Source organism: Vibrio syngnathi, from assembly GCF_002119525.1.
GTDB lineage: Bacteria > Pseudomonadota > Gammaproteobacteria > Enterobacterales > Vibrionaceae > Vibrio > Vibrio syngnathi.
Map to the genome: position 1 here is coordinate 807,402 of NZ_CP017917.1, position 115,343 is coordinate 922,744.

The 115,343-nt window shown below is 43.1% G+C and carries 91 protein-coding genes and 2 pseudogenes (1 of these 93 only partly in view); 40 read left to right on the top strand and 53 right to left on the bottom strand.

Annotated elements, in window-relative coordinates:
* Window positions 1–467 carry the end of a tyrosine-type recombinase/integrase gene (locus tag K08M4_RS18560; RefSeq protein WP_086050944.1) on the top strand. The gene continues 502 nt to the left of window position 1, outside the view, so 467 of the gene's 969 nt are visible here — the last part of the coding sequence; its start codon lies beyond the left edge, outside the window; it ends in the stop codon at window positions 465–467.
* A gap of 205 nt (window positions 468–672) precedes the next feature.
* On the opposite strand, the gene K08M4_RS18565 is transcribed toward K08M4_RS18560, so the two are convergent.
* Window positions 673–1,668, bottom strand: coding sequence for a D-alanine--D-alanine ligase (locus tag K08M4_RS18565; RefSeq protein WP_086050945.1), 996 nt, complete (start codon window positions 1,666–1,668; stop codon window positions 673–675).
* Window positions 1,669–1,847: 179 nt separating this feature from the next.
* Window positions 1,848–2,411: an SPOR domain-containing protein gene (locus K08M4_RS18570; RefSeq protein WP_086050946.1), complete on the bottom strand. Its 564-nt coding sequence runs from the start codon at window positions 2,409–2,411 to the stop codon at window positions 1,848–1,850.
* A gap of 219 nt (window positions 2,412–2,630) precedes the next feature.
* On the opposite strand from K08M4_RS18570, the gene K08M4_RS18575 reads away from it, so the two are divergent.
* Window positions 2,631–5,312: a bifunctional acetate--CoA ligase family protein/GNAT family N-acetyltransferase gene (locus tag K08M4_RS18575; RefSeq protein ID WP_086050947.1), complete on the top strand. Its 2,682-nt coding sequence runs from the start codon at window positions 2,631–2,633 to the stop codon at window positions 5,310–5,312.
* On the opposite strand, the gene K08M4_RS18580 is transcribed toward K08M4_RS18575, so the two are convergent.
* Window positions 5,304–6,191, bottom strand: a complete 888-nt coding sequence (locus K08M4_RS18580) for a LysR family transcriptional regulator (protein WP_086050948.1) — start codon at window positions 6,189–6,191, stop codon at window positions 5,304–5,306. The genes K08M4_RS18575 and K08M4_RS18580 overlap by 9 nt on opposite strands.
* Window positions 6,192–6,416: 225 nt before the next feature.
* Between K08M4_RS18580 and K08M4_RS18585 the strand changes: the two genes are divergently transcribed.
* Window positions 6,417–8,555, top strand: coding sequence for a TonB-dependent hemoglobin/transferrin/lactoferrin family receptor (locus K08M4_RS18585; protein WP_086050949.1), 2,139 nt, complete (start codon window positions 6,417–6,419; stop codon window positions 8,553–8,555).
* 422 nt (window positions 8,556–8,977) lie between these two features.
* Here the strand turns inward: K08M4_RS18585 and galE are convergent, their stop codons facing one another.
* Window positions 8,978–9,991, bottom strand: a complete 1,014-nt coding sequence (gene galE / locus K08M4_RS18590; RefSeq protein ID WP_086050950.1) for a UDP-glucose 4-epimerase GalE — start codon at window positions 9,989–9,991, stop codon at window positions 8,978–8,980.
* A 468-nt stretch (window positions 9,992–10,459) separates the two neighbouring features.
* On the opposite strand from galE, the gene K08M4_RS18595 reads away from it, so the two are divergent.
* The 3 genes from K08M4_RS18595 to K08M4_RS18605 all read left to right on the top strand — a co-directional run bounded on the left by K08M4_RS18595 (window position 10,460) and on the right by K08M4_RS18605 (window position 13,095).
* Complete coding sequence (locus K08M4_RS18595; RefSeq protein ID WP_086050951.1) at window positions 10,460–11,203, top strand: 5-oxoprolinase subunit PxpA; 744 nt, start codon at window positions 10,460–10,462, stop codon at window positions 11,201–11,203.
* 181 nt (window positions 11,204–11,384) lie between these two features.
* The gene (locus K08M4_RS18600; protein ID WP_086050952.1) at window positions 11,385–12,152 is read left to right on the top strand and encodes a 5-oxoprolinase subunit B family protein; all 768 of its coding nucleotides are present in this window, start codon (window positions 11,385–11,387) and stop codon (window positions 12,150–12,152) included.
* A complete protein-coding gene (locus tag K08M4_RS18605) occupies window positions 12,145–13,095 on the top strand; it encodes a 5-oxoprolinase subunit C family protein (RefSeq protein WP_086050953.1) in 951 nt (316 codons plus the stop codon). The genes K08M4_RS18600 and K08M4_RS18605 overlap by 8 nt, the downstream gene beginning before the upstream one ends.
* A gap of 150 nt (window positions 13,096–13,245) precedes the next feature.
* On the opposite strand, the gene K08M4_RS18610 is transcribed toward K08M4_RS18605, so the two are convergent.
* The 3 genes from K08M4_RS18610 to K08M4_RS18620 all read right to left on the bottom strand — a co-directional run bounded on the left by K08M4_RS18610 (window position 13,246) and on the right by K08M4_RS18620 (window position 18,347).
* Entirely contained in the window at window positions 13,246–14,700 is a 1,455-nt protein-coding gene (locus tag K08M4_RS18610) for an FAD-dependent oxidoreductase (RefSeq protein ID WP_086050954.1), read from the bottom strand.
* Between the two features lie 532 nt (window positions 14,701–15,232).
* On the bottom strand, window positions 15,233–17,671 hold the full coding sequence (locus K08M4_RS18615; protein WP_086050955.1) for an ABC transporter permease: 2,439 nt from the start codon (window positions 17,669–17,671) through the stop codon (window positions 15,233–15,235).
* A 1-nt stretch (window position 17,672) separates the two neighbouring features.
* The gene (locus K08M4_RS18620) at window positions 17,673–18,347 is read right to left on the bottom strand and encodes an ABC transporter ATP-binding protein (RefSeq protein ID WP_086050956.1); all 675 of its coding nucleotides are present in this window, start codon (window positions 18,345–18,347) and stop codon (window positions 17,673–17,675) included.
* Here K08M4_RS18620 and K08M4_RS18625 point away from each other — a divergent pair.
* The 5 genes from K08M4_RS18625 (at window position 18,346) to mrdA (ending at window position 26,251) form a co-directional block, all read left to right on the top strand.
* The gene (locus K08M4_RS18625) at window positions 18,346–18,963 is read left to right on the top strand and encodes an arylesterase (protein ID WP_086050957.1); all 618 of its coding nucleotides are present in this window, start codon (window positions 18,346–18,348) and stop codon (window positions 18,961–18,963) included. The two genes, K08M4_RS18620 and K08M4_RS18625, sit on opposite strands and share 2 nt — an antisense overlap.
* Window positions 18,964–19,044: 81 nt before the next feature.
* Window positions 19,045–20,244, top strand: coding sequence for an enoyl-ACP reductase FabV (fabV, locus tag K08M4_RS18630; protein WP_086050958.1), 1,200 nt, complete (start codon window positions 19,045–19,047; stop codon window positions 20,242–20,244).
* Between the two features lie 178 nt (window positions 20,245–20,422).
* Window positions 20,423–22,330 carry a sensor domain-containing phosphodiesterase gene (locus K08M4_RS18635; protein WP_086050959.1) on the top strand — a complete coding sequence of 636 codons (1,908 nt, stop codon included), beginning with the start codon at window positions 20,423–20,425 and terminating at the stop codon, window positions 22,328–22,330.
* Window positions 22,331–22,448: 118 nt separating this feature from the next.
* A complete protein-coding gene (locus K08M4_RS18640; RefSeq protein ID WP_086050960.1) occupies window positions 22,449–24,104 on the top strand; it encodes an ABC-ATPase domain-containing protein in 1,656 nt (551 codons plus the stop codon).
* A gap of 248 nt (window positions 24,105–24,352) precedes the next feature.
* Window positions 24,353–26,251 carry a penicillin-binding protein 2 gene (gene mrdA, locus K08M4_RS18645; RefSeq protein WP_086050961.1) on the top strand — a complete coding sequence of 633 codons (1,899 nt, stop codon included), beginning with the start codon at window positions 24,353–24,355 and terminating at the stop codon, window positions 26,249–26,251.
* A 182-nt stretch (window positions 26,252–26,433) separates the two neighbouring features.
* On the opposite strand, the gene K08M4_RS18650 is transcribed toward mrdA, so the two are convergent.
* Entirely contained in the window at window positions 26,434–27,054 is a 621-nt protein-coding gene (locus tag K08M4_RS18650; RefSeq protein ID WP_086051513.1) for a DNA-J related domain-containing protein, read from the bottom strand.
* 280 nt (window positions 27,055–27,334) lie between these two features.
* A complete protein-coding gene (locus K08M4_RS18655; RefSeq protein ID WP_086050962.1) occupies window positions 27,335–28,174 on the bottom strand; it encodes an isopenicillin N synthase family dioxygenase in 840 nt (279 codons plus the stop codon).
* Between the two features lie 199 nt (window positions 28,175–28,373).
* Between K08M4_RS18655 and K08M4_RS18660 the strand changes: the two genes are divergently transcribed.
* Window positions 28,374–28,982: a DUF2238 domain-containing protein gene (locus tag K08M4_RS18660; RefSeq protein ID WP_086050963.1), complete on the top strand. Its 609-nt coding sequence runs from the start codon at window positions 28,374–28,376 to the stop codon at window positions 28,980–28,982.
* A gap of 131 nt (window positions 28,983–29,113) precedes the next feature.
* On the opposite strand, the gene K08M4_RS22555 is transcribed toward K08M4_RS18660, so the two are convergent.
* The 5 genes and pseudogenes from K08M4_RS22555 to K08M4_RS18680 form a co-directional block, all read right to left on the bottom strand.
* Entirely contained in the window at window positions 29,114–29,365 is a 252-nt protein-coding gene (locus tag K08M4_RS22555) for a hypothetical protein (protein WP_017082269.1), read from the bottom strand.
* 24 nt (window positions 29,366–29,389) lie between these two features.
* Window positions 29,390–30,301: pseudogene (locus K08M4_RS18665) on the bottom strand (DMT family transporter); the annotation flags it as partial.
* 49 nt (window positions 30,302–30,350) lie between these two features.
* Window positions 30,351–32,042: an SgrR family transcriptional regulator gene (locus K08M4_RS18670; protein WP_086050964.1), complete on the bottom strand. Its 1,692-nt coding sequence runs from the start codon at window positions 32,040–32,042 to the stop codon at window positions 30,351–30,353.
* A gap of 154 nt (window positions 32,043–32,196) precedes the next feature.
* On the bottom strand, window positions 32,197–32,430 hold the full coding sequence (locus K08M4_RS18675) for a DUF3389 domain-containing protein (RefSeq protein WP_004730938.1): 234 nt from the start codon (window positions 32,428–32,430) through the stop codon (window positions 32,197–32,199).
* Between the two features lie 71 nt (window positions 32,431–32,501).
* On the bottom strand, window positions 32,502–32,927 hold the full coding sequence (locus tag K08M4_RS18680) for a hotdog fold thioesterase (RefSeq protein ID WP_086050965.1): 426 nt from the start codon (window positions 32,925–32,927) through the stop codon (window positions 32,502–32,504).
* A 242-nt stretch (window positions 32,928–33,169) separates the two neighbouring features.
* Here K08M4_RS18680 and K08M4_RS18685 point away from each other — a divergent pair, with 242 nt between their 5' ends.
* A complete protein-coding gene (locus K08M4_RS18685; protein ID WP_086050966.1) occupies window positions 33,170–33,958 on the top strand; it encodes a M48 family metallopeptidase in 789 nt (262 codons plus the stop codon).
* An 83-nt stretch (window positions 33,959–34,041) separates the two neighbouring features.
* Here the strand turns inward: K08M4_RS18685 and K08M4_RS18690 are convergent, their stop codons facing one another.
* Window positions 34,042–35,124, bottom strand: a complete 1,083-nt coding sequence (locus tag K08M4_RS18690) for a site-2 protease family protein (RefSeq protein ID WP_086050967.1) — start codon at window positions 35,122–35,124, stop codon at window positions 34,042–34,044.
* A 357-nt stretch (window positions 35,125–35,481) separates the two neighbouring features.
* Here K08M4_RS18690 and K08M4_RS18695 point away from each other — a divergent pair, with 357 nt between their 5' ends.
* From K08M4_RS18695 to K08M4_RS18705, 3 genes are all read left to right on the top strand, one after another.
* On the top strand, window positions 35,482–36,741 hold the full coding sequence (locus tag K08M4_RS18695) for an outer membrane protein transport protein (RefSeq protein ID WP_086050968.1): 1,260 nt from the start codon (window positions 35,482–35,484) through the stop codon (window positions 36,739–36,741).
* Between the two features lie 13 nt (window positions 36,742–36,754).
* Complete coding sequence (locus K08M4_RS18700; RefSeq protein WP_086050969.1) at window positions 36,755–39,190, top strand: VolA/Pla-1 family phospholipase; 2,436 nt, start codon at window positions 36,755–36,757, stop codon at window positions 39,188–39,190.
* A 219-nt stretch (window positions 39,191–39,409) separates the two neighbouring features.
* Window positions 39,410–39,967, top strand: a complete 558-nt coding sequence (locus K08M4_RS18705) for a PhnA domain-containing protein (RefSeq protein WP_009845316.1) — start codon at window positions 39,410–39,412, stop codon at window positions 39,965–39,967.
* An 85-nt stretch (window positions 39,968–40,052) separates the two neighbouring features.
* On the opposite strand, the gene K08M4_RS18710 is transcribed toward K08M4_RS18705, so the two are convergent.
* The 9 genes from K08M4_RS18710 to K08M4_RS18750 all read right to left on the bottom strand — a co-directional run bounded on the left by K08M4_RS18710 (window position 40,053) and on the right by K08M4_RS18750 (window position 51,102).
* A complete protein-coding gene (locus tag K08M4_RS18710) occupies window positions 40,053–41,213 on the bottom strand; it encodes a BamA/TamA family outer membrane protein (RefSeq protein ID WP_086050970.1) in 1,161 nt (386 codons plus the stop codon).
* Between the two features lie 254 nt (window positions 41,214–41,467).
* The gene (locus tag K08M4_RS18715) at window positions 41,468–42,376 is read right to left on the bottom strand and encodes a LysR family transcriptional regulator (RefSeq protein ID WP_086050971.1); all 909 of its coding nucleotides are present in this window, start codon (window positions 42,374–42,376) and stop codon (window positions 41,468–41,470) included.
* Window positions 42,377–42,534: 158 nt separating this feature from the next.
* Complete coding sequence (locus K08M4_RS18720) at window positions 42,535–42,960, bottom strand: hypothetical protein (RefSeq protein ID WP_086050972.1); 426 nt, start codon at window positions 42,958–42,960, stop codon at window positions 42,535–42,537.
* 16 nt (window positions 42,961–42,976) lie between these two features.
* Complete coding sequence (locus K08M4_RS18725) at window positions 42,977–44,149, bottom strand: patatin-like phospholipase family protein (protein ID WP_086050973.1); 1,173 nt, start codon at window positions 44,147–44,149, stop codon at window positions 42,977–42,979.
* 224 nt (window positions 44,150–44,373) lie between these two features.
* Window positions 44,374–45,231: a pyridoxal kinase PdxY gene (gene pdxY, locus K08M4_RS18730; protein WP_086050974.1), complete on the bottom strand. Its 858-nt coding sequence runs from the start codon at window positions 45,229–45,231 to the stop codon at window positions 44,374–44,376.
* A gap of 200 nt (window positions 45,232–45,431) precedes the next feature.
* Window positions 45,432–47,030 (bottom strand): bifunctional aspartate transaminase/aspartate 4-decarboxylase, encoded by a 1,599-nt coding sequence (locus tag K08M4_RS18735; protein WP_086050975.1) that lies wholly within the window; start codon window positions 47,028–47,030, stop codon window positions 45,432–45,434.
* A gap of 87 nt (window positions 47,031–47,117) precedes the next feature.
* On the bottom strand, window positions 47,118–48,833 hold the full coding sequence (gene aspT, locus K08M4_RS18740) for an aspartate-alanine antiporter (RefSeq protein WP_086050976.1): 1,716 nt from the start codon (window positions 48,831–48,833) through the stop codon (window positions 47,118–47,120).
* A gap of 379 nt (window positions 48,834–49,212) precedes the next feature.
* Window positions 49,213–50,121: an IS5 family transposase gene (locus K08M4_RS18745; protein ID WP_086050977.1), complete on the bottom strand. Its 909-nt coding sequence runs from the start codon at window positions 50,119–50,121 to the stop codon at window positions 49,213–49,215.
* 63 nt (window positions 50,122–50,184) lie between these two features.
* Window positions 50,185–51,102, bottom strand: a complete 918-nt coding sequence (locus tag K08M4_RS18750) for an IS5 family transposase (protein ID WP_086050978.1) — start codon at window positions 51,100–51,102, stop codon at window positions 50,185–50,187.
* A 233-nt stretch (window positions 51,103–51,335) separates the two neighbouring features.
* On the opposite strand from K08M4_RS18750, the gene K08M4_RS18755 reads away from it, so the two are divergent.
* The 6 genes from K08M4_RS18755 (at window position 51,336) to K08M4_RS18780 (ending at window position 59,589) form a co-directional block, all read left to right on the top strand.
* Complete coding sequence (locus K08M4_RS18755) at window positions 51,336–51,548, top strand: DUF1656 domain-containing protein (protein WP_060466791.1); 213 nt, start codon at window positions 51,336–51,338, stop codon at window positions 51,546–51,548.
* Window positions 51,549–51,558: 10 nt separating this feature from the next.
* Window positions 51,559–52,419: an HlyD family secretion protein gene (locus tag K08M4_RS18760; RefSeq protein ID WP_086050979.1), complete on the top strand. Its 861-nt coding sequence runs from the start codon at window positions 51,559–51,561 to the stop codon at window positions 52,417–52,419.
* A gap of 12 nt (window positions 52,420–52,431) precedes the next feature.
* Window positions 52,432–53,793, top strand: coding sequence for an FUSC family protein (locus K08M4_RS18765; protein WP_086050980.1), 1,362 nt, complete (start codon window positions 52,432–52,434; stop codon window positions 53,791–53,793).
* A gap of 341 nt (window positions 53,794–54,134) precedes the next feature.
* Window positions 54,135–55,796: a hypothetical protein gene (locus K08M4_RS18770; RefSeq protein WP_086050981.1), complete on the top strand. Its 1,662-nt coding sequence runs from the start codon at window positions 54,135–54,137 to the stop codon at window positions 55,794–55,796.
* Between the two features lie 190 nt (window positions 55,797–55,986).
* Entirely contained in the window at window positions 55,987–58,044 is a 2,058-nt protein-coding gene (locus tag K08M4_RS18775; RefSeq protein WP_086050982.1) for a carboxylesterase family protein, read from the top strand.
* An 87-nt stretch (window positions 58,045–58,131) separates the two neighbouring features.
* The gene (locus K08M4_RS18780; RefSeq protein ID WP_086050983.1) at window positions 58,132–59,589 is read left to right on the top strand and encodes a phospholipase D family protein; all 1,458 of its coding nucleotides are present in this window, start codon (window positions 58,132–58,134) and stop codon (window positions 59,587–59,589) included.
* Window positions 59,590–59,776: 187 nt separating this feature from the next.
* Here K08M4_RS18780 and K08M4_RS18785 read toward each other — a convergent pair whose 3' ends face one another.
* The 6 genes from K08M4_RS18785 to K08M4_RS18810 all read right to left on the bottom strand — a co-directional run bounded on the left by K08M4_RS18785 (window position 59,777) and on the right by K08M4_RS18810 (window position 67,868).
* Window positions 59,777–61,495: an autotransporter assembly complex protein TamA gene (locus tag K08M4_RS18785; protein ID WP_086051514.1), complete on the bottom strand. Its 1,719-nt coding sequence runs from the start codon at window positions 61,493–61,495 to the stop codon at window positions 59,777–59,779.
* A gap of 200 nt (window positions 61,496–61,695) precedes the next feature.
* Window positions 61,696–62,982: a DEAD/DEAH box helicase gene (locus K08M4_RS18790; RefSeq protein WP_086050984.1), complete on the bottom strand. Its 1,287-nt coding sequence runs from the start codon at window positions 62,980–62,982 to the stop codon at window positions 61,696–61,698.
* A 143-nt stretch (window positions 62,983–63,125) separates the two neighbouring features.
* A complete protein-coding gene (locus K08M4_RS18795; RefSeq protein ID WP_086050985.1) occupies window positions 63,126–63,866 on the bottom strand; it encodes a DUF1223 domain-containing protein in 741 nt (246 codons plus the stop codon).
* A gap of 150 nt (window positions 63,867–64,016) precedes the next feature.
* On the bottom strand, window positions 64,017–64,205 hold the full coding sequence (locus K08M4_RS18800) for a hypothetical protein (RefSeq protein WP_009845310.1): 189 nt from the start codon (window positions 64,203–64,205) through the stop codon (window positions 64,017–64,019).
* 313 nt (window positions 64,206–64,518) lie between these two features.
* Window positions 64,519–65,520, bottom strand: a complete 1,002-nt coding sequence (locus K08M4_RS18805) for a TerC/Alx family metal homeostasis membrane protein (protein WP_157665759.1) — start codon at window positions 65,518–65,520, stop codon at window positions 64,519–64,521.
* A 608-nt stretch (window positions 65,521–66,128) separates the two neighbouring features.
* On the bottom strand, window positions 66,129–67,868 hold the full coding sequence (locus K08M4_RS18810) for a bifunctional metallophosphatase/5'-nucleotidase (RefSeq protein WP_086050986.1): 1,740 nt from the start codon (window positions 67,866–67,868) through the stop codon (window positions 66,129–66,131).
* Between the two features lie 238 nt (window positions 67,869–68,106).
* Between K08M4_RS18810 and K08M4_RS18815 the strand changes: the two genes are divergently transcribed.
* A complete protein-coding gene (locus tag K08M4_RS18815; RefSeq protein WP_086050987.1) occupies window positions 68,107–69,909 on the top strand; it encodes an ATP-dependent endonuclease in 1,803 nt (600 codons plus the stop codon).
* A 197-nt stretch (window positions 69,910–70,106) separates the two neighbouring features.
* On the opposite strand, the gene K08M4_RS18820 is transcribed toward K08M4_RS18815, so the two are convergent.
* Together K08M4_RS18820 and K08M4_RS18825 are read right to left on the bottom strand one after the other, a co-directional pair.
* Window positions 70,107–70,601 (bottom strand): DUF1097 domain-containing protein, encoded by a 495-nt coding sequence (locus K08M4_RS18820; RefSeq protein WP_086050988.1) that lies wholly within the window; start codon window positions 70,599–70,601, stop codon window positions 70,107–70,109.
* A gap of 204 nt (window positions 70,602–70,805) precedes the next feature.
* Window positions 70,806–71,711 carry a LysR substrate-binding domain-containing protein gene (locus tag K08M4_RS18825; RefSeq protein WP_009845304.1) on the bottom strand — a complete coding sequence of 302 codons (906 nt, stop codon included), beginning with the start codon at window positions 71,709–71,711 and terminating at the stop codon, window positions 70,806–70,808.
* Window positions 71,712–71,984: 273 nt separating this feature from the next.
* On the opposite strand from K08M4_RS18825, the gene focA reads away from it, so the two are divergent.
* Entirely contained in the window at window positions 71,985–73,436 is a 1,452-nt protein-coding gene (gene focA, locus K08M4_RS18830; protein ID WP_086050989.1) for a formate transporter FocA, read from the top strand.
* 316 nt (window positions 73,437–73,752) lie between these two features.
* On the opposite strand, the gene K08M4_RS18835 is transcribed toward focA, so the two are convergent.
* The 3 genes from K08M4_RS18835 to K08M4_RS18845 form a co-directional block, all read right to left on the bottom strand.
* Window positions 73,753–74,322, bottom strand: a complete 570-nt coding sequence (locus K08M4_RS18835; RefSeq protein WP_086050990.1) for a YceI family protein — start codon at window positions 74,320–74,322, stop codon at window positions 73,753–73,755.
* A complete protein-coding gene (locus tag K08M4_RS18840) occupies window positions 74,319–74,858 on the bottom strand; it encodes a cytochrome b (protein WP_086050991.1) in 540 nt (179 codons plus the stop codon). The genes K08M4_RS18835 and K08M4_RS18840 overlap by 4 nt, the downstream gene beginning before the upstream one ends.
* A gap of 184 nt (window positions 74,859–75,042) precedes the next feature.
* Window positions 75,043–75,288, bottom strand: a complete 246-nt coding sequence (locus K08M4_RS18845; RefSeq protein ID WP_086050992.1) for a DUF2164 domain-containing protein — start codon at window positions 75,286–75,288, stop codon at window positions 75,043–75,045.
* 285 nt (window positions 75,289–75,573) lie between these two features.
* Between K08M4_RS18845 and K08M4_RS18850 the strand changes: the two genes are divergently transcribed.
* Together K08M4_RS18850 and K08M4_RS18855 are read left to right on the top strand one after the other, a co-directional pair.
* Window positions 75,574–76,209 (top strand): hypothetical protein, encoded by a 636-nt coding sequence (locus K08M4_RS18850; RefSeq protein ID WP_086050993.1) that lies wholly within the window; start codon window positions 75,574–75,576, stop codon window positions 76,207–76,209.
* Between the two features lie 572 nt (window positions 76,210–76,781).
* Complete coding sequence (locus K08M4_RS18855; RefSeq protein ID WP_086050994.1) at window positions 76,782–77,519, top strand: EAL domain-containing protein; 738 nt, start codon at window positions 76,782–76,784, stop codon at window positions 77,517–77,519.
* 168 nt (window positions 77,520–77,687) lie between these two features.
* On the opposite strand, the gene K08M4_RS18860 is transcribed toward K08M4_RS18855, so the two are convergent.
* The 3 genes and pseudogenes from K08M4_RS18860 to K08M4_RS18870 form a co-directional block, all read right to left on the bottom strand.
* Window positions 77,688–80,747 (bottom strand): efflux RND transporter permease subunit, encoded by a 3,060-nt coding sequence (locus K08M4_RS18860; RefSeq protein ID WP_086050995.1) that lies wholly within the window; start codon window positions 80,745–80,747, stop codon window positions 77,688–77,690.
* Window positions 80,744–81,798 (bottom strand): annotated as a pseudogene (locus tag K08M4_RS18865) (efflux RND transporter periplasmic adaptor subunit). The gene K08M4_RS18860 and the pseudogene K08M4_RS18865 overlap by 4 nt, the downstream one beginning before the upstream one ends.
* On the bottom strand, window positions 81,798–82,886 hold the full coding sequence (locus tag K08M4_RS18870) for an efflux RND transporter periplasmic adaptor subunit (protein WP_086050996.1): 1,089 nt from the start codon (window positions 82,884–82,886) through the stop codon (window positions 81,798–81,800). The pseudogene K08M4_RS18865 and the gene K08M4_RS18870 overlap by 1 nt, the downstream one beginning before the upstream one ends.
* A gap of 150 nt (window positions 82,887–83,036) precedes the next feature.
* Here K08M4_RS18870 and K08M4_RS18875 point away from each other — a divergent pair, with 150 nt between their 5' ends.
* The gene (locus K08M4_RS18875) at window positions 83,037–83,783 is read left to right on the top strand and encodes a TetR/AcrR family transcriptional regulator (RefSeq protein ID WP_086051516.1); all 747 of its coding nucleotides are present in this window, start codon (window positions 83,037–83,039) and stop codon (window positions 83,781–83,783) included.
* A 137-nt stretch (window positions 83,784–83,920) separates the two neighbouring features.
* Here the strand turns inward: K08M4_RS18875 and K08M4_RS18880 are convergent, their stop codons facing one another.
* The 3 genes from K08M4_RS18880 to K08M4_RS22435 all read right to left on the bottom strand — a co-directional run bounded on the left by K08M4_RS18880 (window position 83,921) and on the right by K08M4_RS22435 (window position 86,197).
* A complete protein-coding gene (locus tag K08M4_RS18880; RefSeq protein WP_086050997.1) occupies window positions 83,921–85,192 on the bottom strand; it encodes a DEAD/DEAH box helicase in 1,272 nt (423 codons plus the stop codon).
* A 57-nt stretch (window positions 85,193–85,249) separates the two neighbouring features.
* Window positions 85,250–85,861 carry an acyl carrier protein phosphodiesterase gene (locus K08M4_RS18885; protein WP_086050998.1) on the bottom strand — a complete coding sequence of 204 codons (612 nt, stop codon included), beginning with the start codon at window positions 85,859–85,861 and terminating at the stop codon, window positions 85,250–85,252.
* 207 nt (window positions 85,862–86,068) lie between these two features.
* Window positions 86,069–86,197 carry a hypothetical protein gene (locus K08M4_RS22435; protein WP_017059831.1) on the bottom strand — a complete coding sequence of 43 codons (129 nt, stop codon included), beginning with the start codon at window positions 86,195–86,197 and terminating at the stop codon, window positions 86,069–86,071.
* A 435-nt stretch (window positions 86,198–86,632) separates the two neighbouring features.
* Here K08M4_RS22435 and K08M4_RS18890 point away from each other — a divergent pair, with 435 nt between their 5' ends.
* On the top strand, window positions 86,633–87,856 hold the full coding sequence (locus tag K08M4_RS18890) for an aromatic amino acid transport family protein (RefSeq protein WP_086050999.1): 1,224 nt from the start codon (window positions 86,633–86,635) through the stop codon (window positions 87,854–87,856).
* 148 nt (window positions 87,857–88,004) lie between these two features.
* Window positions 88,005–89,429: a methyl-accepting chemotaxis protein gene (locus tag K08M4_RS18895; RefSeq protein ID WP_086051000.1), complete on the top strand. Its 1,425-nt coding sequence runs from the start codon at window positions 88,005–88,007 to the stop codon at window positions 89,427–89,429.
* A gap of 490 nt (window positions 89,430–89,919) precedes the next feature.
* Here K08M4_RS18895 and K08M4_RS18905 read toward each other — a convergent pair whose 3' ends face one another.
* The 3 genes from K08M4_RS18905 to K08M4_RS18915 all read right to left on the bottom strand — a co-directional run bounded on the left by K08M4_RS18905 (window position 89,920) and on the right by K08M4_RS18915 (window position 93,220).
* Window positions 89,920–90,648 (bottom strand): HAD-IA family hydrolase, encoded by a 729-nt coding sequence (locus K08M4_RS18905; protein WP_086051002.1) that lies wholly within the window; start codon window positions 90,646–90,648, stop codon window positions 89,920–89,922.
* 208 nt (window positions 90,649–90,856) lie between these two features.
* Window positions 90,857–92,665, bottom strand: coding sequence for an HD domain-containing phosphohydrolase (locus K08M4_RS18910; protein ID WP_086051003.1), 1,809 nt, complete (start codon window positions 92,663–92,665; stop codon window positions 90,857–90,859).
* A 60-nt stretch (window positions 92,666–92,725) separates the two neighbouring features.
* Window positions 92,726–93,220, bottom strand: a complete 495-nt coding sequence (locus K08M4_RS18915; RefSeq protein ID WP_086051004.1) for a hypothetical protein — start codon at window positions 93,218–93,220, stop codon at window positions 92,726–92,728.
* Between the two features lie 248 nt (window positions 93,221–93,468).
* On the opposite strand from K08M4_RS18915, the gene K08M4_RS18920 reads away from it, so the two are divergent.
* The 4 genes from K08M4_RS18920 (at window position 93,469) to K08M4_RS18935 (ending at window position 99,579) form a co-directional block, all read left to right on the top strand.
* Complete coding sequence (locus K08M4_RS18920) at window positions 93,469–93,945, top strand: CreA family protein (RefSeq protein ID WP_009845193.1); 477 nt, start codon at window positions 93,469–93,471, stop codon at window positions 93,943–93,945.
* Window positions 93,946–94,106: 161 nt separating this feature from the next.
* Complete coding sequence (locus K08M4_RS18925) at window positions 94,107–95,411, top strand: inosine/guanosine kinase (RefSeq protein WP_086051005.1); 1,305 nt, start codon at window positions 94,107–94,109, stop codon at window positions 95,409–95,411.
* A 274-nt stretch (window positions 95,412–95,685) separates the two neighbouring features.
* On the top strand, window positions 95,686–97,434 hold the full coding sequence (locus K08M4_RS18930; RefSeq protein ID WP_086051006.1) for a formate--tetrahydrofolate ligase: 1,749 nt from the start codon (window positions 95,686–95,688) through the stop codon (window positions 97,432–97,434).
* Window positions 97,435–97,674: 240 nt separating this feature from the next.
* Window positions 97,675–99,579: a sensor domain-containing diguanylate cyclase gene (locus K08M4_RS18935; protein ID WP_086051007.1), complete on the top strand. Its 1,905-nt coding sequence runs from the start codon at window positions 97,675–97,677 to the stop codon at window positions 99,577–99,579.
* Window positions 99,580–99,632: 53 nt separating this feature from the next.
* Here K08M4_RS18935 and K08M4_RS18940 read toward each other — a convergent pair whose 3' ends face one another.
* The gene (locus tag K08M4_RS18940; protein ID WP_086051008.1) at window positions 99,633–100,244 is read right to left on the bottom strand and encodes a beta-phosphoglucomutase family hydrolase; all 612 of its coding nucleotides are present in this window, start codon (window positions 100,242–100,244) and stop codon (window positions 99,633–99,635) included.
* An 87-nt stretch (window positions 100,245–100,331) separates the two neighbouring features.
* Here K08M4_RS18940 and arfB point away from each other — a divergent pair, with 87 nt between their 5' ends.
* Window positions 100,332–100,742 (top strand): alternative ribosome rescue aminoacyl-tRNA hydrolase ArfB, encoded by a 411-nt coding sequence (arfB, locus tag K08M4_RS18945; protein ID WP_012600691.1) that lies wholly within the window; start codon window positions 100,332–100,334, stop codon window positions 100,740–100,742.
* Between the two features lie 161 nt (window positions 100,743–100,903).
* Here the strand turns inward: arfB and K08M4_RS18950 are convergent, their stop codons facing one another.
* Window positions 100,904–101,221: a helix-turn-helix transcriptional regulator gene (locus K08M4_RS18950; RefSeq protein ID WP_086051009.1), complete on the bottom strand. Its 318-nt coding sequence runs from the start codon at window positions 101,219–101,221 to the stop codon at window positions 100,904–100,906.
* Between the two features lie 199 nt (window positions 101,222–101,420).
* On the opposite strand from K08M4_RS18950, the gene K08M4_RS18955 reads away from it, so the two are divergent.
* On the top strand, window positions 101,421–101,759 hold the full coding sequence (locus tag K08M4_RS18955; RefSeq protein ID WP_086051010.1) for a hypothetical protein: 339 nt from the start codon (window positions 101,421–101,423) through the stop codon (window positions 101,757–101,759).
* Window positions 101,760–101,838: 79 nt separating this feature from the next.
* Here the strand turns inward: K08M4_RS18955 and K08M4_RS18960 are convergent, their stop codons facing one another.
* The 3 genes from K08M4_RS18960 to K08M4_RS18970 form a co-directional block, all read right to left on the bottom strand.
* The gene (locus K08M4_RS18960; RefSeq protein WP_086051011.1) at window positions 101,839–102,924 is read right to left on the bottom strand and encodes a S1 family peptidase; all 1,086 of its coding nucleotides are present in this window, start codon (window positions 102,922–102,924) and stop codon (window positions 101,839–101,841) included.
* A gap of 262 nt (window positions 102,925–103,186) precedes the next feature.
* A complete protein-coding gene (gcvT, locus tag K08M4_RS18965; RefSeq protein ID WP_060981379.1) occupies window positions 103,187–104,320 on the bottom strand; it encodes a glycine cleavage system aminomethyltransferase GcvT in 1,134 nt (377 codons plus the stop codon).
* A 469-nt stretch (window positions 104,321–104,789) separates the two neighbouring features.
* Entirely contained in the window at window positions 104,790–105,413 is a 624-nt protein-coding gene (locus tag K08M4_RS18970) for a helix-turn-helix domain-containing protein (RefSeq protein ID WP_086051012.1), read from the bottom strand.
* A 440-nt stretch (window positions 105,414–105,853) separates the two neighbouring features.
* Between K08M4_RS18970 and K08M4_RS18975 the strand changes: the two genes are divergently transcribed.
* The 4 genes from K08M4_RS18975 (at window position 105,854) to K08M4_RS22020 (ending at window position 110,814) form a co-directional block, all read left to right on the top strand.
* The gene (locus K08M4_RS18975; protein WP_086051013.1) at window positions 105,854–107,146 is read left to right on the top strand and encodes a serine hydroxymethyltransferase; all 1,293 of its coding nucleotides are present in this window, start codon (window positions 105,854–105,856) and stop codon (window positions 107,144–107,146) included.
* A gap of 51 nt (window positions 107,147–107,197) precedes the next feature.
* The gene (gcvH, locus tag K08M4_RS18980; protein WP_017074376.1) at window positions 107,198–107,578 is read left to right on the top strand and encodes a glycine cleavage system protein GcvH; all 381 of its coding nucleotides are present in this window, start codon (window positions 107,198–107,200) and stop codon (window positions 107,576–107,578) included.
* 89 nt (window positions 107,579–107,667) lie between these two features.
* Window positions 107,668–110,562 (top strand): aminomethyl-transferring glycine dehydrogenase, encoded by a 2,895-nt coding sequence (gene gcvP, locus K08M4_RS18985; RefSeq protein ID WP_086051014.1) that lies wholly within the window; start codon window positions 107,668–107,670, stop codon window positions 110,560–110,562.
* 114 nt (window positions 110,563–110,676) lie between these two features.
* Complete coding sequence (locus tag K08M4_RS22020) at window positions 110,677–110,814, top strand: hypothetical protein (RefSeq protein WP_157665760.1); 138 nt, start codon at window positions 110,677–110,679, stop codon at window positions 110,812–110,814.
* Between the two features lie 732 nt (window positions 110,815–111,546).
* Here the strand turns inward: K08M4_RS22020 and K08M4_RS18990 are convergent.
* The 4 genes from K08M4_RS18990 to K08M4_RS19005 all read right to left on the bottom strand — a co-directional run bounded on the left by K08M4_RS18990 (window position 111,547) and on the right by K08M4_RS19005 (window position 114,096).
* Entirely contained in the window at window positions 111,547–112,095 is a 549-nt protein-coding gene (locus tag K08M4_RS18990; protein ID WP_086051015.1) for a hypothetical protein, read from the bottom strand.
* A 124-nt stretch (window positions 112,096–112,219) separates the two neighbouring features.
* Window positions 112,220–112,717 carry a DUF2867 domain-containing protein gene (locus K08M4_RS18995; protein WP_086051016.1) on the bottom strand — a complete coding sequence of 166 codons (498 nt, stop codon included), beginning with the start codon at window positions 112,715–112,717 and terminating at the stop codon, window positions 112,220–112,222.
* Between the two features lie 328 nt (window positions 112,718–113,045).
* Complete coding sequence (locus tag K08M4_RS19000; protein ID WP_086051017.1) at window positions 113,046–113,648, bottom strand: putative adenosine monophosphate-protein transferase Fic; 603 nt, start codon at window positions 113,646–113,648, stop codon at window positions 113,046–113,048.
* Entirely contained in the window at window positions 113,641–114,096 is a 456-nt protein-coding gene (locus K08M4_RS19005) for a YhfG family protein (protein WP_232460248.1), read from the bottom strand. The genes K08M4_RS19000 and K08M4_RS19005 overlap by 8 nt, the downstream gene beginning before the upstream one ends.
* A 166-nt stretch (window positions 114,097–114,262) precedes the next feature.
* Between K08M4_RS19005 and K08M4_RS19010 the strand changes: the two genes are divergently transcribed.
* Window positions 114,263–115,288 carry an IS110 family RNA-guided transposase gene (locus K08M4_RS19010; RefSeq protein WP_086051019.1) on the top strand — a complete coding sequence of 342 codons (1,026 nt, stop codon included), beginning with the start codon at window positions 114,263–114,265 and terminating at the stop codon, window positions 115,286–115,288.
* The last annotated feature ends 55 nt before the right edge of the window (window positions 115,289–115,343 follow it).

Consider the following 115,343-nt stretch of genomic DNA (forward strand, 5'->3'; position numbering starts at 1 on the left):
GTGCTTTAAAGCGATCAGAACTAAAGACGTTGTTGATGGATAATGTGGATAGCGTTGAGAATGATTACCAGATCACAATAAAAGATTCAGTGTATAGGCTGTCGCGAGTAGCAAGCGCCGCACTTGAACGTTGGTTTTCGTTTACTGGAACACAAGACGAGTTGCCTGTGTTTCGTGCGATAGATAAACATGAAAATATCAGTCTACAACCTTTAGATGATTCGTCGATCTACAGAATATTGAGAAGAGCAAGTGACTTACTTCAATTGGCTGACAACCACCACTTCTCCGGGAACTCTATTCGTGTAGGTGCTGCTCAAGAACTGTCGAAACAAGGCCTTAAAGTGAGAGAAATCCAAGATTTTGGTCGTTGGCTCAGCCCTGCAATGCCTGCGCAATATGTGGGTTATTCGGGTACATCTGAGAGTGAGAAGATGAAGTTTAAAGCACTAATCCCTTGGCAATAAGCTGATGGCCTTGTTCAGAGGCGGCTTGTTTATCTGCAGTTTTTTATAGGCAGGTTTTTTATAGGTAGATTGTAATAAACGACTTGGTCAATCAAACAACTGACTTGAAAAACGAAAAGCTTCCGACTTACATACAAATAGCGCCTTGGCAGGTAAGCTCAAGGCGCTATTATGCTATCTAATGAGTTATTTAAAACTGGATAAACTAAGCAAGGCTCGTTCTCACGCAGTTCTCTAAGAACTGGCTGAATTTGTGGCCATCATGTTCAACCATTTTTGGGAACATGGAAATTGGCGTCATACCTGGGAAGGTATTCACTTCGTTCAGGTAGATCTCATTGTCTTGTGTTAGGAAGAAATCGATACGAGACAAGTGACGAAGCTTCATCTGTGTGAATACCTTGCGGGCGCTGTCTGTAATCAATTCACGTTGTTCATCGGTTAAGTTAGTTGCTTCAACTTCAGTAATTGAGTGGCTGTCTGCACTGTACTTCTCTTCGTAAGAGTAAAATGCGCCATTAGGTGCAATCACCTCGCCTGGCTTACTTATCTGTAGCTCGCCATCGATTTCATAAGCGGCAACTTCTAGCTCTCTTGGCACCACTGATTTCTCAATAAGTACTTGATCAGAAAAGGTAAATGCCTTGTTGATTGCTTCACTTAAATCTTCTACTTGATTGACTTGGTAGCAGCCAACGGAAGATCCCTGACGAGCCGCTTTGACGAACACTTTCCCCCAACTTTCAAAGGCTTGTGTTGCTTGCTCATGAGCTTGTTCAGTGTTATCTGACAAGAACAGATACGGCGTATTTGGGATACCCAGAGCGTCGTACCAAAGTTTTGATGTGATTTTATTGAAGCTGTTGTTGCTTGCTTCAGAACCACAACCTAGGTACGGAATCTTAGCCATTTCAAACAGTGATTGAATGTCACCTGTTTCGCCAGGGAAACCATGAATACAAGGGACAATGAAATCGACTTTAGATTCTAAGTTGTCGCCACGTAAGGTTTGATCGTTAATATCAAGATAAACCAACTCACCAGAATCAAGACACCAGCCTTCGTTTTTAATTTCAACTCTCACAACGTTAAAATCTGCAACGCTATTAAGTTGTTCAAAAAGGTAATTGGCTGAAACGATAGACACTTCATGCTCTGAAGATCCACCGCCGCAAAGTAGAAGGATGTTTGTGGTGTTCATGGGTAAATTCGGTCCTTGAAACTAGGAATACTGACTTCAATGATAAACAAAAGTCGAAATAGGTACAGTGTTTTGAATGCTAAAGTCGTCATCTAAGGAGTGAGCGATTAACTATTAAACAAAACCAACCGTCATAAAACAAAAGAAGGAGCATTTGCTCCTTCTTTATGACTTAAAACTTAGTTTAACTTGTTAAGCGTTGGGTATTCAGAGTTCTTGATGTCATCAATGCTTTTTACGAATGGCTTCAAGTTTTGAAAGCTGGCAGGCAGAGAGGAAATCGCCTTTTTAGCATCTAAGCGTGTCGCGTAGTCACCGTAAAGTACAGTGAACCACTTGGTACCGTTAACCATTTTGTAGTTTTCCCAAATTGGCTGGGAAGTCGTTGGTAGCATTTTCACAAAAGAATCGACTTTGGCTTGGCTGCCAACAGCCACAACTTGAACTGTGTAACCAAAGCGCTGGTTCATGTCTTGTTGCTTCTTGGTTGGAGCTGTGATTGTCGCAACCGGCTTAGCTCTAGTCGTGTGAGTGATTTTTTGTTCTACAGGTGCGGTTCTGACAACGTTAACCACGTTCTCTTCAACAACGGCAGTTTGCTCAGATTGAGATACAACAGGAGCTTCAACTTTAGCCGTTTTGAACTCTTCTTGATAACTATCTGACGTTACGTTGGTAACGTAGTTGTCAGATACACATGCAGCCAAGAGCAGTGGCAAAGTCACAATTGCAAGTTTTTTCATGGAAAGCTCTATATCCTTAATAATAATTACTACTATAAATCATGCCGATACGTCGGTTTAGAATCAAGTTAACTTTAAGATTATACACCATTAGTGGGTGACCTATTTCACAAACTTAATGCAGTGTCTGCTTATTCATCTTAATTCGGTGAATTTGCAATCAACCCGTGAGTGAAAAGTAAGTTACGATGAACTTACGTGCATTGCTAGGATATGTCTATGAATCATCTTGATCCCCTACTTAAACCCCGTTCAATCGCTGTTGTTGGTGCTTCTCAACGAGAAACGCGTGCAGGATATATCGTCATGAACAATTTGTTACACGGGGATTTTAAAGGTGCGGTGATGCCGGTAACACCAAAATACGATTCTGTGGCGGGCGTGCTCTCTTACAAAAACATTCTGTCGCTACCTATTGTTCCTGACCTTGCTATTCTGTGTACCAACGCGACACGCAATGTGACCATTTTTGAAGAGTTAGCCAAGAAAGGCATCGCTTCTGTCATTGTACTCTCCTCCGACATGCAACAGCAAAGTGATAATGGTGAGACGTTTGATGAGAGATGTATTGCAATAGCCAAAGCAAACAATATCCGGGTGCTTGGTTCCAATAGCTTGGGAGTTATTCTTCCGTGGTTAAACTTGAATGCCTCTTTCTCTCCGGTGACGGCGCTGCCAGGTAAAATTGCCTTTGTTTCTCAATCCGCAGCAGTGTGTACCACGATTCTAGATTGGGCGAACGATAAAGAGATCGGCTTCTCTGCGTTTATCTCGATAGGTAATGGCAGTGACATCGAATTCTCGGAGCTGTTGGATTATCTGAGTACCGACTCTCACACCGAAGCAATATTGCTTTATGTCGATAGTATTAAAGATGCGAGGCGCTTTATCTCTGCGGCGCGTGCTGCATCACGGAACCGACGAATTCTGGTACTAAAAGGCGGGCGAACCGCTAAAGGTCGGGCGGCAGCAATGCTACATACTGGCGGTGCCGATACGTTAGATATTATCTATGACTCAGCGATCCGACGCAGCGGCATGTTACGAGTTAAGAACTTACATGAACTGTTTGCAGCGGTAGAGACTCTGACTCATTCAGTGCCATTACGTGGAGAGCGCTTGGCTATTGTGACCAACGGTGGCGGCCCTGCGATCATGGCGGTGGATACCCTTTTTGACCGTGGTGGTAAGCTTGCCGAGTTTTCTGAAGATACGCTAGATAAACTCAATAAGGTTTTGCCATTGAGTTGGTCTCAGAGTAATCCAATCGATATTGTGGGCGATGCCGGTGAGCAACGCTATATCGATACGATAAACATCTTGCTTGATGGTGATGAAGCGGATGCGATTCTTATCATGCACAGCCCTTCTGCGATCGCACATTCAGCTAAAACAGCTGAGCGAATTATTGAAGCCATTAAAAAGCATCCTCGCCATAAGCGATTTAACATCCTAACGAATTGGTCAGGCGAGCTAACAGCAAAGCCAGCACGAAAGTTGTTTACCGAAGCGGGCTTTCCTACCTATCGAACTCCTGAAAGTTCAGTGGTCGCATTCATGCACTTAGTCGAGTACAGACGTAACCAGCGTCAGTTAATGGAAACGCCAACCACGGCAGAAAAAGTCCATATTGAAGATCTAGCAGATGCAAAAAATTGGATAGATCGACAACTACTGGATAAAAACACAGTTAGCCTTGATACCCATCAAAACAGCCAATTTTTTAAGCACTTTAACCTAGATGTATTACCAACTTGGATAGCTTCTGACCCAAGTGAAGCGGTACATATTGCTGAAACGATTGGTTACCCAGTCGCAGTTAAACTACGCTCGCCAGACATTTCACATAAGTCGGACGTGCAAGGAGTCATGCTCAATTTAAGAAACAGCAGTGAAGTTGCGAATGCCGCTCAGGCGATTCTCGATCGATCTCAATTGTCGTTTCCAACCGCTCATATCCATGGATTGTTGATTCAAGGTATGGCCAAGCTCGCGGGCGGCCAAGAGTTGCGTGTTAAGGTCACAACGGACGAAACCTTTGGCCCTATCATTTTACTTGGTCAAGGCGGTTCGGAATGGGACGAATCCATTGACGCTGCTGCAGCCTTTCCACCACTCAATATGACACTGGCACGTTACTTGATCATTCGGGCGATAAAAAGTGGCAAGATTCGTCTGCAAAAACTGCCTAACCCGATTGATATTGAAGGGCTCTCTGAGTTGCTGGTTCGTATATCGCAAATGGTAGTAGATTGCCCTGAAATACATGATTTGGATATCCATCCAGTACTGGCCAACGGTGACAAGTTCACGATACTAGATGCCGATATCATCTTGAAAGCGTACCAAGGCGATCCACAAGAACGTCTTGCGATTCGCCCTTATCCCGTCGAGCTTGAAGAGAATATCGTACTCAAGGACGGCACCGAAGTGTTGCTACGCCCCATTCTTCCTGAAGATGAACCGCTTCATGCTGACTTTATTCATCGTGTATCTAAAGAAGACCTTTACAAACGTTTCTTTAGTGATGTTGGTGAATTCAATCATGAGGCGTTAGCTAACTTTACTCAGATTGACTTTGATAGAGAAATTGCGTTTGTGGTGGTTAGAAAGGAACAAGGTGTGCCCGCAATTATTGGCGTATCGAGAGCGCTGATTAACCCAGAGAACACCGATGCAGAGTTCGCGATTCTGATACGTTCCGATCTGAAAGGTGTCGGATTAGGTCGCATTCTGATGACTAAAGTTATTGACTACTGTCGTTCAAAGCAGACCAAGCAGATGTCGGGCATGACGATGCCAACGAATAGAGGGATGCTGACACTAGCTCAAAAGTTGGGCTTTGAGCTAGATATCAGTTTTGAAGACGGCACTGCAGATATGGTGTTACCGTTACTTTAACGCCCATGTTTTTTTTAGATGTTGAATACACCAAGACTTGGCGTCGCCCATTTTGTTGCGGCGCCAAGCCATGACGATGTCGATAGGCTGTGGTTCGGTACCAGAAATCTGTTGTAGAACGTCAGATTCAATCAGAGGTTTAGCAATACTACTCGGCAAGGTCCCAATCCCTAATCCTGCAGTTAGAGCCTCTACCTTGGCTGGGAAGCTTGTTACGGTCAAACGTGGCTGCTTTTCTAGAATATTGATGCTTAATGCAGGTTGATCTCGAGCGGTATCTGCAATGGCAATAACCCTGTAACTTTCTCTCGCCTTTTGGTTGAACTCACCAGAACGCTTATGAACATAATGTTCTTTTGCCGCAACCCAGACCATTTCCATCTTGCCGATAATGTCACTTTTCATATCATTTGGTATGGTGTCCACCTTTGGGCACACCAATAAATCTGCGCGGCCATCTGAAAGTGATTCCCAACATCCAGCTAGAATTTCTTCTTGTAATCGAACTCGAGTTTTACTTATTTTTCCAAGTTCATCGACTAATGAGAAGAAATTAGCAATCGGAATAATGCCATCAAAGGCAATCGTTAAATCCAACTCCCAGCCATTAGCAAGAATACTCGCGTCATTAACGAGCTGCTCAGTGGCACCAAGAATGATCCTTCCTTGCTCTAATATTAACTGCCCCGCTTCCGTGAAATTTGCACGGTGGCCTGAGCGATCAAAAATCATGATATCTAAGTCTTGTTCAAGCTTCTGGATTTGATAACTCAATGAAGAAGGTGCTCGGTCCATTTCATTAGCCGCTGCCGCGAAACTTCCACGACGATCAATAGCATCTAATATGTGTAAGGCTTCAAGTGTTATTGGACTATGCATAACTTTCCTACTTTGTAAGTGAGATCTAAATCACAAAAAAGAGAAGCATTCACTTGGTGAATGGAACTGAAAAACTCTTTTTAATACATGTGTTTAATGACGATGATTTTTAATTAGTTGATAAAATTGAAAATTATTTAAATGCAAATAATAGTAATTATCATTTAGATCCAATATCATCTTTCGCAAATCAAGATGATATTATGGAACTAAGGTAACTATCAGATGTATAAGCAATCCCTACTCTCTGCTTCAATCGTTTTAGCGCTTTCATCAACATCAGCCTTTGCTGAAGATTATGCCCTATTTGACGAGGTTGTTGTATCAGCAACGCGTACCGAACAAAACAAAGAAGACGTTTCAAGCTCAATTGAATCTGTATCTGCAAAAGATATAGATAATCAAATGTCTAGCGACATAAAGCAAGCTCTTCAATACACGCCAGGAGTAGAAGCTCAAGGCGGTGGGCGTTTTGGTATTTCAGGCTTTAACATCCGCGGTGTTGAAGGTGATCGCGTTAAACTTATGGTTGATGGAGTTCAACAACCTACGCCATATAACCCTGGCGCATCAGAGCAGCGTAAATATTCCAATGCAATCGAAGTCGATACATTAAGCGTTATAGAGGTGAATAAAGGCCCCGCTTCTACGCTTTATGGTTCAGATGCCATTGGTGGTGCAGTACTGCTAAGAACTAAAAATCCAGAGGATATGCTTAGAACTGACGGGGATGAAAACCGTTTTGGCATCAAATCTACTTATACATCAGCAGATGAACAGTTCAAGAACACACTTTCTTGGGCGATGCGTAAAGATAAGTTAGAAACGATCGTTATGGCGACTTACGCTCAAGGCCACGAGACACAGACTCACTCATCAGGAAGCGAAGTTGAAGGTCCAGATCGTGGTGCAGAGAACCCGGCAGATACGGAATTAAGTAATATATTAGCGAAAGCAATCTACAATGTATCAGATTCAAATAAGGTTGGTATTACGGTTGAGCATTACCAACGTCAATATGATGAAGATGAGCTAAACTACAATGGCTATCAGCTTATGCCAGGCTTTGTATATACTGATAATTACAACAAAGACACCAACAAACGTTTTCGTGCAACATTGGAACAACAGCTTAAGCTAAGCTCTTCAATTGCCGACTCTTTAGACTGGTCTCTAAGTTACCAAGACTCAAGCACTCTGAACAAAAACTACGATACAACTCGCTTCAACGGGCGTCGACTTCGTGAACGTGATTCTTCTGATGTAAACATGCAAGTTGATACACAGCTTTCTAAGCTAGTGAATATTGATGGTGCTGATCATGAGTTTACGTATGGTTTCACATATCTCCAAAATGACTTCGAGCTAGAAAACTACGACCATAAGTTTGACCGAGGCACTGTGGCACCGGGTAGCACTGGTATCCCTGATGCAAAAATCACGCAATGGGGTGTATTTGTTCAAGACCAAGCATTTTTCATGGAAGATAAGTTGATTGTAACTGGTGGCCTTCGTTATGACTCATTTGTTGCTGACCCATCAACAGATGAAGGTTACAAGACTCAGTATGAGAAGAATAAAGATGACGCCATCACAGCTAAGTTAGGTTCAGTTTACCACATCAATGACAACCTATCGGTATTTGGTCAAGTTGGACAAGGGTTTAAAGCACCTTCAGTTTACGACCTCTACTACTTCTATACTCGAGGTGCGATCATTGAAGCCAACCCTAACTTGAAAGCCGAAAGAAGTATCTCTTACGAACTTGGCCTTCGTGGCAATAATGAACATGCTCGCTTTGAACTAAGCACTTTCTACACAGATTACTCAGATTTCATTAACCAGACGAAAACGGGCAAACAAGGCGGTAAAGATGTATACACCAAAGAGAACTTAGATAAGGTAACTATCTATGGTGCAGAGCTCTCGTCAACGATTAATCTTGACACCCTGTTAGACGCACCATTTGGTACCTACACTCGTTTAGCGGTCGCTTATGCTGATGGTGAAGATAAATCTACGGGTAAATCCATTGATTCTGTAGCACCACTAACGGGTACGCTAGGTCTTGGCATCGAACGAGATACATTCGGTTCTGCTTTAAATGTTAAGATGGTTGCCGCGAAAGATGAGTGGAACTCTGATGACAACGTAAACGTGGCTGGATACACCGTTGTTGATTTGACAGCTTATTACCGCCCTGTCACGGATTTAACCTTGCGAGCGGGTCTATTCAACGCATTAGACAAAAAATATTGGTTGTACAATGACATGTCAGGCCGCGGGCACGATTCTAAGTTCAACACCGATATCAAGTCTCAACCGGGTCGTAACTGGGGTATATCTGCAAACTACGAATTCTAACTGGTTAGAGATCTAGTTCGTTGTAGAGCTAAGTTTATTGAAGACCTAGATTATTAAGGATCTAGGTCTATCCAGAATAAAGCCATATAAAAATACGGTAGAAACTAAAAAGCCAGCTTATTATAAGCTGACTTTTGTTATTTCACTAAAAGTTGTATCAAAAAGGGGTAAAGTGAAATTATTTCTCTGCCATTTCTTTCTTAACCATTACTGCAGCAGCAATGATGAAAGTGATGATTAGGCCTAGTTCCATGATTAACTCCAAAGAAAATTAACATTAAACATATAATTCGCGAGCATGATAACAACAACCGATACAGAATGATACTTTTTAACCACCAAATCACTTTTTATTCGATTTAGATCAAAAAAGATGCCCGAAAGCATCTTTTTGTACGTTAACCATTCAGGGAAGCAATCAATCAGCCAGGGAAACCATCAGGGTTTGTTGACTGCCAGCGCCATGTGTCTTCAGTCATTTCAGCCAGTGTGCGTGTCGCATTCCACCCCAGTTCTTTCTGAGCTTTCGCTGGATCGGCCCAACACTCAGCGATATCACCCGGACGACGTTCAACAAGTTTGTAAGGAATCGCTTGACCGCTTGCTTGTTCGAAGGCTTTAACCATATCTAATACACTTGAACCGTTGCCAGTACCTAGGTTATAGACATGAAGACCGTCTTTACGCCCTACTTTCTCGAGTGCTGCGATGTGGCCATCAGACAGATCCATCACGTGGATGTAATCACGAACACCAGTGCCATCTTTTGTTGGGTAATCGCTACCAAATACAGATAGGAATTCACGTCGACCTACTGCAACTTGAGATACAAATGGCATTAAGTTGTTTGGAATACCTTGTGGATCTTCACCGAGTTCACCACTTGGATGTGAACCTACTGGGTTGAAGTAACGCAACAGTGTAATGCTCCAATCTGGGTTAGCCTTTTGGAAGTCAGTTAAGCACTCTTCAACCATGAGCTTACTGCGACCGTAAGGGTTAGTCGCACTTGTTGGAAAATCTTCTGTGATAGGAACACTAGCAGGATCGCCATAAACCGTTGCTGAAGAGCTGAATACTAAGGTTGTTACACCAGCATCACGCATTGCATCGACAAGCACTAACGTACCGTTTACGTTGTTGTCATAGTATTCAAGAGGTTTAGCAACAGATTCGCCAACCGCTTTCAGGCCCGCAAAATGAATAACGGCTTCAATATTGTGTTGCTTCATGGTTTCAGTTAAAAGCGCTTTATCACGAATATCACCTTCAATGAAATCAGGACGAACGCCAGATACTTTTTCGATACGTTCTAAAACGCTTAGTTTACTGTTGTATAAGTTATCGAAAAGCACAGGTGTCATACCTGCGTTTATCATCTGGATACTTGTGTGGCTACCGATGTAACCCATGCCACCTGTAACTAAAACATTCATGTTTAGCCGACCTTTTAATCAAAACACTTAAGCTAATGCTTATTATACAACAGCTTAAGGTAAGTCGACAAACTCTGAGGTGATAAACTTTCATTAGAGAATGAAAACTGACCTTTTCCTATGTGTTTTACTTGGTGTTTTCCCTATCGCCAACCTTCAGAGCGACATCAATGTCGCCATATGATTCATCGCCCTATGATTGCTCCTTAAACTGGACCAAAAATAGATGGAAAGCTGTTTGTCGCTCGCTTCTTTTTCAATTATCTTTAACCATAGTTTCTATACGTTATTGATGAAAGGAAGCATTTTTCACAATCCATACTTTAGCGGGTTTGATACATGTAGTGACCTTATAGTGAATGCAGTTTTTGGTGTCGGAAATTTGAGTTAGGTCACTGTTTATTTATGGTATTTATAAGACCGTCATTACTCAACTCAACTCAACTCAACGTAAAGGATTAGCACCACGTGACAACGAAGATTTTGCTTAATTGCGACATGGGAGAAAGTTTCGGCAATTGGAAGATGGGCGATGATGAATCGGTCATGGAATGGGTCGATATGGCAAACATCGCTTGTGGCTTTCACGCGTCTGATCCGCACGTTATGTCCCAAACCATAAAACTGGCGCAGCACTATCACACCCAAATCGGTGCTCACCCCGGTTATCAAGATTTAGTTGGGTTTGGTCGCCGTTCTATTCCTCATACTATGGACGAGATCAGTGAACTGGTGTGCTATCAAGTTGGTGCATTACAAGCGCTTTGCCGCTATCACCACACCTCTGTTGGCTATGTGAAACCTCATGGCGCCCTTTACAACGATATGATGGCGAACATTGATGTGTTTAATGCCGTTGCCCAAGCCGTCGCTGAATTTAACATCCCCTTAATGATCCTTTCTTCATCAGACAATCAGCAGTATTTAGATATTGCTGATGATCATGACCTGCCACTCTTGTTTGAAGCGTTTGCCGACCGAGCATACTTGAATAATGGGCAGTTATCGCCACGAACTCAAAAAGGCTCGGTTTACGTTAATCAGGACGACATCTACAACCAAGTCATGCAAATTATTAACTACGGTTCGGTCACGACCATTGAAGGTGAAAGACTGCCTATTGAAGCCGATACCATCTGTGTTCATGGTGATAATCCCCAATCCATCGCATTAATTAGAAAAATCAGACAAGACCTCAACGCTTTTAATTAGTCTGAAGCCTGCGATTTGTATCACGCATGGCCTAACCACTTGCCTTACGCGCACCTAACCAATTGCTCGTAAGGTCTAATTGCTTTGTATTGGCTTGGACACGGAAGTGAGACACGCCAAATAAGTAAACAAAAGGCAAGTAAGCTAGTAAAAGGCAAGCAAACAAAAGTATGGAAACGAAATGACGACGAATCAAATTGAATTCAATATAGCGCCAGTCGCGGAATGCAGCGTTTTGGTCACCTTGACGCTATCGCCTTCAAATAGTCAATCTAACAGCGAATATGCGCAGTACATGGCTCATCTTTCCAATGCCATTCGCCAAAACTTGGCATCTATATTGATGAATGTGACACCGGCTTACCACACCATTCTGGTTGACTACTTACCTTATCGAATTTCCGAAAAGCAACTCATCGAACAACTCAACACCTTATTGAGTCATGCTATTTCGTCCTTATCTAGTGTTAGTTACACTCGTGACACTATCGACCTTCCCGCTTATTACTCACCAGAAACGGCTCTCGACTTAGGCCGATATCAAGCAAAAGGCATCTCGCTAGATGAGATCATTCAACATCACACCTCACAAACATACAGCGTCAGTGCGATTGGATTTACGCCTGGCTTTGCGTTTATGTCTGACGTGGTCAATGAGCTTGCTTTGCCTCGTCATTCAACCCCACGCTTAAGTGTACCGAAAGGCAGTATCGCCATCGCTGATACGAAAACAGCGGTGTACCCTTCGGACTCACCGGGCGGTTGGAATATTATTGGCAATTGTCCGCTTCCATTGTTCGATCACAGCCAATTGAAGAACGCTGATACCACGCAAACGCCGCTGTCTCTGCTTAATGTCGGTGACAGTGTGCGTTTCAAAGCGATATCAAAACAAGAATTTGAGGAACTTAGGTTTATGGAGATGAGTGGAGGTGTCACTAATGGCTAAGACAAAAGCTAAACCAACGCTGACAGTCATTAAGCCCGGCCCGTTGAGCTTGATTCAAGACTTCGGACGATTTGGTGTCGCTCACCTCGGGTTGACACAAGGCGGTCCTGTTGATGATTACTCATATAGCTGGGCCAATCACCTGCTCGGAAACCCAGTCAACCAAGCGGCGTTGGAAATCACGCTTGGGCAATGTGCGTTACGAATCGATTTTGATTGTGAGATGGCATTATGTGGTGGCGATTTACAAGCGAAGCTCGATGGCAAACCACAGTCTAACTGGGGTACTTTTCAAGCTTTCGCAGGGCAAGTTCTCTCATTTGGTTTACCTAAAAATGGTCTAAGGGCGTATTTAGCCGTTAAGGGTGGCTTCGATGTACCATCAACTCTTGATAGCTGTTCTACGGTGACTCGTGAAAAGATTGGTGGATTAACGCAAGATGGAGAGCCATGCCAGCAAGGGCAACAAATTGCGTTTACCCAACATAAACTCTCTCACCCGTTTAAAGCGTTGAGTGTCACCTTCCGATACACGCCTGATTACAATCTACCAGTGAACTTACGAGTGATTGAAGGCTATCAAAGCGAGCTGTTCTCAGAGTCAGCAAAAGCGACTTTGTATAACGCAAAGTATCACGTTGACCAAAATTCAAATCGCATGGGTTATCGACTGAGTGGTGAATCGGTTGATTCACCTGATATTTCGCTATTGTCAGAAGGTATTGCCTTAGGTGCGATTCAAATCCCCCAAGATGGGCGACCTATCGTGTTGCTTAATGACAGACAAACTATTGGTGGCTATCCAAAGGTTGGATGTGTCGCCAGAATCGATTTACCGCGCTTAGCACAAGCCAAACCTGGGCATGCAGTCTCGTTTAGTAAAGGCGATCGCTTAGGATTACAAGAAGTGTGGTGCCAATGGGCTCAGTTTTTCGGCTATTGATACGCCCCTGTAGATAGAATCCACTTTAATACCAATCGTAGTAAATAACTGGTCACCCTAGCTTGTTAAAAATCCAACTTACTGTTTGCAGTAAGTTGGATTTTTTTGTTACGCCATCATGATTTAGACGCTAGGTGAATCAGCGCAACTTTAAGCGTGATCTTGGCCTGATACCTTTGCAAGTGCTTCTGGGTATCCACGTTCTTGTGTCAAATCTATCGCTCTATTTTCAATATCACTTGGATTAAGTGACATTGTCACTGAGTGCGTATCTTCAACCGATACCGGCTCTGCCACATCAAACCAATGCTCAGCGACCTTTTGTGCAGCCTCTAGGGTTGAAGAAGCTTTCACTACTTCAAGTCGAGCATAGCGATCACCACAGAACGAAACGTCTGAAGCTCTTAAGCTCGGATCGGTTCCCGGAATCTGTTGTGCACCAAACAAAGGCTTGCCACCTACCAATGCAGAGCTGAAACTTGGGATGAACTGAGACATATGCGTTATCGCTGCGCGAGTTCTTAGTTCAAGCTGCTCTTCACTCCAACCTGATACGATTTTCTTAAGAAGCTTAGAAGGCAGTTGAGGCTGTGATGAATCTGTTGATGAAGAAACAAGCCCACCCTCAAACAGAGTAATCCCTTCTGTCATGCCGTGAAGTTGGAACACACCATCAGCGTACGGCGTTAATTGGGCCATACCTTGTGGTGTGCCTCTTGGGCCATGGAAGATAACCTCAGGCCACTCTTCCTTACATTCTTGTGAATACGGCCACTGCGTAACGTATGCGGCTTTGAACTCAACCAGTCTTTGTTGTTTAGAGCCGACAAAGTCATCCACGATGCCCGTTTCAAAGCCACTTGCATTAATCAAGTAGTCGGTCGTTAGGTGACAGCTTTGGTTTTCGGCATCGGTATAAGTCAAAGACCAGCCTTGCTCTAACGATTCAACAGATTGCAATCGGCTGTTGGTTAACACGGTACAATTAGACTGTTGCCCCAAAGAGAGTTGAGCGGTTGCAGAAAGTCGAAATACACTCCAGCCATACTCTTGAACCATAGCAACAGGATACTTAAGGGTTTCTAGATCCGTATGTTTAGCGAAAGGAATACACCAATCATCAAGCGATGTTGGTTTTAGAGGCTGTGTTTGGGTGGCAAGTGTTAATAACTCTTCTTTGCTGTACAGCTTGTAATACTCTTCCGGCTTACCAAGCACTTGGTTACTTTTATCTTGATTAACAAGTTCAGCATAAGCGTCCTTGATTATCTTTAGACGCGGAAGTAGATCCAACGGCTCTCCACCATCACTGTGTGGAACAGCGATAACTGTCGGACGAATATTGATCGTGTGGGGAAACAAGCGGACGGTATCAATTGACTGCGTGAGCAACTGAAGACACTGCTCTACAGAAATATCTCGATACAAATTGCCGCCAGCGTGCAGGTGGCAAATTGGTGGACCATTAACCAAACTCGGCCCTTTTTCCAAGATAGTAACCTTAAAACCCAACTCACTAAAGTGAATCGCGCTTGTTGTTCCGGCAATACCACCACCAACAATGGCAATAGAAGGCTGATTTGTATCCGTTTTGTTGTGGTTCATCGTGTTCTGTAGAATAAGATTAACTGCCGCTATTCTACTTTTGTTCTGCGATGAATTAAAACACATTTTTATCAAGGTCTTAGTTAAGTGGGATTTAATATCTATGTAAAAAACATAAATAATCTCTTGACTCAATAACTCCAGATAGAGTTTTAAAGGTTATTATAACCGTCACATTTGTCCTAAGTGACGCCACATAAAGGCTGCCTCAGTACTCTTAAAACATAGAGGTTAACTTATCCCTAAAGTTATCCACCGTTTTTGTGGATAACTGTTGATAACGTTCTTGCTAAGTTGCGCAAACCCTTTGTTTACAGGGACTAACCGCTGTTCATTAAATCGGCATTGTTGCGGGGTTAGTTTTAAAAAATGCTGAAAAGAGTGGAGAATAAGGCGCGATATTCGTTACTTGTGCTACGCATTGGTCAAATAAAAAACGGTCTAAAGCGACGCCTTATAAATAGTGCATAACTCAATATAAATAATGTCACTTTTAGACCGTTTTAAGCATTTGGTTAGATCTCGCTAGCGACTAACCAAAATCCTTGTTTACTGGTGCCAACAAACGTTTGATTAAGCTATTTACTACCGCGGCCAATGTGATGAACGTTAGCACGGGTAGCGCTATCCACAGCATTGGGTGGAGTGAAGGTTCTAACTCGAAGCCAAAGTTCATTACCCCTGCAACACTGAGTTCTGAGCCCAGCGCAGCAATAGAACCCGCCACTAAGGCCATTAGCCCGTATTCACACCAAATGGTGTTAAGAATTCGCTTCTTACTCGCACCTAAGGTTCGGTACAAACGTATCTCTTGTTGTCTTTGAGACAAGCTCAATCGCAACAGAGTGAAGATAAGCAATAGCCCCGCTACCACACCCAAAGCCGCAAGTACGGTTATCGACCAAACAATCTGTTTGAGTAACTCCTGGATCTTGCTACCCATCTTACGAATATCCATCAAACTCACGGTTGGGTGATTTCGAGAGAGTTCGTTGAGCATCTGATTATGTTGTTCTTCTAGTCGGAAACTCACGAGCCAAGTAGAAGGAATAGAGCTCAAAACATCTGGCGTAAATATGAAGTAGAAGTTCGGCTTCATTTCTCGCCACTCTACTTTTCGGATGCTGTTCACCTTGGCAGAGACGTTCTGGCTGTTGATTGTGAATGAAAGATCATCGCCAATTTTCAAACCAAGTTGCTCTGCGACATCGGATTCCACAGATACGCCCTGCTCTTGTGTCCAGCTGCCTTCTAACACTTCATTGTACTCAGGCAGGCTATCTCCCCAAGTGAAGTTGATCTCGCGACTTAGTGCATCTGTTTCTTCTGAGGTCTCGCTGTATTTTGCCGCCTCAACGCCGTTAATGGTCGTGAGTCTTCCTCGTATAATTGGAAACGCTTGAGTACGCTCTACTTCGTTTGCATCAATCGTCTCGAGATAACTGTCTTTCTCATAGCTCGCAATATTCAGCGCAAACGCATTAGGTGCGTTCTCGGGCAAGGTTTGTTGCCAATCTGACAACAAGTCACTTCTCACTAGCCATATGATCGATAGCAGCATTAAAGACAGCGCTAAAGAACCGAATTGAATCCCTGTTGCTAATGGTGTGCGATTAATTCGGCTTAATGCCAAACGCATAGATGTCGATGTCGGCAGTTTCCCGACCAAACGCAGAACGAACGTACTGACAATCGCGAGTACTAAGAACAGGCAAGTGATACCCGCTAGAACTATCCATACCAACAGATTGTCACCGTACATCAGCATCATTGGAATAATAGGCACCAGCAACAATAGGTATTTCTTGTAGCTTTCATTGGACTTGTGACTTGATTGAATCACGCTGATTGCCGAGGTGTTGACCAAGCCAATTAACGGAATGCCAAGCGCAGGCACACCAATGAGGATACTTGATAAAATCGCCAGAATGACAGGTTCAATACCATAACTAGGAAGTGGTGTTGGTAACAAATCACCCAATGGTATACGAAGCAAAAATTCTAAACCGATACCGATGGTAATTCCCAGTACGGCGCCGATGACCACTAACAGAGACACCTGTACAAACAACCATTTAATAATCCATTGCTTGCTCGCGCCTAAACTCTTAAGCATCGCGATGGTTTTACGACGACTCGCTACATAGTGTTGGCATGTGAGTACCAAAGTGGTCGCAGCCATAATCACAACGATAGCCACAGTTAATGAAAGATATTGAGTTGTGCTTTCGAACATGTCGTTAGTACGGCTCGCAGAGTCTTGAGTACGCCAGCGATCGCTTGGTGTTAATTCTACGCTGTCTTGCACGGCTTTCAGTTTTGTATCATCACCATTTAGAAACAGTCTGAAGCTCACACGGCTGCCCGGTTGAATAGCGCCAGTGGCATCGATGTCACTTGTATGAATCAGCACCGCAGGCATTTGTTGGAATGGGTTAAAACTCAAGCCCGGTTCTTGTGTGATACGTCCAGTGATTGTTAAATTAGCATCGCCTATCGTGACGTTGTCATCTATCTCGACTTCTAATTGCGAAAATATACGCTCATCAAGCCACAGTTCACCCGGTTCAACATGATTGCTTGCCGTGCTATCTGTACCTTCCAGTATCATTTCGCCGCGTAAAGGATAATTACTCTCTACGGCTTTCACCGTCACGAGTTGCATCGAGTTATCACTGAATGCCATCGTTGAAAAACGGGTCAGCTGAGAACTTTCTAACTGTTCCACCTGAGTAAGGTCGAGCAAGGGTTGCGGGATTGGGTTTGCTGAGATAAACACGCTATCGGCGGTTAACGCATCTTTGCCCTGCTTTACGATCACTTGTTCCATGCGCTCAGCCAAAGCTGAAAGCGCGAACACACAAGCAATAATGAGCGTTAGAGCGATAGATACCGGCCATAGCTGACCATGTCGAATCTCTTCGATGCTCCATGAGAACAGGCGCTTATTCAGTCCATTTGATGAATTCAATTTAGACTTCCTCTATCTGACCGAGATGCATCTTAAGTGTTCGTTGGCAACGCTGTGCGAGTTTAGGATCATGCGTCACTAGAACAAGCGTTGTGCCATGTGATGAGTTCAACTCAAACAACAACTCGACAATTTTGGCTGCGGTTTGTTGGTCTAGGTTGCCTGTAGGTTCATCAGCAAAAAGGATTTTTGGCTTGATCATAAACGCGCGAGCTAAAGCGACTCTTTGTTGTTCACCGCCTGATAGCTGAGATGGCAGGTGATCAAGCCTGTCTTTCAAGCCCACTGATTCAAGCAAAGCCGTCGCGCGTTCGATGTCTTCGTCTTCACCTTTCAACAAACAAGGAAGCGTGACGTTTTGCAGGGCAGAAAGGCTTGGGATCAATAAGAAGCTTTGGAAAACAAACCCAACGGATTCACTGCGGATTTTGGCTCTCGCTTCGTCATCAAGCTGTGATAGAGGTTGGCCTAACAAACTGATTTCGCCAGAAGTTGGCACATCGAGCCCTGCAAGCAGTGTCATTAACGTGGATTTACCAGCACCTGAAGTACCGACGATCGCAACCGTTTCACCCTCACGAATATCGATATCAACATGCTCTAAGATTGTTAAATGTTCTTGATTAGTAGACACTGTCTTGGAAACAGCTTCTGCTTTAATGATGGATGTATGCATGACTCGACTAATTTCCTTTTTATTCTTAATTATATTTTCAACCGCTTCTTTGGCTCAAGATACCGAGTTAGATTCTAAGTTACTGGTGCTTGGTGATAGCTTGAGTGCTGGTTATAACATGGACATCAAACAGAGTTGGCCAAGTCTATTGCCAAACGCATTAGCGAAGCATGATAAAACGGTAACCGTGGTCAACGGCAGTATTTCAGGTGACACAACCGGCAATGGTTTAGCGCGTCTACCACAACTGCTTGAAGAACACGCTCCAGACACCGTTCTTATTGAACTTGGTGCGAATGATGGTCTTCGTGGCTTCCCACCTAAGCTGATGTCTGCAAACCTTGATCAAATCATCGATCAGATAAAAGCTGCGGGCGCCAAGCCAATTATGATGAAGATTAAAATCCCACCGAATTACGGTAAGCGTTACAACCAACAATTTGAATACGTTTTTGCAGCGCTTGCTGATCAAAAAAATGTGCCGCTTTTGCCGTTTTTCCTAGAGCATATCATCCTCAAACCGGAGTGGATGATGAATGATGGACTACACCCAAAACCAGAAGCTCAACCTTGGATTGCTGAATTCGTCGCCAAAGAATTATATCAGTATCTTTAAGTTTTAATGGTCTAGCTCAATAAATTTTACACAGCTTTACGTTAGCCTGAGTGCATATCACCGTTAACTGTAAGGTTATTTATGCTGATCGAACCTATTATCAAGGGTGTGGTAGCTAAAAGCGCTCACCCTCTAGGCTGTCAAGAAGCCGTAAAGCAACAAATCAAGTTTGTTAAGAGTGCGCCGCAGATCAAAGATGGCCCTAAGCGAGTACTGATTATCGGTGCTTCCTCTGGCTTTGGCCTTGCCGCTCGCATTGCCCTTACCTTTGGCGGTGCAAAAGCTGACACCATCAGCGTCTCATTCGAGCGCGGTCCTAACGAAAAATCCCTAGGCAGCGCGGGTTGGTACAACAACATCTATTTCAAGAAAGAAGCCGAACGAGAGCAACGCACTGCTATCAACATTGTTGGCGACGCATTTTCACAAGAAACACGTTCACAAGTTGTCGAAGCCATTGAAACCTACTTCGAAGGTGAAGTGGATCTGATTATCTACAGCTTAGCCGCTGGCGTAAGACCCAAACCAAATACCGAAGAATTCTGGCGCTCTGCCATTAAGCCAATCGGTGAAAGCGTGACTGGTGCGACTATCTCACTAGAGCACGACAACTGGGTGACCAACACACTTGATGCTGCAACGGATGAAGAAGCCGAAAGCACACTCAAAGTCATGGGCGGCGGAGATTGGGAACAGTGGATAGATGAGCTGATCAACGCTGAATCCATTGCCCCTGGTTGTAAAACCATCGCATTTTCCTATGTTGGTCCAGAAGTCACGCACCCTATTTACTTAGACGGCACTTTGGGCCGCGCTAAAATAGACCTTCATCAAACAAGCCACGCACTTAACCTTGAACTAGCAAACTTCGGCGGTAATGCCTACGCGATTGTGTGTAAAGCACTCGTCACCAAGGCTAGCGTGTTCATTCCGGGGCTAAGTCCTTACTTGCTTGCTTTATATAAAGTGATGAAAGAGAAAGAGACCCACGAAGGCTGTATCCAGCAAATGCAACGCTTATTCAGTAGTAAGCTGTATGGACAAACCAAAGTACCACTTGATGGCGAGCGCCTAATTCGGATGGATGAATGGGAACTCGACCCAGAAACCCAAGCTCATGTGACTGAACTACTTGAAGCTATGGATGAAAACAACTTCCAATCAATCGGTGACTATCAAGGTTTTAAAGAAGAGTTTTTACAGTTGAACGGTTTTGCTCAACCATCGGTAGACTATAAAGAGAAACTTAACACTGATGATTTTATAAAGTTAAAGCCTTAATCGAAACTTATCTCATTACTGAGACCCAGATTCACATTTGAAAACCTCCGCAAAATTGCGGAGGTTTTTTTGTGCAATATTTCTTATACTTAGTTAATGTAATATTCACAGTTTATTTGGTTCATCTTAATTAACACAGGATGTGTTGATGCATTTAGCATAATTGACTCGGAGTCATATGAAGAAGATAAAAACGATAGACTTAGATATCCCTGACGATATGGCCTCCAGCTGGCAGAATATTGTCAACCTCTTGGCTCAAATCACTCAAGTGCCTGCTGCACTTATCATGCGTGTTCATACCAACTACATTGAAGTTTTCTCTACCAGCCACAGTCGGGATAACCCTTATAACAAAGGCGATTCTGAAACATTAGGCAATGGGCTTTACTGCGAAACGGTGATGGAGTCTCAGCAGCAGCTTTTAGTACCCAATGCGCTTGCCGATGTTGATTGGAAAAACAACCCCGACACAAAGCTTGGCTTAATCTCTTATTGTGGCATTCCGCTATTTTGGCCTAACGGCGAATTGTTCGGCACCATTTGTATCTTGGACTCGAAAGAAAATCACTACACACCTACCTATATTAAGCTATTAGAAAGCTTTCGCACCTCGATAGAATCTCAATTAAAAACCTTGTTTCAACACGCTAAGCTCACTCAAATGAATCGTGACTTAAAAAGCCGCGTTGCGACTCGAACTAAAGATCTCGCGAGTCTTAATTATTCATTAAACCAAGAGATTGATAAGCGAAGAGCGGCAGAACAAGAGATCAATTTCCAAAAAAATCACGACCTCGGCACGGGCTTTTTGAACCGAAGTGCTTTTGAGTCGCGCTTAGATCAGAAATTGACGTCACAACAAAGGTTTACTGGTGGCTCACTCGCGGTAATCCATATTGGATTTACTAATGGCAGGCGCATTCAAGCTCGATATGGCTACAACGCGTTAGACCAAGTACTGGTTGAATACCGACAACGCATCGACAGTATCTCTGATGTCGAGGTACTAACTGCGCGCCCTACTTCGGTTGACCTTGTGTTGGCGTTCAGCGTTAAAGATTTGCACCAGCGTATCGAAGAACTATGCCAGACATTAGTAAAAGTGGGTCATTCAGAATTTGACATCGGTAGTGACAAAGTGCATCTGCATGCCTTTATAGGGATTGCGATTACTGATCACGACGATGATGCTGACAGCATAATCCAAAAATCTTCAGAAGCGATGCTGGCATGTAAAGATTCCGGACAGAAGTTCGCTTACTATTCTCAGTCTCATGCTGAAGAACAAAGCCATATTAATAAGATTGAAGGTTATTTACTCCAAGCGGTTCGCAATGATGACCTTATGCTCTATTTTCAGCCTAAAGTATGCCCGTTGACTCATCGCTGGGTTGGTGCAGAAGCTCTACTGCGTTGGCGACACCCCGTTCTGGGAGACATCTCTAACGAAACCTTAATACACATGGCTGAGCAAAATGGGTTGATTTTCGAAGTGGGAAATTTTGTTCTGCGCAACGCGATTGAGCAAGCTAAAGAGTGGTCCGAGTATGTTGAAGATTTCAAAATTGCCGTAAATGTGTCAGCGATTCAATTAAAGAATGTTGATTTCGCAGAGCAAATTATTCACCTGCTGGAAACCTATCACCTAGAACCTCATTTCTTAGAACTTGAAGTCACGGAAAGTTGCCTCATAGCAGATGAAGTCGTCGCAAAGAATACATTGGAATCGTTACACGACACTGGTGTTACATTGTCACTGGATGACTTTGGTACGGGCTATGCCTCATTCAGTTACCTTAAGAAATTCCCATTCGATACGATTAAAATTGATAAGAGCTTCATCGACCAAATGCTCAACTCGCAGGAAGACTCGGAGATCGTTCGGTCGATAGTCCAAATTGCGAAAAAGCTCGACTTAAAAGTCACGATTGAAGGCATAGAATCGGAAGTTCAGGAGCAATTTATCATCAATGAAGGCTGTGATGTGGGTCAAGGTTACCTTTACGGCAAGCCTATGCCGAGCCAAGAATTCGAACACAGCTTAATCAATCAAAACTATTTGGGGACAACTCGTTACGCTTAAAGCGAAAAAGAGCAGTTTGTTTTGGATTTAGGCCTAGTTTCTCTTTACTCTATAGGTGGTGATTTTTATAATCGCCGCCTTTCTGTTTTATCTTCCCTTTATATAGGCATTCCTCGTTATGGATCAGTTGACTGCAAAGCTTAAAAAGCTCGAAAAACAAAACTTCCGCGCATATCAACAAATTAAAGGTCAATACGACTTTGCTGATTTCGAATTACACATCGACCACGTTCAAGGTGACCCGTACGCATCTTCTTCACGTTTTCGCGCAACACGCGCTTGGTCGTTAACAGGGTTAGGTTGGCTGAAAGAAAAATCTTACGAATACCAAGTAGCAGCTCGTGATTTCATTGCACGTAGCTTCTCTGAATTTGCCAAGCAAGAAGCGACTGTGTCTATCGCGCTAACAGGTCAAACCGTTTTAGACAACACTGCTGTTGTTTTCACTGACCACGGTATCGAAATTCGTTTTCGTATCAACCTACCTGCTGATGGTCGCAGTATTCTTGCAAAGAAAGCAATCAACATCATTACATTCTATTTGCCTAAGTTCATTCGTCGCGCAACGCTTGAACGCGAACTCAACATTGAAGCGATGATTAAGCATTGTGAAGCTGTTGAAGACCAAGACGCATTGCGTGCTCAATTGGAAGAAAACAACCTAGCGGCATTCGTTGCAAACGGCAGTGTATTACCTCGTATTGCAGGTAACTGCGACCTGCCAATGAAAGGCGCAGTTCCTTTCCTAGCACCAGAGTCTTTAAGTGTGACGCTAAACACGCCAAACCAAGGTGATGTGACTGGCCTAGGTATTCCTAAAGGCATCACGCTGATCGTTGGTGGTGGTTTCCATGGTAAATCTACACTATTGAACGCCGTTGAACGTTCTATCTACAACCATATTCCAGGTGATGGTCGCGAAGGTATCGTGACTGCGACGGATACGATGAAGATCCGTGCTGAAGATGGCCGATGTGTACACAACTTGAACCTGTCTAACTACATCAACCATTTACCGATGCAAAAAGACACGTCTGATTTCAGTACACAAGATGCTTCAGGCTCTACGTCTCAAGCGGCTTGGTTACAAGAATCAATTGAAGCAGGCGTTCAAACGCTACTTATTGATGAAGATACGTCAGCGACTAACTTCATGATTCGTGACGAACGTATGCAAGCGCTAGTATCAAAAGGTGCAGAGCCTATCACTCCACTTGTTGACCGTATTGGTCAACTACGTGAAGAGATGGATATCTCTACCATTGTTGTAATGGGTGGTTCTGGCGATTACCTAGATGTGGCTGACACTGTAATTCAAATGCACGACTACCAAGCGGTAGACGTCACTGAAAAAGCACAAGAAGTGATCGCTCAACACCCTACTCAACGAACTAACGAATGTGAGACCGCATTAGAAACGTTTGTTCCTCGCTCGTTAAATCGCGCTGCATTGATGAACATTCTTACTGACGGTAAGTTCCGTGTTAACGCGAAAGGCAAAGAGTCGTTGCGTTTTGGTAAGGAATTCGCGGATCTGTCTGCATTGGAGCAGTTAGAATCAACGTCAGAAGTGAACGCGATTGGTTGGGCATGGTTCCAGTTTGCTCAAACTCCAGGCTGGTCAAACAACCCTGCTAAAGAGTTTAGCGCTATCTTAAGCGATGAGTGGCACGTGAACATGCCAAGCTACGGTGACTTAGCGAAACCAAGAGTATTGGATGTAATGGCCGCACTAAACCGTATGCGTAAATCTCAGTTCAAACCTTCGAACTAAGTTAGATTTAGGCATCATAAATTGTATTGACGGCTCTCATTGCGAGGGCCGTTTTTTTTATTCGCTAACTCTTTGCCTAAAGCGTTAAGGCTGACTCCTGCATCACTTTCTCTTGTTTAACGATAAAACCCACTAATACTGTGCTTATCCTAAAAATCATGACACAGCTTTTACAAAACTATGGCGTTATTCAGATAAAGTTCCGACTCGATAGGTGTAACTAAATGTAACAGACCCTTGAGGCTTCAATGAATCATAAACGCGTTAAGATGCGTGACCATAAAATCGAAGTAAACCTATTCAAAAACCGTGTAATCGTCGCGTTTTGTGGGATATTGCTGTTCACTCTCGTCTTAGTTGGCAACTTGTACCGACTTCAAGTCGACAATTTTGAAAGCTATCAAACTCGTGCCGATGGCAACAGAATCAAAGTATTACCTATCGCCCCTACTCGCGGGCTAATTTACGATCGTAATGGTGTGTTGCTTGCCGAGAACAAGCTTGTATTTAACCTGACGATGATTCCCGAACAAACAAATGATGTCGATGCAATGCTAACCAAGCTAGACAAATATATCCCGCGAGATGCTGAGCAAATTGCTCGTTTCAAAAAGCGTTATCACAACACTCGACGCTTCAAGTCTGTCACGATATTAGAGAACCTAAGCGAAGAAGAAATTGCTAAGTTCTCAGTGCACCAGTACCAGTTCCCCGGCTTAACGATTGATACCAGCTTGAAACGATTTTATCCAAATGGAGAGGTACTTACCCATGTCTTAGGGTATGTGGCACATATCAATGATAGCGATCTTAAGAAGCTAGAAGAAAAAGGCATCGAAGCAAATTATCAAGCAACAACCATTATCGGTAAGCTCGGTGTCGAACGCTATTACGAAGACATTTTGCACGGCACCAAAGGCTATCAAGAAGTCGAAGTAAACAGCCGTGGGCGAGTCGTCCGCACCATTGAGTATGTAGCTCCGGTAGCAGGAAAAGACATCGTATTAAATATTGATCTCGAACTACAGAAATACGTATTCGACCAGCTTGATCACCGAACAGGCAGCGCGGTCGTTCTAGACCCGAAAGATAACAGTGTGCTTGCAATGGCATCAAGCCCCAGTTATGACCCGAACCTCTTTGTCGACGGTATTTCTAGCAAGAACTATCAACGTTTATTGAATGATCCTGCTCACCCATTGGTAAACCGCACTACTCTCGGCGTTTATCCTCCTGCATCAACCGTGAAACCATTTATGGCAGTCGCTGGCTTGCAAGAGCATGTCATCTCTGAGGATACGATTCGTAATGACCACGGTTCATGGCAAATTCCCGGTTCCAAACGCAACTCTAAATCATGGCGAGACTGGAAACGCTGGGGTCACGGCCCTGTCGACGTAACTCAAGCCATTGAAGAGTCGGTGGATTCATTCTTCTATCAAACCGCTTTTGATTTGGGTATTGACCGTATTTCAAGTTGGATGAATCGATTTGGTTTTGGTGAACCTACAGGCATCGATATCTATGAAGAGAGCACCGCCAACATGCCAACTCGAGAATGGAAAATGATGCGTTATCGTACCCCTTGGTATCAGGGGGACACCGTCCCTATTGGTATTGGCCAAGGTTATTGGACATCCACGCCAATGCAACTTGCCAAAGCAACCTCGGTACTAGTTAATCATGGGAAGGTAATGCCACCTCATATCTTGAGAGCTACCTTAGATCACGGTGAAGATTTTGATACGCAAAAACTTGTTGAACCTGAGCCGATGCTGTCGATCACTGAAGTACCAGACGAGATATGGGATGTACCTATTAATGCGATGCGACTCGTAAACCACGGCAGTCGAGGTAGCGGCAGACGTGCATTTAAAGGAACTGACTACACTAGCGGTGGTAAATCGGGGACTGCCCAAGTATTTGATCTCGCTAAAGATCAGGTCTACAACTCCAAGAAACTGGCTCGGCATTTATTAGACCATGCGCTTTATACGGCCTTCGCACCTTACGAACACCCTGAATATGTCGCGACTGTGGTCATCGAGCACGGTAATGGAGGTTCAAAAGTCGGAGCACCATATATCCGTAAAGTACTCGACTATGCATTCGAACATAAGAGTGGCGAAAGCAAAGATCACTCATAGCATAATAAATGAAGTAAGAACGACGCTTAACCTAGTTACAACGCATAGCCTAGAACAATACAAGCGTTAAGACGACAAAGCCCCACTTGTGTCACTCACAACATGGGGCTTTTCAATTTTATATATAGGGCTTAAATTTCACTCTAAAGAGTCGATAAACAGCGCAGTAAGAGTTACGTCGATCATGAACTTCGTAATACATGCCACGCTTCACAAAGCGTCTGGAATTTTGACGTATTGCCCTCGTCTCTATCGGGATGCCACCGCAACGCCAGCTGTCGCCAACGCTTTCTTATTTCCTTATGCGTTGCGTCTAAAGGGAGATCAAATAACTTCAATGCACGGTTTTTATCTAAATTGAGCGTATCGGCGCCAACAAACTTTCTGTACCGAGTCCAAAACTCATTCAGCAGCCTTTTGACTTCACCTTCATCCGCTTCATAGTTAGTCCAATTAGTGTAGTAGTCTCGAAGTGGATCTTGGTGATCAATACTGTGGCTATTTCCATGATAGCTTCCATTCATCAATTCAATATCCATTGCTTGAACTTGAAGCCAACCATCAGGGTGTAACGTCTCTTGGAGCTGATATAGCGCATTCATAATGAGAAAGTTCTTTTTAAATAACTCCTTCTCGGGTACTGCATCTAATACTGGCATAAACCCAAGGTCGTTTAGATGAGCCGCCAGAGTGTGTACTTTCCATCCGCTTGGTTTTCGCTTAAGCACTTCCATAATGGGCCAAAGCAAAGGGTTCTCCATATGGCTATGAAAGCTTTCTCTCACACCTTGATTATTCGACATGGCTGACTCGTTTGAGGTAATTAGACTATTAGGCATGATGAATTGCCCTAGGTCAGTAGGCTGACTTTCCTTAATTGAAAGCGATTTTCTATGATTTGTCGAGCTTAATGAAACGGCACATTCAATAGCTTGGCTCAAAAGCCCGTTACCCATCAAAATTACGCAGCGAAGGTGACCAGTGATTGACAATCATTGGTGTTGCTCTTTGGAAAATCAAAAAGGCCAGCAATTTTGCTGACCTTTGATATCTTTACCAATTTTAGAGCAAGACACTAGTTAATTAGATAACACCAAGCTCTCTTAAACGTTCCATTAGGTATTCATTTGCTGTGTACTTCTCAGACAGTACAACTTCCGGTTTTGGGTGTAGGAATAGCGGTAAAGAGATGCGAGATTTATCTTGGCGTTCACCTGATGGGTTGATTACACGGTGGGTTGTCGATGGAAAGTAACCACCTGATGCTTCTTGAAGCATATCACCAATGTTTATGATCATGTTACCGAAGTCACATGGAACATCTAGCCACTCGTCATTCTGAGCTTTAACTTGAAGGCCCGGCTCGTTTGCTGCAGGAAGAACAGTCAGTAAGTTGATGTCTTCGTGTGCTGCTGCACGGATAGCGCCAGGTTCTTCGTCGCCTTGCATTGGTGGGTAGTGAAGAACGCGAAGCAGTGTTTGTTCGCTGCCGTTGATCATTTCAGATAACGCGATGGAGAACTTCTCTTGTACTTCTTTAGGAGCATGAGCTTCAACCCAACCTAGAAGCTCTTGAGCAAAAGCATTCGCACGTTGGTAGTAATCTAGAATCTGTTCTTTCAACTGCTCAGGAATTTGGCCCCAAGGGTATACGTGGAAGTACTCTTTGATGTCTTTTACAGTGTGGCCCTTGGCAACTTCAGACACTGAAGGTGGAAAATATCCATCTTGTGTTTCAACATTAAAGTGGAAGTTCTCTTTCTCTTCAGAAATAAAGAATTGGTACCAGTTTTCGTAAATTGACTCAACAAGCTCTTTCGGAATTGGGTGGTTCTTAAGAACACCAAACCCTGTTTCACGTAAAGAGCGAACAAATTGTTCTGCTGCGTCGTCAGCAAGGTAATCGACAGTTTCCAGTTTCATGACTTTCTTTCTTGTTATGTAGTTATAGAGCGATTTTAAGGATCGCTTTGTTGTAAATCAAACTTTTGTGAAACTCTAGCAACCGTTTGTCTAGATACTGGGCGATAGCACCAGTTTTCAACAATTCTGGTGATTAAACCACAATTGAACACTGTTCATTATTATGTAACTATACATAAAACTTATACAGGATATGATGATGACAATTACGCCACTTGCTCAAAATAGACCTCTACTCTCATTAACTGCTGTCTATCTTGTTATCTTTCTCTTTTCAGCGTTTGCGCCATCTTCAAGAGCCGTTTGGATCGCTGAGATCGTCCCTGCTCTCGGTATTCTTATCGGGATATGGTGGTTATCCACCAAGCTCACCTTTTCTAAGACCGCTTATGTTCTGATGTTTATCTGGTTAATTCTGCATACGATCGGCGCAAAATACACCTTTGCAGAGGTACCTTTTGATTGGTTCAATAACCTGATTGGCTCTGAGCGCAATAACTTTGACCGAGTAGCCCATTTCTCTATTGGTCTTTATGCCTATCCACTCGCAGAGTATTTGATTCGTAAGAAATTGGCTCAGCCGATACTAGCCTGTTTCTTTGCGCTATTTGCAATCATGAGTGTAGCCGCTGGCTACGAGATTATAGAGTGGTGGTACGCGGAGATTGCAGGTGGTGATGAAGGTATCGCGTTCCTTGGCTCACAAGGTGATATTTGGGATGCACAGAAAGACATGCTGTGTGATACAACGGGTGCAATCGTCTCACTATTCCTTCTTAAACTTCAAGGGCGAGTTAGAGCTCAGTAGTTCGTAGATAGCCCGCTCACTTCTTGCTTATAAGTTACGATTTAAATGCCACACGCAAACTGTGCTGTGGCATATTTAGTTCCAATATTGCTTGCTCGTTTTGTAATGACTACTTGTTTCATCGTGACGGGTTATTTCATCGTCACCTTGCCACCCACAAACTTGTAGGCTGGCGTACCTCTGACTAAGGTATCTCGCGCAAATTCAATCCCGCATTCCGGGCACACACATGGCTCTTTCGTGAAATCTTCAACAATACGTTCCTTAAAACACTTTACGAGTGCACCTTTGCCACCTTTCCGATACTTAAAAAGTTGCGTTTTGCATTTGGCACAGAAAATCTGAACCGTTTTGGTCGGTTGTTTCTTGTTTGGTTTAGCCATAGAAGTTAATGATTGAACTCTTTCTTTCTTAAGTTTAGGTGCGACAAGAACCAAGCTTATCCCGAGTAAAATAACGGTCGATGAGATAACAAATTGCATGGTGACCGGCTCGGAGAGTAACAAGACGCCACCGAGTGTCGCGATAACCGGCACAGAAAGCTGTGCAATGGATGCGACCACTGTATTCAGCTTTTTCACCACGTAATACCACAAACTATAACCCACACCAGAAGCCACCGAGCCCGATATAACCGCGTAAATCAAACCTTGCTCAGTGATAGAGACTTGAGGCATTGCATTTGGTATTACAGTTAGAACGCTTATACCCGCAAGGATAACTAGTGAGCTGAATCCAAAGTTAGCAGTGGTCGACTGGAGGGCGTTTGACGATTTTTTTCCTGCCAATGTGTAAATGCCCCACCCAACTCCGGCCAAAGACATCAAGATGATAGAAACTAAGTCTGGTGCCCGTGTCGAATTAGTTGGCATTAATAAATAAACAAGCCCTGCTACAGAGAGCAAACATCCGCTCCACTCAATTAGTGACATTCTGTTTCCAGAGAACAAGTGGGCGGCAATCATCGTAAATTGAACGGCGACAAACAACACCAGAGCACCAAGACCTGCGCCAAGCTTTAAGTAAGCGAATGAGAAGCCGAACATATACACGATCAGTGACAACATCGAAGTTAACTCAAACTGAGACTTAAGCTTTTCCGTTACCGATGTGTCGTTGTCAGCTGAATCGCGTTTAGGGCAAGATTTAGCCTGGGAAAATAAAGCTAATAAAATCAACAGTGTAAGCGTACCAGACAATATCCGAATGATCGAAAAACTCAAAGGATCAATGGTTTGATCCATCAAAGCCCAACGACACAAGACTGAATTAGCAGCAAACGCCACCAGCGTTATAAATGTGATCATCACAGTTTGCATCGCGTTGTCCTAATTGAGTTGTTTGATCGTAATTGAGTGTTCTTGGATTTCAATCAACGTCCGGTTTTACCCAAACTTGGCTAAAATCGAACCAACCCAGTGCATTACACTTGGCGTTCTGCAGAGTACCGCATTGATCTTTGTTTACGCCTAGCCAACAGTGGAACATCGGAATTAATTGATTGCTTTGTACCAGTTGTTTACCTAACTGTCGTGCGGGGAATTGCTCAAACTCGCCCGATCGCCAACGATCAATCATGTGACACCATTGATCGAAGTCTTCTGCCGGGCTAGATTCATCGAGAAAGCTGTAATCCATCAACCAGCCCGCTAACGCGTCATCTCTATTGTTGGCGATACCCATCGGGTTGATCCAAATATCGACATTATCGGCATGTGGAGGATCGGTTTCGTAACCATAAAGTTCAACATCGACTTCATATTGCTTCAACACAGTGACAATAGCCTTCGCAAGTGTTGGAAACATTGGGTGTTGGCATTGGTAAGCCAGTCTAATGGTTGGTTTCGCATTGGCTGGTGGACAAACTGGCGTGTTCAACTTTATGTCATACCAACCGGGCTTTATCCCATAAGCGTGTAACACTCCCAAATCGATAACAGTTTCTTTCGGAATGTGTACAAACAGATCGGCCGCATTCAAAGTATTAGATAAGAATTGCGCCCATGCAGGATCTTGTGCGATGCCCTTTTTTCGATTCAACAGTAAATAGGTACAGCCAGGGTCAAGTTCGACTTCGTCGCTATCACCACGGTCAGCCATTACAGGCTTAGAAAGACTTGGGTAAACCATTGAAGAGTACGCCTCATCAACGACCCAAACCTCAACACGATCAATCAATGGCCTAAAACCAAAATATCCGTTGAAAGCCGTCAATACGAGTTGCTTATCATCGTTCTTTTCAATGCGATACGGGCCTGTACCAATCGGTCGAATATCGTAGTCTTCACCACGTAAAATCATCGGTAAGGTAACTTTAGCAACCGATTCAGTTAGCGCGAGCGGGAAGTGTTTATCTGGGCGTGTTAAAAAGACATCAACCACGCAGTTTGCTGGAGAAGAGACGTCTTTTATGTGTGAGAACATATTGAGAGGTTCGAGCGCTAGCAGCGTATCCACAACATGATTGGTTAATAGAGGCTCGCCGTTATGAAAACGGACTCCAGGTCTCAAAAAGAATCGCCATTGATAATCGCTAATTTTTTGCCATGAATGAGCAAGATCGGGCTGTAATTGATCGTTCTCATCCAAATGCGTTAACCCACTGAATACCTGACAGGTAATATGCTGTTCAGAGCGACGCATCGATTTAGTCGGGTTAAGCATAGATAGCGGTCGATAATAAGGTAAACGAATAACCTGCTCACCTTCTTGATACTGCACACCCAAGTAATTTTGAATAACCTGAGTCAACTTGGCTGCATTGTGATCAAGCACTGACAGCGCTTGTCCAATTTTACCTTCTTGTAAGTAGCGTCTTGCTAAGTTTTCACTGACATCGCAACGATTCTGCTTAAAAATAAGTTGAGATAACTTGCCTCGCCCAGCCGCAGGTAACCACTCAACCCATCCCTCTTCTTCAAGCTTATTGAGTACCATCCGGGCATTACGACGGGTACAACAAAGCACATCCGTGATGTCGTCGAGCTGAACATCAGAATCTTTACCATCGAAGTATTCAAACAGGGTTTCAAATTGAACGCGAAGTCTTGGGCTGCTCATAAAGAGGAAAACTTATTCAAAGGACATTGAATTCAGTTTCCCTATTTTAAGACTTAAAATCAATCTTACTGATGTGATTTTCTTGCGAATTATTGGGTATGGCGTCCTAGGATGTGATTCAAACAGAAGGCCTAAGTACTTTTGCAGTATACGATTACATCACATCGCAGCCGATTTCATTGGCAATATCTCGAAGCTGCTGTTCGTTGTCTAATTTTATCGACCACTTGCATTCAGAACCATTCGCTGAAATAACATTTGCCCCTTTTCCTATTAGTTGGATTGCATCAACTTGAGCTTGTAGCGTTACTCTGTGCTCACCATCCAAACGAACAACCAGCTCATGTGCGGTTGCGATGACTTTTCCACTTTTAAACGTTATGACCATGGATTTCTCGGACTATTTTTAAATACAGATTACTTCTTATAAATACACACAGCTAACTAATGCTTAACCTATTATCGCTTATGTTTCTTCACGGCAATAGTTAAACGGCTGGTACAGACTAAGCGTTGACGCTCATCAGTAATGTTTATCTGCCATACTTGGGTAGAGACACCCAAGTGAATAGGCTCAGCAGTACCAATAACATAACCTTCGCGCATGGATCTAACGTGGTTTGCGTTGATATCTAGCCCAACGCAATAGTAGCCTTCTGGAACGCAGAAGTTAGCGGCCAGTGAACCCAGAGTTTCGGCTAACACGACCGATGCGCCGCCATGGAGCATACCCAAAGGCTGGTGGGTAAAATGACAAACCGGCATGGTTGCCACCAAGGAGTTGTCGTTTACCTCGGTGTAAACAATGTTGAGATGTTCAATTAAGGTATTTTTTGAGGTCGCGTTGAAGATGTCTAGGTCAACGGGCTTTTTCCAAATACTCATGTAGGTTCCTTAATTATTGTCTTTGTTATCGCGTGTGCAGTTTTATTATCGCTAATAGCTTTTATCCGCTCTAAGGCAGTCTTTAGTAGAGCTGATAGCTTTATCATCGTTAACAGGTTGATAAAACCAATAACGTTAGCATTACTGCTGGGATTATTACCGAAATAGTTATCTTACTGCGACTAGCTATTAAACAAGTTGATGTTAACATGCATAAAAACCGAATACACAGAGGATATTGTATGACGTCATGGATGAAGTTTGCCTCGCTTCTTACACTCGCGGGGCTAAGTGCATGCAGCGCTTCCCCAACAGGCAGAAACCAATTACTGCTTTTTTCAGATAAAGATATGTCTCAGCTTGGAGCACAGTCTTTTGAACAAATGAAGAAAAAACAACCCATCAGCAAAGATGCAAAAACGAACGCTTATGTACAGTGCGTTGCAAACAGAATCACGCAATACATTCCTAAACAAGGTTTTAGTGAATGGGAAGTTGTTGTCTTTGACAGTGACCAAGTAAACGCATTCGCCCTACCAGGCGGAAAAATTGGCGTATATACCGGGTTGCTTAAGGTAGCGGTTAATCAAGACCAACTCGCAACAGTTATCGGACACGAAGTGGCGCACGTTTTAGCAGACCACAGTAACGAGCGCCTATCTCAGTCTCAAATCGCTAACACTGGTTTATCGGTTACTAGCATCGCATTAGGCGCATCAGAATACAGCCAATATCAAGGTATGACGATGGCTGCTTTAGGTTTAGGCGTTCAGTACGGCGTTATTCTACCGTATGGGCGAACTCAAGAGTCTGAGGCCGATGTTGTTGGCCTAGAGTATATGGCTAGAGCTGGATTCGATCCTAACCAAAGTGTCGATCTATGGCAAAACATGGCGAAGGCATCGGGTGGTAATCAGCCCCCAGAACTGCTTTCTACACACCCTTCGCACAGTACGCGTATCAAAGATCTGCAAGCGACGATCAAAACGCTTCCCCAATCGGGTTCTCCAAGACCAAATTGCAAAGCGTAATTTACATTTGTCTAGACGCTAAACTTCGAATACAAAAATGCCCTATCCATATTGGCTAGGGCATTTTTTTGTTTTGATTCTTGTTAAGTACCAAGAATTTGCAGTGGTAGGCTTAATAGCTGATCACCAGTAGATGCAAAATACCAGATAACACCAATCAAACTACTCACTAAACCCACATACCAAACAAACGACACGACTTGACCGTATTTGTCTAATGGTAGCAAGTGACTATGATGTCGCCCTTTCCATTCGAACAGTATTTCCACACTACCCATAATCAATAAGAAGCCGAACAGGGTCAGATTTAACTGGTAACTCAGTACTACGCCAGCGACCGCTGCTGCCACGCAAAGTACAATACCAAGCACACTGTTCATTGAGAAACTGATACTTTTCAGTACATGTCCGCCATCGAGAGGCAAAATTGGCAATAGATTAAACAAGTTCAATAGCGCGTTGAATACCGCAAGCCCAGCAAAGAACATCTCGCCAGTGATCCAGTACAACACCATAAACACCAAAGACAATATCAATCCGAACAATGGCCCCATGATTGAGATAACTACATCTTGCCAGCGCGTATTGATCTTCTCATCGGATAACGCTAAACCACCAAGGAATGGTATCAAATAGATGCCTTTGGTCTTCATGCCAAAGTATTTCATCGCTCTAATATGGCCGTATTCATGGAACATAAGGCAAGCGATTAGAGCTAAAGCAAATTGAATTGAAAACAGCCATGAATACGCAGCCAAGCTCGCAGAGGCAAGTACGACTTTGATTAGCTTGGCACTTTTTAATGCTTTCATACCAAGCGACACTAATCCAATTAAGCTAAAACGCTTCTCAGGTTTAGGTGCTACAACGGGAGTTTGTTGCTCGATGTCTTTAGTGTCACGGTTACCTTCGGCAATCGTTTGACCATTTACGGAGGCTTTGTAGTACATCTCAAATGGCTGCCATTGAACTGACGCTTCGACGTGACACTGCAACGTATCTTCGCCAGATTGCAGCATAAATGTGTGAGTGCGAGCATTCTCTTGCTCTGAGGTCGCATCCAGCTGAGACACAAGTGTATTGTCCCAGAACAGCTGTTGCCAACCTGCCATTGAACCTTCTAAACGAAGCGGTTTTCCAAGAAACTCTATCGCGAGTAATTCCAAACTTAAATTCCAATTTAATGCCATCGTAAATGAAACCGTATTATGCCGATTTAGCGATTAACGGTAAACACAAACAAAGTTGTTACATATTTAAGCAATTGAACACTATTTATGCCGATAATGCGCATAAACATTCTGGTCACACCTCCAACCACTAATAAACCATTGATTGCATGAATATTATTAGTGTTAAAGTCCCGCCCCTTAAAATTATAACTTCACAAAATGATAACTCATTCTTTGACTTTACATGAAACATGAATTTAACATGTCATTTACATTGACGCATCACTAATAAGAATGCTCAGTGTGTTTTCAACAATAAGAATGAGATTTGATGCCCTAGGAGGGTCAAGGATGAAAACAATACAACGCTCTCTCGTTTCGCTTTCTGTGCTATTTGCATGTAATTCACTTGCGGCTGGTTTCCAAGTTGCTGAGCACTCTGCCTCAGGCCTTGGACGCGCATTCTCAGGTGAAGGTGCAGTTGCCGACAACGCGAGTGTACTTGCGAGAAACCCCGCTGCAATGACCCTATTTGATACAGCCCAATTTTCAGGCGCGGTTTCTGTCGTTGATCCAGAAGTAGACATTACTCAAAACAATGTTCCAGGTTCTGGCGGGCAAAGTCAGACATCTAAAGACGTCGCTCCCCTTCAGATTGTACCTGGTGCTTACTACATTAGCCCAATCAATGAGCAATGGGCTTGGGGTATTGGTATGTTTTCCAACTACGGTGTTGCTACCGATTACCCAGATGATATCTACGCGGGTGATCTAGCCGGTGATACCTCACTCATGTCTGTCAATTTGAATCCCAACGTAGCGTATAGAATTAACGACCAATTCAGCGTTGGCGCTGGTGTAAATCTTGTTTATGCAGAGGCAGAACTCAACCGACACCAAGGTGCTATTTCAAACGTTACTGGCGATCCTGCATCGACGAAGCTAATCAGTATGACTGGTGAAACATTCGCTTTTGGCTGGAATGTGGGTGGCTTATATGAATTGAATGAAAACAATCGATTTTCTATCGCTTATCGTTCCGAAGTTGATCTTGATTTTGACGATGGTGATTTCAAAGATTACACCGGTGGAATTGTACAAGGTAGCGCGACTGCAACGACTGGCCGCTTAAAAATCACCTTACCTTCAATTATTGAAATATCGGCTTTCCACCAATTGACCGATCAGTGGGCTGTCCACTACGGTTGGCAACAAACGGGTTGGAGCAGTTTTAAAGAACTTAAGGCAACCAGTCCAGATTGTACAAATGGTGAGTGTTTCAAAAAGACGGAACACTACGAGGATAACAACCGCTACTCGTTGGGTGCGACTTATCAGTTGAATAAAGAGTGGACTCTAAGAGCGGGTCTTGCTTATGACGAACAAGCTGGCCAAACGACTTTAAGTATCCCAGACAGCGATCGTTACTGGTACAGCACAGGTTTGACTTACCAGTACAGTCCTGACCTTTCTATTGATGCTGGTTTTGCCCTTGTGCAAAGCAAAGGTGGTGACTTCACTGAGACCAATAAATTGGGTCAAAAGCTTGAATTTTCAGGTGATGCCGTAGCTTACCTATCTGCTATTCAATTGAACTACACCTTTAACTAAACGGAATTAAGACATGAAAAAGTTATTTAGTGTTTCGCTGCTTGCTTCAGCGATGTTTCTTGCTGGTTGTGGTGATGACTCTTCGAGTTCAGGTGCTGCAACAGCGATTCAATATGAGCAATACATTCAAGATTCACTTGCTCGAACAACAAGTATTAAGTTTCATCTAAGTGGTGCTAATAAAGCGGTTCCATTGCCAAGCTTCGCTCTGATGGACGCGACGGATGGCACTCTTGGGTTACCAACGGGTGGTAAAGATTCATTAACTAACCCAATTGCGGCAATGAACACAATGGATGGTTGGTCTACTTCGATGCCAATCGTAATGAATTTCGAAGGCACAGGTCTTGCCGACGGTGTCGCGACTGGTGGTGTTTATATTCTAAAGCTTAGCAGTTCACTTACATCCACAACACCACCAACGGTTGAAGGTGTGTTGACTCTAGGTACGCACTTTAATGTGTTATCTAGCGCTGCAACGGATGCCTTTACTATTGTATTTAAAGATTCACTCGATGCTTCAAGCGAATACGTGTTGGCATTGTCGAATGAGCTGACAGATGTCAATGGCGATCCGGTAGGAATGTCGTCAAGCTACGCGGCTCTTAAATCAAGTTCAGTCACGTATACTGACGGCAGCTTAGCTCAGGCACAAAAAGTAACTCAGGGTGTTGAGAAAATCTTTGCAGGGGCGAATGCAGCCGGCAAGGTTAGCCTTGATACCAAAGACATTATCTACTCGACGTGGTTTACTACCGAATCTGTTGGCAGTTCCCTTTTCGCAACAAAAGCAGCAACAGCGACCGGGTTGGCTTCTGCGAACCTAAATGGCGTATGGAAAGACAGTGCAAACCCTAATTCGGTTGACCTTAAAGACGCTTACACTATGTCGTTTAATCCTGCGGTAACATTCAAAACAGCATTAGCAAATGACACTGATTTTGATAAATACATTGGTGGCGGCGACTCGACTAAGATTGCTAAAGCTAAATTTGCTATTGGGGCGATGTACGATGCATCAAGTGCAGATGTCAATGTAAGCCAAGGGTCAGTTAAGTTACCGCATTACCTTGAGACAAGCAGCAAATGGAATACTCAGCCGTTTGAATCCGCTATGCCTAGCCTAGCTAAGGTTTCAAATGCTCTAAGTAATAGTGCAGAAAAGGCGAACATGGCCGCTCAACTTATTGCTGCTGGTATTGATGCAAGTATATTAGCGACGAGTCAAACAGAGCAGCTTAAACTCATTGGTTTAAACCTGACTCTTAAAGATGGTTCAGCACTTGATAGCGAGCGAGTCATCACCAAATACTCACCTGTTCCTCAAGTTAAATCATTAGAAGACGTCGAGTTCTTACTGTTTACGCCAAATGGTTCTGATCCTACTAATGTTGTGATCTACCAACACGGCATCACCTCAGCGAAAGAAAACGCTTATGCTTTCGCTTACAACCTTGCAAAAGCAGGTGTAGCTGTATTGGCGATTGACTTACCGCTCCACGGTACACGTAGTTTAGATGATACTCGTTCGGCAAACGCTGACGTGTTAGCTTATCTGAACTTAGCGAACTTACCCGTCGCTCGCGATAACGTACGTCAAAGTGCACTTGATGTAATGGGCTTACGTGCATCTTTAGCTGTTTCATTAAAAGATCTCAGACTTAATACTTCTCCATTGAAGGCCTTTAACCTAGCTACTGGCTCACAAGTGAAGTTCTTAGGCCACTCACTCGGCGGTATTGTTGGAACGACGGCAGTTGCAGCGTCTAACCGTACTCTCGGGAGTGTCGCGGCTAATTCGCTTTACTCATTCAGTGCAGCAGCCATAGAAAACTCAGGCGGTCAGATATCGAACCTTCTACTGGGTTCTACAGAGTTTGGCCCTCAAGTTAAGCACAGCGTTGCATTGAGCGCTTCAACTGAATACGCAGGTTTCGCTACCGCGAACTGTGGAAGCCTCTCTAGCAAACAGTGCTACACAACGTTTGAAGCAAACGCGACCGTTGCACAGAAAGCAACCATGACAGCCGCTTTTCAACAGTTCGCTTACGCTGCACAAACGGTGTTAGATACTGTTGATCCATTTACCAATGCTGCTTATCTGGTTGCTTCTGGCTCACCTGTTCTGCCTATTTATATGGGGCAAGTACAGGGCGATGACACGGTTCCAAACACGGTTCCAAACGCTCCGTTCGCGGGAACGACTCCGTTAGCAGCTAAACTTGGCTTAAAGGTCGTTGAATCAAAAGATATGACTATTGATGGAGCAAAGGACTTTGTTAAGTTCGGAGATGTTGCTGCGCACAGTACGTTTGTGATACCGCAAGATAAAACGACCCCGACACCTTTGGACGCGGGTCATCATGTAAGCATGCAGACACAAGCTGTAGACTTCTTAATAGACAACGCGTTAACTTCAGCATCTATTACTGCTTCTTTCTTGGAATAAGAATAGTTGCAACTAAACAAATGCCAGCCTAACCGCTGGCATTTTTGTTTCTATCACCAAACAAACATCCCTAGTTAACCGTTTGCATAAAACGTTAAAACACAAATGGTTGATCTCGGCTAAAATTAATCAAGACAGAATACCGTACGACCTCTTTCTTTATTGTAAATAAAGTGGATAATAGCCCCGTAATTAATACCTAATAAATGTGAGTCCATTATGTCTTCTGAAGCTACTATGCTAGAACGCTGCCAATCTAAATGTGAACTATGTGGTTCTGATTCTTCTCTTACTGCGTACGCAGTGCCGCCACACAGCCACGTAACAGTGGATCACGGCATCATGGTATGTGACAAATGCCTTGGTGAAATTGACGAGCCTAAAGATATCAACCACTGGCGCTGCCTAAGCGACAGCATGTGGAGTCAAGAGGCACCAGTTCAAGTAACGGCATGGCGTCAACTTACTCGTCTGAACACTGAAAGCTGGGCTCAAGACGCACTAGACATGATGTACCTTGAAGAAGAAACATCAGTTTGGGCACAAATCGGCATGTCTGCTGATGACAAGCCTCTTGATGTGAACGGCGTTGAGCTTAAAAAAGGTGACGACGTAACAGTAATCAAAGACCTGCCAATCAAAGGCACTAACCAAGTGATTAAGCAAGGCACTGTTATTCGCGGCATCAGCGTCGGTGACGATCCTAAGCTTGTTTCTGGTAAAACAAACGGCGGTCAATCAATGTACGTAATCGCTGAGTTCTGCCGTAAGAAGTAATTCTTCTCTTAGCTGAACAAAATCTCAAAGGCGCTAATGAATAATTAGCGCCTTTTTAAATTGGAAAATTCAAACCAATTTTTTATCAGAATCCACTGCCTATATTAAAGTAGACGGCACTTTCTTCGTGGCTTTGTGCGTAATCCATCCCGATATGTAAACCATACCTGCGAGCAATTTGATAACGAAAGCCTACTCCACCTGCATTCACCTTGTTACTTTGATCAGCTCGCTCCGTTGCTTTTCCTGAACCATAGAAGCCTGATACTTTCCAACGATGACTAATACTGTAGGTCAGCTGCCCTTGGAGGGTTTCAATTTCATCCCCTTGATAGCGAAATGAGGAGACACCTCTTAACTCAACATATGGCTTAGCTGTTGGAGAAACGAACCCATCACCTTGCTCATAATTTTGATAGTTACCCGCTAAACCAAGTGTCCACTTTTCTGACACTGGAATGTAACCTTCCGCCTCAACATTGAGATTTCTGTAATTTGAATCACTGCCAATCGCATCATCAAAGACCATGTAGTCTGCAGAAAATCGGTATCCTTTTGTTGGGTAAAACAAGTTGTTTCTTGTATCAAATTCAGCTTCAATACCTAAGCCCGATGTCACTGATTCAGTGCCTAGCGTAAGCTCCATTAACTTATCGACCAAACGATTATCAGCTTCGATCTTAGATTTAGCCAAAAGCTGTTTTACACCAATCATCCATGGCGTATCCCCAATTCTAAATTGTACCTTTTGTGAAAGTACGGCCACTGAAGTTGATGTGCCAAACTTAAGGTCCAGCTCTTTCCCACCCAAAGAAAGTTGCTTATACAAATCAATATTCGCAACACCAAAACCGCCGCCACCAATATAACGAATTGAATCATTCATCCATGAACGTCTGTGGCCACCAAAAACAAACCAGGTTTCATTTTCAGTTCCCAAAGCACCAACCACACTCATCGCAGATGGAACAAGTTGCGCACCACCATCAATAGCCTTTAACGCTGCTTCTTTACGAATTCGTTTTTCTTCTTCGCTCTCGTGTAAAAACAATCCAGCAACACCACCACCGTAACCCACCGCAGGCTCGGTAATTAGTATAGGTATAGGTAAAAACCCCGTTGCGTTTTCTGCAATGTGATGGCCCATATCAAACTGACCATCCACAGGGTCGTAAAAGGATGCCATAGAAGTTAAAGGGATTAATAAGGAGCTTGAGAATAGTGCAAGCACACCACAACGGTTCATATAAATTGCCTCAAAAAAACCGAGGCGCGAGCCTCGGTCGAAAGTTTGCTTCCGTGCAATAAACATTGAAATTAAGAACTTTTACTGCCAAGAGAGTTCCTCGCCAGCACAAGTAGAATAGTTCTATTCATACGTTTTCCCTACTCTCATATAGAGGGTGTCATCCTACAACTGAAATTAATATGCAGATAATAGATATAAAAAAGGCTCATACAAAATGAGCCTTTATCGAAAAGCTAACTATGTACTCTTTTTCACTCATCTCTCTTTAACGCTTGGGTGACGTGTTCTTTGATAATAGACAAGATCGATAACTTCACTTCACTTATTTGTTTAGAATGATTGCACCAAAGAGCAAAGCCAAACTTAAAACCATGTTCCATTTCAGATGATTGTATAGCTTCAACGTCGTAATGCGAAAATTCAGAATAAGCAAATGTTTTTGGTAGCAATGCCCACCCTAAACCAGCTTCAACCATTTTGATAACTAACGCTAATTGGTCGACTTCTTCATTGTCAGAACTCACGGTTATTTTTTCGGACATTTCTTCTTCAATGAAGGATTTTAAGACAAACTGCTTCGCATTTCTTAGCGCTAAAAGTACATCTTCTTTTGCCAAAGACGAAAACTCGCCATTTTTTTTAACGAAAGGGAAAAATTCTATATGGCCTAAAAAAGTGGCATCAAAACTGTGTATTCCACGACTGTCATGCACGTTGACCAGTCCAAAATGATACTCGCCACTTTCAAGGCCTTGCTTAATGTCTTTTTTATTTCGGACTAGAAAATTTACTCGCATCATAGGAAAATCACGACGTAACTTCTTTCGAATATCCACAAGTATTTGGTGAGGTATTACACTTGAATAAGCAAAAGTAATACTTTCCAATCCGCCATAAGACAAGCTCAAAGCGACCTTGTCGAAAGTTCGTGCTTGTTCAATCGTTTGCTTAGCATAATGATAAAGGTGATGACCATCCTCTGTCGGCTTAACCGATCGTCCTACTCTTTCAAAAAGGTTTACTGCGAGTTGGTCTTCAAGGTTCGTAATCACCTGTCCGATTGTCGTTCTGTGCTTATTAAGCTTAACGGCAGCCTTGCTAAAAGACAGTTGTTCATAAACGGTAACGAATGCGAGAAGTTGTTCAATGCTAAAATTCATTTTGCTGTGCTTACTTTTAGTTGTTATATATTTAAATTATCACAGGTTGACGAAATATCTACTTTTTCAGAGTAATAATATTGAAATGAATTCGTCTGGTTGGAACAAAAAAACCTACTTAAGTCAATAGGTTCTTTCATTGATGTGTAACGAATAACTTAAATGTATTCGATAATTCGAGCTAGGTAGTTAAAGTCGCCTGAGTCACCATGGTAATTGCGATAAACATCGACACTGAAATATTTAGGTTGATCTGCTTGAATGTGTTCAGCAATACGCTGCTCAATAGACTCTAGAGTTTCACCCGTTTGCGAATAAATGTATTTCTTGATGCTCTTTTGAAGCTGGCGTTGCTTGGCTTCTTTGTGTGTCACGTAATTGTTCACCTCAACCCATTGACCAATGTAATCAATCGCCACGTAGTCTGAACCCTCTTCGACCATGATTAGCGCCGCTTCTTGCTGAACGTCGGCCAGTTGTAACATGTCGTTATCGACTTTTTGCTGATCCATTGAGGTCGCGTTTTGTGCCATTGCAACGCTAGACGTTGCCAAGATAAGTAGCGTTAATGCTGTTTTTTTCATTTTACAATATCCCTGATTAAGGTAATTCGGTTACCCAAGGTTTACCCTGAGTTGCTTTGTGATAACCATATTCGTATATAGTTAATAGGTAATGTTCGTCAAACATGTCCTTGGTTCGTTTGGCGTAACCAAAGTCGTGCTCGATGTAGGTGAATTGCATATCAATGTTGTTAATTTCACTGATGTATTTCATTCGATATAAGTCACCACGCGTTTGTGCAAGCGTTAGGTTTGATACGCTCTTTGCGACCAAATCGAGTCCCTTATCTCTCAGAGAGTGATACGGTGCTTTCAGCGCGCCATTTCGAATAACATCGAGCTGTGGTGATGTTTTTAACCCAAGTGCATCTGAGATCTGTTGATAGTCGAAGTTTGAGGGATTGAAGAACACTTGAGTCGCTAAACCACCATCGACGTGCAGTTCTTCAAAAACTTCGCCTTCATGTTCTACATCGATGAACTGCGGTGGGAACACACCAGGAATAGACGCACTTGCGGCCAACACCTTATATATGAGTTCAGACTTATCTGGCATGTCGCTATTTGCTATTGCACCTACATTCCAAATGACAAGCTCACCAGAATCAAAATGAGTGCTACCAATAAACAGACGTTTGCCGCTGCGATGTCGCGCTGCGATTTGCTCAATCATGGGTTCAGGGAACGCCTCAGCAATAAACTGGTACAAGTTTTCGCCATCGGTAAACGCATCTTTAAAGACGGTGTTCAAAAAATTCTTTTTACCGAGTACGGATTTATCGTTTATGTTCAACATCACGTCCTTCATCTTAGAGAACGCATCTCCCCCGATGAACACAAACGGTGCCATTAACGCGCCTGCGCTGATTCCTGTCACAATGGAGTAATCTTTCAGCTGGCCTGACTCTTCAAGCCCTATCAAGATACCGGCACCAAAAGCTCCGTTAGCACCACCTCCCGACAAGGCCAAGATGTTCAATTGGTCATCTGACACAGTAATCGGCGTGGTTTGATCCGCTGAAGAGTATAAGAAGTCTGGCGACTCACTCGCCCAAATACGCAGTGGCTCTGCTACTGATGATGCATCCTCTACAATGACTTCTTTGTAATTGTCTTTGTTTACGCGTACATCCAGTGTGTGAGGTGAACTACAAGCCACTACCAAGAGTGACAAAGCAACGGTAAGACCCGAAGAGATTAGACGGTTCATATTTAGGCTCATTTAGTAGTCTCTAAATTGATTCAGAGTCTCTGTTTAATAAATAAAAAAACTAAAAAACAGAGAGGTTAATAAATAGGGATAAAGTGAAGTCCATCTCTTTGTAGTCGTAATATAGCTAGTATCCGGCTTAACTCGTAATCTCGTTTGTAGGACGCTACCCATCGAATAGTCGCCCCCCTTACTGACCTTAAGCACTGTTGGAGTTAATCGCTCTAGCCTATTTTGACCACGTTGAAATCGTGGGTAGGCTCTACAAATTCATACTGAGCATTGATTGTTTGTAGTTCCCAAGTGCCATAGCTCTTAGTCAGCTCCAACACACCATAAACCGCGTTGTTTGCATGACGGAATGCAGCCACCGGAGACATTCTTTTCATTAATCCCGCTGTAAATAAGCCTGAGATAAGGTCGCCAACACCAACTGGCTGTTTATCAAATTCGATATTCGGCCGTTGAGCTAAATAGCATGCCTTTTTCGTTGCGAGGATCATGCTGAACGCATCATCGGGTAATGAGTGTAGATGTTTCACTAGCACCATCTTTGGCCCAAGTTCCAGTGCCTTCTTACAGGCTGTAACCGCATCATAAAGCGAGTGGATTTTGATACCGGTCAATTCGCTCAGCTCAAATTGGTTTGGCACGATGACATCGGCAATAGGCAGCAAGTGATTGATAATGGCAGTTTTAACGCCATCCTCAACGATACAACCTTTATCTGGATCACCCATTACAGGGTCACAAATATAGAGTGCACTGTGGTTCTTTTCTTTAACTAGATTAACCGACTCAGCAACCGCTTTACATTGGTCTGCGCTTCCCTGATAACCCGATAGGATCGCACCGCAGTCTTTCAGCGCGTTGATGTTGTCTAGGCCTCGAATCAAGTTTCGAATATCATCTGAGCCAAATGTTTGCCCAGTCCAACCTTGTTGATATTGAGTGTGATTAGAGAACTGAACAGTATGGATTGGCCACACATCGAGTCCCATTCTTTGGATTGGAAAAACCACAGAACTGTTGCCTGCATGCCCATAAACCACGTGAGATTGAATAGAAATAATGCTTTTCATGCGTCGCTCTTTCAGTTTGAAATGGATTTGATTATTTAGATAAGACGACTAAATAAACACAACGATTGCATCCCATAGATAGCTACTTGAACACTGTGCTTATTTGGTCGGAATAGCCTCGACATCGCCGAGGCTTATTCTTAAGTGTTTGAACATAGCTGGCCTAGAATCATGTATTCGATTCTAAGCCTGACTAGAGCTTATGCGCCTTGAAACTCAGCGAAGTGCTCGTCCAACACCTTACGAGTTGCGCGGCCAATCAGTTCGTACTCATGGTGAGTCAGGTTAGCTAGCGATACACGAACAGAAGCGTGTACTACATCGAAGCCTTTGCCTGGAAGCAAGATAACGCCCGTTTCATGTGCAAGACGGAATAGGAAATCTTTACCTTTGCCATTTGATTTGAACCAATCGACAAACGCGTCGCCGTACAACTTGCCACCTAAAGTATCCAGCTCAAGCAGTGTGTAGTAATCAACGCGATCTTTGTTCTCTTCAACTTCAAGACCCATGTTTTTGTAAAGCGTAATGTAGCGTTCACGAATGATGCGTTTGCATGCTGCTTTGTAGCTACCTTCAGAATCCATTAGGCAAGTTAGAGCAAACATCGCCATTTGCACTTGTTGCGGTAGAGATAGACCGGCAGTGTGATTCAAGGCTACGCTACGGCTGTCTGCAACGATGCGGTCGATGAACTTAATGTCACGTGGCTCCGGAGTCAGTGTTTTGTAACGGTCATCAAGTTGACACTGTTTTTCTTCGCTGAAAGAGCTTAGTGCGTCATCAAATACGTTTTTGTGTTGGATACCAATGGTACCTAAACGCCAACCGGTTGCGCCAAAGTATTTAGAGAACGAGTAAACACAAAGTGTGTTGTACGGTAGTTTTGCAAATAGAGAAACGAAGTCATCGGCAAATGTACCGTATACATCATCAGTGATGATGAATAGGTCACTGCGTTGCTCATTCACAAAGTTTGTTAGGTTCTCTAAAGTCTCGTCAGAGAATTTCACTGATGCTGGATTAGCAGGGTTAACGACACAAAGTAGTTTGATGTCTGTATCTGCCAGTTTCTCGATTTCAGACATTGGTAGCTGCCAAGTGGTCTCATCAAGACGCAGCTCAACGATCTCTAGTTCGTACTCAGAAAGCTCTGGAATTTCTAGGTAAGGGGTAAAAATTGGCGTAATTAACGCCACTTTATCGCCTTTTTTCAATAGACCATTATTGAACATCGTTTGGAATGTGTAGGTCATTGATGCCGTACCACCTTCCGTTGCGAACAAGTCGAAATCTGTGGTCATTGGAACTGGGCCATACATCTCTTGTGCAATGTACTGCTTCACCACTTTCTCAATATTAGTCAACATACGTGGTGGTACTGGATAATTACACGCTAGGTAAGCAAGAACGAGTTCGTTTAAGAACGCTTGTTTTTGGATACCTAGACGATCTTTTGCGTAGCTTAGTGCGCGTTCGATGAACTGAACACCTTTGTCGTTTGAGTATTCTTTAGCAAACGTATCGAAACGCTCAACGATACCCACGCCATCAGGGATACCGCCGAAATCACCCCCAAGGTACGCATAGTTACGTTCTGCTTCATTAACAGAGAACTCACCAAGACGAATAAACGCTTTACGTGGCAATGTTGCTAGGAAGTTTGGATTGCCACGACCTGCGTCTAGTAAAGCGCGGTCTGGCACGGCTTGAGCAACTTCAATTAATTTGTCTTTTAATTCAAATGGGCTTAAATCAGCGAATTTTGAAAAGTCGATATTAGTATTTTGTGTAGTCATAATATTTACCTAATTATATATTTGTTAAATTTTGGGAATACTTATCCTATCGACTAAATATTTAGCCGATAAGTTACTGTTTATTATTTACATGCCTGCGTTTAAAGTAATTACACCGACGATGATGGGGCCCCACAATGTAAGTAGGACATTAGCTACTGCGTAAGTTACTGTGAAAGTAAATACAGGTGTTGCATTGCCTGTTTTTTCCATTAATGCCGCAAAGCCAGGGTTTGCGCTGCGTCCGCCAGTCACACAACCTAATGCTTCTACCGGATTCTTAATTTTCAACACAAAGTATGAAAAGAAGAATGATATAAGTTGCGGAATAATGGTTACAGCAGCACCTAAGAACAATAATGACATACCGTGTTCTTTGATGGTGTCAACGGCTTGTGGCCCGGCTTGCAGACCAACAATTCCAACAAAAGCTGCCAGGCCAAAGTCACGAATAAAGTTAACGGCTCCAACTGGAAACTGTGCAATGTGTGGGTTTCGGCTACGAATCCAGCCAACGAATAAACCAGAGATCAAACAACCTGCACCAGAACCAATCGTTACGGGAATACCTGCAATCTTAAAGCTGATCAAACCAATAAGCAGACCAACAACCATACCCAAACCAAGAATAACAAAGTCAGTCATGGTTGCTGACCCCATGCGCTTACCGATGTGTTTTTCAACTCGGTTGATGTCTTGAGCGGTACCGGTTAATTGAATAACGTCGTTTTTCTCAACAATCAGCTCATCAGTAATGGCGACTGAAGCACCTTCTCGCATGTAATCTGTCACATACACGCCGCGGAGTGAGCGTTCGTTTGAGCTGTCTTTGATTTCTCTTAACGAACGACCAATCAGCTTGCGGTTATCAGCGATAAGTTGACGATTTTCTTCAATAACTTCATAGCTTTCCGGTAATACTACTTCATTACTTTGTGCCTTGCTCTGTAGCTCATGAACCGCATTTCTACGGCCGGTAACCACAACAAGGTCGCCCGCTTTAAGTGCAGTGAACTTGTCTGCACTCAACTCTTTTCCGTCGCGCTCAATAAGTTCGATACACGCAGCAAGTGATGATTGGTTCAATTGCGCTAATGTTTTTCCAACCAGTTTATCATCGTGAGTTACTTTAAAAGCACGTGTCACTAAAGCGGTGACTGCGTTGAATTCGCCATCGGCTAAATCACGTTTACCGTTTGAGTTTTTCTCTTCTAGTGCGATAGCTTCAGCTCGAATGTCCCACTTCATCAGTGTTGGGAATACCCAGGTAACCATTAGAATTGGACCTAAAGAACCAAAGATGTATGTTACCGCGTAACCAACCGCTACGTTTGTTTGCATCAGGTGCTTGGCTTCTTCAGATACACCGCCTAAGCGTGCAATCGCATCGCCTGCAGTACCAATGATCGCAGATTGAGTTAAGCCACCAGCCGCTAGACCTGCAGCTGTACCTCTGTCTAGGTCAAATAACCATGCTGCAGCTAATACACAGAGTAAACCGGACACAGTCATCACGACAGCTGAAAGTAATATATTGATGGTTCTAAAGTTAAGTGCTTTAAAGAACTGAGCACCACCTTGATAACCGACTGCATATATAAATAGCGCGAAGAAAATACTTTTCACACCTGGGTCAATATTAACACCAAACTGTCCTATAATTACGCCCATCAATAATGTTCCGGCAACACCGCCTAAAACAAATCGACCAATGGTAATTTTACCAACCATATAGCCAAGAGATAGTGTAATAAATAGAGCGACAAATGGTGCCATGTCAAATAGATTAGAAATAATGTCCATGACAAATTTACTCTTGTTATTAAATAAAAGGAGTAAATAACCTAACGAATAACTTAATATTGATATTTGTTGGATTATTCAAATTAAATAAAGCATCTCGTTGCTTCGAACCAAATATTAATAACAAAAGGTTTAATTATGTAATCCCATTTGACGGATCAAATCATCACTTTGACTATTTGGAGGGAACCTGAAGTATGATTTATATCTAAAGTGGTTGTTTTTACTGCATTTAGTTCAAGGTAGGATAAGTGGATTATTTTCGAAATAAATTTCAAAAAAATGTTTTTATACCCAAAACAGTAACCTAACTACCATGTTCTACGGCGTTGTTGATCAAATCAGCTTGAGGTTCAACGACGCCATATTTGACTAATCGTTAGCTTCTAACAGGCATACCTAGTCCTATGACTTTGTTTATAGCTTTGACATTCGCCATGATTTCTCCCACTTGAGCGTTGTAACATCTCAAGCTCAATTTACCGCTGGTTAGTCCTTTATATCGAGACATTGCGGTCTCAGATATTGAGCGATAGTGGTAACCAGACTCAGATTTCCACTCCGTTATTGTTCCGTTTTTAAGAGCCTCTACAGCTTCATTTCTGGGATGCCCATCTTCCCAAAGCGCCGCATTCTTTCGAGGTGGTATCAACGGAGTACAGCCCTTATTCTTCAGAGTCTCATGGCAACTTTTTGTGTCATATGCTCCATCAGCAGATACTGTATGAATCTTTCTACGTAAAGGGTTGAGTAATGTTGGCAGCACTTCGTTATCGCCAACACTTACAAGACTGACTTCTGCACTAATGGCCTGATGAGTTTCTACATCAACGGCTAAGTGCAGTTTGCGCCAAGTTCTGCGTTTTTCGGCGCCGTGCTTTTTCACCTTCCACTCACCTTCGCCAAAGACTTTGAGACCAGTCGAGTCAATAGCGATATGGCGAATAGCTCCTCTGGATTTGTTACGATATTTGACCTGAACTGTCTTCGAGCGTTTGCTGATACACGTGTAGTCTGGGGACGTCAGTGGAACCTCCAATAGATCAAAGATAGAGTCAATAAAACCTTGAAGAGCACGTAATGGCAGAGAGAAGATCCCCTTAATCATCAAGGCTGTTTCAATCGCGGTATCAGAATACTGGAAACCTCTACCACGCTTACCATGATGGGTTGTACATCGCCATGCATCTATGGCTGAATCATCTATCCAGAACGTAACCGAGCCACGCTTGCACAGAGCCTTATTGTATTCCGCCCAGTTAGTTATCTTCTTTTCCGCTTTACCCATGTCACCACCGTTCTAACCACCATAAAGGATCAGATCACAGGACTTGGAAAAGGTTCAACTGATTTAAGCAACAACGCCTCTAACAGGCATACCTAGTCCTATGACTTTGTTTATAGCTTTGACATTCGCCATGATTTCTCCCACTTGAGCGTTGTAACATCTCAAGCTCAATTTACCGCTAGTTAGTCCTTTATATCGAGACATTGCAGTCTCAGATATTGAGCGATAGTGGTAACCAGACTCAGATTTCCACTCCGCTATTGTTCCGTTTTTCAGAGCCTTTACTGCTTCATTTCTGGGATGCCCTTCTTCCCAAAGCGCCGCATTCTTTCGAGGCGGTATCAACGGAGTACTGCCCTTATTTTTCAGGGTCTCATAGCAACTTTTTGTGTCATACGCTCCATCGGCAGATACGGTATCTATCTTTCTACGTAAAGGGTTGAGTAATGTTGGCAGCACTTCGCTATCGCCAACACTTACAAGACTGACTTCTGCACTAATGGCCTGATGAGTTTCTACATCAACGGCTAAGTGCAGTTTGCGCCAAGTTCTGCGTTTTTCGGCGCCGTGCTTTTTCACCTTCCACTCACCTTCGCCAAAGACTTTGAGACCAGTCGAGTCAATAGCGATATGGCGAATAGCTCCTCTGGATTTGTTACGATATTTGACCTGAACTGTCTTCGAGCGTTTGCTGATACACGTGTAGTCTGGGGACGTCAGTGGAACCTCCAATAGATCAAAGATAGAGTCAATAAAACCTTGAAGAGCACGCAATGGTAGAGAGAATATCCCCTTAATCATCAATGCAGTTTCAATCGCTGTATCAGAGTACTGGAAGCCTCTACCACGCTTACCATGATGGGTTGTACATCGCCATGCATCTATGGCTGAATCATCTATCCAGAACGTAACCGAGCCACGCTTGCACAGAGCCTTATTGTATTCCGCCCAGTTAGTTATCTTCTTTTCCGCTTTACCCATGTCACCACCGTTCTAACTACCATAAAGGATCAGATCACAGGACTTGGAAAAGGTTCAACTGATTTAAGCAACAACGCCATGTTCTACTGGCTTAGGGCACCAAAAAAAGACGTGGTCAGCACAGTCACCTAATAAAGTCAGATCTTTGATGGATCTGACCCTCTATAAGCGATTGTCACAATAAATCGAATTCCGTTATCTTTGTATTCATCAAACGAATAGAGAAAAGAACCATGAATACAATGCCACATGAGCTCGTGTGGGGCGAAGTCTACTTCCCACCGCTGTTACTGGTTATTGCATTGGCTTACATGTTAACAATCTTAACTGGGTCAATCGCCACAAGGCTTGGAGTACATAAATATGTCGCCTTACCTGCAATAGCAGAACTAAGCTTAATCGTGATTTTTACTGGCGCTATCGGCCATTTTATTACCATTTTTTGAGGCACTTACCGTGATCAAACGTTATCTCATCACACTGTTATTAGTTGCGACTGCTGGTTCTGTGGCTTACAACTACTACCAATCTTATACAAGCAATCCGTGGACTAGAGACGGTCAAGTCAGTGCATACATTGTTTCAATCACACCTCGCGTCACCGGGCAAGTGGTCAAAGTGCACGTGGACGACAACTCACAAGTGTCCAAAGGCGATCTTCTTTTTGAAATCGATCCGAGTATTTACAACGCGACCTACAAAAAAGCGCTTGCCACTCAAAAACAAGCGGTTGCCCTACTCGCCAAAGCCAAAAATGAAGAACAACGCGCCTTGAATTTAGAGAAAAGAACGCCCGGAGCCGTACCCGTTCTTACTCTAAACAACTTAAACAACGCTGTAGAAACAAGCGCCGCGAATGTCGAACTAGCAAAAGCTAACGTAGAAGAAGCACACCTGAATCTTGAGTACACCAAGGTATACGCGCCTACTAACGGTTACATCACTAACTTGAACCTACGCGTGGGCTCTCAAGTTGTCGCGAATTCACCTGTGGTTGCGTTAATTGATGAAGATAGCTTTTGGATTGAAGGTTATTTCAAAGAAACCGATCTGGTCGGCGTTGATGCTCAAGATAAGGCCTACGTAACACTTATGATGCACAACAATGTTCAACTAGAAGGCCATATCAAAAGTATTGGCTTTGGTATCGCTAAACAAGACGGCAGCACAGGTAATGATTTATTGCCAAACGTGAATCCAAACTTCCAATGGATACGTCTCGCTCAACGCATCCCTATTAAAGTTAAGTTAGATAAAGTACCTGCAGACGTGCAGCTGCGTGTTGGTATGACAGCCTCGATCAAAATCATTAAATAATTGGGGGTTTCTATGTTCAATGCATCAACTAAAGAAGCGATCAAAGCCGCACTTTCTATTGTTATCGCAATTTGCCTTGCTCTTTGGTTTCAATGGGAGAAACCGTATTGGGCAGCGATTGCGGTTGCAGTGATGGCGTTGAACGAAAGCTTCGCCCATTCAATAAACAAAGGTCATAATCGGTTAATGGGAACCTTGTTAGGGACCGGCTATGCCTTTTTCCTCATTGCGATGTTTTCACAAGACAGATTTTTGTTTCTGACATTTTTTACCTTGTTCTTAGGCACCTGCATTTTCATGTCTAGTGACGAGAAGTATGGTTATGTGTTTTCTATTGCTTTCGCCGTCTGTTCGATTATTTCTTGTATGGGCGGGTTTGATAGCCAAATGACCTTTCATTTTGCTGTGCTTCGACTTCAAGAAACACTATTAGGTGTTGTCGTCTTCTCTATTGTGTATCGCATCGTGTGGCCTGTGAATACTGAACTCAACTTTGTACAACGTTTCGAAACAAGTAAACAAGCCTTATTAGATGCGATGGAAAAAACAGACGACATCGACATTGCCGCACTTGAAAGCAATACCGCAAATATTGACAAGCTGCATCAACTTTTAGATCTCCCACTGACCGGAAGTTACCACCTTAAAGAGAATATCCAAACATGGCGTTTGCGTATCGATGAAATGGCGCATATCCAAGATACATTACTCAAACAAAGTAACAGCGAATCTGACTTGGGCGTCCAATGGACAGTTCTTACTCATAACTTGAAGACGTTCGATGTATTAACACCAGATCAATCTCTTGTTGAGGGTGAACTCCATGTAGTGGGCGATCATAAAGAAGTGTCTTGGCATCATGCTCATCGCACGTTTGTTGAACATTTGAATGAAGACGGGCGCAAGGTCCTACAAGGAATGTCGATGTTCGTAACGTCGTTATTAATATGGATATATCTTCCAGTGCCGGGTGGTTTTATTTTCCCTATGATTGCCGGTGTATTTTCTTCGATGCTGCCAACGATGCCGCCGAGTATCATCAAAGATGCGTTTTTCGGTGTACTCGGTACGGGAACCGTGATCCTACTGCAGTACATTTTCGTGATGCCTTTGATGACTGAGTTATGGCAACTCGCCCTATTCTACTTCATCAATATTATGGTGATATGGAAAGTATTCGATGCACCTAAACTTATGGTGCATCGCATACTGGGTGTCAACTTGCTGGTCGTACTTACGTCTGGTGCGCTGAATCTAACGCCTATTTACCAGATTGAAACACCGCTACTTATGCTAGTTAATATATTAATGATTCTAATGGTAGCGAAATTCTTTACTGATCTGTTTAGAGTAAAAGCGACGGCTTACAATTAAATCCAAGTGACCTCATAGAAATGTAACGGCCTGCTAAACATATTGTTTTTCAGGCTGTTTTTATTTCCGCATCATGCTGACATCAAGACTCATAAAATCAAAAATTTGACAAAAAACACCACCAAACCAATCAAGTGAGGATATCGTCCATCAAACGCGATTAACGACATTTCCATCCTCAATTTAGACTCTTCCCATAGATTGATTCAATGCATTATTAATTGCGACATTCACAACAGCAATCCTTATGGATGCATTAATAACAAACTGAACACGAAGTTCAGTACAACATAGACTGTTTGAGTCTCGAAGGTTTGAGGCTAATCAGATTGGAAACCGTCATGAGTTTTTTTGAAATAAGCATAAATACCTGTAAGAACCATACTCTTTCTGTATTAGCGAGTGCCCTATTACTTACAACACCCAATTTTGTTCACGCGGCGGAAGAAACAAAAACTTATACCAACGTCATGGAGCAAGGACGTGCTATTTTTGAAAAGTATGGCATCAGCTATGACTTACCAAAACTAGCAATCAGCTCATTGGTTCAAGGTGAGCACTTGGTCGAACATGCGCGCCGTACTCTTCAAGTCGGTGATGAAATTCGTGACTCAAGCGTCTACCTAGTTAAAAACACCGACAGCAAGGGCAACATAGACCTACGTATAAAATATAACCCAGAAGAACTGGACGATAACGATGATCTACTGGATGAAATAGAAGCTTTCACTCGTACTGAATATCGCTTACGTGACTATGCCGAGAGCTTTGATTCTTCTTCAGTGAGTGTGCAAGAAATCGACGACAACAAAGTCATCATTAGCTTTGATTATTCGAAGTATGGCTTACCTCAAGATATCGCGTATTTCCGATTCTTGAATGTCGATATCGAATTAGTCGACGGTGAACCAAAGCGAATGTTGATCACCAATGACAAGCCTTTTACACACCATATCTACAAGGTAGAAAGCTACAACCAAGAGATTGAGTTCAACACATTCGAGTCTGGCAAGCTCGTTATTGCACGCAAAACAACAGAAGTCGTCGGCACAACGAAGAATAAACCGATGAAGATGACTAGTTTGGTAGAACCAGTGGCGCTATACGCAGATGACAACGGCGTACAAGTTCTAAATGAAGCAAGACTTCAGGAAGTCTCAGACCCAAGAATGCAAGAAGCGAGCGTAAAACTGGACCGCATCTTTCCATTAATGGGTGACATGGTGCGCCGCAAAGGCATCGATATGCCGCTTCCATTCGGTGTTTCTGTTGCTTACCGAAACCAAGACATGAATGTTCCCTTCAACGATTTCACTATCGGGGGTGTTCGTTTAAACGATTTGTTCGATCCCGACGACAGTGTGGGCATCGTCAATGCAGAGAGTTTATCTATCCGAGGTGACGTAAATATCCTACCGTTTTGGAATGTTTTCGGATACATAGGAAAGGTTAATGTCGATGCAAATGTCGACGCGTCTTATACAGGGGAAGCTGGGCAATTTCTCAAAGATAAACTTAACGACAAACTACCAGGATTGGGCGACAAACTTTGTGAAGGTGTATCTGCACTGTGTAACAGCGGTCGCTTAAACGTTCCACTTCACCTTGAATATGATCTCCGAGGTCTGGGTACAACGTTATCTGTTGGTTACAAAGAATTTTTTGCCTCAGTTACCGGCACTTACTCGCAAACACGCCTAAAAGGATTAGACGATTGGGGAGAAGGCATTGTTACAGTTCAACCAATGCTGGGTTATCAATTAGTCGATTATCGCGCTCAATTTTTCGTAGGTGCGGAATACCAAGGTTTAGATTCACGCATGCAAGGTACTGTAAAAACCGGTGATATTGAATTTGATTATGACGTTGGTGTCGAGCTAAACGAATGGGCTCTCCTAACGGGTTTCAACAAGCAAATCGGTAAAAATTACAACTTAACCGTTTTGTACAACAAAGGCGAAACTCGCTCGGCTGTGACGTTGAACCTTGGCTATCGCTTCTAACTCCAAATAATGCAAAGAGTGGTCGAGGCCACTCTTGTAGGGTAGCGTCCTACTTATGCGATTCCATCAATCGTAATAATGTCTTTAATATACATCCCATAACAAAATTACATATATCCAAGCACGACAACGGTCGACGATAGCGCACGGAATTGCTGGTTTGGTAACAACAAAAACTGTGGACATAATAATGAAACTCAACAAACGATCAATTCTTGCTGTGACCATCTCAATGCTACTAGCGGCTTGTGGCAGTGATAGTGTGCCTACCGTTCCATTTCCAGACAAACCTGAACCGTTAGTTCCAGCACCCGCTGAACTGCTTCTTGCTCCAATCGGCGATGTTATGATTAACGCGACCAAAAAAGAACTGGTTGTTACTTCAAATACCGAAGACGACAAACTGGTTTCTATTGAAGCTTTTAAGGGTATTCGCTTTGCGGAAGCTGAACGTTTTGAACACAGTAATACTGTCGGCTTGAATAAGCTCATCAATTCAGAAGGCATTGTTGAAGCAACGTCGTTTGGTGATGCATGCCCACAAAATAAATCGACAAGCTTTGGTTCTGGCCTTGAACTGGAGCAAAGTGAAGATTGCTTGAATCTGAATATCTGGCGACCTGAAGGTACCACTGCACAAGACCAACTACCTGTATACGTGTTCATTCATGGTGGTGACTTCGAATACGGCTCTGGCGCTAACCCAATGATTCACGGTGACACCGTTGTCGCACAAGGTGCCGATGAAGGTAATCCGTTTATTGCTGTGACGTTTAACTATCGTTTGGGGCTGCTGGGGTCTAACTGGGTAAAAGGCGTCGACGTTAATGGTAACTTCGGTTTAGGTGACCAAGAAACGTTATTGAAATGGGTACAAGAAAACATCCAAAATTTCGGTGGGAATACTGGCAACGTAACCCTAATGGGCCAAGGTTCTGGTGCAATGTCGATTGCTTTATTGCAACAAAAAGTGACAGAAAAAAAACTAGAAGATAGCTATTTCCAGCGCGCCATTATGCAAAGCATACCTTATGGATTTGAGTACAAAAGCTACAACGTAGCAAAAGACCAAGCGAGTGATACTGACACGTTACGCGGCAACTCTATTGAGCAAGTGCTTGAAGAACAAAAGACAGCACTTGATCCATTACAACGATTAGAAAGCTGGTTATTGTCTTCAATTGGTGTGGAAATACCAACAGTCACACCAAAGTCAGACAATACGCCAATGGCAACCTTAATGCCTTACGCACCTTACTTGGAGTGCTCGGAGCTTAAAGGTGGACTGCTGAATTCGAGCTCTTGTAAGGACGGTATGGGTCAAGCACAGCCAAGTCGCTCTAATTTTGTTGTACCGACGGTTATCGGTGTCAATGCACAAGACTCAGATAACATGAGCATACTACCCAACTTAACCTCACTAGTGCCTTTAATCATCGATTTAATGGGCGATGATACTGGTGATGCAGAATATACTGCACAACGCATGGCCGAGTGGTTAGCGATTGATGGCAATAAGCAACTTGTAAAACAACGTATGCACTCTCTAGCTAACAGTGATGAATTCAGCGCTCAACTTGAACTGCAAGACCTTATCGATGCGCTACCAAAGTCTGCATACGAAGCGATGACTCCGTTATTCTTTGGATTAAAAAACCAAACAGGTAGTGATTTGCTCCAATTAACCGATTTTTACCCAAATGATGAACATGAAATACTGTCGGCAATCAACAACATGGGCCAATATCGTACCATCATGAACGATACGCTGTTTGCTGGTCCAGCTCGTATGAAAGCTGCTGAAAGTGAACATGCGACCATGTACTATTTTGACCATAGCCCAAGCTTCAACGTGTGGACACATAACACAGGTACGAATGGCGAAACAGATATTGGTGATTTACTTAAGTCTATCAGTTGTATTACGGGTGCTTGCAATGGCTCAGAGCTACCATTTGTATTTAATAAAGCAATGAAAATGGATGGCACAGAAGTTCACCCAAGTTCAACCGACAAAAAGCTGATGAATGAGATATCTCGTTCGTGGTTTGACGAAACATTATTCTCAGATGCGAATCAATATAATGCAAACGAAGACCAGGTGTTAGTGATTGATACTGATGGTATGGCGCTTTCCGCTCCTAACTGGGATAAAACAAAAAACCCAGGTAAAGATGCCAACCTACGTCAAGGTCGCCTAACTGGTCTTGAAAATCTAGGTCTCCTACTAAATTACATGCCTGAGTAATCTGGATTCCATCTAAATTTGTATTCATTCCTAAATTAAGGCCGGCTTGCTGGCCTTTTTATTCGCTAAAATGTCATGAGTCCCCCTATGCTTAAGAATAAGATGCGCGCCATATGTGCGATATTTTGCATTGCTTTATTAGCCGGCTGCGCCCAACCTTACCCTGATGTCGAGCCCGGCTTCGAAGCTAACTGGCAAAGCACAGAACATCAAGCCGAAGTCTATTTGATCCCGAGTGCGCCTGAAGCCTTTGCGCGCCGCATTGATCTGGTTCGCCAAGCAAAACACTCGATTGATATGACTTACTTCTCTTGGGAAAACGACACTCTGGGTCTGATGCTGTTAAACGAGCTGAAACACGCCGCTGACCGCGATGTGGCCGTGCGCCTCACACTGGATGACTTGTTGGTATTCAATGACAAATGGTTGGCCGAGCTAGACTCACACCCCAATATTGAGATTCGACTGTTCAACCCTTTTGAGTCACGTAAAGCTGGCTGGATAGGGCGCGCGTTTAACTTCTCGACTCACCAAAAACAGTTAGATAACCGACTGCATGAGAAGTACTTTAATGTTGACCACCAATGGATGATCCTCGGGGGGCGCAACATCGGTGATGACTACTTTGGCTACAGTGAAAAAGCCAACTTCTTTGATATGGATGTGCTATTCAAAGGCGATGTGATTGCTGCGTTCAACCAAAATTACAAAGCATTGTGGAACAGCGAACATGTGGTGCCGATTCAGGAACGCATTAAAATCAAAGGAACGGAGCAATATAAAGCGTTCACCAAAGTGTTGAATAAAGGCGAGAAAAATAAAGCGTTGATCACGTCTGAAGTCGAGAGACAGATAAAGAACTTAAACCATCTGAGTTTCATTTCAGCCTCTGTCACGCCAGTATTTGATTCACTGGAGAAACTCAATGACAACAAGCCCTACTTTCGCCAACGTATAGAGCACTTGATCAAGCAAAAAATACCGACACCTTCAAAAGCAGTGATTTCTACCCCTTATGTGGTGCCGAGTAACAACCAGTTTGTGTTTGTTGATGCATTAACTGAGCAACAAGCCAAAGTGACTTTAATGACCAATTCATCGGCTTCTAATGATTCGGGGTTTGTTCCTGCGTATTACGAACAACATCGCCAGACCTTACTCGATAAAGGCGTAAGTATCTTTGAGTACAAAAGCAAAGCGATCAATGATGACCACTATTTTCATGTTGATACTTACTATCATAATAAAACCGTGATTCTAGATAACCGTGTTACGTATATCGGTTCATCGAACTTCGATCCTAGGTCCGATTTTTTGAATATTGAGCTTGGCGTGCTGATTGATAGTGAAGAGTTTGCGGAACAAGTAACACACTATTTAACACGTCAGAAAAACGATTTGTTTTGGGCTGTGTCGCGCGACCAATCAGGCGAAACAAAGTGGGTTTCAGGAGAACAAGAATACACTAAGAACCCTAATTACAGTTCATGGAACAAACTACCAGACTGGTTATTCAGAAAAATGAATGGGGAGTTTGAGCTCTAACGTATACAAGCCACGAATAGTGAAAGGCATTAAGGTCTATTGAACTTTCGTGGTTGTATTTTGTTCAATAGACCCTAGTTAGCGTCAACACGCCAGCCGCAGTCTCAGAAGTACAAAAAAACCGCGTAATTCGCGGTTTTTTTATATTTGCTACATGAAAATGGTGGCGTTTCCAAGGTAGTGGGGATTAGAACTGAGTACCTAATGAAAAGTGAATACGAAACTCATCGCCTTCGGGCGCATCTAGACCATAAGCAAAATCGAGTTTTACTGGCATAAAATGTGAATTCCAAATCAAACTCAACCCTGTACCACGCTTCCAATCTGCTTTGTCATCAAACGCATCACCAACATCCAGAAACGCCCCCATCCATATTGAGCGATACACTTGATGTTGATACTCGATCCCTGCAGTTAACATGTAACGCGCACCGGTTAGTTCTCCATTTTCGTCTTTAGGAGAAATGGATTCATAACCATAGCCTCGCAAGTTACCGTCTCCACCAGCAAAATAACGAAGCGATGACGGTACATCAGATAACGATTTCGCAATGTTAATACCAACGTTTGAACGGAAATGGAGCTTCTGCCTTTCACTAATATCCCAAGAAACAACGCTGCTTCCCTCTAATCTCAACAATCTTGAATCAGACAGCAAACTCCGATCAGAATATTCCAAAGAATAGATATGGCGATGATTAATCTCGAGTTGATCGTTCTTACGATCAATTTGAGAAAAACTGATTCCGGGTAGCAACAGTTGGGATTGGTCTTCCTCTGACGCCTGACTATATTGTTCATGCAGGTATTTGACGTAAATTGTACTTTGCCAATCACTGTCTAATTGCCAATAACGCTCAAACTTAAGATCATTCGCGAAGCTTTTTGTATCTCGATGATCAATACGTTTTGACTCGAACTGAATACCGTAATAGTCAGTCGTGACTTCTTGCGTTGGGATTTTATACCCTAGCTTGAGAGACTGCTCTTGCTCAGACAAATACGTTTTCGTCTCAAAACTATGTCCTCTTCGGTTATACCAAGGTTTTGACCAATTTAGAGAAGCCCTTAACCCTAGATCCGTTGAATAGCCGCCACCCACCTGCACGATGTTTCGCAAACTTGGCTGTGCAACAATCTTTATAGGTACTTCTAAGTTACTCTCTAGTTCTTTGAAATCACCGTGGACAACGACGCTGCGAAACCATTGGGTTTCTGATAAGTCAGATTGGAGTTGGCCTAGCTTTATGGTGTCGAAATAGTCACCTTGGTTGAACGTAGGGATTTTTCCTATACGCAGAGGGTCAACGCCGTCATCAGGGATACTTAATGGCCCAAATTTATAACGTGCACCGCTAGAAAATTTCAGATGTATATTGGCCATGTTTTCACTAGGAATAACCTCCATTTCCGACTCAATAAACTGACCGTCAAAATACCCTTTCCTTTTTGCTAGAGATAAGATCTCTTGCTTTACTCTGTCGTACTCCGGATGTGATAACGAGCAACCTGAAGCCAACTTATTTTTCTCTAGGACATTGATGAAGTCTGAATCTTCACTCGCTTCACCTATTATTTTGATAACAGACTCTTTAATGAGCATGACTGGGCCTGAATCGATCTCAAGTACTAAACTTTCGGGGTCGCTAGCAAGAATATTTAACTGGGAATGGTAGTAACCATAAGGGTTGAGTGCGTCTTGAACTCGTTGAGTGAGCTTAGTTTTCGATAGCTTTGAAGTGGGAACGTCAGCTAAAGGTTTTAAATACAGTTCTACATTCTCGGTGAGAGTTTTATTAAGCCCTTTAACTTCAAATTCAGCAGCTATCGAAGAGTGCTGGGTAAACAGGAGAAATGAAGCTGCCAGCACTACTTGTTTAATCGAGGTCTTCACGCGGTTGCCCAATTGCTTAAAACCCGAATAGGTTATGAGCAAAGCGTAAAATCACTGAATCTCATATGGAGGACGCTACCCTTCAACGAACGTGTCTGGTTATTAAAACAAGAACAATCGCTTACCCACGACTTAACTTTCTCGTATTACAGACACAAAAAAAGGCGCAATTAAGAGCGCCTTTAGAATATCGATCGTTTACTGAATCAATATCAGTTGTTTCTCAACCACACATCTTGATTAGTTTGTGCTTTTTTCTTTTTCTTTTTACCTGTGCCAGCCGGTGGCGCAACGGGTTTTAATGCAGCAACAAGTTCAGCCGTAGCTTCTTCATCCACTTCAAAACCTTCAATTTGCTCACGCTCAAGACGGATTTTGTTCTTCTTCTCAATGATTGTGAAGTGATGGTAATCTTCGTGGTCGATCAAAGATAGCGCTAGACCAACCTCACCCGCACGACCACTTCGGCCAATACGGTGCATGTAGTCTGATGGGCTACGTGGTAGGTCAAAGTTGATTACTACTGGTAGCTTTTCGATATCCAGACCACGTGCCGCGATGTCTGTCGCGATAAGAACGTCAATCTCGCCAGATTTGAAATCTTCAAGAATACGAGTACGTGAACCCTGCCCTTTATCGCCGTGGAATACTTCTGCGATGATACCGCGCTTGTAAAGCTTGTCTGCAAGGTGCTCACAGCTGTTTTTCGCGTTTACGAAGATAAGAGCTTGGCGCCATTCGTGCTGTTGAATCAGGTGCGCTAACAATGCTGTCTTACGACCTTTTTCTACTTCGAATACACGCTGAACCAATGTGCTCGCATTAGCACTTTGAAGTTGAACCTCAATTGGATCATTCAGTAGTTCGTGAGTCAGCGTTTTAACTTGCTCGGGGAAAGTCGCAGAGAACAACAAGGTTTGTTTTTTGCTTGGCAGAAGTTTCAAGATCGCGTCTAGTTCTTCTGTAAAACCAAGGCTTAACATTCGGTCAGCTTCATCAAGCACTAACGTTTTTACTTTATCTAGCTTGATAGCTTTGCTTGAGATTAGATCCAGCAAACGACCCGGTGTTGCCACCAAGATATCAGTGCCGCCACGTAGCGCCTGCATCTGAGTGTTTACCGATACACCACCAAACACACAAACCGTTTTAATCGCGCCATTGAAATGCACAGCGTAAGATTTAACGCTGTCAGCCACTTGCTTAGCAAGTTCACGAGTAGGAACCAAGATAAGGCCAGAAACAAAGTTACCTTTGCCTGAACGACGGTCCAGAGGTGCATCTTCATGAATTTGTTGTAACAGCGGCAGCGCAAATGCTGCAGTTTTACCTGAACCCGTATTTGCACCTGCAATTAGGTCGCGTCCTGCTAACACACTTGGAATAACTTGCGCTTGGATAGGCGTTGGCTGTTGGTATTCAAGCTCGGTAAGACGAGCCATCAAAGGAGAGATTAAGCCAAGATCGGAGAAGTTGGTTGGTGTTGTGGTGTTAGTCATTAATTGCAGGAACTCAAAGCTAAAATAATAGCACGCTATATTAACGTATTTCAGCAGTATTACGTAACTAAATCGCCCCTTTCTCCCGTGTTTCAGCGATTAAGCCCCTCTAAAACACATCCAGATATCAAGTTATCGCAAATTTAGTCAAGCCACCCCGCTACCGTTTGCTCTGGCGTGTACGAGTTGAGCTCTGTTAACCACACGGCTACAGCATCTGGCGTGGCGATTAAAGGAGAGAAATCGATATTGAATTGCCAATCAGACTCACCACGTTGATAGCCGTCGTAAACCACGACAAAATCGTGCTTAAGTTTCTTACCTCTGTTCTCGCCCGCTTTAACGCTGGTGACTTCGTTCATCGCCAACAAGGCAATATGCGCGACATAATCCCCTTTGCCTTCGTAACTCACACTGAACGTATCGCCTTTATGGTTCACTGTTAATTTGGGATTAGTTTGTTGTTGAAGCGAAGGCAACGTTCTGTCTAGCCAATTAAAGTAACCACGCCACTCTTTTCCATCGACAACGAAGCCCGGTGTATAAACGCCACTTGTTACCCCATAAGCTTTGTATAAACGCTGCTTCTGACTGAATGCCTTGCTGGCGAACTTGTCTCCCCAGCCTAAGTAGTCCCAGTAGTCTACGTGATAAGCAAGCGGTATGACCTCGGTCCAAAGTTTTGGATGATCTGCAAAAGTACTAAGGTACGTGTCAGCAGGCGGACAACTAGAACAACCTTCAGAGGTAAACAGCTCAATAACCTGAGCAGGCTGCCCTTCGTTACTCCAGGTTTGTGCAAGCGACACTGAGGAATAGAAGCCGATCGGTAAGGCAAATAAGCAGAGTTTGAACAATGATGTATTGTGTTTGGCGTGTGACATACCGTGATCCTCATAGAAGCTACTTATCTAAAGACCGCGATACTTAACGTTTTATTTCAGATACAACTTCTTTCAGATACAAAAACGCCAGCTGAGAAGCTGGCGTTTTTAAATTCTGTCTTTCTTCTATTCTATGCGTTTACGCTTAGATTAACGGTTGATACCGATATCGCGTTGCATGTGACCAGATAGGTCGCTTGAGTAGTAACTACGTGGAGAGTTGTCTACAAAAAGAATATCGAAAATGTGTGCAATCAATCCTTTGAAGTTAACCGAGTAGGTCTTCTTATCCATAGAGTTAGGAACAGCGATAGTATTCATTTGCATTGCTTGAGCCATGATTGCCTCTCTATAAATTTGTTTAAGTGGTTCGTTCTGATGACAAGAATATTAGGTGATTTTTTGCACGTTAAAAAATGACTAAATTTGGATATTCAGATTAGTTTTTCTAATAAAACAAGCCATTAACAACGCATGGAAATAGATATTCACAAATGGTGGGTATAAATTCACAATGACGTTAATATCATGCATTTAGTACAATTAACCCTCAAACAACGGTGGCTGATGTCACATAAAATTTACATAAATAAATTTTCCACTTCATCAGCCACGTGTTCATTATGGATTTTTCGATAAGTTATATTTGTTTTTAATTTACTTGTTCAATAGCTGGCTTCTTCGCATAAATCGACGCTATAACCGCAATCGTCATGGTAGAAATTAGTACAGCGAGTGACCAATAAGTTGGGATAGCCCACTCACTGTCAACCAGTAGCATTTTTACACCGATGAAGACCATGATGAATGCCAATGCAGGTTTCAAGTAAATGAACTTATCCATCATGCCCTGAAGAACAAAGTACAATGAACGAAGGCCAAGCAATGCAAATACGTTCGCAGCCAGTACTAAGAATGGCTCTCGCGTAACAGCGAAAATGGCAGGGATAGAATCCAATGCAAACATCACGTCCATGACTGCAATCGCGCCGATCACCAACATCATTGGAGTGAATGCCCATTTTGCACCCTGTTTAACCATTAATGCAGGACCTTGGAAATCTTCTGTCACAGGCATCACTTTACGAAGTAACTTCTCAGGTAGCGTATTCACACTCTCCTCTTCGCCCTTATCTAGCGCCAGTTTAATACCTGTACCAATTAGGAACGCAGCAAATACATAAAGCACCCAGTGGTATTCAGCCAAGAGCTGAGCACCTAATGCGATCATAATTGCACGAAGCACCAATGCACCAATTACGCCCCAAAGAAGCGCACGAGGTCTTAGATGCTCAGGAACTTGGTATTGAGCAAAGATCATCGCGAAAACAAACAAGTTGTCTACGCTCAATGATTTTTCTAGCAAGTAACCGGTAATAAATGACACGGTTGCTTTTTGGGCTGTGTATTCACTATTAGGCGCATAGATGTCCCAAAATAGGTAAATGGAACCAGCAAACAAAAACGCGAGCACAAACCAGAAAACGCTCCAAATTGCCGCTTTCTTGATGGTTACACTACCACCACGAGTCTGATAAATATCGATAGAGACGAGAATCACAGTCAGCAGAAAAAAGCCCGCATAAGTCGTCATGATTGGCGATGAAAAAAAGGATTCACTATGTGTAGATAATAGAGATTGAGTTGAGTTCATTATTCCTCCGGGCGGAAGAACTGTACTAAGACCTTCCGCAAACAAAACTATCAAGTTCCACGACGGATCTTGATTGTGATTGCGTTGGTCTCGTTGAAGTGAAATATGGGATTTCACCTTTACATACCGGATAGACTCTTGGCCTAACGAGATGACGATATGTAAACTTGCGCTAACTACTCCCCAAACGCGTGGATAATATTCCTCTATCTTTGTTTCGTCTAGAAAAATTTGCACTATAAATGCAAAAAAGGAGCAAGTGCTCCTTTCTTATTGATGCCACTCTGTCAAATAGACACTCGAATTGATTCTAAGAATAAATTCACTAGCCAAACTCGCTATGGCACTGCGTGATCAAGTTATAATTCTGCGTAAATTACAATCTTGCGCAAATTACTATCTTGCGTAAATTACAATCCTGCAGTCGGTATCAAATACACTAACGCAGACCAAACCGATACCCAGCCAACAACCGCTACCGCATCTAACCAATCTTTCTTATCCATGTTTATCTCCACAAGAAGGCGACCTGCAGGAATAAAGCATAAACAATGCCAAATTTATAAATAAACCGCATTAATAATATCAGGCACAAGTATTACTGGTGATTATCTAAAGCACTCCATGCAATTTAATAACTCATTGTGTTGAAGCGACTCTGGGTGGTCTTGTAGAAACTCGATGAAACAATCTGCCATTGAGTCGGTCGTCACCACACCATCACCTATCATATCCAAAACGGCGTTATAGCCCTCTTTTCCTTTCATAGTGTAGGCAGACGACGTGCCCCGATAGACTCGGTCACGAGAAACAGCCTGCCATCCCAATGCTTCAGAATGAATTTCTAAATGATGGATTCTATGCCCAAGAGGCGCTTCCTTGTGGTAACAAAACCTTAGGTTATGCGTATAAGGAAAGCTGCCTGAGCCTGTCCCTACAACGCCATTATCCAATGCGTTATTGATTGCCCCTTCAAGCATACCCGCGATCGTTTCACCTTTGACTTCGTACACACCAATGGGTACGGCAAACGGAAGTAGTTTTCCGGCAATATCGGCAACAGAGACATCGCCGCTATTCAGTGAGTTTCTAACACCGCCGGCGTTGTGAATGGCAAACTCAACCGGATGCCCCTTCTTGTTCATAAGATAGTGAAATGATTGAGCAACCAACGGCGCTAGTTGGCTTGAGCCTTTTTCGTCTGGGATGCGTATGTGGCGCAGTTTTGTATCTGCATGAGCAATAACTTGTTGCTGAAGCTTGCGAACTCTCGGCTGGTATTTATCCGTCAGAATGCTCTGCAGCTCAGGATCTTTTTTACACACTGCAATATTGGGGTGATTGTTCAAAAACTCACACGCCATATCATGGGCGTCGTCTTGCCCGACTTCACTTAGCTTTGCATCTATAAACAGTCGACGTCCTAACAGCAGCTCATTTTTGCCGTTAAAGTGCGTCACTTTGCCTTGAGAATCGAACTCGATTTCGCAGTGCCCTAGGCTCATGGCGTGGAAACCCGCTTGTACTACATAGGTGTCACCGACTTTCACGCCGTAATCATCGTCTTTAACTAAGCCGATATCAGAGAAGTCGCCTTGCAAACGGTGGCTATGCCCTCCAACAATGACGCCAATACCTGAAACGTTGGCCGCTAGCTCTAAATCAGCTTCGTAACCAAGGTGGCTAAGCAACACAATCTTGTTGATGCCAGCCTGATGAATCTGTTCTATCGTAGTTCTTGCGGTTTCTAATGCATTTTCAAACGGAGTATCGAGATCAGGGTTAGCGATGCCAGCCATTTTGTCGATACTTAAGCCAAATATTGCGACCTTCTCACCATCAAACTCTTTCGTTATAAACGAAGCACTTCGTGTTTCAGTTAGATAAGGCTTAACAATTTCGTTGTCCGCTAACGTATGAGTTTTATTGATATCCTCATTCGATAGATTCCAGTTACCGGCCAACAGCGGGAATTTGATTCTTTTCGCGAAAATCGCAACGGGCTCATTACCCATATCTAGCTCGTGATTGCCAAGCGTCATGGCATCTATATTAAGAGCATTCAACAGATCTGCGTTGGCTTTTCCTTTGAATAAGGAGAAGTACAAAGTGCCTTGAAAGCAGTCACCAGCATGCAGTAACAGGGTTCCAACCTTCTGACGCTGGGCATCTTGTTCTATTTGTTTGAAACGTGTAGAAATTCGAGCAAAGCCACCAGCACTCACATAAGGTTCTATGATGTGGTTGTTCATTTTAAGTGATAGCTGTAATGAGGTTGGTTCAAAGTATGAGTGGGTGTCGTTGATGTGCGCCAACACTATTTTTGTCGGCTTATTCTTTTTAGTCATATTTTCTTCTCTCTTTGTCCCTTCATACTAGGTCGAGAATCATGACAGAATCGTGAATTTTATGAAACTGCACTGCAAAAAAATACTCGAGATAGATCAAAAATCTCGTTTTGCAGCGTATTAATAAACAGCAGATTTTGTGACAGGTGAGCATACCAGATTGGTATTTTTCGATTATGATTAAAGATATCTGTTAGCTTTCAAACAATTAGCAGAGCCTTCCGTTAGGAGTAAGTCTATGCAACTAGAAAGAATCGAGATTTCTGGCTTTCGGGGTATTAAGCGCATGTCTCTTGCGTTTGACGAGCTCACCACGCTGATTGGTGAAAATACTTGGGGTAAGTCTTCATTATTGGATGCCCTTTCCGTCGTTCTCCCATCCGACGGTGTCCCTTATCATTTCGAAATGACCGATTTTCATGTTGATTACTCGGTTTCACATCCACAGTCTCAACATCTTCAAATTGTTCTCGCATTAAAAGCCAACGACAAGAGTGAGTTAAATGCAGGGCGTTATCGCAAACTGAAGCCGGTGTGGGTTCAAGACGAGTTTGGTGTCTTTCGTATCTATTATCGAATCAGTGCCACGTTAGAGCAGTATGAAACGACCACACACTACGCATTTTTAGGTTTAGACGGTAATCCGCTTAAACTTCATCACTCCGAAAAACTCGCTCAAGAGTTAATGACCTTGCATCCGGTGATCCGTTTACGGGACGCAAGGCACTTCGATCGTCCTTTCAACAGCAATTCACTTAACCACAATGCTCACCTACCGGGTAATGTTCACACTAACACTGTTCATGCTAGTCACGGTCACGCTAATAATGTGAATGGAAATGGTAATCCAAATAACGGTCATGGGAACGGACAGAGTCAAACAACCAATGGTAATGGCAGCAATGGAAACGGCAGTAACGGCAACGGACGCCAAGCAAGGATAGAAAAGCGCATCGACAACACCTGCCGTCGTCTTATGGCGATACCTGGGCATGTTAATAAAGGGGAAATGCGCAGTAGCCTTGAGTCGATGCAAAGCTTAATAGAACACTACTTCTCATTTAAGAGTGTCTCACGTAAGAATCCGAGAAAACCGCGTGATGGGCTATTGTACTCAGCTGGAGCGAACGACAAGAGCATTCATCAATTGGTCGAAGAGACCAAAAACAAACAAACGCGCTTATTATTCATGGGGTTACTTAATGCCTATTTGCAAGCAAAAGGGCCAAATGACTTAAGACGATGCGCGCGCCCTCTTTTGATCCTTGAAGATCCAGAGGGCCGACTGCACCCAACGCACCTTGCAAGGGCTTGGAGCTTGATGCAAAAGTTACCCATGCAAAAAATCCTGACCACCAACAGTGGCGATCTACTTGCTGCTGTGCCACTTCAATCGATTCGTCGTTTGGTGCGTCAGTCGGATAAAACCATTGCCAACCAACTCAACATGAACCACTTCAGTAAAGATGAACTTCGTCGAATTGGTTTTCATATTCGTTTCCACCGTTCCGGTGCTCTGTATGCTCGCTGTTGGTTGTTAGTAGAAGGTGAAACCGAAGTATGGTTGTTTAACGAGTTAGCCAACCAATGTGGGTATAACCTTGCTGCGGAAGGTGTGCAAATTATTGAGTTCGCTCAATCAGGACTCAAGGCACTGATCAAAGTCGCGCAAGAGTTTGGAATAGATTGGCACGTCGTTACCGATGGCGATGCTGCCGGTAAAAAATATGCGGCGACTGTGCTCTCTAAACTTGGTAATGATCAAGAACGACATCGCCTCACAGAACTGCCTGATAGAGACATCGAGCACTACTTGTATATGAATGGGTTTGAGAACTTTTTCAGAGACATGGTTAAGATTCCTTACGATCACCCTATCCCAGCAAAAAAAGTCGTTGCTAAGGTACTCAAGAAACACGCAAAACCCGACCTGGCTTTGGCGATCGTGTCTCATTGTGAGAATCAAGGACAAGACTGTATTCCATTGTTGTTGAGATGGACTTTAAAACGTGTCATCACCATGGCAAACGGGAACACCTAGCTTGTTACTTATCTGATAGGTGCTATTAGTTCTTCTGCTGATAATTTCTTTAATTAACACAGTAATCAAAACCAAAAAAGGCACACCAAGTGGTGTGCCTGTATAAATCGATATACAAATTAATTGGGGGTTATCTTGCAAGAGTTCACAGTGACTAAACTAGGGTCAGGTTAACGAATTAAGGCTAGGTTAACGAATTAAGCCTTCGCTTGTTTAGTGTGTTGGTCTACCACTTCCGAAGATTGAGTCGATTTCTCGTGAAGCCATAGCCCTGTTGCTTTCATCAAGTATCCAAAGACACCACCAAGCAGTAAAGATGGCACGACAAGTTGCCAATCACCGCCTGCAGCAAACGTCGCACAGCAACCAATAAAGGTGCCAGGGATATAACCTAACCACGCTTGTTTGGCTTGAATACACATAAAGAAAGCCACAATAGCAGTAATCATATAGCCTAAAATCTCTAACCCTGCGAAGGTTGAGCTTTCGATAATCACCATTGCCCAGAATACGCCTGTCATGTTGGTCAATAAGCTGCCTGCTAGTCCTTTAACACCGCCTGTTGGCGAAGCAAAATAACTGGTGCAACCTAGGAAACCTGCCCATGACAATAAGCCGAAAGAGATAGCAATCCATCCCCAAAGACCAGACAAAATACCTGTTGTTAATGAAATCGCGACTAATGTACTCATACTATTTCTAAAGCCTAATTACGAAATTCATCGCAACCGGATTTAGCCTCACTTAAAATCAAGTAAGCATATTATGGGAAGAACGCCTTCTTTTGGCCGATCATGATCACATTAATAATGTATGCGGATGTGCATTTATCACCAGTTGGAGACCGGTATCGCTTATTCAACACAATTGGTTATCAGCGATTTATCTAATATCTGCTAAAGAACCGACGGCTTGCCTTTCATCATGCGCTTACCTTCTCGCTTAATACACTCAGCAAGTGGGTTTTCTGCCATGTCGGCACGCCAAATAAACGAAAGCGTACGTTCCATTTCAAGCTCAGGAACATTCAGGGTCACGAGCTGGCCAGATTCAACAAACTGCTCAACATCTAAATAAGGCAAACACGTCAAATAGGGGCCGTTTGCAACCAAACTTCTTAAAACAGGAACGTGTTCATACTCTCGCCAAACATCAAGATCGCCAATTAAATGATGAATAGAGCTATCAAAAACTTTGCGAGTACCCGAACCATGTTCACGTAATACCCACTTTGCTTGTTCTAATTGCGCCAAGCTTACTCGTTCACGCTTCGCAAACGGGTGATGAGCCGATGCAACCACCGTTAAATGGTCCGTACACCACACTTCTTGGTGAACACGGTTGTCGTCACAGCGCCCTTCGATAACACCAAGGTCATATTGATAATCTAATACGCCATCAATAACGGCATCGGTACTTTGCACGCCGAGCGAGATTCGCATCTCAGGAAAGTCGTTATCAATAATACTGATGAGGTCTGGAACCAAGTGTTCCGCCGGGGTTTGGCTCGCACCGAGTTTGAGCTCTCCACTCAATAAATGTTGCTCGTAAAATCCCATCTCAATTTGCTGCGCATCTTGCAGTAAACGCTTCGCTTTTGGCCTAAGCCACATGCCCCAATGAGTGAGCGCCATTTGCTTGCCCTGCCTTTCAAACAAAGGCCTGCCGAGCATTTTTTCCAACTGTGCAAGAGACATACTGGTCGCCGACTGAGTCAATGCAAGCCTATCAGCCGCCTGACTTACGCTTCCCGAATCTGCTACCGCGTCAAAGACGGCGAGTTGCTTTAATGAATAACGCAAAATCTATCCTTAATTCTTTTAATAACTTGTGTCCTGTTGCTCGTTTTTTGTTAAGCCGATGAGCAATCAATTTCATTCTACGCCTAACCCAAGCTATATCAATAAATTTGATGTGGTTTCTAAAAATTATCAATTTTACCTCTACCCCTCAACACCCTAATCTGGAATGGCAGGACACAACGAGCCCTGCAAAACATTACTGATTAACCATTACGGATTAACCAAGTTACTAAGACTAGGAATTACACATGACGGATTGTTCAAGGGGGGGATATGGCAACCAGCACTTCTGAAAATCAGCAACTGTTCTCACCAACAGAAATGATGGCGGAAGCCGAGAAGTTTGCATTAAGCAAAGCAAACAAAACCAGCAGCATGACATTGAGTTTGGCAATCATGGCTGGCGCATTCATCGGGCTTGCTTTTTTATTCTACATCACGGTGACCACAGGTAGCGCTGATGCAGGATGGGGATTAAGTCGTTTAGCCGGTGGTCTTGCATTCAGCATGGGGTTAATCCTGATTGTGATTTGCGGTGGCGAGCTATTTACCAGCTCGGTGTTATCAAGCATCTCATGGGCTAACAAGCAAATCACCTTCACCAAGATGCTGTCTATCTGGGGCAAGGTTTATGTAGGCAACTTTATCGGTGCCATGTTCCTACTGGCTTTGGTAAGCGCAGCAGGCTTGTATCAACTGGATGGCGGGCAATGGGGCTTGAACGCTCTTAACATTGCTCAACACAAGCTACATCACAGCCCTGTTCAAGCGTTTGCTTTGGGTGTGCTTTGTAACTTGCTGGTGTGTTTAGCGATTTGGTTAACGTTCAGCTCTGCTAACGCCATGACCAAAGCAATGATGACCGTGTTACCCGTTGCGATGTTCGTTAGCTCAGGCTTTGAACACTGTGTGGCGAATATGTTCATGGTTCCACTAGGCATCACGATTCAAGCATTCGCACCTGAGAGTTTTTGGATGCAAATTGGCGCAACATCAGCCCAATACGCAGACCTGAACATCATGAAATTTGTCACCGCAAACTTAATACCAGTGACAATCGGCAACATTGTAGGTGGTTCAGTATTGGTTGGCTTAGCCAATTGGAGTATCTACCGTCGCCCGCAGCTTAAAGCAGCAAAAATTACAGCAATAACTCAAACAACAGAAATTACGTCAGTTAAGGAAATCACTATGAACACTACTACAACTATCAAGCAAATCATGAACACTCAACCAATTACACTGAGCGTAGAAATGCCTACTTCAGTCGCAATTGATTCACTTTTAGACGCTCAACTTGTTAGCGCTCCTGTTTGCGATGTTGAAGGCCGCTTAGTAGGTATCTTCTCTGTTCACGACGTAATGGTTGACCTTTGGTGCCAAGACTACATTCCGACTAAAGGTCAGAAAGTGGTAGACCTAATGAGCCGTGACGTCGTCGCTATCTCTGCTAACGATAAGCTAGTTGATGTTGCTGAATTCCTATGTATCGACAAAGAGCAACTGTACCCTACGACAAGCATGGGCTACGCAACTCGCCTGACTTCTCTTTCTTTAGAAGAACGTGCAAAAGCGATGAAAGTAAGCCAACCACATATGCTTCCAGTGCTAGAAAATGGCGTAATGGTCGGCGTGTTGACTCGCACTGAAGTGATGCAAGCACTACGTCCTATCTACGGTGACCGCTTAAACGTGGTTCCAAAAGCTGAACTAGAAACGGCTTAACTAATCGTAAGTTGAACTATTAGGGATTAGTAGTTCAATTAGATAACTCAGTCATGGCAACGTTGACTGGCAGAAGTAAATGGTGGCTTAAGACGCTGTAAAAGGTTTGACACAAAACTGACCTAAACGCGTGGCCATTTACCTCAATAAAAAAGGCGCAAAGTGAACACTTTGCGCCTTTCTCTATTTCTAGCGGTTTTGCTACTTTCCCTATTGCCAACTAGCTAACTGCTGACCTTGTTAGTATCGACCAAACTTTTGATGTTTCTAAAAAATGTTGATACCTGTCAGAGAGGTAGAAAACTAGAAAGCTAGATTATTTCTTTACACCTTCAACGTGTAGATCCATGTCTACGTAGCTTGAAGCACCCATTACTGGAATGTTGAAGTCAGCAAGCTCTAGACGAGTTGTACCTACGAAACCAGCACGCTCACCGCCCCATGGGTCTTGACCAGCACCGATGAATTCAGCTTCGATAACGATAGGCTTAGTGACGCCGTGAAGTTTAAGGTCGCCCATAACTTCAAGTTTACCTTCGCCTTTATCAACCACTTTTGTGCTGTTGAAAGTCGCATCAGAGAACTTACCTGCATCGATGAAGTCTCCGCTACGGATGTGCTTGTCACGCTCTGCGTGGTTCGAATCAAGGCTTGTAGTATCAACCGTTACGTTGATTTTAGACGCTTCAACATTGCTTTCATCAAATGAGAAATCACCAGAGAACGTGTTAAAACGTCCTTGGATAAAGCTGTAACCTAGGTGGCTAACTTTGAAGTTAACTGAAGCATGCGCACCTTTTGTATCAATCACGTAATCAGCGGCGTTCGCAGCGAAAGGCATTGCCATAGCAAATGCTAATCCTGTAGCGATAATTGACTTTTTCATTTTGAAGCTCCTATCATTTTTCGTAGCGTATCGTCTTTGTCGATAACGTGGTGTTTTATCGCCGCTAAGGCGTGCACTGATGCCATAATGATCAGTACCCATGCAGCATAGTAGTGAACCGTTCCTGCGAGATCAGATTGGTTTGCAAATAGTTCACCCATACTTGGTACAGTGAACCAATTGAATACCTCGATCCCACGGCCATCTGATGTCGAAATCAAATAACCTGAAATAAATAAAACCGCTAAGTTAATGTACATAAATCCATGAGCGATCTTCGCCGCTACAACTTCATAGCTTTTACCTTCCACATTAGGTGACGCGGTAACTAGCTTCCAAAGCAAGCGGATAATGGTAACGGCAGCCAAAAGAATGCCTACCGAACGGTGGTAGTCTGGTGCTGTTTTGTACCACTCACTATAGTAAGAAAGATCAACCATCCATAGGCCTACACCAAATAAGCCAAATACTGCGAGTGCTGAGATCCAATGCATTGCTCTTGCTAAAGGATTATAATTTTTGACGCTGCTGTTCATACATCTCTTCCGAATGTTAACGTGTCGTGTAGTTTTGAAAAGCGTACCCTACACCAAGTTTGCGTAACATATTATTTACCAAGTTTTACATTAGTCACATCATTTCAAATTAAACGAGTTATTCGAAAATTTTGAACAAGTTGCTTGATGGGCAAATTTCTTTGTTGAACAATCGCTTGCTGAGTTAAATTTCAACGATTTGTTCAATTTCATAGAGCTCGTCTGAGATGTCTAACATTTTTCGTTCCATAACTTTTTGAGCGTCTTCTATCCCCTTGTTGTAATAGACTGCACCAAACTTTTTACTGATGAAGTCGACTAAGAATTCAGTGTCAAACTGACCAAGATCTACATCGAGTTCATCTTGCAGGTACTTTTGTAATGTCTGAGTGAGCTCAGACTTTTGTTTCGAATCTAATTGAATGGTCATGAATGTGTCCAAATAAAGAGTAAGTAGAACAATTGTGATTAGCTGACTAAGATTAGGTTAACTAGCGATAACTTTACTAACTAACCATAAGCCTGCTAACTCACTATTATTTCTCATAATTTAGATTACAGACCCGTAGAGCGCCAGTGCTATCCATAAAAACGCTCTGCAATGGCTAATTTTGATAGAGGGATCATGAACTGGCACTTTGGCAATAGGTAATGGCGTCGAAATTACCGTACTATTGCCCATCAATAAGATAGCAACCGCGTATAAGAGGCTTCATTGTTATTAGATCTGGTGATTCAAAGCGTCAATCAGTTTCAAGACGATTGCTTGAAACTTTGTGAACGTCATTACCCTACCGTACACAATCAAGGGATCAGTGAACATCACATAGGCAAAGCGTTTGCCAGACGAATGGAGCACACTTTCGTTAGCTTCAATCATGCAAGTAACGTAAGCCCACTAGAAATGCTCTCTTCTGGTGAAACACCACGACACTTTCGAATCTCTTCTGAAATTGGTACCGTTTGGATGATTAGCCACCATATGGTGAGCGCAGGAAAAACTTGTCGTAGAAAGTTGATGTTGGACATCCATAACTGGCAGCAAGAGTACGGATTCGCCATTCAACCCAATGACCTATTGATCATTGTCTCCGACCATTGGATAAGCCGAAGTAAAAACAGTGGTGAACTTTTGCATTGGTGGATGGGGAAACTCCCAGACCAGATTAGCGACTACAGCTTACAAGGTATCACGCTAAGAGAGAGTAATACTCAATTCGCTGATGATTTAAATCGTGACTTCAAAATCAGTCCGTGTTTTATCAAATTCGCTCACCCGCTAAAACGCTCTGGAAATCAACAGCTAGTTCGCAAATACTTACAACTTTATGCGGTAATACAATGGCAATAAAATACAAATAAACTTTTCCATAAAATATAAACCAAATATCCATATCTAAAGTTTATTGTTTTATAAAATACAACCTATGTTTTATATCATTTATTATTCGCGCTATTAACTTATATAATTAATAACTTAACCTCCCACTATTATTAATTTTGAGACATTGTTTCCATTTCGGTACAACACCATTGCCTACTTATATTATTACTTTGACATTCATCTACAACCTAGGCCTTTATCGCTATTTTTCTCTTGTTCATACCCGTTAAACCTTTTCATTGACTCGTTGGATATAAAACAGGTTACTCAGCCATTAAATTCACTGAGCTTATGAAAACTAGTCGATAATAACCAATCCTAATGGGTAATGGCATTTATCATGCTGATTTTTAAGAAAGTTTATTTAATTAAATATTGGGTCTAAAGATGAATTTTTATTATTTGACAATTTGTCAGCACCTGTCAATATTGTGACAGCCGCGACGTATTTTCTCGTCACTGAATAAACACCTTTTATAGCGATTATGATTTTATCAGACAGAAGTGAATTTATTAGTTGTATATCTGTGGATGCTGATATGCAGTTTATTGCGAAATACCAAGACTTAACACTTACAAGTGTCTACCAACCTATATTTGACTCTACGATGGTTCAGATAGGTGTAGAGGCTTTGGTTCGAATTTCAAACACTAACGGGGATACTGTTCGCCCTGATCACTTCTTCCACTCCGACGAAACCTCATACACCGATAAAATCAACGTAGAAAGGTTGAGTCGCGCTATCCATGTCCGCAACTTTGCACAATCAACAGTCCGTCACTTAAATCTGTTTTTAAACGTTCTTCCAAACGTTGGTGAGTTGTTTGCTTCAGAAAAAGTAAAAGACACTCTGTTAGCTAAACGTCTTCAAGAGCTTAACTTATCGTGCGAACAAATCGTCATGGAGTTGGTCGAGCTTAATGTAGAGAGTGAAGAACGTTTAAAAAACGCGGCCCACTCACTTGCGGATAATGGTTTTCAAATCGCTGTTGATGACTTTGGAGCACAAGCGTCAACAGAGCAACGTGTTCGCTATATCACCCCTCATATCATCAAAATCGATCGCTCTGTGATGTTGGATTTTGAAAACGGTGACACAGGGAAAATGGAATTGGTGCTTAGCCTTGCTAATCAAATTGGTGCTAAGACCGTAATCGAAGGTATCGAAACCGAACAACAGCTCGCAGCAATGCAAAACTTAGGCTTCGATATGTATCAAGGCTATCACTTAGCGATGCCAAAGCCAATTGCACTGGATATCCGCCGAGTAATCTAGAACCCCACCCTATTATCCCTGAGTTCGATTTGCCATTGATTGGCGGCTTTTTAAATACTTATCTATTCGTATCCGCTGCCACTCCTATGTGTTAGCAAATCACGTCCATAAAAAAGCCCAGTCAAAATTGACTGGGCTGGCTTAAAAGAATCTGTTTTATATCAATCCCTAATAACCCGCAGTGGACGGTTTGATTCTATATAGAATAGCGAACATCACTGGCACTACAATTAGCGTCAGTACTGTAGCAAAGCCTAAGCCTGCCATGATGGTAATCGCCATCGAGCCGAAAAATGCATCGAATACCAAGGGAATCATGCCCAAGATAGTCGTCAGTGCTGCCATAGAGACCGGTCGTACACGACTTATCGCGCTGTCGACAACCGCTAGGTATGGGTCTTTACCTGTTAAGAGTTCAGTGTTGATCTGGTCAAGCAGAACGATACCATTTTTCAAAATCATGCCACTTAGGCTCAATAGGCCTAAAAATGCTGTGAAACTGAATGGCATATTGGTACCTAGCAGACCAATTGAAACACCAATAATAGAAAGTGGTACCGTAAACCAAATTACAAGTGGCTTACGAACCGAGTTAAACAGAAGCATGGTGATGATAAACATCAGCAAGTAACCCATTGGCAGTGAACCAAATAGGGATTCTTGCGCATCTTTAGAGCTTTCGTACTCACCACCCCAGTTAATGTTGTAACCGGCAGGTATATCTAGCGCTTCTACCTTTGGTTTAACACGTGCAAATAAGCTAGCTGGCGTTTCATCACCCAATACGTCGTGGTCAGCCAATACGGTTAACGTACGTTTTCTATCGCGACGTTGAATCAGTGGTTCAGACCATTGCAGCTCTACGCCATCAATCACTTGCTCTACAGGAATGTAGGTTTGCAGTGATGGACTCCAGATTTTCACGTTGTTTAGTGATTCAAAATCAAAACGCTCTTCTTCAGGCAGGCGTGCCACGATAGGTAACATATGGGTACCATCACGCAGTAAGCCGATGTTGTAGCCGCCAAACGCCATTTGTAACGTCTCAGACAAATCCGTCTTTGAAATGCCAAGACGACGAGCCTTTGATTCATTGAACAGTGGCACTAGCTCTTTAGTGCGTTCACGCCAGTCGTGACGCACATTTCGAGAGCCAGGATCCGCCAACAAAATGTCTTCTACCTGAACAGCGATGCTGCGAAGTATTTGCGGATCTGCACCACTAATACGCGCTTCGATTTTTGAAGCTGGCGACGGGCCAAACTCAATCAGTTTAAATTGGAACGTGGGTTGTTCAAATTTATTGGCCAAGTCCTTGTCTAGCCCATCTAAGACTTTAAACATGGTGTCTCGGTCAGTCGTTCGTACCTGCAGTTGGCTGTACGCTTCGTAACTTTTCTCTGGTTGATATGTCAACGCAAAACGTTGCATACCCTGCCCAACCGTTGTTGTCACAAACTCCACGTCACCTTGTTGACGAATGTAGCTTTCAACTTTTTCTGTCTGCTTGATCGTTTCACGAACATCGGTGCCTTCTGGCATCCACATATCTACGTAAAACATTGGCGTGTTTGATGGTGGGAAAAACTGTTGCTTCACCATGCCAAAGCCAACAACGGAAACCGCTAATAGCGCGACCATGCTAGCTACTGTAAGCCATCTAAATCGGAGAGCGACTTTCAGACACGCACCAAATACAACAAACAGAATACCTTTGTATGGATCTTCGTTTTCATCGACCTTGTCTTCTTCTTTAAGCAACATCTCAGCAAGGAATGGTGTCAGCGTTAGCGCCGTTACCCAACTCAAAAACAGAGAGAAACACAGTACCCAGAACAACGAGCCCATGAACTCACCTGTCGCATCTTTCGACAAACCGATAGGCGCAAAGGCCGTGATAGCAATAACGGTCGCACCCAATAGTGGCCATTGTGTTTGCTTCACAATGTCTTTCGCCGCTTGAAGTTTGGTCTTACCTTTCTTCAAGCCAACCAGAATACCCTCAACGACAACAATTGCGTTATCCACCAGCATACCAAGCGCGATGATCAGAGCACCCAGTGAGATACGGTGCAATTCAACTTCGTTGTAGTCCATCAAGATGAAGGTACCAAACACCGTAAGTAGAAGAACCAAACCTATTATTAAGCCACTGCGTAAGCCCATTGCGAACAGCAGTACAATGATAACGATGGCTACCGCTTCAACTAGGCTAATCAAGAAATCAGCAACGGACTTGTCCACTTCTTGCGCTTGGTTGTAGAAGTAATTCAATTCTACACCTGCTGGTTTAATGCTTTCTAAACGATCCAGTTCGGCATCTAACGCGTTACCAATTTCGACTACGTTTACGCCTGAAGAGAACGCAATGCCTAGGTTGATCGCTGGTTTGCCGTTGTAAGTTAGTACATTGCCCGGTTTCTCTTGGATACCGCGAGTGACCTCTGCGACATCTTTCAAACGAATCAGGTTGCCCGTATCGCGACCATGAATGATCAAGTTTTCTAGCTCTTCAACCGTGCTCAAAGTGCCGTTAGGTTTGATTGTTAGGCTTTGGCCATTCAACATTACCTCACCGGCTGACACCACACTGTTTTGCTGTGCGAGCAGAGACGTAACCGTCGACATGTCTAGGTTTAACGCCGCTAAACGCTCCAGTGACATCTCAACGAATAATTGCTCTTGTTGGTCGCCTGCAATGCTTACTTTGCCAACACCGTCAACCAGTTCGATTTCACGCGTTAGGTAATCTGCGTACTGCTTTAGCTCGACATAATCGTAGCCATCACCCGTCAGCATGATCATCACACCAAATACGTCACCAAAATCATCAATGATCTGAACGGAATTCACACCACTTGGCAACGTTGGCTGTAGATCGTTAATCTTACGGCGCATTTCATCCCAGATTTGTGGTAGCTCGTCTGGACCGTAGTCCATCTTCATGCTAACCATAATTTGAGACATGCCATTCGACGAAGTTGAGGTGATCTTGTCGATATAAGGCAGCTGTCTTATCTCTTTTTCAAGCGGGTACGTTAGCTCTTCTTCAACTTCCATTGACGTAGCGCCAGGGTAAGTTGAAATAATCATTGCATCTTTAATGGTAAAAGCTGGGTCTTCCAAACGGGATAGATTACCAAAAGACGTAACACCACCAGTGGCCAATATGACGAGAAACAGCCAGCTGATTACTTTGTTTTTTATTGAATATTCTGCGATGTTCATTCTGCTTTTCCTGACAATCTGATTCCGTCACGGAGTTTTCTTAGATTCGAGTTTACGAGTCGATCACCTTGCTCAACACCGTGAGCGATTAATGCGCCTTGGCCACTGATCTTGTCGACTTCTACTTCGCTTTTGAATGCTTGTCCGTCTTCCATTTTCCAAACATAAAACTGATTCGCTTCAGAACCCGCTTCTAAAGTTGTCATTGGTAATTGGTAGCCTTGAACATCGCTCAAGCCGGCTTTCGCCATATCCACGTTCACCGTAACGCCGGTGCCCGGCAGGATTTCGTTTTTAGGTTGTTGCATCTGCATCCAAAATTCGTAAGTACGCGATTGCGGGTGCAATTCACTGGTGTGCTCCAAATACGTCAGTGGATATTGCCCTGTGTGACCGCCAAAGGTCGCCTCAGGACGATAGCTATTTGAACGCATGTCTGGACTGATCGATGCCAAGATTGAATCTGATACTTGAATTCGTACATACACCTTATCGTTCTGGTACACGCTCAATAGTGTTTCACCCGGTGTCGTGTTTTCGAAACGTTGCTTGTCCACGGTAGAAACGGTCCCGGAAAATGGCGCTAAAAGCTCTGTGTAACTTAGCTTGCGTTCTGCAGCTGCCAAATTCGCCGATGCCAGCTTATAGTTAGCCGTTAGTTGGTCTAACTCTGACTGCGACAACATCTTGCTACCAAACATCTCCGTACCACGGGCCAACTGCTTGCTCGCCAGTTTGAATTGAGAGTTAGCATCAGTCAGATCTTGGAGATACGTTGCGTTGTCTAAGGTTGCAAGTAGCTGGCCTTTTTCGACGTTGTCACCGGCTTCTACCAAGACTTGTTGGATTTCGCCTGCGAGCTTAAATGCCAATGGGGTCAATTCAGCGGCATTACCTGACCGTTAAAACTTCTGAATTGATCAGTCAGCGGCGCGCCAACTTCAAAGGTAGAAACTAGCAGAGGGGGTTGTTCACGGTGTACGGCTTCACTGTTACAGGCTTGAAGCAATATAGCCGACGCGACAACAATTGATAATTTGGAAAGGTTCATTAAATACCGCCCTCACGTAACCAAGCTTTTACTTGCTGTCCATCGGATAACACATCCACACCCGCTTCAACGATAAGGTCGCCAGACGACAATCCATCAATAACCTTGCCTTGCTCATCAAGAAGGACTTGTACTTTAGAAATCAATTGAGAATCAGGGTTATAGCGCCATAGCTCACCATGGTCAGCTTCTTTGGTTAACCAAGCTGAATCAACAATGCCAATACCGTAGTCAGATTTATGCTTCTGAACTTCAACTTGCGCTGTCATCCCAGAAAGTAAATTGATGCCTTCCGGCTTTTCGATAGATACAACCGCTTGGTAGCTGTTGGTGTCTTCATCTGGTTGTGTAGAGATTTCTTTAAAGCGAGTCGGGATACGAATGCCGCGGTGACTGTCCATCACAACCCACATGTTTGAGCTCGTTAGATCTTGAATAGAACGGTCTTCAAGCTTTGATACAGGGATAGAGAAAGTCACATCCATTTCACTGTGATTCAAAATATTCAGTACTGGCTGCTTTTCTGCGATCAATTGATACTGTTTTCCAAACACCATCGATACCACGCCATCGAATGGAGCAACTAAGGTAGTGTAGCCAAGGTTTGTTTTTGCTTGTTCCAACTCGACTTCAGCGGCAGTAAAGGTGTTCACGGCTTGGTCGTAGTAATCGGTACTGACTAACTTTTTCGCGTACAACTCAGAAGCTTGTTTGTATTGGCTATTCGCAAGATCAAATTTGGCTTGTGCTGCATCAACCGCAATACGGTAATCCGTCGCGTCTAATACGGCGAGCACCTGACCTTTCTTCACTTCTTGTCCCATACGAACATCGAAGGTTTCAATGTCGCCTCCCACCTGAAAAGAAAGCGCAGCACGGTCGGTTGCATCCACTTTTGCGATAAAGCTATCAAGCTCGATATCCGTCTGCAAAGGAATCTCAAACAACTTTACAGGCTTGATTACCTGCTCATTTTCCTCTGATTGAACTTTGTTACATCCAGTTAGGGAGCCTGCCAGCAATAGTGCAGCAATAACTGCGCCCATATGCTTGATTGGTATGGCTTTGATAGACAAATTAGATTGCATGATGCTTCTCCATCTAATTATTATGTTTTATTACACAGATGGGCAGTATATTTATTATTAGAGAATTCTCAAGCTTTACTTTCCACCTGTGCAGTATTTTTTATTTCAAGGAAAACAGTGTAGAATGTGGTAATCAGGTAAATGTGTGAAATGAAGATGACTGAAAAGAAACAAGGCAGAAGAAGCGCAAAAGACGCTGAAGAGACGAGATTTTTGATCATGGGTGTTGCTGCGGATATGTTCTGTGAGCATGGTTATGATAGCGTTTCGCTTCGTAACATCAGTGAGAAAGCAGGTGTATCGCATAGCCTTATTCGCCACCACTTTGGCAGCAAAGAAAAAATCTGGCATGCGATAAGCGATTGTTTACACGCCTATTTTCAGTCTTATATTGCTAAGATAGTGGAAGAGTTACCAAAAGGCGTCGCACCAAGCATCACCATCTATTTATTTAGTATGCGTCTCTTTAGCAACATGATTCATTCACGCAAACCGATGCAACTTATCACCGACTCTGTTCGCCAAAAAGACAACTTGGTTGATTACTTTATCGACAACGTTGGTAATATCGAGAAACAAATCAATATGTTGGCAGATGAATATAATGATGCGAACCCAGATAATTTGATCAACATTTATGAGATTAAATGGCAAATGATCATGTATGCACACGGAGCGGTTTGCCTTACTCCTTTCATGGAAAGCACATGGAATGAAGGCGACATGCAGTCGACGCCAGAAGAAGCATTGTTAAAACACTGGCAGTTGTTTAACACACAAATGCTCAGCACGTTCAATATCAGTGATGAATGGGCATTGAATCCAAGCTCGATTGAAGAACTAATCTATGAAGTCCCTTGTGTATGGAAGTGTGAGCAAGGCTCAATTAAACACTGAGCACTCTATATTCGACATCGTAATTGCCTTGATACAAAAATGCCCCATGACTGAATGACAGCAATGGGGCATTTTTATATTGGATTAGATTGATGTCTTCGTGTCAATAACGCGATAAGCATCAACCACCAAAAGAATTAGCGACGTGCTTTACCGCGGTTTTGGTGAATTTTAAGCTTTGCTTTCATCTTACGTTTTTCTGATGAACGGCTCTTGCTGCGACCACCGCGATCGGGTGCTAGATCTTTTTCTAGGCTTGGTTCAAAACCCTCTAGCCACTCTTGAGGCAAGCGCGTATCAAGTAAGCGTTCAATGTCACCCAATAGGTACGCTTCATCCTGGCTCATCAAAGAAATCGCTAAGCCGCTGTTGCCTGCACGGCCTGTACGTCCAATGCGGTGAACGTAATCTTCAGCTTTAAATGGCATGTCATAGTTCACAACTTGTTCTAGCTGTTGGATATCAATACCACGAGCGGCCACATCGGTTGCGATCAACGCACGTACTTTGCCTGATTTGAAATCATCCAATGCTTTTTGGCGCGCACCCTGGCTCTTATCACCATTGATTGATGCCGCTTTAATGCCATCTAGCTTAAGCTCTTTAACTAGAGCGTCAGTGCCCTGCTTAGTTTTCGTGAACACCAACACTTGTTGCCAGTTTTTTGAGCCAATCAAATACGCCAATAGTTCACTCTTGCGCGATTTATCAACTGGATAAACCATCTGGGTAACGGTGTCAGCAGTACTGTTTTTTGGCGTCACTTGAATTTCGCTTGGTGACTGCATCATTCGATGTGCCAGCGCTTTGATTTTATTATCAAACGTTGCAGAGAAAAACAGCGTTTGACGTACTTCGTTCATGCGAGAAAGAATGCGTTTGATGTCAGGCATGAAACCCATGTCTAGCATGCGGTCTGCTTCATCCAGTACCAGCACTTCAGTGTGGCTCAACATGATGTTCTTGGTAAAAATATGGTCGATAAGACGACCAGGCGTCGCGACAAGAATATCTGCGCCCCCGCGTAGGTTATCAGTTTGAACCTTCATGCTAACGCCACCATAAGCCACCACGGCTTTAATGTCGGTACCCTTTGCATAGCTGGTTATGTTATCGAACACCTGTTGCGCTAATTCACGTGTTGGTACCAATACAAGCGCACGAACTAGCTTCGGGTTTGGAATAACGTTGTCTTTTGTCTCGATTAATCTTTGGATAATCGGCAAACCAAATGCGGCTGTTTTGCCTGTACCCGTTTGAGCGCCAGCCAGTACATCTTTGCCTTCTAATACCAATGGAATCGCTTGTTCTTGAACACTGGTAGGAGCCGTAAAGTTAAGCTCTGATAGCGTGGCAAGAAGATGCTCAGATAATCCTAGTTGGTTAAAAGATTTTGTAGATTCAGACATAGTATGATGCTCAAAGATTAAATAGGCGCGGATTGTAGCAAACCTGCATTACGCTGTTTACCTTTCCTTTTGATTTTTCTTCATTTGAAGCGCATTAAACTGCTTCGCTTCTTCTAAAACGCTGGGATACAGCTCATTAAAGTGACACTGCAACGTGTCGTAGTGACGTTCAAGGTCATCGTAACATGCCTCGAGCATAGCGAGCTTCGGCCTTCTCAAAGCCATTCGCTGTAAAACCACCTCTATGGCGGACATGTTTTGATAGCTCTCTAACCATCTGTGATCAGCCATTTTTTGATGAACCATAACGAAATTATCGGGCCAGTGTGGCTCTTGATCTTCAAAAATTTGTTGATGGCTATCGAAACAAAAACCTTCTAAGGTCTGCTGCGAGAACCGAGTCCAATGATTGGCTAAGCAGTGATCCCAAAAGACATCGAGTGCGATAGGTGCAAAGCGTCGTGTTTGGTGTAAAAAAAGCGACTTTGCCGAACGAGATACATCATGATGATCAGTATAGCTATCAACGAATCGATGAAGCCTAATGCCGTCAGAAAGGGAATCAGAATAGTGTTTATTAGGGTCGCCTTTAACGAAATCACCCAACAGATTACCCGCTAAGTTACTTTTACAATGCTTGGCGATGTGAAGGTGTGCGAGAAAGTTCATTGAACCTCATTAAAGTATCGAGAACTAAGTAACATGGTAAACGTACTCGTTTATCTTCGCGAACTTTAATGAGGATAGTTTTGTTATGACGTGTGAGCGAATGAGATTTGCTCAGTTTAAGAATTGTTTAATTTGAGAACGTTGAACAACAGAAACTTTTAGTTAAGGTAAAACCTAGTTTAAAACTTAATTAAAGATTTTAAAAACTTAGTTCGAAGACTTGAAAAGCTCTTCTGCTAATTGTTTAACCGTCTGTTCATAGTCAGATAAATCGATGCCAATTTCCATAGCATCTAACAACTCTAGACTTTCGTCATTATAAGATTGGTCACTCATAGTGCCCCCTCTATTCCTTGATGCGGACATATTGTCCGGTTAACTAGTGCACCATCTTGGACTTATATTATGTCACTTTGATGAACGCACTCTACTCTACCCATTCCATATTTATAGCTTGAAGCTACTCGCGATCATTAGCGCTTGTTTACGCTAAAGGGGTATACGCGAACGACATATGTACTGCCACCTTACACCAATTACAATAAATTACCCTATAAATTTAGAAGCAAATCACATTGAAACGTTTGCTTAATGATTATTCACCAGTGATGTAAAGATTAATATACAGTGGATATTTTTTATTACATTAAGCATTGCATTTGGAATTAAACTCAATCAGAATACTTAGAAATCAAGATATTCTTTGGGTTTATTCTCTTAATCTAGAAGAATCACAACGAAAACACACTCTAACGTAAAGAATTATATACAATGAATAAATCTAAGGTTTTTGGTAGTACTTTGATCATTGCAGGCACAACCATTGGTGCTGGCATGCTCGCTCTTCCACTTGCTTCTGCAGGTATTGGCTTTTCAACTTCACTTTTCTTGATGCTGGGTTTATGGGCGTTAATGGCCTTTACGGCTCTGTTAATGGTAGAGCTTCATCAATTCGCAGAATCTGACGCAACCCTACACACGTTAGCTCACACTATTTTAGGAACAAAAGGAAAGTGGATAGCGAGCTTCGCGGTGATGTTTCTTTTCTACGCTTTGTGTGCCGCATACATAGCGGGCGGCGGTGCGCAGTTTAACCAACGTATCTCAGATATCGCAGGCATTGAACTCAATGGTCAAATCACCACGCTGCTATTTACACTATTAGTTGCAGGTGTTGTGACGATTGGTACACACAGTGTTGATAAAGTTAACCGTGTTTTATTTGGACTTAAACTGATTGCGATGGTTTTGGTACTCAGCTTCCTAGCACCAAACATCACCTCTCAATACCTTATGAGCATGCCTCTACAACAAGGTCTGATTGTTGCTGCAATCCCAGTTGTATTTACCTCTTTTGGTTTTCACGGCAGTATCCCTTCAATTGTTCGATACCTAGATGGTGACGTTCGCTCTTTACGTAAGGTCATGATTATAGGTTCTGCACTACCATTGGTTATCTATGTTTTCTGGCAGAGTGTTACGTTGGGTGTGGTTAGCCAAGAGCAATTATTATCAGATACTAGCTTGGGCGCACTTCTAGTTTCACTATCGCAAACCGTTCATCAATCAAACTTAAGCTTGATCGTGGGCGTGTTCGCAGATCTTGCACTGTTGACCTCATTTATTGGCGTGAGCTTGGGGTTATTTGAATTTATGGGTGACTCTCTGAGTAAGAAACTAGGCAGTGCCAAACGAGCTAAAACAGCCGCAATTACTTTCTTACCGCCATTGGGTTTTGCTCTGTTCTACCCACAAGGCTTTATCATGGCTTTAGGTTACGCTGCCATTGCACTTTCAGTGCTTGCGATTCTTCTGCCGACAGTGATGGTATACAAGGTTCGTTACACAAATTTCTCAGTAAAACCTCACGCTACAGAATCAACTTACCAAGTGTTAGGTGGAAGCAAAGCGCTGTTTTTAGCGGGTAGCGTTGGCGTGTTTATCATTGCAATACAAATCCTTATTTCAGTAGGGTTATTACCGTCATTAGGCTAATAAACCCATCGAGAGCAAAAATACTTGATTGATGTCTCATGAACGATATATTGCTATCATTAATTTTCATAATAAATCGATCGGAATCACGTTTTTATTGAGGTCGGTTATTTAGAGTCCACGGTAAAGGATTTACCGTGGAGTTTTTATGAAAGAAGTACAATTTAGAACGATAGACAAACTGTTTATTAAAATGTCGATTAACGACAAGTTTTGGGTCATTTTCTTGATCTTTTTCGCCGCTGTAGCAAGCCTCGCTGGCTTCAACTACGTCAACAAGGTAGAACAGATTGACGCAAGTGCAAAACAGCAGGTCGAGTTTCAATTGCAAGGCATTTTGTCAGCATCAGATTCCCCAGCTTCGGTTCGTTCAGTTAGCCAACAAACACGCCTTCAAGAAACCACTATTTCTAACACGGGTTCCGTGACTGCTACGGCACTGGCACAAGATGGCAACTACTACTCTCTTACCGTTTCAAATATCGATACACAGAATCAAAAGCAGCAAGCACTTTACTCTTTATTACTCAGTTTTTTATGGTGTGTGCCCTTTGGTCTTTTCTGTTATTGGGTAGCAACTTTCTTAGGTGGCGCACTGTGGGTGCTTTACTCAACCACTCAAAAGATTGGTGACGGTGACTTAACGTCTCGCCTTGGTTTCCATCCGGGTCGTGATGAATTTGGCACGATTGGTTGCGCGCTTGACCGTTCGATGGATACACTAAGCGAACTCGTCAATAACGTAAACCAAAACGCAGCGACACTGAGCGAAACGTCAGCTTCTTTCGAAAAAGAGATGAAGCGCAGTGAAACACAGATTATGAGCCAGAATTCATCTCTAGACTCTGTTGCTACGGCAATGGACCAGATGACGGCATCAGCGAATGAAGTATCTAATATTTCTGCACGTTCTACAGAGCAAGCAGAGCAAGATGCTCAACAAATCAATGATAGCCACGCTATGGTTCAGCAAGCCATCTCAGAGATCACCACCCTTTCTTCTTTGATTGAACAAACCTCGTCTTCTGTTACAAGCTTGAATGTAAATACAAGCCAAATCAACGAAGTCATCACCACAATCAACGCAATTTCAGAGCAGACTAACCTACTCGCACTCAATGCCGCGATTGAAGCTGCCCGTGCAGGTGAACAAGGCCGTGGATTTGCAGTTGTTGCTGATGAAGTGAGAACGCTCGCTAGCAGAACTCAGTCCGCTACGGTTGAGATCCAAACGATGATTGAACGCTTACAGCAAGAGAGTCAAAATATTGCTAAGATCACGGTACAAACGGTTGATCAAGCGCAGACCAGTAGCCAACTAATTTCACACATCGGTGATGACGTAAACTCGATTGCAGATTCCGCACAAGCGCTAATGGACATGAGTCTACAAATAGCAACGTCAGCTGATGAACAAAGCAACGTAGCGAATACCATCGCTGCTGAGCTTAATGATATACGAGGCCAATCAGACGTAATTAAAGATGTCGCTCAAAACTCTTCAAAGGGCGTGTCTAAACTGACTGAAGCATCGGTTTCTCTATCTCAGACTTTGGCAAGATACCGCACTTAGCACTTATCACTTAGTTATCAGTTATCAGCTATCAGCTATCAGCTACTTGCACTTAATGCTTATTGGTTTAATAGCTTAATGGCTTAATGGCTTAATGGCTTAATGGCTTAATGGCTCAGAATTGAGAACAAACCCAAGAAGGACTCATATAGAGTCCTTTTTTATTGATGCTGATTGATAACCACGACAAATCCATACTCATCAATTATTAACATGAAGTAAGTCGCAAAGGAGGGATTAAGAGGAGCCAAAACTGTCCAATAATCGAGCTTAGGGGTAATCTATTTGAACGGGTCTTATTTTCGCTTACCCTTTTGCTGCAGGTGACACATAATGAATAAAACAGATGCACCATACACCAACGACATCACATGCCCTTTATGCCAACATGACGAATATCTACTTTCAGAAAGTGGAGAGAAGTTCACTTGTGCAGCATGTGGCTTCCACACTACACAATTAAGCAAAGTAGTCAGCCTTCAGTTGGGCTCTACCCCACCAAAGCTCCAGAGTGCGGTATACCACCACTTGAGCAGTGCTTGCCATTAATCCAAATCGAGATTTCTTCCAAACTGTAAATATCCTGAGCCGCTAGCTCTGCTATGTCGGCTTCAGTATCATCACTCAATGAACCTTCAAACGTTGGTCGCAATCTAAAAGATTGAATACCCGCACCAACCCCAGCTTCAATGCCTTTCACCGTGTCATCAACATAAATACATTCGTTTGGTAAAAAGCCCATGTTCATTGCGGTATACATGATCAGATCAGGCTCTGGCTTCCAGCTATTGGCATCAAAAGCTGAAAATACTTTGCCTTTGAAGTCGTCGAGCATTCCTGTCATTGCCAATGAAGATTCAACTCGAGATTTAGGCGCATTGGAAGCAATACAAAACTCGATGTCTTGTTGCTTGAGGAATTCAATAAGCTCGATAGCGCCATCCATCGGTTTTAAATGCCGTTGGAACAAGGCTTCTAATTCAGTGCGGTAAAGCGGCTCGAGTGTATCAATGGAGATAGACAGCCCTAAACGTTCTTGAGTATCCATTAAGATGTCAGCTAGCTTCCCACCTTGAAAGTGCACATAGCAGTCATTAACGTTTAACTTAGCGCCAAAGCCAGAAAACACATTCACTAAGGCTTGGCAACACAGCTTCTCGCTATCGATGAGTGTTCCATCACAATCGAAAATTACACATTTAGTTTGTTCTAACCGCATAGCTCTCTCACTCGCATTGAATTCAAGTTTTATCCTATAGTGTTCTTTCAATACGCGGGATGATTAAGGTAACACTTTACCTATCAGCTCTTTTTTCTCTACGCGAAATATGCAGTGGATCACTTTATACCTAGCCATAAGCAACAGCACTCATTAAATTAATATGCTTTGAGCGACACCAATCACGACTTTATTTACCAATAAACCGTTAATTAACGACCAATTCTTCAATAACAATAGGTTTATCCGTTAATTCAATGCGACATTCAGCGGTGGCGGTGTCTGGATACGCATCACGAATAGCGACAAACTCGGGTAAGTGGCTCAATAGTAATTGAGTAAGCTCAGGATCGAACTGACATCCGCATTCTCTCTCAAATAAATCGACAACCATCTCTAATGGCCACGGCTCCTTGTAACACCGTGCACTAAGTAGTGCGTCAAACACATCGGCAACGGCAGTGATACGAGCAAACAAGTGAATTTCGTCACCCACTTTGCCATTAGGATATCCGGCCCCATCCCAACGTTCATGATGCTCGTTGGCGATAATTGCGGCCAGATTGGTAATATCACCGGCTCCACTTTTCAGTAAGTTATAGCCTGCCGTAGTGTGAAGTTTCATCACTTCCCACTCCTGCTCGGTCAATTTACCTGGTTTATCCAAGATTGATTCAGGAACTGAAATCTTACCCACATCGTGCATCGGGCTAATGATCTCTATCATCTCAACCTCGCGATGACTCAAGCCACGATACTTAGCAAGTAACGCAGACAACTTGGCAACACGCTTAACGTGATTACCTGTTTCGCCAGAACGAGTTTCAATCGCCTCTCCGAGGACATGAATCATATCCTTCTGAATATTCAGCGTTTGCTTCTGAAGTTTTAAAATTCGTTTGCTCTTTTTGGCTAGCTCTTTCTTTTGGCGCAAAGTGACAAATTGCATCAAAATAATCAGACTCAAACCTGCAATAACCATCGATAGGCCCAATAACAACTGAAAGTTTTTACGTATGAAAGATGATGGCTCATTAATGAATATAGCGTCATCAGGTAGTGCGTTTGCGCTAATCCCATGTCGTTTCATTGCAAGATAGTTAAATACAAATCGTTTGTTGTCACCGGGAATTAAAGGAACAGTAAAACCCAGAGGAAGATACTTATCCAGCGCATTAACCGCCTGCTCACCCATGCTTTGTGAATGATTTACATAGCCGCCCAATACATCTCCCGAAATATAAAACTGCCACAAAGCAAACACGGGAGCAGCACTTGCTTTAGACAATGTATCCGAAATCTCTTGATAAGTATGATACACACCTTGATTCAATTCGGTGTTGTAGTGACTGAGCAAAACCGCATCATCAGCAGAGATACCTTCTAAAAACTGGCTTGTATGTTCTAACGACAGATCGCGTATTTCGACCAAAGTGATATAGGGAAACTCAGCCATCACGCGATTCATTTCTTTCTGGATCAATTTAGAAGTGACACTGTAATCATTTACAAAATACAGCTTCTTTAGATTAGGTCTTAATTTAGAAATCAGCTCAATATTGACGTCTATCTGATCGTTCTCATAAAGCACGGTTGCTCTATCAGATACCGTATACATATCTGTACTGGAATCATTGATACCGGCAGCAACGACAGGTGTGGAGCGATCAATCAAATTAGACAGAGATTCTAGGAAGTTGGCTGCGTTGTCGTCAGTCGCGATGACACCATCAAATGTATAGCCTTCATATTTGGTGCGTAAGTAACCGGCGAGAGAATCGTAGTACTCTGGGCTATGGATGCGTTTTGAATCCAAATACTCAATTGAGAGTTTAACTTCGGTTTTAGATTGGCTGAGCGCACCGTCGATCCCTTTTTGGAAATCTGCAGTCCAATGGTAAGAAGGTTCGTATGAGTGAAAAACGAGGATGCGTTTGACATCCCAGTCATTGGCATAACTGAGAGAAGAATAAGCGCTAAAACACAAGACAGCAATTGAGGACAAAAGCTTGTACATACAATACCCTTTATATAAGACGGGGTATTTTACTTAGATTAACGCTTTCTCAAAGAATCTTTAATTCTCGATCCACACTTTATCGTAAGAAGCATGATCTTGTGCCCAAAAATCAAGGATCTGCTTAGCAAAAGCGTTGATACTTTGACCATTTCCAACCACAACGTCTGAGATTAGCAGAGAATCCTCCGCTTCTGTAACGATAGCGCTCGCTGCTACATCACCATTTTGAGTCCCTATGTATAAGACATGTTCGTCAGATAACATAATCTGACTCAAAAACTCTAACATGTGCGCCCTTTCGGTTTCATCTTGGTAAGCGCTGGCTTGGTTAAGTGAAAAAAGTACGGTCAGTTTATGGAAGTCGACTTTATGCAGTTCATCAATTTGGGAAGGTGTTTGATCTTGGGTGAGGAGTTGGTATGTCTTGGACGGGAGTTTGCTTTGATAAAGCTCTCGGCCTAGCAGGCTCTCTTTTGCGGGGTAGGCAATATCGAGTTGACTAAACAGCCATTGGTTTTTCTTCTGTACAATTTCAGGTATTTCGTTATTCATTCTTTTAGTACCTACGGTTAGTATCCCCAAATGTCACAGCTATTTGGAAGACATATATTCGACTGAGGTGCCGAGCTACAAGCACAGAGCATACAGAGCATGACCAAGGCCAACAAGTACTTTAAATGCTTCATATTTTCCATTATCCAACAACATCCTTTAAGAACTTAACGAAAAGCTCTACACTCGTATTCAAGCTTTCAATATCCTTATAGTAAACAGAACTCTATAAATAAAAAGGACTTCTTATGAAAAAAGCCTTAATAGCAGCGGGTATCATCACAATGTTGGCTGGCTGTTCGGACAACGAGGTTGGCGACGTCTCTCTTGGATTCTTCACAATGAAGGATATCAAAATGTCTTCTTTAGATGATGATAAAATCGCAGGTGTGACTTGTCATATAGCTTCAATCGAAGCAAACCTTAGCCTTTCCGATCCAAGCGATAGCTCTATCTCTTGTCGTCAAACCGGTGAAATTACATCAGAAATGATTGCTAAAATAGACAAAAGCAAATCTGGTGAAGTGGTATTCAAACAATCAAAAAGTATCTTCTTTAAAACAATGAAGGTTCGTCGTATCTACGATGCAGAGAATCAATCACTGCTTTACTTGTCATACACCACGAAAGAAACAGAAGGCAGTTTCAAGCATAGCCTTTCAACCGTTCCGCTCTGGGGTACCGAGGCTTACGTTGATCCAGCAACACTCGTCCCAGCGGAATAGGCTCACGTAAATGGCCTCAAGCGAAAAGTAAGACGAGTCACCTGTACATACCTAACCAACTGTACAGACATCGTACAGGTGACTCTAAATGTAATAAAAATGAAAGAATCAGAAACAAAATGTGATATCATGCGGCAAAATTTTTTCACTGTATTTTTCATATGAAGTTTCCTGGACAGCGTAAATCTAAACACTACTTTCCAACTCACGCACGTGATCCGTTGGTCAACCAAATGCAACAAACGCCTAAGCTTCACCGCGCAACAATTGTCGGTGTTGGTCAAACGATTGTTGATATCGAAGCCCGTGTTGATAACGCGTTCCTTGAAAAATACGAGCTGAGTAAAGGTCACTCTCTGGTATTGGAAGAGAGTAAAGCAGATGCCCTGTACGAAGAACTAGTTGAGCGTGGTTTGATCACGCATCAATACCCTGGCGATACTATCGGCAACACACTGCACAACTATTCCGTACTAGCGGACAGTAAATCTGTATTGCTTGGCGTTATGTCTAAGAAGATTGAAGTGGGCTCATTTGGTTATCGTTACCTTTGCCGTACTTCTTCTCGTATGAATCTAAACCACCTTCAAACTGTTGATGGTCCAATTGGTCGCTGCTATACGCTGATTTCTGAAGATGGCGAACGTACGTTTGCCATCAACGAAGGCCACATGAACCAACTACTTCCTGAAAGTATTCCTGAACAAGTGTTTGAGAAAGCATCAGCATTGGTTGTTTCGTCTTACCTAATGCGTGGCAAGCCTGAAGATCCGATGCCAAAAGCGGTGCAAAAAGCGATTGAATACGCGAAAGCGCACAATGTGCCAGTTGTACTAACACTTGGTACTAAGTACGTGATCGAAGGTAATGCGGAATGGTGGCAAGAATACCTGAAAGAGAACGTAACCATTGTCGCAATGAACGAAGATGAAGGTGAAGCGTTAACGGGTGAAAAAGATCCTCTACTGGCGGCTAATAAAGCGCTTGAGTGGGTTGACCTCGTTCTATGTACTGCTGGCCCAATTGGCTTATACATGGCAGGTTACACTGACGAGCCTGCGAAACGCGAAACCACTTTGCCATTGTTACCCGGTAACATTCCTGAGTTCAATAAATATGAATTCAGCCGCGCTATGCGTAAGCAAGACTGTGTATCCCCAGTAAAAGTGTACTCTCACATTGGCCCTTACCTAGGCGGCCCGCGCGAGATTAAAAACACTAATGGTGCTGGTGATGGTGCGCTTTCTGCACTACTACACGACATGGCAGCAAACAGTTATCATCATGTGAATGTGCCAAATTCAGAAAAGCACGAACACACTTGCCTCACTTACTCGTCTTTGTCTCAAATTTGTAAGTACGCAAACCGTGTAAGTTACGAAGTATTAACTCAGCACTCTCCTCGCCTTTCTCGTGCATTACCTGAACGCGAAGATAGCTTAGAAGAAACATACTGGGATCGTTAATCTTTTTAGGCAATCCCTAAATAAAATTATCTATCCTACGAAGGGCTGCTAGTATGCAGCCCTTTTTCTATCAAACCCCAGATAACAGTAATTAAAGGTAATCAAATCGAATAGGTTGCTCGTTTAAGATTTGATCTCGCGCAATGACTCTTTAGATCTGTTATCTTCCAGCACATAATTAATGTGGTTTGCCTTTACATGGCAAATTTATACAGTACTATCGCCACGCAAACGTTTACGCACCACCTTTTCGGTTCTGATATAAGGATCAAATATGCTGTCTGATATTGATATTTGTCGCTCTACTCCCCTTAAAAGCATCAGTGAGGTTGCCAAGCAAGCTGGCTTGCAACACAACGAACATCAGCCATTAGGGCAATACAAATCTAAAGTGTCTCTCACATCACTTGAACGCCTCGCTAGCCAACAAGATGGTAAATTAGTCGTTGTTACGGCTATCACACCTACGCCTCTTGGTGAGGGCAAAACCGTCACCACTATCGGATTAGCACAAGGCCTCGCTAAGATTAACCAATCCGCTATGGCCTGTATTCGTCAGCCTTCGATGGGACCGGTATTTGGTGTAAAAGGTGGTGCAGCAGGCGGCGGCTATTCACAAGTTGCCCCAATGGAACAATTGAACCTACACCTGACTGGCGATATTCATGCCGTTACGGTCGCGCATAACCTTGCCTCTGCCGCTATTGATGCTCGTTTATATCATGAGCAGCGAGAAGGGTTAGAAGCCTTTGAGGCTCGCTCAGGCTTAAAAGCTCTGGATATAGACCCACGCAGAATCGTGTGGCGACGTGTACTTGACCACAATGACCGCGCACTGCGCATGATAACTGTAGGAAAGAACGAAGCAGGCAAAACAATCAACGGCTTTGAACGTGAAGATGGTTTTGATATCTCGGCCGCTTCTGAGCTAATGGCCATTCTTGCCCTAGCTGACGACCTTCAAGACCTACGCAAGCGTATTGGTCGTGTCGTACTCGCTTATAACCATCAAGGCTTGCCATTAACCGCAGATGACTTCAACGTTGCGGGCGCTATGACAGTGACAATGAAAGACTCTATTGAGCCAACATTGATGCAAACCCTTGAAGGTGTACCGACCCTGATACATGCAGGACCTTTCGCGAATATCGCACACGGTAACTCTTCGATCATTGCCGACAAGATAGCGTTGAAATTGAGTGACTTTGTCGTGACTGAAGGCGGCTTTGGCTCAGACATGGGTTTTGAGAAGGCGTGTAACATCAAGGTTAAAGCATCGAATAAGAAACCAGATTGCGCAGTGATCGTCGCAACATTACGCGGCCTAAAAGCGAATTCAGGCTTATACGATTTAAGACCGGGAACTCCCCTACCAGATTCAATTTTCAATGATGATCAAGACGCACTTATTGCTGGCTTTGAGAATCTCAAATGGCACATTAACAACGTTAAGCAATATCAAGTGCCGACCGTTGTTGCGATCAACCGATTCCCACAAGATTCAGGTCAAGAGCTCGATGCTTTAAAACAGATGATCACCGATTTCGACCCAAGCGTTAGCGTTGAAGTCAGTGAAGCATTTGGTTTAGGTGGCGAAGGCGCCACGGTTCTGGCTCATGCCGTGGTAAAAGCATGCCAAAATAACTGTGAATTTAAACCTTTGTACCTCTCTGAACAAAGCCTAGAAGAGAAACTGATGGCAGTTGCTGAAGTCGGTTATGGCGCGGCAAGTATTTCGCTATCACCACTCGCCAAAAAACAGTTGGCAGAGTTTAGCCAACACGGTTATAGCGACCTATCTGTGTGTTTAGCAAAAACGCCACTGTCTATATCCACTGAAGCGCATCTAAAAGGTGCACCTACACAATTTGACGTACCGGTTAGAGAACTAAAACTGTGTGCGGGTGCCGGCTTCATCTACGCTTTATGCGGCAATGTAATGACAATGCCAGGCCTACCTGACAAACCGGCTTTTATGCAATTGGACATTGACAGCAAAGGGAATATCATTGGCTTAAGTTAATTACGACCAGGCATAGGCTAAAAATCCGCTTTATCTAAAATAGCCTGTCCGTACTATGATCCCAATTATATTTACGGACGGGCCTCCTTTCTGATACCTAATTGCTCAACCAACACCCCAAATGCAATAAATTTCATTGAAATCAAAATAATATGCAATCCTTATTATAAATTTTGGGTCAAGATCACATTAATAGGCCTATAAAATATATAGTATTGCGCTGATTTTTCGAGGACAGTGATGAATACGAGTATAAAAAAACTGATCGGCCAATTTCTATGTACCCTGTTTGTCCTAGGATTAGTCCCTGCTCTCTATATAAACTCTGAATTTGAACGGGTTGAAGCTCAGCACGCGCTGAACATCAAACAGTCGAATCAAAACCAAATCGAATACAGCTTTCATCAACTCGCGATTATTGTTGAGCAAATATCAAACGCGGTTCCCTCTATTGCCTCTTCACAGACCCTACTCCGTGCAGTTGCTGAACCTTCGATTGCTAACAAACAGGCACTTCAAGATCTCTGGGTAGTATTAGCAAACGGGCAACAATACTACTCTCAACTACGTTTCCTAGATCTAGACGCCAACGAAGTCTTCCGCGTCAACTACAAGGACGGTCAAGCAACTGTCGTCGCAGACCGCAAGTTACAGAACAAATCCTCTAGCGATTACTACAAAGTGCTACAAGAATTATCGATCGGAGAGGTAAGCGCTAAAGGCATTGATCTTGAGGCCGAAAATGGAGAGTTAGTTCGCCCCTTTGCGCCGACACTTCGCATTATGACGCCTGTGACTGTAGGGGAGCACATTATTGGCTATTTCATTGCTAACCTAAATATGCGCGAAATCTATGAACGCTTACAATACCAGATTGGGACATCAACAACTGTTCCTGTCATTCTCAACAAAACCGGACATGTCATCATGGGTCCCGCCCCTGAGGATTCATTTGGGCATGTGATTGAATCACGTTCAGACAAGACATATGCAAAACTAGCCCCAGGCCTGTGGCAGAATATTCAGAGCGGCATCTCATCCAGCTATTTTGATGGTAAAAACTGGTATTTTCACTCTGACATCAGCCCTAAGATTAAGCAGTTTGAAGGACCAATTTATATGGTTCTTCATATTGAAGAACATCAATTTAACACTCAGTTTCAACAAGAAAATCACGCCATAGTCGTTCAGATAATCATACTCTCGATATTAATTTCAATGATTTCTGTCGGCTTTGTACTTTGGAACAGTAACCATAAAAAGAACAGTATCGAAAGCCAACTCGCCAAAGCAGCAATGAACGGTATGTCTGCCCTAATAATCACAGACAAAAGCAACCGAATCATACAAGTAAACCAAGAGTTCACCCGTGTCAGTGGCTACGAGTTAGAAGATGTAAAAGGTAAACAGCCTTCATTGTTTAACGCTGGCCGCTATAATGAAGAGTTCTACATTAAAATGTGGAGCGTCATTAAAGAGACAGGAATGTGGGAAGGCGAAGTGGTGAACCGACGTAAAGATGGCACCTTAATCACGGAAATTCTTCGCATCCAAACCATCAAAGACTCAAAAGGTGTGATTCAATTTTATGTCGCTTCATTTGTTGATATCAGCAAACACAAAGAGCTCGAGAATAAACTGAGAAACCTTAGTGAGAAAGATGCACTATCTGGCTGCTGGAATAGACGAAAGTTCGACCTGGAGCTTCGTGACGAGTGTTCTCGCGTTAGTCGCTACCCTAATCGCGAGCAATCTTGCTTAGCCATATTGGATATTGACCATTTCAAACGCATTAACGATAGGTTTGGACATGATTATGGCGATAAAGCCATACAAACAGTAGCACAGGTACTGCAACGTGAATGTCGAGATACCGATTTCGTGGCTCGTATTGGTGGAGAAGAGTTTGGGGTTATCTTGCCTCACACGACACCACAAGAAGCCGACTATGTGCTTAATAGGCTGAGAATCGCGATCAGTATCGAGTTCGACAACGTCGTTACAATAAGTGGTGGAATAACCAACCTGACAGGTGAACCTGCACTCAATTACAAGTGTGCTGATTTGGCACTATACGAGGCGAAAGCGGCGGGAAGAAACAGTGTCTGTTTGTTCTTAGACACTGAGATGAGTGAAATTGCATAGCAGAAACCTGAGTCGCACCACAGCGCCGTTAACTTCACTCTAGAGTCGTTCACTTAACAAACACTTGGTGCGGGATAGAACTCGAGCTTATTACCTTCTGCAACAAGAATACAATCCATATGAGCGGCATGAGCTGCCTGCTTACCAAGGTGAGTATCTTCAAACACAACACACTGCTTTGGCTGCAACCCCATACCAAAACACGCATCTAAGAAAGTATCAGGGTTTGGCTTATGATTCTTAACATCTGTTGCTGTCACTAGGATATCGAGCTTACTCAAGATACCTGTTTTATCGAGTAACTGTTCGGCACTTTTACGTTGACTGCCCGTTCCAACCGCAATCTTCTTTTTGCCTAGATGTTCTACCAAAAGAGAATATGTACAAGGGATAACATCTCCTTTGTCTTCAATAGCCGCAAACGACGCCATCTTAAACGCAGAAACCGCTTGTGGGTCGAGTGATAAATCGTATTTTCTGTTCACCTCACCCGCAATCTTATAACTCGGCATTCCACCTAAGCTATGCAGCCAAGAAGCTTCGAAATGGAAACCAAACTCTTCCGCCGTTTGTTGCCATGCTTTTACATGTGCTGGCATTGTATCGATCAACGTACCGTCCATATCAAAGATTAATCCTTCATATGCCGTTAAATCCATTTTCATAACGATTACCACTCTTTAAGAAAGTTACTGATACCATAACCAATATTCAGTATCATGACCTCATATTACCGTTTAAAATGGATGTTTATGTTACAAATATCTAACTCTGTTTCAATTCAAGACTGGGAACTCCAGCTAACCGCGATCAGAGCTCAAGGAGCCGGTGGTCAAAACGTCAATAAAGTATCCAGTGCGATACATTTACGTTTTGACATCAAGCATTCCACCCTACCTGATTTCTACAAAGAAAAACTCCTTGCACATAAAGATGGTCGTATCACTAAAGATGGCGTGATCATCATTAAAGCTCAACAGTATAGAACTCAGGAGCAAAACCGAGACGACGCTTTGGTACGTTTGAAAGAGTTGATCTTAGAAGCAACAAAGGTGCAAAAAGTAAGACGTGCAACTAAACCGACACGCGGGTCTCAGAAAAGACGTTTAGAAAGTAAAAAGCAGAGAAGCACCACCAAACAACTGCGCGGAAGAGTAGACTAATTGTTTCATGTCCCCTGTGAGCACGTCACCATGAAACAACTATTCTAGCTCTAACTATTTGGGCAATGGACGAGACCTAACACTATCTATTCGTCGGCTATGTGTTCAAATCTACATATTAGAAATACTATTGATTAGAAAGTATCGATTAAAACAAAACGCTACTTGTGTTTTTTGACTGACAAAATCAGTTTGATCAACAGCATTCGCTCTTCACTGGTCAGCAAACGACTGACCGCCCCTACATCTTCTGCGGCTACTTGAGATGCACCGACAACGTCGAGTACGACATCCAAGTCCGTCACTTTCAGGGTTCTCGTGATCGAACGATACTGAGACATTTTTATATCAGCCTCTCCCCGTTCAATTCGTTGGTAGGTTTTCAGGCTCATCCCAGCGCTAGCCGCTAACTTTTCTTGAGACCAATTGCCTTGCTTCCTGCGCTCAATCAGCGCTATTACTATAGGTTCTTGTGACATAAGCACCTCCAGAATAGACAGTTATGACCTAATTTCAGCAAGAAGCAGACCATATTGACTCAGAACAGTTTACATAAGCCATTAAAGGCATATTATTCGGCCGATAAAAACGTTACGTTTCATAAACTTTCACACTTACAACAGCGTTAACGCGCAGGCAGATAAGTTTGAATGTTCAAGAGCTAGGAAATAAGAAAAATTGCAAATTGCGAATAATGATAGCGTGAAATTGGAAATTGCGAATCTCTATAAATTGGCATTTCCTTGCATACAACAAGCTTTAGAATCAGAAGATACCCGTAATGAAATTGTTGTGGTACAGCATAGATTACTAACTTACAAAGAAGTGCTGTTACACGGAAATATGCTGGAAGATAAAGAATTAAAACAGGCTTTTTCTGCATTGAACCAAAGCGAGAAAGGTGTTGTTCAAGGTGGTATTCAGAATATAAACGATGCAATAAAGCAAATGGATGAGATTATCGAAAGGTATAGCAGGAAGGCGAATATCAATAAGCAGGCTTATAAACAAGTTTGAATCGATAGTACACAGAAATAACTAAGTCGACGCTTATTAAAGCGTCGACTTACACAAAAACAAGGTGTGTAACGTAAAGCTATTTTCTAAAGCGAGTAAACGTTCTAAAGCCGGCAAATAACATCAACATACCAAGCATGCCAAATGATGCACCACCGCCACTGCTACCAGAGCTTGTAACGGGCTTCTTCTTCAAGCCGGAGTATGCCGACCTCTTAGCGTGAGTTGAAACAAACTTAGCGGTTTCTGTACCCGCGATCACGCTATCAATCCAATCTTTATAATCGTATATTTCAGTAAATACGGACGTTACAACAGAATTACCGCCACAGGTTGCAGGACCAAAGCTAGTAATACCGACTTGTCGATAATCTGAACCATCTTTCCAGTAAACAGGACCACCAGAATCACCTTGGCAGGTACTTCCATATAAACTAGTGAAAATGTTGAAATCACCAGTGAAACAAATTTGTTTACCAGTTAGAGGAGGATTTGGGTTGTCCTTACCTGTAAATGCGTTCTTGCACGTTGTGTTATCTACGTAAGCCAGAGTTACTCTCTGTAATAAGGTGGTTCCGTCAAAGCCTGTACGTGTATTACCATGACCAACGGCCACAAAATCACTCGCCGCATTACGATAAGTTTCATTTAATGGATGCTTCACAACATCGTTGATCGAATCAACATTGAGTGCACTTTCTAGCTTGAGAATAGCAACATCATTGCGTAAAAAGTCGCTGATTTCATCCGAGTAATCACTAGGGTAATAAACCTCAGAAACACGCGCTTTCTGGATATTACCCTTAGGGAATTGAGAGGTATCTTCTATCTGAGGAACAACAACAGTAAACAACTGTCCTTCCTCATCACCATAGATACAGTGCGCAGCAGTCAAAACATGGCTTGGGTCAAGAATCGTTGCACCACAATATGAGCCCGTTGAGTAAACCCCATCGTAATCAATACGATCGATAAACAAGCTTGCCATTGATGGGAAATCAGTGACTGAAGCGTTGCTACCGTTAACGATATAAGGTGAAACACCGACATTTGGAGTACTTTCGACCGAGTTTTCCGTCGCCATAACACTTGATGTGTAAATCAATGGAGCTAAAAGCCCTAAAACGGCTTTACGAACCGGACTCATTGTATGGTTAACATTCATAGACAACTCCTTGTAACCCCTACTACTTATTTACAAAAATGATGAGTCGACACCATAACACGTCACAACTGTGATTATAGTAAGTATTTGTAGCGATATTGCCACATCTCTCATTTTATAAACGAATTTTCAGTAGCCGCTGTTCGTTGCAATACTAAAGATAATACGGTCGCAGAAACAAAAAAGCCTACCGTTGAACTTCTCTACACAGAGAAGCAAACAATAGGCTTTCATTTCGCTTAATGGTTTCTCTTAAAAGAGATTAACCGCGGTAGTAACGTTGAGGTACGAATGGCATTTTTTCTACTGTCATTGGTAGTTTCTTGCCACGAACTTCAGCGAATACTTCAGTGCCAATAGCCGCTAGATCAGTGCGAACGTAAGCCATTGATACAGGCTTGCCTGCGTTAGGGCCCGCCGTGCCGCTTGTTACTACGCCAACCTTGTTACCTTCAGCGTCAAACAATTCAGCGCCTTCACGTACTGGTGCTTTAGTTTGGCCAACAAGACCAACACGCTTGCGTTGAACGTCTTTAGTCGCGATTTGCTCAAGGATGATGTCTGCGCCTGGGAAACCGCCAGCACGCTCACCGTCAGTACGACGCACTTTTTGAATACCCCATAGAAGGCTAGCTTCTACTGGCGTTGTTGTTGTATCTAGATCGTGACCGTACAAACATAAACCACACTCAAGACGCAGTGAATCACGTGCACCAAGGCCAATCCACTCTACTTCAGCTTCTGAAGTTAGCTTACGCGCTAGTGCTTCAGCATGATCATTCGGTACAGAGATTTCGTAGCCATCTTCGCCTGTGTAACCACTGCGGCTTACGATACATTCCACACCATCGATATCCACTTTTTGAACATCCATGAACAGCATGTCTGCAACGCTAGGTTGGAAACGAGCCAGTACTTCAGACGCTTTAGGGCCTTGAAGTGCTAGTAGAGCACGGTCATCAATCACTTCCATTTCTACGTCTGCAGGAAGGTGAGCCGTTAGGTGGTCGATATCTTGTGTCTTACAAGCTGCGTTCACAACTACAAATAGGTGATCGCCAAGATTTGCAACCATCAGGTCATCCATGATGCCGCCCTGCTCGTTAGTAAAAAACGCGTAACGCTGCTTACCAGAAGGAAGGTCAATAATATCTACGGGAACCAAAGATTCTAAGACAGCAGCTGCATTTGCACCATGTAGACGAAGTTGCCCCATGTGAGAAACATCAAAAAGACCGGCAGCGTCACGAGTGTGTAAGTGCTCTTTCTTTACACCTAGTGGGTACTGAACTGGCATATCGTAGCCAGCGAAAGGAACCATTTTCGCACCCTCTTCAACGTGAAGCGCATGCAGTGGTGTTTTTAGTAGGTCTTGATTAGCGTGTTCTTGAGTCATTTTATTCTCCATGAAGCGTTGCAGGCTGTCCAAAATCGAGTCTGCCGCTTATATCTCTATTTAGAGTCACCTCTAACGATACGGGTTAACGTTAGAAACAGTAGATAGTAAAAAGTGATATCTTTTATATAGGCTTATATTGTTAGCGTTATAAATATGAATGGCTGTACAAATCCCATACAACTCACTTTCTAAGAATTCACTTCAGTAAACTTCAATCAACATGAGTAAACCGTGTTCACTATAATAAACAAGGCTGAGTCAGTTTTACACCCTTAACAATAGTCAAACAGCTCAAAATGTGACATTTAACAATTTAAAAACAATTGTTCGATACATACAAAAACGCGATATTGATGATTTTCACATCAATATCGCGTCTATTGGCTAACGTTCGAAACAAAAGCAAACGTTTGCATTCACTATAAGAAATTCAAAGTTTGTTAGCTTATTTTGCAATAACCTACAGTTATTTTGCAGTCACCCACAGAATGAGTGCATCTTCAGCACTCGTTGAAATCAGCATGTGGCCCATATTCGCATCGTAATACATGCTATCGCCTTCACTCATTGGCACAGGCTCGTAGAATTCTGAGTAGAACATCACATCACCAGATATGATCATTAAGAACTCTTCACCATCGTGGCGCACCCAATCGTTATACTCTTCAAAAGTACGAGCTCTCACTCGACTCTTAAACGGCATCATCTTCTTATTAGAGAGCTCTGTGGCAAGCAATTCGTGTTCATAAGTTGGTGTTGGGTGTGGTTTACCTTGGCCTGCCTTGGTTAAATCACGACGTCCTGTGGCGACTTTTTTTCTCGGTGGTTCAAAGAGTTGCGGCATATCTATCTGCAACCCCATAGCCAATTTCTGCATTGCTTGAAAGGTCGGTGAGATCTGTTCGTTCTCGATTTTACTGAGCGTAGAACGTGCTAAGCCTGTGCGCTGGCTTGCCTCTTCTAGCGTGATCCCAAGCTTACTGCGAATGTCTTTAATACGCTGGCCAAGCCTAAGAGGTTCGATATTCTGGTCTAACGTTTCCTTCGCCAACGTTAGAGATGGGTACTCATCATAAATGTCTTCTGACATAGGTCCCTCATTAATTTTTTACTTCCTGTCTATTAATTTCATTCTTGCATAAAGCGCTTTGTTGATTAAAGAGCGCACAGAGAAATAAAGCGTGCTCCCCGTAGCAAAACAAGAAAATCTGTTTCCTATTGGAAATTTTTGTTGAAAATTGATTTTAACGGAGCTATGTTATCGACTTGTTAGATGAAGAGATGCTACTTCGGCTTGCCGCAAATGATAGATTTAACATTTGTAAGAGCTGTTTTTTACCCGAATTTTTGGGAACCAATTCGTGCTGCATTGACCCTACAACGATCGCTTAGACGCTGTAAGAGTATATTTAATACGCAATCAACGTATATCTGTACCTATATAGCGCAAACGATACCGATGCAGAAATCAACGTAAGACCTAATGGACTATAAAAACAATCACCATTAGCTTAATGAAAGGTCTCGACAATGAACGCTTACCAAAACCACAGCTTAGACAGTTTTTTCTCTACGAACCTATCTGGTACTGACGACGCCGTATTTGCTGGAATCCAAGCAGAGAACACTCGTCAAAACGAACAAATCGAACTTATTGCTTCTGAGAACATCGTTTCTAAAGCAGTAATGCAAGCTCAAGGCACTTGCCTAACCAACAAATACGCAGAAGGCTACCCAGGCCGTCGCTACTACGGTGGTTGTGAGCACGTAGATACAGTAGAAGCTATCGCGATTGAACGTGCTAAACAGCTGTTCAAATGTGAATACGTAAACGTGCAGCCTCACTCTGGCGCTCAAGCAAACGGTGCAGTAAAACTTGCCCTACTTCAACCTGGCGACACAATCCTTGGTATGTCTTTAGATGCTGGTGGTCACCTTACACACGGTGCACGTCCTGCAATGTCGGGCAAGTGGTTCAACGCCGTTCAATATGGCGTAGACCGCGACACACTTGAAATCGATTACGAAGCAGTTCGCGCTTTAGCTGTCGAAAGCCAACCTAAAATGATTATTGCAGGTGGTAGTGCTATCCCACGCGTTATTGATTTCGCTAAATTCCGCGAAATTGCTGACGAAGTTGGCGCTATCCTAATGGTCGATATGGCACACATCGCGGGTCTTATCGCGACAGGTGCTCACCCTAGCCCACTACCACACGCACACGTTGTTACCACAACGACGCACAAAACACTTCGTGGCCCACGCGGCGGTATGATTCTTACGAACCACGAAGACATCAACAAAAAGATCAACTCTGCAGTGTTCCCTGGCCTACAAGGCGGCCCACTAATGCACGTTATCGCGGCTAAAGCAGTGGCGTTTGGTGAAGCTCTTGGCCCTGAATTTATTACTTATATTGATTCAGTGATCGACAACGCAAAAGTTCTCGCTGAAGTGTTGCAAACTCGCGGTTGTGACATTGTGACTGGCGGTACAGACACACATCTAATGCTAGTTGACCTTCGCCCTAAAGGCTTGAAAGGTAACGTAACTGAAGAAGCATTAGAGCGTGCAGGGATCACATGTAACAAAAATGGCATACCATTCGATACAGAGAAGCCTATGATTACTTCTGGTATTCGTTTAGGTACGCCAGCTGGGACCACTCGTGGTTTTGGCACTGAAGAATTCAAACTTATCGGTGAATGGATCGGCGATGTACTTGATGGCTTAGTTGAAAGCCCTGAAGGCAATGCTGAAGTTGAGCAACGTGTTCGCAAGCAAGTTAAAGAGCTTTGCAAGCGCTTCCCTCTTTACCGTTAAACCGTTTTTAAGATTTAAATTAAAACCTCATAAATTTTTGGAGAATAAGCAATGGACAATACACTAAAGTTTGCAGACAGCCACGAGTGGGTAAAAGACAACGGTGACGGTACTGTAACTATCGGTATTTCTGAGCACGCTCAAGAGCTACTAGGTGACGTTGTGTTTGTTGACCTGCCTGACACTGGAGACGAAATTGAAGCTGGCGAAAGCTTCTCTCTCGTTGAGTCAGTGAAAGCAGCTTCTGATATCTACGCACCAATCTCTGGCGAAATCGTAGAAATCAACGAAGAATTAGAAGATAGCCCAGAGTTAATTAACGAAGAATCTTATGAAGGTGGTTGGATAGTTAAAGTGAAGATGTCTGATGCGTCTGAACTAAACAACCTTAAAGATGCGGAAGAATACCTAAGCTCTGTAGAAGAAGACTAATAGGTAACCTCATTACGATAAAGCTGCTCTTGTGAGCAGCTTAATTTTAGGGGCTAGCTCACGGCTCCAGAGAGAAAGTAGAACATATCATGACTGAATTACTTCAAAGCCAATTACTGAAAGACTTGGGTACGCAAAACGAGTTTGTTGCTCGTCATAACGGCCCTAATAAAGCAGACCAGCAAAAAATGCTTGAAGCGATCAACGCGACTAGCTTAGACGCACTGATCGACGAAACGGTTCCTGCACAAATCCGTCTTGAAAAACCAATGACACTTGCTGCGCCACTGAGCGAAATGGACATGCTGACCTCTCTTAAAGAGATCGCTAATCTAAACCAAGTGAAACGTACTTTCATTGGCCAAGGCTACTACAACACATTCACTCCAAACGTTATTCTACGTAACGTTTTAGAGAACCCAGGCTGGTACACAGCTTACACACCATACCAACCAGAGATTTCTCAAGGTCGTCTTGAAGCTCTACTCAATTACCAACAAATGGTAATGGACCTTACAGGTATGGAAATCGCGAACGCGTCCCTTCTTGATGAAGCGACAGCGGCTGGCGAAGCAATGACACTGTGTAAGCGCGCTGGCAAAAGCAAGAGCAAAGTATTCTTCGTTGCTGACGATGTTCACCCTCAAACACTAGAAGTTGTTAAAACTCGTGCTGAGTACATCGGCTTTGAAGTCATGGTTGGCGCTCTTGAAACACTTCCAGAGCAAGATGTATTTGGTGCGTTACTTCAATACCCAGGTACAACAGGCGAAGTTCGTGACCTAACAGACATCATTGCGAAAGCTCAAGCTAACAAGACTCTTGTAACCGTTGCAACTGACCTACTTGCTTCTGCACTACTTAAGCCTGTTGGCGAAATGGGCGCAGACGTAGCAATTGGTTCAGCGCAACGTTTCGGCGTTCCTATGGGATACGGCGGTCCACACGCTGCATTCATGGCAACACGTGAAAAGCATAAGCGTACAATGCCAGGTCGTGTAATCGGTGTTTCTATCGATACTCACGGTAACCAAGCGCTACGTATGGCAATGCAAACTCGTGAGCAACACATCCGCCGCGAGAAAGCGACATCGAACATCTGTACAGCTCAAGCACTTCTTGCAAACATGGCGTCTTTCTACGCGGTTTACCACGGTGCAGAAGGCCTACGTACTATTGCGCGTCGTACACACCACATGACAGCTATCCTAGCGGCTGGCCTGACTAAATCAGGTTACGAGCTAACAAACAACAGCTTCTTCGATACCATCACCATCAACTCTGAAGAGAAGACCGATGCACTGTACGCGAAAGCGCAAGCAGCAGACATCAACCTTCGCTTACTTCAAGATAAAGAAGGTAATGGCAAAATCGGTATCAGCTTAGATGAAACAACAACGATCGACGACGTGAACGCATTGTTCGCTATCTTCGACGTGAAAGAAGACGTTCAAGCACTATCTTCTGACATTGCATCAAACGAATTTGCAGCAATTCCAGAAAACTGCCGTCGTGAATCTGAATTCCTAACTCACCCAGTATTCAACACGCACCACAGCGAAACGCAAATGATGCGTTACCTAAAACAGCTTGAGAACAAAGACTTCTCACTAACGCACGGCATGATCCCACTGGGCAGCTGTACGATGAAGCTGAACGCGGCTGCTGAGATGATTCCTGTAACATGGCCTGAGTTTGGTTCAATTCACCCATTCGCACCTCTAGAGCAAGCGGCTGGCTACACAGCGCTAGCGAAAGATCTTAAAGAGAAGCTATGTGAAATCACCGGTTACGACGATTTCTCACTACAGCCTAACTCTGGTGCATCTGGTGAATACGCGGGTCTAATCGCTATTCAACGCTACCACGCAAGCCGCGGTGAAGCTCACCGTAACGTTTGTTTGATTCCAAGCTCTGCGCACGGTACTAACCCTGCAACAGCATCAATGGTTTCAATGAAGGTGGTGGTTGTTAAGTGTGATGAAGATGGCAACATCGACATGACCGACTTAGCAGCGAAAATCGAGAAGCACAAAGACAACCTATCAAGCATCATGATCACTTACCCTTCTACGCACGGCGTATACGAAGAGCAAGTGAAAGAAGTGTGTGAACAAGTACACGCAGCTGGCGGTCAGGTTTACCTAGACGGCGCGAACATGAACGCTCAAGTTGGTCTAACTTCACCTGGTTTTATCGGTTCAGACGTATCTCACTTGAACCTACACAAAACATTCTGTATTCCACACGGTGGTGGCGGTCCGGGTATGGGTCCTATCGGTGTTAAATCGCACCTAGCACAATTCCTACCAGGTCACATCGAAAACGGTGTACAAGGCTCTGACTACGCGGTATCAGCAGCAGATTTAGGTAGTGCTTCAATCCTACCTATCTCTTGGGCTTACATTGCGATGATGGGCGAACCTGGCCTAACAGACGCAACGAAAGTAGCGATTCTGAACGCGAACTACGTGATGGAGAAACTACGTCCTCACTACCCTGTTCTTTACCGTGGCACTAACGGCCGCGTAGCGCACGAATGTATTATCGATATTCGTCCGCTTAAAGAAGACACAGGCATCAGCGAAGAAGATATTGCTAAACGTCTAATGGACTTCGGTTTCCACGCGCCTACTATGTCTTTCCCAGTAGCTGGCACACTAATGGTAGAGCCAACTGAATCTGAAGACTTAGAAGAGCTTGACCGTTTCTGTGAAGCAATGATAGCAATCCGTCATGAAATGGCAGCTGTGAAGGCCGGTGAATGGCCACTAGACAACAACCCTCTAGTGAACGCACCACACACACAAGTTGACCTTTCAGGCGCAGAATGGGATCGCCCTTACTCTCGCGAACTGGCTTGCTTCCCATCGAAAGCAACCAAGAACTCGAAGTACTGGCCAACAGTTAACCGTGTAGACAACGTATACGGCGACCGTAACCTAATCTGTTCTTGCCCAAGCATCGATAACTACGAAGATTAATTTTTGTAGATTTAAGATAAACAAAAGCGAACCAAACGGTTCGCTTTTTTGTTGTCTGAAATCTGAGTTCGACAAAAGCATTGACCTTACCGTGAGGGAAAGGTTTAAGGTGAAATGAATCCAATGAAGAATGAGGAAACAATTATGGGATGTTGCAACAAAGCGCCAAAAGGTGGAGCCCCTATTGGCTTACTTTTAAAGGTCACGCTTGGGATTGGTCTTTTTGTTTTACTGCTGGCATTGTGGCAATAGAAAACTTATGGGGCTTTAGCTTTAAAGCTAAAAAGTGATGGCTTATAAAACAGGAATAGCGCCCAAATAGCCATTGACGCCATAGTCGTTTGTTATGACTCAGTTTCGTCGATGTACTCAATCTGGTTATTCACAGAAATGGCTAAAACTATTGCAAAAACAATCGCGATTGAGATTCTAAGAAAAGCCGATGGGATAATAGATTGTGTAGAAATGACAAACGGACCAGCGAAACCACCAGAAACAGCTCCTAGATAAGTTCGCCTCCGACTCCATTTCATCAGCGAACCACATTCAATACAACGATACTTAGTCCAATGAGAACTAAAGAAAAACCAGCTACATGCCACATTTTTCCGACACTTGGGACATTGTCTAGACTTCATAATTGCCTCATAAAATTAAACTAAGCCGATATAAAACAACCTGATTAGAGAAACATCAAATTTTCTAGCTAGAGTTTCGAGCGAGTTCATGAGTTATAAAACCTTACTAAGTGGCTAATAACGCACACTCACCCTAAAGCCACGCACTTTAGACACAAAACCCAATTGGAACTTAAAATGCCAAGCCTTATCAGTTCACCTTGATAAAAATTTCAAGGCGATATGCCCTTCCTATCCAATCGTACAATTTACTTAATAAAGTGGTTTCGGGCTTGTTCAACACTCGGGATTTAGTGTTGGCTACGCAACACCTTAATCCTTATCTTTTAGGTGAATTACACGAAGATTACAAATAATCGCCTGCTTTTTCATAAGCTTCAAGTTCAATAGGCGACTCAGCGTAGCCAAAGACTTTTAGTTGTAACAAGTATTTCTTTGTAAATGCTTCAAGGCCCATATCCTCTACTTGCTTTACATGGATCAGCTCATGAGACATTAATAATTTGTCACCTTTTGATCTATTGACTATCCAAATACCGTAGCCAAATGTTGTACCAGTAATGTAAGGAGAGTCTAGCCCTAAGCGTTGCATCTGAAATAACAATGATTCATTTTCAGGCAAAGGAATTGAATCGGCATAATGCACGCGAATTTTTTCAGGGTGTTTGATGCCAATCTTGTGCGCTATTTCAATATATTGAGGTAGTAAAGGGACACCTTGGGTTAGAGCTATTTCTTCATTTTTTCTTACATACTTAAAAGAAAGTGGAAAATACGCTTCTAACTGCTCTAATAAATAACTAGGAGGATTTTCATATACTTCATTTTTGTCTTCGCAACCTAAAATTGAAATAGCCAAGAGCAACAGTGCGATAATTTTTAGTGTTCTTTTCATTTGCTGTGAACTCCTTTTCACCTCACGCCAGCATAACACGTTTGCTACCATGCAGATTAAATCTAAATTTACGACTTAATATGGCAAATCAAATCAAACGTTAGCAGCCTGCTTGAACAATTTATTATGCCTGTTCTAACCCTTTCAGGGAGCTTGGTACTATTATTTTATGAAATGGCGTAACGAAGAACATATAGATCTTACCAAACATATTGTTCACATGAACCACGGTATTTGCGTGAACAATTGCGGTTTCTCCTTCAGGCTCAACAAGAAAAGAAACTCGAACATCAAGGTGTTTATCACAGTCTTCTAATACAACTTCATTCTCAGTTGAACTGACCAGCGTAAAAATACCAACTCGTTCACCTACTACATATTCTGAACCTAATTTCTCTCGGGATACATCTTGTAGACCACCCAAGTTTTTTAAACCGAGTTTAGATACAACCCAGTTTCTCATAGACATCAGAAATGCAATCCAACTCGGTGTCTGAGCGGCTATTTCAAGAAACACTTCAATAGCAGTTTGATTATCGTATTTTATTTTTTTCGAAAAACTATCACAGAAATATGAATTTTTGGAATATTCGCTCAATATTGATTTCTTGGGTATAGACATAAACTCTCCTTCAAAAGGCATAGACATAATGACCCCCACGAAAGGTACTAGCCTTCAATATCGTGGGTTAGCTTAAAGCCAAAGCCAAAGCCAAAGCCAAAGCCAAAGCCAAAGCCAAAGCCAAAGCCAGAATTAGTATGTCAAACGACTAAATTTGGAGGCTAGCGCGAATAACGATAGCATAATTTTCATTGACTTAGATACGCATGAGTCCTTCATACAAGTCGTTACATTGAAAGAGCATAGAGGCGAACAACGTGAACACCTTAAACACACAACTAAACCAAGCTGAAAATTCCGAGTGTAGCAAATAGTGTTGATGCGATTGTTAACTGCGCTTTTCAGCTTTAGTTACACAAACAGAAAACAGCTCTTTCATCGGCACATAATTACAATGATAACCATGGATATTTGCGGCTACCCACTGCTCAGAAGTAATACCAGCAAAATTAATATTGTAACCACAGTTGATTGCAATATGCTCAAACAACAAACGCTGAGCACGACCATTACCTTCTCGAAATGGATGTAGAACGTTAATGTCGCAATAATACTCAGCTAATTTAGTTAGAAATTCATCGTATGGTAGATCCACTAAATACTTATCTTTTTCTAACATTGAAAACAGATTATTCGCTTCTTTTTCAATCCTAACTACATTACAGAAACGTGTATTTCCCTTTGAAATATCAATCGTTCTTAGTTCGCCTGCCCATTCAAATAGATCGGAGAACAAATTTTGATGAATTGAACGCAGGTAGCTGAAATCGTAAGGAGGTAATTGAAACTCCACATACATTGCAGCTAACGTTGTTAAATCACGTTCAGCAGCCTCTAATACTGCTTCATTTCTGATATTGAGCTTATTAACAAGAACTGTACTATTTTCGTAAGTATAAGGATCTTGTGTTGTGCCATATTTATCAGCCATTGAGCGCCTCTAACGAATTTACGTTTGAGTATTTGTTTAACAAAATTTGACGTTGTTGCTCTCTATCGAGTGATAAATCGAAATCACTAGCAACATCATGTCCCTCTAAACGCATACTTTCTTTAAAGTTATCCATTTTAACTTGTTCGAAATAGGCATGTTTTTCTTCGTAAGAAGAAAGTATTGAATTACTTGGCATAACTAAATCAATCTCATTAAGTTGAGATTGAATCGTTATTCCTGACTCAAAGACACCCCAGCTGTTAATAGAAAAACGAAAGGTTCGACCTTGGCGCTCTCTTTGAATATTTAAGCCTAAATTTTCAACTAATGAGTTAACTACGGATTGTACTTTACGTTCAGAAATCCCAGTTGCAGCCACGATAGCTTGAGTATTTGGAGATTCCAATCGTGTCATTGCAGCTAAAACTAATAATTCGTACTTCATGCTTACCTCGCACATTTATGCGGAAATAATATTAGTCTACTACTCAAAGGGAATCATTACCATATTTGAAAACTAAATTAATAAAGAAGCGGTTAACGAATGACATGGATTCCCCCTACCGAGGACCTGCCACACTTATGTGGTACTTAAATGCACCGGAGGCACCATGTCTGATTATTCTTATTTCTGCGGTATCGACCTAGCTAAAAACCACTTTAGCCTTCATGCCGTAGACCAAAATGGTAAAGTCTTACTTCATAAGTCAGTAACCCGCTCTAAACTACTGACTGCAATAGTAAATATGCCACTCATGCGTATAGGCGTTGAAGCGTGTGGTGGTGCACATTATTGGGCAAGAACACTCAATAAACTGGGTCACGACACTCGCATTATGGCTGTTAAATACGTAATTCCTTATCGAACTAAGGGAAAAAACGACCTTAATGATGCAGTCGCTATCTGCGAAGCTGTTCAGCGGCCATCAACTCGCTTTGTTCCTGTTAAGTCCCCCGAGCAACAAGCCATCTTATCGGTACATAGAATGAGAGAGCATTGGGTTCGTGAACGCACCGCGCTTATGAATCGCATGCGCGCCCTACTTTCTGAGTTCGGGTTGATCATTCCCGTTGGTCGCTCTTCATTGATGAAACAGGTTCCCTTAATGCTCGAAGATGCAGAAAATGAACTGCCACATCTCGCTAGAACGGTGATTGCCGATGCTTATCACCACCTTGGTGAATTGAATCAACGTATCGCCGATACTGAACAAGTCTTTGATTCTTTTGCTAAGGTCAGCACTAATGTTCAACGAGTGATGAAGGTTCGAGGCATTGGTCCTCAAACCGCTACTGCGATACTCGCTTCGATAGGTAATGGCTCTCAATTTGATAAAAGCCGTGATTTCTCTGCTTGGCTAGGCTTAGTACCAAAACAATATTCGACGGGAGGAAAGCCTCGCTTAGGTCGGATAACCAAACACGGCGACAAATACTTACGAACACTATTAGTTCACGGCGCAAGGACCGTGATTGCCAACCTTGGCGACAAGCAAGATAAGCTAAGTCAATGGTGTCGAGGCGTTCTAGAACGAAGAGGAATGAACCGAGCAATAGTGGCACTGGCCGCGAAGAACGCACGAATTATATGGTCACTTTTACACAATCAAACAGAATATAAAAACTATGCTGCTTAAGTAAAAACCTAAGCAACATAAAGAGTTAAACCCACCGGGTCATTGCAGACGCTAA

Excerpts from the sequence above, each read along its gene's own strand:
- K08M4_RS18565 (WP_086050945.1), bottom strand. The coding sequence starts at position 1,668 with ATGAACACCACAAACATCCTTCTACTTTGCGGCGGTGGATCTTCAGAG.
- K08M4_RS18570 (WP_086050946.1), bottom strand. The coding sequence starts at position 2,411 with ATGAAAAAACTTGCAATTGTGACTTTGCCACTGCTCTTGGCTGCATGT.
- K08M4_RS18575 (WP_086050947.1), top strand. The coding sequence starts at position 2,631 with ATGAATCATCTTGATCCCCTACTTAAACCCCGTTCAATCGCTGTTGTT.
- K08M4_RS18580 (WP_086050948.1), bottom strand. The coding sequence starts at position 6,191 with ATGCATAGTCCAATAACACTTGAAGCCTTACACATATTAGATGCTATT.
- K08M4_RS18585 (WP_086050949.1), top strand. The coding sequence starts at position 6,417 with ATGTATAAGCAATCCCTACTCTCTGCTTCAATCGTTTTAGCGCTTTCA.
- galE (WP_086050950.1), bottom strand. The coding sequence starts at position 9,991 with ATGAATGTTTTAGTTACAGGTGGCATGGGTTACATCGGTAGCCACACA.
- K08M4_RS18600 (WP_086050952.1), top strand. The coding sequence starts at position 11,385 with ATGACGACGAATCAAATTGAATTCAATATAGCGCCAGTCGCGGAATGC.
- K08M4_RS18605 (WP_086050953.1), top strand. The coding sequence starts at position 12,145 with ATGGCTAAGACAAAAGCTAAACCAACGCTGACAGTCATTAAGCCCGGC.
- K08M4_RS18610 (WP_086050954.1), bottom strand. The coding sequence starts at position 14,700 with ATGAACCACAACAAAACGGATACAAATCAGCCTTCTATTGCCATTGTT.
- K08M4_RS18625 (WP_086050957.1), top strand. The coding sequence starts at position 18,346 with ATGACTCGACTAATTTCCTTTTTATTCTTAATTATATTTTCAACCGCT.
- K08M4_RS18620 (WP_086050956.1), bottom strand. The coding sequence starts at position 18,347 with ATGCATACATCCATCATTAAAGCAGAAGCTGTTTCCAAGACAGTGTCT.
- fabV (WP_086050958.1), top strand. The coding sequence starts at position 19,045 with ATGCTGATCGAACCTATTATCAAGGGTGTGGTAGCTAAAAGCGCTCAC.
- K08M4_RS18635 (WP_086050959.1), top strand. The coding sequence starts at position 20,423 with ATGAAGAAGATAAAAACGATAGACTTAGATATCCCTGACGATATGGCC.
- K08M4_RS18640 (WP_086050960.1), top strand. The coding sequence starts at position 22,449 with ATGGATCAGTTGACTGCAAAGCTTAAAAAGCTCGAAAAACAAAACTTC.
- mrdA (WP_086050961.1), top strand. The coding sequence starts at position 24,353 with ATGAATCATAAACGCGTTAAGATGCGTGACCATAAAATCGAAGTAAAC.
- K08M4_RS18650 (WP_086051513.1), bottom strand. The coding sequence starts at position 27,054 with ATGTCGAATAATCAAGGTGTGAGAGAAAGCTTTCATAGCCATATGGAG.
- K08M4_RS18655 (WP_086050962.1), bottom strand. The coding sequence starts at position 28,174 with ATGAAACTGGAAACTGTCGATTACCTTGCTGACGACGCAGCAGAACAA.
- K08M4_RS18660 (WP_086050963.1), top strand. The coding sequence starts at position 28,374 with ATGACAATTACGCCACTTGCTCAAAATAGACCTCTACTCTCATTAACT.
- K08M4_RS22555 (WP_017082269.1), bottom strand. The coding sequence starts at position 29,365 with ATGGCTAAACCAAACAAGAAACAACCGACCAAAACGGTTCAGATTTTC.
- K08M4_RS18670 (WP_086050964.1), bottom strand. The coding sequence starts at position 32,042 with ATGAGCAGCCCAAGACTTCGCGTTCAATTTGAAACCCTGTTTGAATAC.
- K08M4_RS18675 (WP_004730938.1), bottom strand. The coding sequence starts at position 32,430 with ATGGTCATAACGTTTAAAAGTGGAAAAGTCATCGCAACCGCACATGAG.
- K08M4_RS18680 (WP_086050965.1), bottom strand. The coding sequence starts at position 32,927 with ATGAGTATTTGGAAAAAGCCCGTTGACCTAGACATCTTCAACGCGACC.
- K08M4_RS18685 (WP_086050966.1), top strand. The coding sequence starts at position 33,170 with ATGACGTCATGGATGAAGTTTGCCTCGCTTCTTACACTCGCGGGGCTA.
- K08M4_RS18695 (WP_086050968.1), top strand. The coding sequence starts at position 35,482 with ATGAAAACAATACAACGCTCTCTCGTTTCGCTTTCTGTGCTATTTGCA.
- K08M4_RS18700 (WP_086050969.1), top strand. The coding sequence starts at position 36,755 with ATGAAAAAGTTATTTAGTGTTTCGCTGCTTGCTTCAGCGATGTTTCTT.
- K08M4_RS18705 (WP_009845316.1), top strand. The coding sequence starts at position 39,410 with ATGTCTTCTGAAGCTACTATGCTAGAACGCTGCCAATCTAAATGTGAA.
- K08M4_RS18710 (WP_086050970.1), bottom strand. The coding sequence starts at position 41,213 with ATGAACCGTTGTGGTGTGCTTGCACTATTCTCAAGCTCCTTATTAATC.
- K08M4_RS18715 (WP_086050971.1), bottom strand. The coding sequence starts at position 42,376 with ATGAATTTTAGCATTGAACAACTTCTCGCATTCGTTACCGTTTATGAA.
- K08M4_RS18720 (WP_086050972.1), bottom strand. The coding sequence starts at position 42,960 with ATGAAAAAAACAGCATTAACGCTACTTATCTTGGCAACGTCTAGCGTT.
- K08M4_RS18725 (WP_086050973.1), bottom strand. The coding sequence starts at position 44,149 with ATGAACCGTCTAATCTCTTCGGGTCTTACCGTTGCTTTGTCACTCTTG.
- pdxY (WP_086050974.1), bottom strand. The coding sequence starts at position 45,231 with ATGAAAAGCATTATTTCTATTCAATCTCACGTGGTTTATGGGCATGCA.
- K08M4_RS18735 (WP_086050975.1), bottom strand. The coding sequence starts at position 47,030 with ATGACTACACAAAATACTAATATCGACTTTTCAAAATTCGCTGATTTA.
- aspT (WP_086050976.1), bottom strand. The coding sequence starts at position 48,833 with ATGGACATTATTTCTAATCTATTTGACATGGCACCATTTGTCGCTCTA.
- K08M4_RS18745 (WP_086050977.1), bottom strand. The coding sequence starts at position 50,121 with ATGGGTAAAGCGGAAAAGAAGATAACTAACTGGGCGGAATACAATAAG.
- K08M4_RS18750 (WP_086050978.1), bottom strand. The coding sequence starts at position 51,102 with ATGGGTAAAGCGGAAAAGAAGATAACTAACTGGGCGGAATACAATAAG.
- K08M4_RS18755 (WP_060466791.1), top strand. The coding sequence starts at position 51,336 with ATGAATACAATGCCACATGAGCTCGTGTGGGGCGAAGTCTACTTCCCA.
- K08M4_RS18765 (WP_086050980.1), top strand. The coding sequence starts at position 52,432 with ATGTTCAATGCATCAACTAAAGAAGCGATCAAAGCCGCACTTTCTATT.
- K08M4_RS18770 (WP_086050981.1), top strand. The coding sequence starts at position 54,135 with ATGAGTTTTTTTGAAATAAGCATAAATACCTGTAAGAACCATACTCTT.
- K08M4_RS18775 (WP_086050982.1), top strand. The coding sequence starts at position 55,987 with ATGAAACTCAACAAACGATCAATTCTTGCTGTGACCATCTCAATGCTA.
- K08M4_RS18780 (WP_086050983.1), top strand. The coding sequence starts at position 58,132 with ATGCTTAAGAATAAGATGCGCGCCATATGTGCGATATTTTGCATTGCT.
- K08M4_RS18790 (WP_086050984.1), bottom strand. The coding sequence starts at position 62,982 with ATGACTAACACCACAACACCAACCAACTTCTCCGATCTTGGCTTAATC.
- K08M4_RS18795 (WP_086050985.1), bottom strand. The coding sequence starts at position 63,866 with ATGTCACACGCCAAACACAATACATCATTGTTCAAACTCTGCTTATTT.
- K08M4_RS18800 (WP_009845310.1), bottom strand. The coding sequence starts at position 64,205 with ATGGCTCAAGCAATGCAAATGAATACTATCGCTGTTCCTAACTCTATG.
- K08M4_RS18805 (WP_157665759.1), bottom strand. The coding sequence starts at position 65,520 with ATGAACTCAACTCAATCTCTATTATCTACACATAGTGAATCCTTTTTT.
- K08M4_RS18810 (WP_086050986.1), bottom strand. The coding sequence starts at position 67,868 with ATGACTAAAAAGAATAAGCCGACAAAAATAGTGTTGGCGCACATCAAC.
- K08M4_RS18815 (WP_086050987.1), top strand. The coding sequence starts at position 68,107 with ATGCAACTAGAAAGAATCGAGATTTCTGGCTTTCGGGGTATTAAGCGC.
- K08M4_RS18820 (WP_086050988.1), bottom strand. The coding sequence starts at position 70,601 with ATGAGTACATTAGTCGCGATTTCATTAACAACAGGTATTTTGTCTGGT.
- focA (WP_086050989.1), top strand. The coding sequence starts at position 71,985 with ATGGCAACCAGCACTTCTGAAAATCAGCAACTGTTCTCACCAACAGAA.
- K08M4_RS18835 (WP_086050990.1), bottom strand. The coding sequence starts at position 74,322 with ATGAAAAAGTCAATTATCGCTACAGGATTAGCATTTGCTATGGCAATG.
- K08M4_RS18840 (WP_086050991.1), bottom strand. The coding sequence starts at position 74,858 with ATGAACAGCAGCGTCAAAAATTATAATCCTTTAGCAAGAGCAATGCAT.
- K08M4_RS18845 (WP_086050992.1), bottom strand. The coding sequence starts at position 75,288 with ATGACCATTCAATTAGATTCGAAACAAAAGTCTGAGCTCACTCAGACA.
- K08M4_RS18855 (WP_086050994.1), top strand. The coding sequence starts at position 76,782 with ATGCAGTTTATTGCGAAATACCAAGACTTAACACTTACAAGTGTCTAC.
- K08M4_RS18860 (WP_086050995.1), bottom strand. The coding sequence starts at position 80,747 with ATGAACATCGCAGAATATTCAATAAAAAACAAAGTAATCAGCTGGCTG.
- K08M4_RS18870 (WP_086050996.1), bottom strand. The coding sequence starts at position 82,886 with ATGCAATCTAATTTGTCTATCAAAGCCATACCAATCAAGCATATGGGC.
- K08M4_RS18875 (WP_086051516.1), top strand. The coding sequence starts at position 83,037 with ATGAAGATGACTGAAAAGAAACAAGGCAGAAGAAGCGCAAAAGACGCT.
- K08M4_RS18880 (WP_086050997.1), bottom strand. The coding sequence starts at position 85,192 with ATGTCTGAATCTACAAAATCTTTTAACCAACTAGGATTATCTGAGCAT.
- K08M4_RS18885 (WP_086050998.1), bottom strand. The coding sequence starts at position 85,861 with ATGAACTTTCTCGCACACCTTCACATCGCCAAGCATTGTAAAAGTAAC.
- K08M4_RS22435 (WP_017059831.1), bottom strand. The coding sequence starts at position 86,197 with ATGAGTGACCAATCTTATAATGACGAAAGTCTAGAGTTGTTAGATGCT.
- K08M4_RS18890 (WP_086050999.1), top strand. The coding sequence starts at position 86,633 with ATGAATAAATCTAAGGTTTTTGGTAGTACTTTGATCATTGCAGGCACA.
- K08M4_RS18895 (WP_086051000.1), top strand. The coding sequence starts at position 88,005 with ATGAAAGAAGTACAATTTAGAACGATAGACAAACTGTTTATTAAAATG.
- K08M4_RS18905 (WP_086051002.1), bottom strand. The coding sequence starts at position 90,648 with ATGCGGTTAGAACAAACTAAATGTGTAATTTTCGATTGTGATGGAACA.
- K08M4_RS18910 (WP_086051003.1), bottom strand. The coding sequence starts at position 92,665 with ATGTACAAGCTTTTGTCCTCAATTGCTGTCTTGTGTTTTAGCGCTTAT.
- K08M4_RS18915 (WP_086051004.1), bottom strand. The coding sequence starts at position 93,220 with ATGAATAACGAAATACCTGAAATTGTACAGAAGAAAAACCAATGGCTG.
- K08M4_RS18920 (WP_009845193.1), top strand. The coding sequence starts at position 93,469 with ATGAAAAAAGCCTTAATAGCAGCGGGTATCATCACAATGTTGGCTGGC.
- K08M4_RS18925 (WP_086051005.1), top strand. The coding sequence starts at position 94,107 with ATGAAGTTTCCTGGACAGCGTAAATCTAAACACTACTTTCCAACTCAC.
- K08M4_RS18930 (WP_086051006.1), top strand. The coding sequence starts at position 95,686 with ATGCTGTCTGATATTGATATTTGTCGCTCTACTCCCCTTAAAAGCATC.
- K08M4_RS18935 (WP_086051007.1), top strand. The coding sequence starts at position 97,675 with ATGAATACGAGTATAAAAAAACTGATCGGCCAATTTCTATGTACCCTG.
- K08M4_RS18940 (WP_086051008.1), bottom strand. The coding sequence starts at position 100,244 with ATGAAAATGGATTTAACGGCATATGAAGGATTAATCTTTGATATGGAC.
- arfB (WP_012600691.1), top strand. The coding sequence starts at position 100,332 with ATGTTACAAATATCTAACTCTGTTTCAATTCAAGACTGGGAACTCCAG.
- K08M4_RS18950 (WP_086051009.1), bottom strand. The coding sequence starts at position 101,221 with ATGTCACAAGAACCTATAGTAATAGCGCTGATTGAGCGCAGGAAGCAA.
- K08M4_RS18960 (WP_086051011.1), bottom strand. The coding sequence starts at position 102,924 with ATGAATGTTAACCATACAATGAGTCCGGTTCGTAAAGCCGTTTTAGGG.
- gcvT (WP_060981379.1), bottom strand. The coding sequence starts at position 104,320 with ATGACTCAAGAACACGCTAATCAAGACCTACTAAAAACACCACTGCAT.
- K08M4_RS18970 (WP_086051012.1), bottom strand. The coding sequence starts at position 105,413 with ATGTCAGAAGACATTTATGATGAGTACCCATCTCTAACGTTGGCGAAG.
- K08M4_RS18975 (WP_086051013.1), top strand. The coding sequence starts at position 105,854 with ATGAACGCTTACCAAAACCACAGCTTAGACAGTTTTTTCTCTACGAAC.
- gcvH (WP_017074376.1), top strand. The coding sequence starts at position 107,198 with ATGGACAATACACTAAAGTTTGCAGACAGCCACGAGTGGGTAAAAGAC.
- gcvP (WP_086051014.1), top strand. The coding sequence starts at position 107,668 with ATGACTGAATTACTTCAAAGCCAATTACTGAAAGACTTGGGTACGCAA.
- K08M4_RS22020 (WP_157665760.1), top strand. The coding sequence starts at position 110,677 with ATGAATCCAATGAAGAATGAGGAAACAATTATGGGATGTTGCAACAAA.
- K08M4_RS18990 (WP_086051015.1), bottom strand. The coding sequence starts at position 112,095 with ATGAAAAGAACACTAAAAATTATCGCACTGTTGCTCTTGGCTATTTCA.
- K08M4_RS18995 (WP_086051016.1), bottom strand. The coding sequence starts at position 112,717 with ATGTCTATACCCAAGAAATCAATATTGAGCGAATATTCCAAAAATTCA.
- K08M4_RS19000 (WP_086051017.1), bottom strand. The coding sequence starts at position 113,648 with ATGGCTGATAAATATGGCACAACACAAGATCCTTATACTTACGAAAAT.
- K08M4_RS19005 (WP_232460248.1), bottom strand. The coding sequence starts at position 114,096 with ATGAAGTACGAATTATTAGTTTTAGCTGCAATGACACGATTGGAATCT.
- K08M4_RS19010 (WP_086051019.1), top strand. The coding sequence starts at position 114,263 with ATGTCTGATTATTCTTATTTCTGCGGTATCGACCTAGCTAAAAACCAC.